The sequence below is a fragment of the Microbacterium sp. ISL-59 genome (genome assembly GCF_018613945.1).
Classification (GTDB): Bacteria; Actinomycetota; Actinomycetes; order Actinomycetales; family Microbacteriaceae; genus Microbacterium; species Microbacterium oxydans_B.
Genome location: NZ_JAGGPG010000001.1, coordinates 791,941 through 876,233, shown reverse-complemented (window position 1 = coordinate 876,233; position 84,293 = coordinate 791,941). Strand labels below are relative to the sequence as shown.

77 protein-coding genes and 1 tRNA gene (1 of these 78 running past the window's edge) are annotated in these 84,293 nt (G+C 69.6%); 47 read left to right on the top strand and 31 right to left on the bottom strand.

Features of this window, described 5'->3' with window-relative positions:
- Positions 1-138: 138 nt before the first annotated feature.
- From J7E45_RS04195 to J7E45_RS04185, 3 genes are read right to left on the bottom strand one after another with little or no spacing between them, the layout of a single operon-like run.
- The gene (locus J7E45_RS04195) at positions 139-540 is read right to left on the bottom strand and encodes a DUF202 domain-containing protein (RefSeq protein WP_308162054.1); all 402 of its coding nucleotides are present in this window, start codon (positions 538-540) and stop codon (positions 139-141) included.
- Positions 537-893: a YidH family protein gene (locus J7E45_RS04190; RefSeq protein WP_091034463.1), complete on the bottom strand. Its 357-nt coding sequence runs from the start codon at positions 891-893 to the stop codon at positions 537-539. The genes J7E45_RS04195 and J7E45_RS04190 overlap by 4 nt, the downstream gene beginning before the upstream one ends.
- Before the next feature lie 49 nt (positions 894-942).
- On the bottom strand, positions 943-1,593 hold the full coding sequence (locus tag J7E45_RS04185) for an HAD-IA family hydrolase (protein ID WP_215067228.1): 651 nt from the start codon (positions 1,591-1,593) through the stop codon (positions 943-945).
- 69 nt (positions 1,594-1,662) lie between these two features.
- Between J7E45_RS04185 and J7E45_RS04180 the strand changes: the two genes are divergently transcribed.
- Entirely contained in the window at positions 1,663-2,790 is a 1,128-nt protein-coding gene (locus tag J7E45_RS04180; RefSeq protein WP_215067226.1) for a DUF998 domain-containing protein, read from the top strand.
- 30 nt (positions 2,791-2,820) lie between these two features.
- On the opposite strand, the gene J7E45_RS04175 is transcribed toward J7E45_RS04180, so the two are convergent.
- Complete coding sequence (locus J7E45_RS04175) at positions 2,821-3,678, bottom strand: MurR/RpiR family transcriptional regulator (protein ID WP_215067224.1); 858 nt, start codon at positions 3,676-3,678, stop codon at positions 2,821-2,823.
- Between the two features lie 132 nt (positions 3,679-3,810).
- Between J7E45_RS04175 and J7E45_RS04170 the strand changes: the two genes are divergently transcribed.
- From J7E45_RS04170 to J7E45_RS04145, 6 genes are all read left to right on the top strand, one after another.
- Positions 3,811-4,707 carry an N-acetylglucosamine kinase gene (locus J7E45_RS04170; RefSeq protein ID WP_215067223.1) on the top strand — a complete coding sequence of 299 codons (897 nt, stop codon included), beginning with the start codon at positions 3,811-3,813 and terminating at the stop codon, positions 4,705-4,707.
- Positions 4,697-5,632, top strand: coding sequence for an N-acetylmuramic acid 6-phosphate etherase (gene murQ / locus J7E45_RS04165; protein WP_215067221.1), 936 nt, complete (start codon positions 4,697-4,699; stop codon positions 5,630-5,632). Before J7E45_RS04170 ends, murQ begins: the two co-directional genes overlap by 11 nt.
- Before the next feature lie 42 nt (positions 5,633-5,674).
- Positions 5,675-6,205 carry a hypothetical protein gene (locus tag J7E45_RS04160; RefSeq protein ID WP_215067219.1) on the top strand — a complete coding sequence of 177 codons (531 nt, stop codon included), beginning with the start codon at positions 5,675-5,677 and terminating at the stop codon, positions 6,203-6,205.
- Positions 6,206-6,249: 44 nt separating this feature from the next.
- Positions 6,250-6,915 (top strand): SDR family oxidoreductase, encoded by a 666-nt coding sequence (locus J7E45_RS04155; RefSeq protein WP_215067217.1) that lies wholly within the window; start codon positions 6,250-6,252, stop codon positions 6,913-6,915.
- A 150-nt stretch (positions 6,916-7,065) separates the two neighbouring features.
- A complete protein-coding gene (locus tag J7E45_RS04150) occupies positions 7,066-8,514 on the top strand; it encodes a glyceraldehyde-3-phosphate dehydrogenase (protein WP_215067215.1) in 1,449 nt (482 codons plus the stop codon).
- A 43-nt stretch (positions 8,515-8,557) separates the two neighbouring features.
- Positions 8,558-9,604, top strand: coding sequence for a winged helix DNA-binding domain-containing protein (locus tag J7E45_RS04145; protein WP_215067213.1), 1,047 nt, complete (start codon positions 8,558-8,560; stop codon positions 9,602-9,604).
- A 24-nt stretch (positions 9,605-9,628) separates the two neighbouring features.
- On the opposite strand, the gene hisC is transcribed toward J7E45_RS04145, so the two are convergent.
- Positions 9,629-10,738, bottom strand: coding sequence for a histidinol-phosphate transaminase (gene hisC, locus J7E45_RS04140; protein WP_215067211.1), 1,110 nt, complete (start codon positions 10,736-10,738; stop codon positions 9,629-9,631).
- Positions 10,739-10,886: 148 nt separating this feature from the next.
- Between hisC and J7E45_RS04135 the strand changes: the two genes are divergently transcribed.
- From J7E45_RS04135 to J7E45_RS04115, 5 genes are read left to right on the top strand one after another with little or no spacing between them, the layout of a single operon-like run.
- Positions 10,887-11,855, top strand: coding sequence for a PDR/VanB family oxidoreductase (locus tag J7E45_RS04135; RefSeq protein WP_244176007.1), 969 nt, complete (start codon positions 10,887-10,889; stop codon positions 11,853-11,855).
- A gap of 22 nt (positions 11,856-11,877) precedes the next feature.
- Positions 11,878-13,080, top strand: a complete 1,203-nt coding sequence (locus J7E45_RS04130; RefSeq protein WP_215067209.1) for an aromatic ring-hydroxylating dioxygenase subunit alpha — start codon at positions 11,878-11,880, stop codon at positions 13,078-13,080.
- 1 nt (position 13,081) lies between these two features.
- A complete protein-coding gene (locus tag J7E45_RS04125; RefSeq protein ID WP_215067207.1) occupies positions 13,082-13,618 on the top strand; it encodes a hypothetical protein in 537 nt (178 codons plus the stop codon).
- The gene (locus J7E45_RS04120; protein WP_215067204.1) at positions 13,615-14,796 is read left to right on the top strand and encodes an amidohydrolase; all 1,182 of its coding nucleotides are present in this window, start codon (positions 13,615-13,617) and stop codon (positions 14,794-14,796) included. Before J7E45_RS04125 ends, J7E45_RS04120 begins: the two co-directional genes overlap by 4 nt.
- Positions 14,793-15,974, top strand: coding sequence for a M20 family metallopeptidase (locus J7E45_RS04115; RefSeq protein WP_215067202.1), 1,182 nt, complete (start codon positions 14,793-14,795; stop codon positions 15,972-15,974). Before J7E45_RS04120 ends, J7E45_RS04115 begins: the two co-directional genes overlap by 4 nt.
- Positions 15,975-16,011: 37 nt before the next feature.
- Here the strand turns inward: J7E45_RS04115 and J7E45_RS18150 are convergent, their stop codons facing one another.
- Positions 16,012-16,740, bottom strand: a complete 729-nt coding sequence (locus J7E45_RS18150; protein WP_091034423.1) for a FadR/GntR family transcriptional regulator — start codon at positions 16,738-16,740, stop codon at positions 16,012-16,014.
- 159 nt (positions 16,741-16,899) lie between these two features.
- On the opposite strand from J7E45_RS18150, the gene J7E45_RS04105 reads away from it, so the two are divergent.
- The 7 genes from J7E45_RS04105 (at position 16,900) to J7E45_RS04075 (ending at position 26,619) form a co-directional block, all read left to right on the top strand.
- Positions 16,900-18,567 carry a thiamine pyrophosphate-dependent enzyme gene (locus J7E45_RS04105; protein ID WP_215067200.1) on the top strand — a complete coding sequence of 556 codons (1,668 nt, stop codon included), beginning with the start codon at positions 16,900-16,902 and terminating at the stop codon, positions 18,565-18,567.
- Position 18,568: 1 nt separating this feature from the next.
- Entirely contained in the window at positions 18,569-20,008 is a 1,440-nt protein-coding gene (locus J7E45_RS04100; protein WP_215067198.1) for an aldehyde dehydrogenase family protein, read from the top strand.
- Between the two features lie 102 nt (positions 20,009-20,110).
- A complete protein-coding gene (locus J7E45_RS04095) occupies positions 20,111-21,685 on the top strand; it encodes an ABC transporter substrate-binding protein (protein WP_215067196.1) in 1,575 nt (524 codons plus the stop codon).
- 4 nt (positions 21,686-21,689) lie between these two features.
- On the top strand, positions 21,690-22,712 hold the full coding sequence (locus tag J7E45_RS04090; RefSeq protein WP_091034413.1) for an ABC transporter permease: 1,023 nt from the start codon (positions 21,690-21,692) through the stop codon (positions 22,710-22,712).
- A complete protein-coding gene (locus tag J7E45_RS04085) occupies positions 22,709-24,634 on the top strand; it encodes a dipeptide/oligopeptide/nickel ABC transporter permease/ATP-binding protein (protein ID WP_215067194.1) in 1,926 nt (641 codons plus the stop codon). The genes J7E45_RS04090 and J7E45_RS04085 overlap by 4 nt, the downstream gene beginning before the upstream one ends.
- On the top strand, positions 24,631-25,434 hold the full coding sequence (locus J7E45_RS04080; RefSeq protein ID WP_197021063.1) for an ABC transporter ATP-binding protein: 804 nt from the start codon (positions 24,631-24,633) through the stop codon (positions 25,432-25,434). Before J7E45_RS04085 ends, J7E45_RS04080 begins: the two co-directional genes overlap by 4 nt.
- On the top strand, positions 25,435-26,619 hold the full coding sequence (locus tag J7E45_RS04075; protein WP_215067192.1) for a M20 family metallopeptidase: 1,185 nt from the start codon (positions 25,435-25,437) through the stop codon (positions 26,617-26,619).
- Between the two features lie 21 nt (positions 26,620-26,640).
- On the opposite strand, the gene J7E45_RS04070 is transcribed toward J7E45_RS04075, so the two are convergent.
- Genes J7E45_RS04070 through J7E45_RS04060 form a run of 3 tightly spaced genes read right to left on the bottom strand, consistent with a single transcriptional unit; the run spans position 26,641 to position 30,983 of the window.
- On the bottom strand, positions 26,641-28,032 hold the full coding sequence (locus tag J7E45_RS04070; RefSeq protein ID WP_215067190.1) for a hypothetical protein: 1,392 nt from the start codon (positions 28,030-28,032) through the stop codon (positions 26,641-26,643).
- A complete protein-coding gene (locus J7E45_RS04065) occupies positions 28,029-29,495 on the bottom strand; it encodes a S10 family peptidase (RefSeq protein WP_215067188.1) in 1,467 nt (488 codons plus the stop codon). Before J7E45_RS04065 ends, J7E45_RS04070 begins: the two co-directional genes overlap by 4 nt.
- A gap of 45 nt (positions 29,496-29,540) precedes the next feature.
- Positions 29,541-30,983 (bottom strand): XRE family transcriptional regulator, encoded by a 1,443-nt coding sequence (locus tag J7E45_RS04060; RefSeq protein WP_029263022.1) that lies wholly within the window; start codon positions 30,981-30,983, stop codon positions 29,541-29,543.
- A 112-nt stretch (positions 30,984-31,095) separates the two neighbouring features.
- Here J7E45_RS04060 and J7E45_RS04055 point away from each other — a divergent pair, with 112 nt between their 5' ends.
- Positions 31,096-32,958 (top strand): phosphoenolpyruvate carboxykinase (GTP), encoded by a 1,863-nt coding sequence (locus tag J7E45_RS04055; RefSeq protein ID WP_215067187.1) that lies wholly within the window; start codon positions 31,096-31,098, stop codon positions 32,956-32,958.
- Positions 32,959-33,086: 128 nt separating this feature from the next.
- On the opposite strand, the gene J7E45_RS04050 is transcribed toward J7E45_RS04055, so the two are convergent.
- Both J7E45_RS04050 and J7E45_RS04045 read right to left on the bottom strand, forming a co-directional pair.
- On the bottom strand, positions 33,087-34,973 hold the full coding sequence (locus J7E45_RS04050; protein WP_215067185.1) for an ABC transporter ATP-binding protein: 1,887 nt from the start codon (positions 34,971-34,973) through the stop codon (positions 33,087-33,089).
- Positions 34,974-35,070: 97 nt separating this feature from the next.
- Positions 35,071-35,277 (bottom strand): transcriptional regulator, encoded by a 207-nt coding sequence (locus J7E45_RS04045; protein WP_091034395.1) that lies wholly within the window; start codon positions 35,275-35,277, stop codon positions 35,071-35,073.
- A 127-nt stretch (positions 35,278-35,404) separates the two neighbouring features.
- On the opposite strand from J7E45_RS04045, the gene J7E45_RS04040 reads away from it, so the two are divergent.
- Positions 35,405-35,656, top strand: coding sequence for an antitoxin (locus J7E45_RS04040; protein ID WP_215067183.1), 252 nt, complete (start codon positions 35,405-35,407; stop codon positions 35,654-35,656).
- Positions 35,653-36,030: a type II toxin-antitoxin system VapC family toxin gene (locus J7E45_RS04035; protein WP_215067181.1), complete on the top strand. Its 378-nt coding sequence runs from the start codon at positions 35,653-35,655 to the stop codon at positions 36,028-36,030. Before J7E45_RS04040 ends, J7E45_RS04035 begins: the two co-directional genes overlap by 4 nt.
- Positions 36,031-36,085: 55 nt before the next feature.
- Here the strand turns inward: J7E45_RS04035 and J7E45_RS04030 are convergent, their stop codons facing one another.
- Entirely contained in the window at positions 36,086-37,546 is a 1,461-nt protein-coding gene (locus J7E45_RS04030) for an MFS transporter (protein ID WP_167633884.1), read from the bottom strand.
- Positions 37,547-37,691: 145 nt separating this feature from the next.
- Here J7E45_RS04030 and J7E45_RS04025 point away from each other — a divergent pair, with 145 nt between their 5' ends.
- Entirely contained in the window at positions 37,692-38,189 is a 498-nt protein-coding gene (locus J7E45_RS04025; RefSeq protein ID WP_215067179.1) for a metallophosphoesterase, read from the top strand.
- A gap of 39 nt (positions 38,190-38,228) precedes the next feature.
- On the opposite strand, the gene J7E45_RS04020 is transcribed toward J7E45_RS04025, so the two are convergent.
- The 4 genes from J7E45_RS04020 to J7E45_RS04005 form a co-directional block, all read right to left on the bottom strand.
- Positions 38,229-39,956: a beta-galactosidase gene (locus J7E45_RS04020; protein WP_215067177.1), complete on the bottom strand. Its 1,728-nt coding sequence runs from the start codon at positions 39,954-39,956 to the stop codon at positions 38,229-38,231.
- A gap of 65 nt (positions 39,957-40,021) precedes the next feature.
- Positions 40,022-41,377, bottom strand: a complete 1,356-nt coding sequence (locus J7E45_RS04015) for a sugar ABC transporter substrate-binding protein (protein ID WP_091034384.1) — start codon at positions 41,375-41,377, stop codon at positions 40,022-40,024.
- 65 nt (positions 41,378-41,442) lie between these two features.
- On the bottom strand, positions 41,443-42,333 hold the full coding sequence (locus J7E45_RS04010; protein ID WP_051662277.1) for a carbohydrate ABC transporter permease: 891 nt from the start codon (positions 42,331-42,333) through the stop codon (positions 41,443-41,445).
- Between the two features lies 1 nt (position 42,334).
- Complete coding sequence (locus J7E45_RS04005) at positions 42,335-43,252, bottom strand: carbohydrate ABC transporter permease (protein WP_167633886.1); 918 nt, start codon at positions 43,250-43,252, stop codon at positions 42,335-42,337.
- Positions 43,253-43,411: 159 nt separating this feature from the next.
- Between J7E45_RS04005 and J7E45_RS04000 the strand changes: the two genes are divergently transcribed.
- Positions 43,412-44,398, top strand: a complete 987-nt coding sequence (locus tag J7E45_RS04000; RefSeq protein ID WP_215067175.1) for a LacI family DNA-binding transcriptional regulator — start codon at positions 43,412-43,414, stop codon at positions 44,396-44,398.
- A 4-nt stretch (positions 44,399-44,402) separates the two neighbouring features.
- On the opposite strand, the gene J7E45_RS03995 is transcribed toward J7E45_RS04000, so the two are convergent.
- The 7 genes from J7E45_RS03995 to J7E45_RS03965 form a co-directional block, all read right to left on the bottom strand.
- Entirely contained in the window at positions 44,403-44,756 is a 354-nt protein-coding gene (locus J7E45_RS03995; RefSeq protein ID WP_029263008.1) for a hypothetical protein, read from the bottom strand.
- A 71-nt stretch (positions 44,757-44,827) separates the two neighbouring features.
- Entirely contained in the window at positions 44,828-45,301 is a 474-nt protein-coding gene (ribH, locus tag J7E45_RS03990) for a 6,7-dimethyl-8-ribityllumazine synthase (RefSeq protein ID WP_029263007.1), read from the bottom strand.
- Positions 45,298-46,566, bottom strand: a complete 1,269-nt coding sequence (gene ribA, locus J7E45_RS03985; protein WP_215067173.1) for a GTP cyclohydrolase II — start codon at positions 46,564-46,566, stop codon at positions 45,298-45,300. Before ribA ends, ribH begins: the two co-directional genes overlap by 4 nt.
- Positions 46,563-47,192, bottom strand: coding sequence for a riboflavin synthase (locus tag J7E45_RS03980; RefSeq protein WP_215067171.1), 630 nt, complete (start codon positions 47,190-47,192; stop codon positions 46,563-46,565). Before J7E45_RS03980 ends, ribA begins: the two co-directional genes overlap by 4 nt.
- Positions 47,192-48,241, bottom strand: a complete 1,050-nt coding sequence (gene ribD / locus J7E45_RS03975; protein ID WP_215067168.1) for a bifunctional diaminohydroxyphosphoribosylaminopyrimidine deaminase/5-amino-6-(5-phosphoribosylamino)uracil reductase RibD — start codon at positions 48,239-48,241, stop codon at positions 47,192-47,194. The genes J7E45_RS03980 and ribD overlap by 1 nt, the downstream gene beginning before the upstream one ends.
- A 285-nt stretch (positions 48,242-48,526) precedes the next feature.
- A complete protein-coding gene (locus J7E45_RS03970; protein WP_215067166.1) occupies positions 48,527-49,390 on the bottom strand; it encodes an Fpg/Nei family DNA glycosylase in 864 nt (287 codons plus the stop codon).
- 52 nt (positions 49,391-49,442) lie between these two features.
- Complete coding sequence (locus J7E45_RS03965; protein ID WP_215067164.1) at positions 49,443-50,006, bottom strand: GNAT family N-acetyltransferase; 564 nt, start codon at positions 50,004-50,006, stop codon at positions 49,443-49,445.
- Positions 50,007-50,085: 79 nt separating this feature from the next.
- Here J7E45_RS03965 and mfd point away from each other — a divergent pair, with 79 nt between their 5' ends.
- Both mfd and J7E45_RS03955 read left to right on the top strand, forming a co-directional pair.
- Entirely contained in the window at positions 50,086-53,673 is a 3,588-nt protein-coding gene (gene mfd, locus J7E45_RS03960) for a transcription-repair coupling factor (protein ID WP_215067162.1), read from the top strand.
- Between the two features lie 46 nt (positions 53,674-53,719).
- Positions 53,720-54,322 carry a gamma carbonic anhydrase family protein gene (locus tag J7E45_RS03955; RefSeq protein WP_215067160.1) on the top strand — a complete coding sequence of 201 codons (603 nt, stop codon included), beginning with the start codon at positions 53,720-53,722 and terminating at the stop codon, positions 54,320-54,322.
- Positions 54,323-54,383: 61 nt separating this feature from the next.
- Here J7E45_RS03955 and gdhA read toward each other — a convergent pair whose 3' ends face one another.
- Complete coding sequence (gdhA, locus tag J7E45_RS03950) at positions 54,384-55,754, bottom strand: NADP-specific glutamate dehydrogenase (protein WP_215067158.1); 1,371 nt, start codon at positions 55,752-55,754, stop codon at positions 54,384-54,386.
- A gap of 133 nt (positions 55,755-55,887) precedes the next feature.
- Complete coding sequence (locus J7E45_RS03945) at positions 55,888-58,578, bottom strand: phosphoenolpyruvate carboxylase (protein WP_215067156.1); 2,691 nt, start codon at positions 58,576-58,578, stop codon at positions 55,888-55,890.
- Between the two features lie 114 nt (positions 58,579-58,692).
- Between J7E45_RS03945 and nhaA the strand changes: the two genes are divergently transcribed.
- The 4 genes from nhaA to J7E45_RS03925 all read left to right on the top strand — a co-directional run bounded on the left by nhaA (position 58,693) and on the right by J7E45_RS03925 (position 62,757).
- The gene (nhaA, locus tag J7E45_RS03940) at positions 58,693-59,862 is read left to right on the top strand and encodes a Na+/H+ antiporter NhaA (protein ID WP_215067154.1); all 1,170 of its coding nucleotides are present in this window, start codon (positions 58,693-58,695) and stop codon (positions 59,860-59,862) included.
- 101 nt (positions 59,863-59,963) lie between these two features.
- Positions 59,964-60,569, top strand: coding sequence for a MazG family protein (locus J7E45_RS03935; RefSeq protein ID WP_251053468.1), 606 nt, complete (start codon positions 59,964-59,966; stop codon positions 60,567-60,569).
- Between the two features lie 64 nt (positions 60,570-60,633).
- Positions 60,634-61,884: a histidine--tRNA ligase gene (gene hisS / locus J7E45_RS03930; protein WP_215067333.1), complete on the top strand. Its 1,251-nt coding sequence runs from the start codon at positions 60,634-60,636 to the stop codon at positions 61,882-61,884.
- A 66-nt stretch (positions 61,885-61,950) separates the two neighbouring features.
- A complete protein-coding gene (locus J7E45_RS03925; RefSeq protein WP_308162053.1) occupies positions 61,951-62,757 on the top strand; it encodes an SGNH/GDSL hydrolase family protein in 807 nt (268 codons plus the stop codon).
- Here the strand turns inward: J7E45_RS03925 and J7E45_RS03920 are convergent.
- Positions 62,726-63,268: a VOC family protein gene (locus tag J7E45_RS03920; protein WP_215067150.1), complete on the bottom strand. Its 543-nt coding sequence runs from the start codon at positions 63,266-63,268 to the stop codon at positions 62,726-62,728. The genes J7E45_RS03925 and J7E45_RS03920 overlap by 32 nt on opposite strands.
- Before the next feature lie 87 nt (positions 63,269-63,355).
- Here J7E45_RS03920 and J7E45_RS03915 point away from each other — a divergent pair, with 87 nt between their 5' ends.
- A complete protein-coding gene (locus tag J7E45_RS03915) occupies positions 63,356-64,150 on the top strand; it encodes a helix-turn-helix domain-containing protein (RefSeq protein WP_215067147.1) in 795 nt (264 codons plus the stop codon).
- Between the two features lie 2 nt (positions 64,151-64,152).
- On the opposite strand, the gene J7E45_RS03910 is transcribed toward J7E45_RS03915, so the two are convergent.
- Both J7E45_RS03910 and J7E45_RS03905 read right to left on the bottom strand, forming a co-directional pair.
- On the bottom strand, positions 64,153-65,382 hold the full coding sequence (locus J7E45_RS03910) for an APC family permease (RefSeq protein WP_215067145.1): 1,230 nt from the start codon (positions 65,380-65,382) through the stop codon (positions 64,153-64,155).
- Between the two features lie 43 nt (positions 65,383-65,425).
- Positions 65,426-65,896, bottom strand: coding sequence for a DUF4442 domain-containing protein (locus J7E45_RS03905; RefSeq protein ID WP_215067142.1), 471 nt, complete (start codon positions 65,894-65,896; stop codon positions 65,426-65,428).
- Positions 65,897-65,998: 102 nt separating this feature from the next.
- Here J7E45_RS03905 and J7E45_RS03900 point away from each other — a divergent pair, with 102 nt between their 5' ends.
- The 11 genes from J7E45_RS03900 to J7E45_RS03850 all read left to right on the top strand — a co-directional run bounded on the left by J7E45_RS03900 (position 65,999) and on the right by J7E45_RS03850 (position 76,422).
- Entirely contained in the window at positions 65,999-66,349 is a 351-nt protein-coding gene (locus J7E45_RS03900; RefSeq protein ID WP_215067140.1) for a GntR family transcriptional regulator, read from the top strand.
- On the top strand, positions 66,346-67,389 hold the full coding sequence (locus tag J7E45_RS03895; protein WP_215067138.1) for a hypothetical protein: 1,044 nt from the start codon (positions 66,346-66,348) through the stop codon (positions 67,387-67,389). Before J7E45_RS03900 ends, J7E45_RS03895 begins: the two co-directional genes overlap by 4 nt.
- A gap of 5 nt (positions 67,390-67,394) precedes the next feature.
- Positions 67,395-68,345 carry a CPBP family intramembrane glutamic endopeptidase gene (locus J7E45_RS03890; protein WP_215067136.1) on the top strand — a complete coding sequence of 317 codons (951 nt, stop codon included), beginning with the start codon at positions 67,395-67,397 and terminating at the stop codon, positions 68,343-68,345.
- 31 nt (positions 68,346-68,376) lie between these two features.
- Positions 68,377-69,036 (top strand): class I SAM-dependent methyltransferase, encoded by a 660-nt coding sequence (locus J7E45_RS03885; RefSeq protein ID WP_215067134.1) that lies wholly within the window; start codon positions 68,377-68,379, stop codon positions 69,034-69,036.
- A gap of 118 nt (positions 69,037-69,154) precedes the next feature.
- Positions 69,155-70,435, top strand: coding sequence for a phosphopyruvate hydratase (eno, locus tag J7E45_RS03880; RefSeq protein ID WP_215067132.1), 1,281 nt, complete (start codon positions 69,155-69,157; stop codon positions 70,433-70,435).
- A 290-nt stretch (positions 70,436-70,725) separates the two neighbouring features.
- On the top strand, positions 70,726-71,100 hold the full coding sequence (locus J7E45_RS03875; RefSeq protein WP_167381616.1) for a septum formation initiator family protein: 375 nt from the start codon (positions 70,726-70,728) through the stop codon (positions 71,098-71,100).
- Positions 71,101-71,147: 47 nt separating this feature from the next.
- On the top strand, positions 71,148-71,690 hold the full coding sequence (locus J7E45_RS03870; protein WP_215067131.1) for a DUF501 domain-containing protein: 543 nt from the start codon (positions 71,148-71,150) through the stop codon (positions 71,688-71,690).
- Positions 71,687-72,994: a S8 family serine peptidase gene (locus tag J7E45_RS03865; RefSeq protein ID WP_167633913.1), complete on the top strand. Its 1,308-nt coding sequence runs from the start codon at positions 71,687-71,689 to the stop codon at positions 72,992-72,994. Before J7E45_RS03870 ends, J7E45_RS03865 begins: the two co-directional genes overlap by 4 nt.
- A gap of 25 nt (positions 72,995-73,019) precedes the next feature.
- Positions 73,020-74,537 carry an FAD-dependent oxidoreductase gene (locus tag J7E45_RS03860; protein WP_215067129.1) on the top strand — a complete coding sequence of 506 codons (1,518 nt, stop codon included), beginning with the start codon at positions 73,020-73,022 and terminating at the stop codon, positions 74,535-74,537.
- Between the two features lie 289 nt (positions 74,538-74,826).
- Entirely contained in the window at positions 74,827-75,750 is a 924-nt protein-coding gene (locus tag J7E45_RS03855; protein WP_091034296.1) for a hypothetical protein, read from the top strand.
- Positions 75,751-75,756: 6 nt separating this feature from the next.
- Positions 75,757-76,422 (top strand): DedA family protein, encoded by a 666-nt coding sequence (locus tag J7E45_RS03850; protein WP_091034294.1) that lies wholly within the window; start codon positions 75,757-75,759, stop codon positions 76,420-76,422.
- 9 nt (positions 76,423-76,431) lie between these two features.
- Here J7E45_RS03850 and J7E45_RS03845 read toward each other — a convergent pair.
- Positions 76,432-76,504, bottom strand: a tRNA-Leu gene (locus tag J7E45_RS03845).
- Between the two features lie 87 nt (positions 76,505-76,591).
- Between J7E45_RS03845 and J7E45_RS03840 the strand changes: the two genes are divergently transcribed.
- The 3 genes from J7E45_RS03840 (at position 76,592) to J7E45_RS03830 (ending at position 79,809) form a co-directional block, all read left to right on the top strand.
- Positions 76,592-77,839 carry an alanine racemase gene (locus tag J7E45_RS03840; protein WP_215067128.1) on the top strand — a complete coding sequence of 416 codons (1,248 nt, stop codon included), beginning with the start codon at positions 76,592-76,594 and terminating at the stop codon, positions 77,837-77,839.
- Positions 77,836-79,149 (top strand): D-arabinono-1,4-lactone oxidase, encoded by a 1,314-nt coding sequence (locus J7E45_RS03835; RefSeq protein WP_215067127.1) that lies wholly within the window; start codon positions 77,836-77,838, stop codon positions 79,147-79,149. Before J7E45_RS03840 ends, J7E45_RS03835 begins: the two co-directional genes overlap by 4 nt.
- Before the next feature lie 93 nt (positions 79,150-79,242).
- Complete coding sequence (locus J7E45_RS03830) at positions 79,243-79,809, top strand: LemA family protein (RefSeq protein ID WP_029262976.1); 567 nt, start codon at positions 79,243-79,245, stop codon at positions 79,807-79,809.
- 27 nt (positions 79,810-79,836) lie between these two features.
- On the opposite strand, the gene J7E45_RS03825 is transcribed toward J7E45_RS03830, so the two are convergent.
- Positions 79,837-80,757: a hypothetical protein gene (locus J7E45_RS03825; protein WP_215067126.1), complete on the bottom strand. Its 921-nt coding sequence runs from the start codon at positions 80,755-80,757 to the stop codon at positions 79,837-79,839.
- The gene (locus J7E45_RS03820; RefSeq protein WP_215067123.1) at positions 80,754-82,010 is read right to left on the bottom strand and encodes a winged helix-turn-helix domain-containing protein; all 1,257 of its coding nucleotides are present in this window, start codon (positions 82,008-82,010) and stop codon (positions 80,754-80,756) included. The genes J7E45_RS03825 and J7E45_RS03820 overlap by 4 nt, the downstream gene beginning before the upstream one ends.
- A gap of 88 nt (positions 82,011-82,098) precedes the next feature.
- Here J7E45_RS03820 and J7E45_RS03815 point away from each other — a divergent pair, with 88 nt between their 5' ends.
- Entirely contained in the window at positions 82,099-83,295 is a 1,197-nt protein-coding gene (locus J7E45_RS03815) for an AI-2E family transporter (protein WP_205828950.1), read from the top strand.
- Positions 83,292-84,293 carry the 5' portion of a threonine ammonia-lyase gene (gene ilvA, locus J7E45_RS03810; protein ID WP_215067121.1) on the top strand. 228 nt of this gene lie beyond the right edge of the window, so 1,002 of the gene's 1,230 nt are visible here — the first part of the coding sequence; the start codon lies at positions 83,292-83,294; its stop codon lies beyond the right edge, outside the window. The genes J7E45_RS03815 and ilvA overlap by 4 nt, the downstream gene beginning before the upstream one ends.

Here is an 84,293-nt window from a genome sequence, read left to right as displayed (position 1 = left end):
GACACCACGACCCGCGACACCCCGGACGACGACGCCGCGAACAACGACGCCACGAACAACGACGTCGCGACACGACACGCGTTCTGTTCCGCTGCGGGTGTGACACTCGGCTGCGAGTGGGATGAAGCGTCAGGCGACCTAGTGCGCGAGGAGTGACACCGCGACGATGGTGAGGGAGACGGCCCCGAAAGCGGTGGCGAGCATCGTCAACGCGAACAGCATCCCGCCCCCGGGCAGAGCAGCGGTCGATGGCTCCGCCGCATTCGAAGCGTGCAGCGTGGCCGTCGTCTGCAGCTGTCGGCGCCGGGCCGCCAGCCAGAACGCGCATGCAGCGCCGATGCCGACCACTCCCGGCGCGAGCCCCCATGCCGCGGCGTCGGACGGCAGCAGGAGGGGGAAGATCCGCAGGGAGACGACCGAGCCGATCGCGACGGCGAGCGCAGTTCGCCGCCACGCGAGTTCCGTGCGCTCCGGCTGCAGTCCCGGATCGAACGGACCCGAGACGAGTGACCCCGGGGGGATGCGCCCCTGACCGGTCACCGCCAGAGCACCCCGGCCAGCACCAGCAGGCCCACCACCGTCACGACGACCGCGAGCACGATCGCAGAGAAGGCTCCGGGCAGTGGGCGCGACTGGCGCAGAGCGCGCTCCGCACGCATCCACTCCCACCAGGCGAGGGGCGCGACCGCCGTGCCGGTGATCATCAGCAGCAGTGAGGCTGCGAGACGGAACCCGGCATGCAGATCGAGGCCCAGTACTTCGAGGGCGACGCCACCCGCGATCAGCGCGAGTCCCGTGCGGGTCCAGGCGAGGAATGTGCGCTCGTTCGCCAGGGAGAAACGCGGATCGGGTTCTTCTCCGATGCCGTACACCGAGGCGGGAAAACGTCGCATCGCCTCATCGTAGCGGCGGGGTGCGGCGATCGCGGGGGAGCGGCCTTCGTCAGGAGATCGTGATCTCGAACCCGGTCGCGGTGGGGGTCACGGCCACCTGCGAGAGATCCGCGACCAGGACGGTCAGGTTGTGTGCTGCCGCGTGCTTCCCGACACCGACGACCCGCATGCCGGCCGCGAGACCCGCTTGGATTCCTGCGCCGGAGTCCTCGAACACGACGCAGTCCGCGGGATCGATCCCCAGCAGACCCGCCGCGCGGACGAACCCCTCGGGATCGGGCTTGGAGGCGGACACGTCCTCGGCGGTCACGCTGTGCTCGGGGACGGTGAGCCCGGCGGCCTGCATCCGTGCGGTCATGAGAGCGACGTTGGCGGACGTGACGATCGCGTGCGGGAACGGCTGCAGCGCTTCGAGCAGCTCGCGTGCGCCCGGGATCTCGATCACCCCGTCGACATCACCCGCCTCCGTGGCGAGCATGATCTCGTTCTCGTGGAGGTTGATGGCATGGTCGCGCTCGGGCAGCATGATCGCCATGCTCTGGTGGCCCTGGCGGCCGTGCACGACGCGGAGCACCGTCTCGGGGTCGATGCCGTGCGGCTCGGCCCAGGCGAGCCAGAGCCGCTCCACGACAGCTGTCGAATCGACGAGGGTCCCGTCCATGTCGAGAAGGACGGCGCGGGCGGCGAGAGTCTGAGGCACCCCTCCAGGCTAGTGCGGGCCGGATCGGATGCCGCCGACTCCTATGATGTGCACCGGGAGGCACGGACGATGAATGCGCTCGCGAAGAGAGTCGTGCAGGTGCTGCGGCAGGTGCGGGGTCCGGAGACGGCGGATGCCGTGTTCGAGGCGACCGCGCTGATCGTCGGCGCCGGCTTCCTCGTGATCGGCTTCGTCGTCGCGCTCCCGGTGTTCTGGGGGCATGAGCTGGCGATCAGCGGCAGCGGTTCGATCGGTGTGTTCGCGGCGTTCGGCGGAGCGATCACTGCGGCCATCGCCTTCGCCCTCGGGCGCTTCGCGGTGCGGCCAGAACAGGTGGATCCGGGCGCCGTCCGCGACGGCTTCACCGTGCCGGGAGACCGATTGCGCTGGTACGACCTCGCCGCCATCGCGTTCGCGCACGCCGCGATCGCCTACCTGGGCTGGCTCGGCATCGCGGAGCTTCTCGAACGGAGCTTCACGGATGCGCCGGTGTTCGCCTTCCCCGGCGCGGTACTGGTGGCGGTCGCCTTCGCCCTGACCGGCTACGTCTGCTTTCTCAGCGCGGTGGCCCTCACGCCCATGGTCCTCTCGCTGGTGCTCGCCGTCTTCCTCGTCGTCGGCGCCTTCGCCAGCATGCTCGCCTCCAGCGATGTGCACTGGTGGCGCGACAACCTGTCGGCGCTGGGGATGAGCAGCAACAGCTCGTCCGTCGCCTTCAACGCGACCCTGATCATCGCCGGTGTCATGGTGACGACCATCGCCCGCTACGCGACGGCCGGACTCCCCGCCGACGATCCCGCCGACCGCCGCGGACGGTTCCTGGTGCGCGGCGGACTGATCCTCCTGGGGATCTTCCTCGCGTGCGTCGGGCTGTTCCCCGTCGACGAGTTCTTCCTCCTGCACAACACCGTCGCGACCGGCATGACCGTCGTGTTCGGTGTCGTCATGGTGGGACTGCCGTGGCTCCTGCCCAGCATTCCGAAGGTGTTCGTGGGCTTCGGCTGGGCGTTCGTGCTGGTGATCATCCTGCTCGCCGCGTTCTTCGCGGTCGGCTACTACAACCTCACGGCGGTCGAACTCATCGCCGCGGTGCTGATCTTCAGCTGGATCATCGTCTTCCTGCGCACGGCGGGCTCGATCGGAGCAGTGCCGCCCGCCCGCGCCGACGAGATCGGGGAGGCGCTCACCGCAGGCTGACAGGGTCTTCCCGTCGTCTGCGCTGCGTGATCAGTCGCGGAGCTCTTGCATCGCCTCGCGCGTGCGACGCAGAGCGTCCACGGTCTCGTTGAACCTCCGCTTGGCGACCCCGACGAACAGCCAATCCACGAGCGTGAGCTGTGCGATGCGACTGACCATCGCGCCCGCGCGGAACGACGACTCCCGCACCTCGGTGAACAGGGCGTGGTCGGCTGCCCGGGCGAGCGGCGAGTCCTTCGCCGAGGTCACCGCGATCGTCGCCGCTCCGTTCCGGCGCGCGGTCCCGAGGAAGCGCACCGTCTCGATCGTGGCGCCGGAGTGCGAGAACCCGATCGCAACCGTCGGTGCCGTCTGCAGCACGGTGGCGGCGACAGCCTCATGCGGGTCGGCGAGCACGTGGGCGTTGCGCCCGACGCGGAGGAGCTTGTGCGCGAGGTCCTCGGCGACGAACTGGCTGGCGCCGATTCCGTAGAGGAGGATGCGGTCGGCGCCGTCGATCGCGGTGATCGCGGCCTCGAGCACGTCGAAGTCGAGCCGGGCGACCGTCTCCTCGATCGCCAGTAGTTCGAGGGCCGCGAGCTTCGACACGGCCTCCTGCAGAGTGTCCGCATCGGAGATCTCCGACCCGAAGGCGCCCCGGGCGGAGAACTGCGCGGCCTCCTTGCCGAGCTCGGTCGCCAGAGCCATCCGCAGCGCGGCGTAGCCGCTGAAACCGATCGCCCGGCAGAAGCGCACCACGGATGCCACCGACGTCCGACACTCCTGGGCCAGCTCGTTGATCGTCATGTCGATCACGATCGACGGTTGCTCACGGATCGCCGCCGCGATGCGGGAGAGCGAAGGCGGCAACGTGGAAGCCGCGGCTTCGATGGTCGATTGGATGCTCACGCGGCCCTCCGGTCGTACGGGTTCCGGGATGTCCCGCGAACGCAGCAGCGGGATGGTAAATTCTTTCCGCTGATTCTACTTCGTATGTAGTCTCTTTCCATAGCTCTGCGACCGCGTCCGTGAGGAGAACCGATGCATGACCATCCGATCGCCTGCGTCGACCTCGGCAAATCCCGCTGCCGCATCACGATCAGCGGTGACGACGGGCGGAGGGAACGATCCGGCGTCGGAGCCCCCGGTCTCGCGGCGGCCGACGGCGTCAGCGCAGCGTTCGACGCGATCATCCCCCTGCTCGAGGGCGTCTCCGGTCTGGAACGGATCGGCGTCGGGGCTGCCGGGGCCTGGCTCGCGCCGGAAGCCGCCCGCGACCTGGCCGAACGACTCGCCGTCGCGACGGCTGCGCGCACCGTCGTGGCCTCCGATGTGGTCACCGCCCACGCGGGAGCGCTCGACGGCGGAACCGGCGTGCTCCTCATCGCGGGGACCGGCGCCGCCGCCCTCGGCATCGACGACGACGGCGCACGACTCGTCGACGGCTGGGGTCCCGAACTCGGCGACTTCGGCAGCGGCTCCTGGCTCGGACGCGAGGCGCTGCGCGCGGTGCTGCGTGCCGCTGACGGACTCGCTGCGCAGACCGGCCTCACCGACGCGATCGCGGGTCCGGTGGGCGCCGTGTCCGACATCCAGGAGTGGATCGCCCGGAGTGAGCCGTTGCCACGGCGCCTCGCGACGCTGGCGCCTCTCGTCCTCGACGCGGCGGAGGCCGGTGACGACGTCGCCCTCCAGATCGGGACGGAAGCCGTACACCTGCTCACCGCCACGGCTGTCGCCGCCTCCTCACTGGCAAGCGACGTCGCACTGCATGGCGGCCTCACCGGCCATGACTGGTTCCGCGTCTCCCTCACCTCCTCGCTGCACGCTGCCGGTCGCCGGGTGATCCCCGCGGTCGGCGATGCCCTCGACGGTGCGCTGCTGATCGCACGCCGCACCGACCTCCCTCACGAAAGGTTCGTCCACCGTGCCGAATGACGACTCGCGTCTCGCCTCCCTCCTCTCCGTGCTTGAAGGCCTCGGCACCGAGGCGTCCACGACCGAGCGCGGGGATCTCGACCTGTTGAGCACGGCCGAGCTCGTGCGTCGGATGAACGCCGAGGACCGTCGGGTCCCCGAGGCGGTCGCCGAACGGGCGGACGAGATCGCGACGGTCGTCGACGCGATCACGGAGCGGTTCCGGCGCGGCGGTCGGCTCATCTATATCGGGGCCGGCACGGCGGGACGCATCGGCGTGCTCGATGCCAGCGAATGCCCGCCCACGTTCGGCACGGATCCGTCGATGGTGGTCGGGCTGATCGCCGGCGGAGAGATCGCGATCCGCTCCGCCGTGGAGAACGCGGAGGACGACGCGGAGGCGGCGGGCGAGTCCCTCCGCGAACTCGGACTCTCCGCCGATGACACGGTGGTCGGTATCTCGGCCTCCGGACGCACGCCCTATGTCGTCGGCGGGCTGAACTACGCCCGCAGCGTCGGCGCGTTCACGGCGGCGATCGCCTCGAACGCGGACTCCGAGATCGGGGCCGCGGCCGAAGTCGCCATCGAGGTCGTGACCGGGCCGGAGTTCATCTCCGGGTCGACGCGACTCAAGGCCGGCACCGCGCAGAAGCTCGTCGTGAACATGCTCACGACCCTGTCGATGATCAAGCTCGGCAAGACCTACCGCGGGGTGATGGTGGACCTCCTCGCCACGAACGAGAAGCTCCACGCCCGTTCCGTCCGCACCGTGTCGCAGCTCGCGGACGTCGACATCGACGTCGCGGCCGCCGCGCTGCAGGGGGCTGACGGCTCGGTGAAGCGCGCGCTGCTGATGCTGGCGGTCGATGCCACTCCGCAAGACGCGGCGGCTGCGCTCGACGAGGCCGACGGGGTGCTCCGCGACGCGATCGCCGCTCTCGCCTGACTCGGAGGAGCCGTGCGGTCAACCGCTCAATAGGATGCGGGTGTGGATGATCTCGTGCCGGCGGCGCCCTGGCTGCTGACGGCGGCGGCGGTCATCGCGGCGGCGGCGTCCCTCGCTGCGGGACGAGCGGTTCCGTGGCAGGGTCGCCAGGTGGTCCTGGTGATGGCTGCGGCGATGCTGGTGACGGCGATCACGGACGGTGCGCCGACGGTGGGACTCGTGCTCGGGGCTGTGCTGCTGCTCTCGGCCATGCTCGGCACCGTGGGTGTCCGCGGCACGAGGGACGCTGCCGGGTGCTTCCGCCGAGCTCTCGTCGCGCTGCTCCTCGCCGTCTGCTCGTTCGAGAGCGTGGCGACGGGTACGGCGCCTGATCCGGGAGCGCACGGGGGACACGGCGGGCTCTCGGGGCTGATGGCGGTGCTCGTGGTCGCCGGGGTGATCGGCGTCGTGCTGTGGAACGTCATCGAATCCTGGATCGTCGAGCCCGTGCATCACGGTCGCGTCGCGCGGTTCGTGATGATCGAGTCGTGGGCGCTCGCGGCCGGTGCCGTCGTGATGTGCCTCGGCACATGAGCGTGCCCGCGGACCCGCGGGAGTCCGTCCGGTAGCGTGGCCGGATGCCCCTCGCCCTGATCACCGGCGCCGCCCGCGCGAACAGCATCGCCGCCGGCATCGTTCCGCGCCTGCGCGCGGCCGGCTGGACCGTCGTGACCAGCGACCTCCGCGACGCCGACCACCCCGCCGACCTGTCGACCCCGGATGGGCCCGAAGCTCTGGTCGCCGAGGTCGTGGCGGCGCACGGTCCGATCTCCGCGCTCATCCTCAGCCATGCGCACGACGTGCAATCCGGCATCCTCGACACCACGGCCGAGAGCTTCGACCTGCACGTCGCTGTGAACGCACGGGCGAGCCTGCTGCTGATCGCGGCATTCGCGCGGCAGGTCGGCGATGACGGGGGAGTGATCCTCGCCCTCACCAGCGACCACGTGACGGGAAATCTGCCGTACGGCGCTTCCAAGGGCGCTCTCGACCGGCTGGTCATCTCGGCAGCCCGCGAGCTGGGACCACGCGGGATCTCGGCGAACGTGCTGAACCCCGGGCCCATCGACACCGGCTGGATGGACGACGAGACGCGCACGGGACTGGCCGGGATGACGCCGCTCGGGCAGCTCGGGCAGCCCGCCGACGTGGCCGCGGTGGTGGAGTTCCTCGTGTCGGACGAGGGCCGCTGGATCTCCGGACAGTTGCTCAAGTCGGACGGGGCGTTCTCGGCGCAGTACTGACGAGGCGCGCTCTGACCGACTCCGGTCGATGCGCGCGCCGCCGATTCGGCTCGTCAACTCGCGGCTTGTACTCTGGTGGCATCCCCCGATCCACCCGGCACACTCGCGCGCCGGCGATCTCGGCGCGCGCTCACACATGCAAGGATGCAGATGAACGATTCCGCGGCACACCGCGACGACTGGGCTGAGAGCGAAGAGCTGGCGGAGCGGATGATCCCGCTCATCGGGGCTCTTCGACGCGAACACGATGTGGTCACCTCGCTGCACGGGCACCGACTGCTCGGACTCTCGGCGACGGGACTGGTCGAGGTGCACGAGCGCGTCGCCCAGCTCGGACACGAGCGGCTCCCGATCGAAGACACCCTCGCCGTACTGGAGGCGATCCACGCCCTCGCCCCCGGCGCCTCCTCCCTCGACGTCGCGCGCCTGGTCGCCGGGCACGCCGAGAGCGACCAGTCGCTGGAGAACTACCTCGCCGAGGAGCTCGCACCCGCCAGGGGAGCCGTCGCCGCCGAGCCCACCGACGTGGTGCTGTACGGCTTCGGACGCATCGGGCGCCTCCTCGCCCGCATCCTCATCGCCCACACCGGCGGCGGCAGCGGACTGCGGCTGCGCGCCATCGTCGTCCGCCGCGGTGCGGAGAACGACCTCGCGAAGCGCGCCTCGCTGCTGCTGCGTGATTCGGTGCACGGCCGCTTCGCCGGCTCTGTCACCGTCGACGAGGAGGCGGAGCAGATCATCGCGAACGGCACCCCCATCCAGGTGATCTACTCCGACGACCCGGCATCCATCGACTACACCGCCTACGGCATCCATGACGCGATCGTCGTCGACAACACCGGACGCTGGCGCGACGAGGAAGGCCTCTCGCAGCACCTGCGCTCGACGGGCGTCGCCCGCGTGCTGCTCACGGCGCCCGGCAAGAGCCCGCTCAAGAACATCGTGCACGGCATCAACGACGAGACGATCGCGGACTCCGACCGCATCCTCTCCGCGGCTTCCTGCACCACGAACGCCATCACACCCGTCCTGGCCGCGATCGACGAGGCGTACGGCGTGGTCAAGGGCCACGTCGAGACGGTGCACTCGTTCACGAACGACCAGAACCTGATCGACAACTTCCACAAGGGCGACCGCCGCGGCCGCTCTGCGGTGCTCAACATGGTCATCACCGAGACCGGAGCCGCGAAGGCCGTCGCCAAGGCGCTGCCGCAGCTGGAGGGCAAGCTCACCGGCAGCTCGATCCGCGTGCCCACGCCCGACGTGTCGCTCGCGGTGCTGCACCTCACCATCGAGCGCCCGGCCACCAAGGAGCAGGTCAACGACTACCTGCGCCGCGTCTCGCTGCACTCGAAGCTGCGCCAGCAGATCGACTACGTCGAGAGCCCCGACGTCGTCTCCACCGACTTCGTCGGCTCGCACCGCGCCGGCATCGTCGACGGTCTCGCCACGATCGCCGACGAGGACACCCTGATCCTCTACGTCTGGTACGACAACGAGTTCGGCTACTCGTGCCAGGTGATCCGCGTGCTCGAGGTCATGGCGGGCTCGCACCCGATCGTGCTGCCCGAGCGCCGCGAGGTGACGCTGCAGAGCTGAGGCTCCTCTGCGCCGCGTCGGTGGTGCCCGGCATGATGGGGGGATGAAGACCGCGACCCTGCTCGCCGAGCGCCTCCGATCGCACCGTCTGAGCGCGCCGACGCGCACGGTGGCGGATGCGGCGCATCACATGCTGGCGGTGCAGAGTCAGGACTTCACCGCGGGTCGCTGGGCCCTCGCCGCGCGCACCCGCGGGCCGGTGCGTCTGCGCGATGTCGACCGTGCCTTCGACCGCGGCGACCTCGTGCGGGCGTGGACCATGCGCGGCACGCTGCACACGGTGCCGGCGCGTGACCTGGGGTGGATGCTCGAGGTCACCGCCGCCCGACAGCGACAGCAGGCGGCCTCTCGACATCGCGACCTGGGCATCGACGACGACATGGTCGCGACGGCGGCGCGGGCGCTCACGCCGCAGCTGCGCGACGGCGGCCGCACGCGCGCCGAGGTGTTCGAGATCCTCGAGGGCGTCGGCATCGACCCCACGGGGCAGCGCGGCATCCATCTGCTCTTCACCCTCACGATCGACGGCCTCATCTGTCAGGGACCCGTCGTCGCGCGGACGGGCATCACCCGAGACCAGCGGTTCGTGCTGGTCGACGAGCATATCCGCGAGCACACGCGCCCGGCCGACCCGCTTGCCGAGCTGTTCGTGCGGTACATCGACGGACACGGACCGGCGGGCGTCGCCGACTTCGCGTGGTGGTCGGGACTCACGCTCGGGCAGTCACGCGAGGCGGTCGAGCGCGCAGCCGGACGGGTCGACGAGGTGGACGAAGGGCTGTTCGTGTCGCTTCAGCGTCCGCGGCGCGCGACGGGCGCGGCGACGGTCCACGCCCTCGGTGCCTTCGACGAGTACTACATCTCCTACGCCGACCGCGCGACCGTGTGCGCGCCCGAGCACCTCGCGATCGTCGGTCCGGGCAAGAACGGCATGGTGCGCGCAACGATCGTCGAACAGGGACGCGTCATCGGATGCTGGACGCACGCGAGCGCGACCCGCGACCTGCCGCCGGAGCTGTTCGTGGAGCCCGCCGAGCCGGCAGCCGTGGAGGCCGCGCTGGCGCGATTCGCCTTCTTCGCCGGCGACTGAGCGCGTCGCCGGCGAAGAAAGCGGTCACCGAGAGGCGAGCACGGCCTCCGCGGGGGCGGCGAGCGCGGCGATCTCGGGAGCCAGCGCGATGAGGCGCTCGTTGGCCTCGGGCTCGGCGACGGTCGCCCGGAGCCCCTCGCCCGGGAACGGTCGCACGAGCAGGCCGTGACGTTCCAACAGCTCGGCGGCAGCGGACGTGGCATCACCGAGGGGAAGCCAGACGAAATTGCCCTTACTCTCGGGCAGTGACAGGCCGGAGGCGGTGAAGGCGGCGACGACGCGCTCCCGCTCGACGACGAGTTCGGCGACCCTGGCCTCGAGCTCGTCCTCGGCGGCGAGGGAGGCGATCGCGGCGGTCTGCGCCAGGTCGGTCACGCCGAACGGGATCGCGACCTTGCGCAGCGCGATGCCGAGCTGCTCGGGGGTGATCGCGTAGCCGATGCGCATGCCGGCCAGGCCGTAGGCCTTCGAGAAGGTGTGCGCGACGGCGACGTTCGGGTAGCGGCGGAAGTACTCGATGCCGACGGGGGAGTCGTCGCGGTCGTTGAACTGCACGTACGCCTCGTCGATCACGACGACGATGTGCGACGGGACCTGGGCGAGGAACCGGTCGAGCTCGGCGTCGCCGATCGTGGTCCCGGTCGGGTTGTTGGGGTTGCACACCAGGATCAGGCGCGTGCGGTCGGTGATGGCCGCCCGCATCGCATCGAGGTCGTGCCGGTGGTCGTCCGTGAGGGGAACCATAACGGGCACGGCTCCGGCCGCGCGAGCGAGCATCGGATACGCCTCGAAGGACCGCCAGGCGAACAGGATCTCATCGCCCTCACCGGCCGTCGCGCGCATCAGCTGCGAGACGACCTCGACGGATCCGCTGCCGAGCACGACGTTCACCGGCTCGACGCCGAACCGCTCGCACAGCACCGCGGTGAGGGCGGTCGCCGCGGTCTCGGGGTAGCGGTTGATGTGCGCGAGCCGGTCGGCGATGGCCGCGGTCACCGACGGGAGCGGGGGATAGGGGTTCTCGTTCGACGACACCTTGAACACCGGTCCAGTGGTCTCCGCCTGCGGCGCGGCCTTCCCCGGGGTGTATCCGGGGATCGCGTTCAGGTCCTCCCGCAGTCTCAGCTCCGACATCCGTTCCGCCTCTCTCATCATCCGCTCGTGCGGCACCCGTCCGTCCGTTTGACAGTGCCGGGCATCATCCATACTATCGCAATTGAATATATCGAATGTGGTCAATTCGGTCGATGAAGGCCGGAACGACGGAAGGAGCGGAGCGACGGTGCCCCAGTCTGCGGTGGATTCCCCGGAAGCGTCCCTCGCCCTGCGCGTGCGGGCGATGCGGTGGGAGGCGCGGGACGTGCTGTCCCTCGAACTCGACGACCCGACGGGCGCGCCCCTGCCCGCGTGGGAGCCCGGCGCGCACATCGACCTCCGCTTCGCGAACGGAGTGGAGCGCCAGTATTCGCTGTGCTCCGCCCCCGACGATCGCACTGCCTGGCGCGTCGCGATCCTGGCCGAGAGCCCGAGTCGCGGCGGGTCCCGCTACGTGCACCAGAGTCTCCGGGTCGGCGAAATCGTGACCGTCTCGGCCCCGATCAACCACTTCGCGCTCGCCCCCGCATCGGAGTACGTGTTCGTCGCGGGCGGCATCGGCATCACGCCGATCCTGCCGATGCTGGCCGAGGCCGTCCGCCGAGGGATCCCGTGGCGCCTGGCGTACCTCGGCTCGACGGAGGAGCGGATGGCGTTCCTCCGCCACCCCCAGCTGGCCGGGGGCGAGACGCTCCTGGTCCGTGGCGACGCCGACGAGCGACTCGACCTCGCCGCCTGGATCGGCGTCCCCTCCGCCGGGACCGCCGTGTACGCGTGCGGCCCCGAACGCATGCTGGATGCCCTCGAAGCGCTCAGCCTCGACTGGCCGCACGGCGCCTTGCATCTCGAGCGCTTCCAGCCGAAGACGTTCGGCGAGTCGCAGGGTGCCGACACCTTCGAGGTCGTGGCGACCAGGTCCGACCTCGTCGTCACGGTCGACCGCGGCTGCAGCATCCTCGAGATGCTCGAGAATGCCGGGATCGGGGTGCCGAGTTCCTGTCTCGAGGGCGTCTGCGGCACCTGCGAGACGGCCGTGATCGACGGCGCCCCCGAGCACCGGGACTCGATCCTCACCCCCGACGAGCGCGAGAGCAACGAGACGATGATGATCTGCGTGTCCCGCTCTCTCGGCGAGCGTCTCGTCCTCGACATCTGACCCCCGCACGAACGGAGCGAACATGGACACCGGAACCGCATACGGCCTACGCCTCGGGCAGCCGCTCAACGAGCTCGCCCAGGTCGGCCCCGGCACCCCCTACGGCGAGGTGCTGCGCCGCTACTGGCACCCGGTCGCGAAGGTCGAGGATGCGACGACGCGCCCGATCTCGCTGCAGGTGCTGGGCGAGGAGCTCGTGCTCTTCCGCACCCGCAAGGGCAAGGCCGGCCTGCTGCACCCGCGCTGCATCCACCGCGGCGCCTCGTTGTTCTACGGCGGCGTCGAAGAGGAGGGCATCCGCTGCTGCTACCACGGGTGGGTGTTCGATACCGAGGGGCACTGCCTCGAGCAGCCGTGCGAGCCCGAACTGGGCCTCCACCGCGATCGTGTGCGCCAGCCCTGGTACCCGGTCGAGGAGCAGTACGGCCTGATCTGGGCGTACCTGGGCCCGCCCGAGAAGAAGCCCGTGCTTCCGCGCTACGACACCCTCGAGGAGCTGGCCGACGACGAGCAGCTGATCGTCAACGACCAGGGCGTGGGCGGCGGCGGACCCGCCCAGCTCGACTTCAACTGGCTGCAGCACTGGGAGAACGTGATGGACCCGTTCCACGTGCCGATCCTGCACGCGCGCTTCAGCGGCAACCAGTTCACGCCCGAGATGGCGCTCATCCCCGAGGTCAGCTACGAGTACACGCCGCTCGGCGTGCGCAGCATCCAGATGCGCGAGCTCGGCGACGGTCGTCAGCTGCGCCGCGTCACCGAGGTCATCTTCCCGAACCTGCGGGTCGTCGCCAGCCCGAAGCTCAGCTCGGGACAGACGAACATGATCGGCTGGGTCGTGCCGATGGACGACACGAACTTCCGCATCTTCACGGTGGCGCGCGACGCCGATCCCGACTTCCTCGCGAAGCTCCGCTCCACGCACGAGGGCAAGCCGTGGAAGGAGCTCACCGACCTCGAGCATCAGCGCCTCCCCGGTGACTACGAGGCGCAGAAGTCGCAGGGTGCCATCTCGCTGCACTCCGAGGATCACCTCACGACCACCGATCAGGGCATCGCGATGATCCGGCGGATGATGGCCAAGCAGCACCGCGCGGTCGCAGCCGGCGGCGACCCGGTGGGTGTGAGCTTCGACGAGTCGGAGCGGCTGGTGCGCATCGAGGGCGGCAACTACTTCGAGGGCGCCGCAGACGCGCCGCTGCTCGCCGACGCGGTGGACGACTGACATGGCGAAGTACACGGCGCGACCGCCGCGCGGAGACCGCCCGGTCCTCGTGCTGGGGATCAGCGACGTGTTCGTGATCGAGGGCGAGCCCTCGGTCCCGGTGAGCATGCACCACCTCTCCGCCTGGGGCCGGTGGGTTCGCGACGTCGCCATCCCGGATTCGGCGGCCCGGCGCCTGCACGAGCTGGCCGAGCACTTCGACATCGTCTGGGCATCCGAGTGGGGACACAACGCGCACACGGCGTTCCGCGGGCCGCTCGAGTTGCCGGAGGAGCCCTGGCCCTTCCTGCCCGTGCAGTTCGACAAGCTCGCGCACATCCGCCGCTATGCCGACGGTCTGCCGTGGGTCTGGGTCGACGATCCTCTGGTGGATCTCAGCGGGGAGCCGCCGGAGTGCGAGGACGGGATCGTCGTGCGGGTCGACCCCGCGGCGGGCATCCTCAGCCTCGACCTCGAGGATCTGCTGACACGGACGCGCGCGCTCGTCGAGCGGCGCGCGGGAGAGAACACGATGAACACCAGCGAGGAGCGACGATGAGCGCAGACGTCGCGATCATCGGCGGACGCGTGGTCACCGGCCTCGGTGAGGAGCTCGACGGCGGCACGGTGCTCGTGTCGGGCGGCCGCATCGAGGCGGTCGGTGTCGGGATCTCCGTGCCGGACGGTGCGCGGGTGATCGATGCCACGGGGTGCTGGGTCCTGCCCGGACTCATCGATCCGCACAGCCACATCGGCGTGCACGAGGAGGCGAACGGCCCCGCGGGCTTCGACGGCAGCGAGGTGTCGTCGCCCGTGACCGCCGGGGTGCGGGCGATCGATGCGATCAACATCGAGGACATGGCGTTCGCGGATGCGTTGGCGGGCGGCATCACGGCTGTGGTCGTGAAGCCGGGGTCGGGGAATCCGATCGGCGGGCAGAGTGTGGCGATCAAGACCGCCGGCGGACGCTCGGTCGACGAGCAGGTGATCCGTGCGGCGCTCGGCATGAAATCGGCGCTCGGCGAGAATCCGAAGCAGGCCTACGGGGAGCGCAAGCAGCTGCCGTCGACCCGCCTCGGCATCGCGCTCGTCATCCGGCAGGCGCTCCTGGATGCGCGCGACTACGCCGACCGACGCGATCGCGCCCGCGCCGAGGGTGCACCGTTCGCGGTCGACCTGGGAAAGCAGGCGCTCACCGAGGCCCTCGACGGCACGCTCTCCTGGGAGCAGCACGCGCATCGGCACGACGACATCGCGACGGCGCTGCGCATCGCCGAGGAGTTCGGGCTGCGCCTCGTGCTCAACCACGGAACCGAGGCCCACAAGCTCGCCGGCGTGCTCGCGGAGCGCGATGTGCCCGTCATCTTCGGCCCCATGCTGTCGAGCCGATCGAAGGTCGAGGTGCGCGAGGCCGACCCGGCGAACCTCGCGACCCTCGCCGCGGCGGGAGTGCGCGTCGCCCTGACCACCGATCACCCGGTGGTTCCCATCGGGCTCCTCGCTCTGCAGGCCGCCGTCGCCGTGCGCGCCGGCCTTCCCCGCGAGACCGCCATCGCTGCCATGACCTCGGCCGCGGCCGACATCGCCGGCATCGGCGACCGCGTCGGTGCGCTGGAGGTCGGCCGCGACGCGGATGTGGTTCTGTGGACCGGAGACCCGCTCGACGTCGCCTCGACCGTGCGGGAGGTGCTCATCGACGGACGGACCGTCTACACCGCGACGAAGGAGAACTCGTGACGCTGCGCGAGGATGCCGCCCGCCTGCTGCCCGAACTGGTGGATCTGCGACGCCGTCTGCACCGCATCCCCGAGGTCGGATTCGACCTGCCGCAGACGCAGGCCGTCGTGCTCGCGGAACTCGCCGACCTCGGCCTCGAGATCACGACCGGCAGTGACTTGGGCTCGGTCACCGCGGTGCTGCGCGGGGCGGAGGACGGCCCGTCGGTGCTGCTGCGTGGCGACATGGATGCGCTGGCGATCGTCGAGGAGACCGGGCTGGAGTACGCGTCCGTGAACGGCGCCATGCACGCGTGCGGTCATGACCTCCATGTGGCCGGACTCGTCGGCGCCGCCCGGCTGCTCGCGGCACGACGGGAGAGCATCGCGGGGTCCGTCGTCTTCATGTTCCAGCCGGGCGAGGAGGCCGGCGGAGGTGCGCCGCTGATGATCCGCGACGGCGTGCTCGACGCGGCCGGCGCGAGGGTCGAAGCGGCATACGGCATCCATGTCGGTCCGGGGGAGCGCGGCACGTTCCAACTCAAAACGGGCACGATCATGGCCGGTGCGAACGTGCTGAAGGTCACCGTGCACGGTCGGGGCGGCCACGGCTCCCGCCCGCATCAGGCGGTCGACCCGGTGCCCGCGATCGCCGAGATCGTGCTGGCGCTGCAGAGCTGGGTCACCCGGCGCGTCGACGTGTTCGACCCCGTGGTGCTCTCGGTGACGAAGCTGTTCGCGAGCGAGGTCGTGAACGTGATCCCCGAGCGGGCCGGGCTGGCCGCGACGCTGCGCACGTTGTCCGAGGCCTCGATCGCACAGGCCCAGGCGGAACTTCCGCCCCTCGTCGAACGCATCGCGGCCGCGCACGGGTGCGCGGCCGATGTCGAGGTGATCATCGGCTATCCGGTGACCGTCAACACGGCGCCCGAGACCGCGGCTGCCACGGCGCTGCTCCGGCAGGAGTTCGGCGACGATCGGGTCGAAGAGCTCGCCGTGCCCTGGATGGCCTCGGAGGACTTCTCGTTCGTGCTCCGCGAAGTGCCGGGGACCTTCCTGTTCCTGAGCGCGACGCCGCCGCACGTCGATCCGGACGACATCCCGATGAACCACTCGCCGCACGCGGTCTTCGACGATGCGGTGCTCGGCGATCAGGCCGCGGCGCTGGCCGCGCTCGCTCTCCGGCACGTGTCCCGCTAGGCGCGGGCGCGATCCGGTCGCGGTGCCGAGACCGCGGTCAGCGGCCGAGCGTACGGTGGTCCAGCACGGCCTTGCGCCCGGCCTCGACGTCGCTGCTGCGGATCGCCTCGATGAGCGCCTCGTGGATGTGCAGGCGCTCGTCCGTGTCCTGGCGGAATCCGGGGACGGCCAGTGCGTCCTCGTCCGCCGCGCCGGCGGTCTCGCCCTCGATGTAGTCGACGAGGTTCAGGTAGAACGTCCGCAGCACCGCGTTCGGCGAGATTTCGGCGATGCGGCGATGCAGCCGCCAGTTGCCGTGCAGCCCCTCGATCGGGTCGTGCCAGTGGTCGGCGAGGTCGGACATGACCGCGTCGAGGTCGGCGATGTCCGCATCGGTGCGGTTCAGGACGGCATCGTGCATGACCGCCTCGTCGAGGGCGTCGAGCACCTTGATCACATCGTTGACCGGAGCGCCGGTCTGGCGCAGGCGGAGCACGCTGTGGGCGAGTCGGATGAGCGGCGACTGGTCGGCGACGAAGATGCCGCCGCCCGGGCCCGGGCGCAGGTCGACGGAGCCGCGGGCGCGCAGCACGCGCAGTGCTTCGCCGAGTGTGGCCGGCGCGACGCCGAACTGCTCGCACAGGTCCTGGCGCGTGCCGATGCGGTGGCCGGGGGTGAGGCCCTCGGACTTGATCATCGCTTCGACCTCGGTCACGACGCGGTCGGCGACGGACTGTGCGGGCGCGACACGCTGGAAGGTGCGCGCGTCATCCTGGGTGCTGGCCACGGGAGTCCTTCGGTCGGGGCAGTGTTCTGCAGCGGATCTCTCACATCCTAGAGACGCCTCGCCGCCGGGGAGCGGCGGCTCAGGGCGATTCTCCTATTTGCAGTAATTGAATGTATCTAATACAGTCAATCACGCAATGCTGCTCACGAGAGGAAACAGATGACCGACCACACCGGTGGCGATCTGCTCGCAGACTCCCTCATCAACCAGGGAGTCTCACGGATCTTCGGTATTCCGGGCGTTCAGCTCGATGCCGCCGCAGACGCCCTCCATGCCCGCGCCGACCAGGTCGACTTCATCTGCGCGCGCAACGAGCAGGCGACGACCTACATGGCCGACGGGTATGCGCGCAGCACCGGAGACGTCGGTGTCGCCATGGTCGTTCCCGGCCCGGGAGTGCTCAACGCCCTCTCCGGTGTGGCGACGGGCTACTCCGCGAACTCGCCGATGCTGCTCATCGCCGGACAGATCGATTCGAAGGCCATCGGCCGCGGACTCGGCGCCCTGCATGAGATCCCCGACCAGACGGGCATCCTCGAACGGCTCACCAAGTGGACCGGCATCGCCCGCTCCGCCGACGAGATCCCCGGACTCGTGCGCGAGGCCTTCGTGCAGCTGCGCAGCGGCCGCCCGCGTCCCGTCGCGATCGAGGTGCCGCCGGACGTGCTCGCCGCCACCTCGCGCATGGCGGCGGCCGAGATGGTCGCCGCCGCCCCGCTCGTTCCCGACGAGCAGCAGATCCGCGACGCGGCGGCCCGGCTCCTCGCGGCCCGGCGCCCGATGATCGTCGTCGGCGGTGGAGTGCTCGCCTCGAACGCGTCCGTCGCTCTGCAGGCGCTCGCCGAGGCGCTGGAGATTCCCGTGCTGATGACCGAGAACGGCCGGGGAGCGCTCGACGCCCGGCACCGCCTCGCGTTCGACTCGCTCGCGCTCCGCGCCTTCCGTGAGGACGCCGATCTCGTACTGGCGGTCGGAACCCGCTTCGTCTCCACCTTCGGAACCCAGGTCGACACCCATGGCGCCCCGGTGATCCTCGTGAACGCGGAAGAGGCGGACCTCGGCGGCCCGCGCGCCGCCGTGCAGACCTTCCACGCCGACGCCCGGCTGGCGCTCGCCGCGCTCGCCGCCGAGGTGGGGTCCCCGCCGCGGGATTCTCGCGAGAGCGAGTTCGTCCGCGTCCGCTCCTGGCTCGCCGAGCAGTTCGACGACATCGCCCCGCAGCGCGAGTACCTCGCGGCGATCCGCGGCGCGCTGCCCGAGGATGGTGTCTTCGTGAGCGAGTTCACCCAGGTCGGCTACGCGGCCAGTGCCTGCTACCCCGCCTACCAACCGCGCACCTACATCGGCCCCGGTTACCAGGGCACGCTGGGCTACGGCTTCGCGACGGCGCTCGGTGTGAAGGCTGCGGATCCGACCCGCTCGGTGGTCTCGGTCAACGGCGACGGCGGATTCTCCTGGACGCTGCAGGAGCTGTCGACGGCGAAGCGCTACGGCCTCGGGCTGGTGACGATCGTCTTCCACGACGGCTTCTACGGCAACGTGCGCCGCATCCAGAAGAACCGCTACGGCGCGCGCTACTTCGCCAGCGACCTGACGAACCCGGACTACGGCAAGCTCGCCGACGCCTACGGCATCCGCTCCGCGCGGGCGTACACGCCGCAGGAACTGGCGGGTGTGCTCGCCGATGCGGTCCCCGCGAACGAGCCGATCCTCATCGACGTGCCGGTGGGGGAGTTCCCCTCGCCGTGGCACCTCATCCATGAGGGCGTCCCGCGTCCCGTTCCGCTCGCGCCCGACGCGCACCTCGTGCAGCGGGCAGGGGTCTGACATGACCATCGGGCACGACATCGCAGGCATCAGGGAAGATGTCGATGGCCTCAGGGCGATCGATATCGTCAGCCCGGCCGACGGCACCGTCATCGGCGCCGTCGTCGCAGGCGGCCCCGCGGACGTCGATCGCGCGGTGGCTGCGGCCGCGGACGCGTTCGGCAGCTGGTCCACGACGCCGATGGCGCAGCGGATCGCTTACGTAGAGGCGCTCGCCGAGGGGTTGGCGCGCCACCGTGAGCTTCTCGCCGCGACCCTCAGCGCCGAGATGGGCTCGCCGATCGCGTTCGCGCGTTCCGCTCAGGTCGGGGTAGCGATCGCCGACCTGAACATGCTCGCCGATGCCGCCCGCGCGCACGTCGAGCGGGAGGCGGTCTCGAACTCCCTCGTCGTCTCGGAGCCGGTCGGCGTCGTCGCCGCGATCACCCCGTGGAACTTCCCGCTGCACCAGATCGTGCTCAAGGTCGGCGCGGCCCTTCTCGCGGGCTGCACGGTGGTGCTCAAGCCCAGCGAGGTCGCCCCTCTCAATGCCGCGATCATCGGGGACATCCTCCGCGAGATCGGATTGCCGGCCGGTGTCGTGAACATCGTGCACGGCGACGGTGCAGGAGTCGGCTCGCCCCTCGTCGCCCACCCGGGCGTCGACATGGTCACCTTCACCGGCTCACGCCAGGTGGGGGAGCAGGTGGCTCGCGCCGCGGCGGCGACCATCAAGAAGGTCGCCCTCGAGCTGGGCGGCAAGTCCGCCGCGATCGTGCTCGACGACGCACCGCTCGAGGAGTCGGTGCGCGGAGTGCTCGCCTCGTGCTTCGCGAACGCCGGCCAGACCTGCGCCGCGCAGACCCGCGTCCTGGTGCCGGAGAGCATGCGTGACGCCTGGCAGAATGCCGCGCTCGAGGTCGCCGCGGGCTGGGCCCCCGGTGATCCGCGCGAGGAGGGGACGGCGACCGGACCCCTGGCCTCCGCGCTGCAGCGCGATCGCGTCCGGGCGCACATCGCCACGGCGATCGACGAGGGTGCGCAGGTGCTGACCGGCGGTCTCGATATCGTCGAACCGACGGCAGGCGGCGCCTACGTGCAGCCCACGATCTTCACCGATGTGACGCCGGACATGCGGATCTTCCACGAGGAGGTCTTCGGTCCGGTGCTCACGATCACCCCCTACGGCACGGTCGATGAGGCTGTCGACCTGGCCAACGACAGCGTCTACGGACTGTCGGGCGGCGTGTGGTCGAGCGACCCTCGACGCGCCCTCGACATCGCTCTGCGCATGCGCACCGGGACCGTCGGCATCAACGGCGCAGGCCTCGATGTCGGTGCACCCTTCGGCGGATACAAGCAGTCGGGCGTCGGCCGGGAGTGCGGTGTCCACGGGTTCGAGGAGTTCCTCGAGCTCAAGTCGGTGATGGGCGCCGCTGCCCTCATCGACGATCGCTCGTGAAGTTACATACCCGAAACACCGGCGACACGAGCCAATAAAGAGTAATTCATAACATTCAATTGGGTTGACCCGCACCGTGCGGAACCCGTGAGAGAGGACACCATGAGACGCAGCATTGTCGCCGCGGCCGCCGTCGGCGTGACGGCCCTCGCCCTGTCCGGCTGCGCCGGTACGGCGGAGCCCGGGGGAGGAGAGGCACAGACGATCAAGATCGCCGTGCAGTCGGATCCCGGAACGCTCAACCCGATCACGAATGCGACGAACGCGAGTGAGTCCGTATCCACGTTCGGGTACGAGTCGCTGCTCTTCTACCCGACCGGGGAGGAGCCCCGAGGGCTGCTCGCGGATTCGTGGGAGTCGACCACGACCGGCGTGGAGTTCACACTCAAGGACGGCATCCTCTGCGCCGACGGTACGCCGTTGACCGCGACCGATGTCAAGTCCACATTCGAGTACGCCGCGGCCGACGAGACGGGCTCGCCCTACAAGGGCGTGTACTTCCCGGCCGAGGGCCTCACGATCGAGGCGGACGACGATGCCCGCACGGTCACCTTCACCAGCGCGAACGCCCAGAGCTTCCTCGCCGAGACGATCGGCGCCCTGCCGATCGTGTGCGCGTCCGGTCTCGCCGACCCGGCCGTTCTCGACACCGAGTTCCACGGCACCGGCGCCTACGCGTTGAAGGCGTCCTCCCCGGGGCAGTCGTACACGTTCACGCTGCGTGACGACTACACCTGGGGTCCCGACGACACGACCAGCGAGACAGCAGGGCTGCCCGGCACGGTGGAGATCTCGATCATCGAGAGCGACTCGACCGCCGCCAACATGCTCCAGACCGGCGAGGCCAACGTCGCCGAGGTCGGCGGCAGCGAGCGCGACCGGCTCGACAAGACCGAGTTCGCGAAAGAACTCGAGGTGCCGCTGCGCCCGGGGCTGATCTTCTTCAACCAGGCGGAGGGCCGGGTCGGCCACGATCTCGCCGTCCGTGAAGCTCTCGCCCAGGCTGTGGATCGCGAAGCCGTCGGACCTGTCGCCTCCGCGGGTCGCGGCGAGCAGATCACGACACTCGTGTCCGAATTCGGCGCCGCGTGCACCGCCATGGACAGCTCCGGCGCCATCCCCGACTACGACGTGGATGCTGCTGCCGCCGCACTCGACGCCGCGGGCTGGGTCGAGGGTGCCGACGGCATCCGCGTGAAGGACGGCAAGCCGCTGTCCATCCTGATGCTCTACCCGGCATCCGAGAGCCAGGGCGTCACCGCCGCGATCGAACTGCTGCAGACCGAGTTCAAGAAGATCGGTGTGGATGCTGTGCCCACCCCGTCCGCGTCCTACACCGACGTGATCTTCTCCGGCGGCGACTGGGACATCGTGTGGGCCCCGATCTTCACGAGCCTCCCGAGCGACTGGGCCGGCATCCTGGGCGGCGAGTTCCCGCCCAACGGCGGCAACTGGACCTACAACAGCAACCAGGAGTACTTCGACCTGGTGGGCGAGGCGCAGGCGCTGGCCGGAGCCGACTCGTGTGACGCCTGGCAGGCTGCGCAGGACTCCCTGTTCCGCAACCTCGAGGTGCTGCCCGTCTACTCGTCGACGTCGACTTTCTACGGTGTCGGTGTGGAGTTCGGCATGTCGAAGAGCATCCTCGCTCCGACCACGATCCGCGTGACAGAGTGACAGGATGACGTCGCAGATCGTGACGCGGCCGAAGACCGTCGTGGTGGCCACCCCTCGGGGTGGTCGCCACGGCGGCGGCCGCTGGATCCCCTTCCTCCTCCGGCGCATCGGCCGGATGCTCATCGCGATGTTCGTGATCGTGACGGCGGCATTCGTCGTCCTCCGCGCCGCCGGGGGAGACCCGGTCCGTGCGGCTCTCGGACCGACCGCACCGGCATCTGTGGTGGCGGAGCGCCGGGCGCAGCTCGGGCTCGATGATCCGCTCATCGTGCAGTTCTGGAACTATCTGACGGGCATCGTGTTCCGCGGTGATCTCGGCGTCTCCCTGATCACCGGACGATCGGTGAACGAGCTGGTGGAATACCGGCTCCCCGCCACCGTGCAGCTCGCCGGCATCGCGTTCATCGTGATCCTGCTCATCGCGATCCCCCTGGGACTCGCCATCGCGATCCTCACCGCCGGCAACCGCCGTCGTCCCGTCGAGGTCGCCTTCACCTCGGTGACGGGCTTCTTCGCCGCCGTGCCGGAGTACCTGATCGGTGTCGCGCTGCTGACGCTGTTCGCCATCACGATCCCGCTCCTCCCGGTCGCCGGCATCAGCGGGCCGCAGTCGTACATCCTCCCCGTCCTCGCGCTCGCACTCGGCGCCTCGGCGTCGCTGTCGCGCATCGCCCGTGTCGAGGCGCTCAACGTGCTCAGCGACGACTACATCCGCACCGCGCGCTCCAAGCGGCTCCCGGCCGCGATGGTGTACTTCCGGCACGCCCTGCCGAACATGCTCACCGCCACCCTGACCCTCGGCGGCGCCCTGCTCGCGACGATGATCGCCGGCAGCGTCCTGGTCGAGCGGGTCTTCAACTGGCCGGGCATGGGCAGTGCCTTCGTGCAGGCGATCATCACCAAGGACTACGGCATCGTGCAGGGGCTCGCGATCGTCTACGCGGCGATCATCCTCGTCGTGAACCTGCTGGTGGATGTGGTGCTCGCCATCCTCGACCGTCGTACGACCATTCTGGAGACCGCATGACCTCCTCGCACCGGCGGCGCTCCTGGCTGCTGCAGTCACCGATGGCGCTGATCTCGCTGACCTTCATCGCGATCTTCGCCCTCCTCGCCGTGTTCGCCCCGATGATGTGGGGTACGCAGGCCGAGACCCCGTCGCCCGCTGACCTCCTCCAGCCGCCGAGTGCCGAGCACCCTCTCGGCACCGACGCACTCGGGCGGGACCTGCTGCTGCGCACGCTCGTGGCCACGCGGCTGTCGCTCGTGATGGCGCTGACCGCGACCGCGATCGGCGCGGTGGCCGGGCTGATCCTCGGCGCGCTGCCGGTCGTCGCCGGTCCGCGCGTGCAGCGCCTGTTCGGCTCGGTCATCAACACCTGGCTCGCCTTCCCGGTGCTGCTGGTCGCGATGCTCACCGTGATCCTGCTCGGCACCGGCTCCACGACGGCCGTGATCGCGCTCGCGCTGACCATGACCCCCTCGTTCGCCCGCCTTGCGCAGACGCTCTCCTCGCGCGTCGGCGGTTCCGAGTACTTGGCCGCCGCCCGCCTGCTCGGGGTGTCGAAGACGCGTCAGTTCACCCGTTACATCCTCCCCAACATCGCCGAGCCGGTGATCGTCAACGTCACGATCTCGATCGGCGGCGGACTCCTCGCCCTGTCCAGCCTCAGCTTCCTCGGCGTCGGCGTGCAGCCGCCCGAGTACGACTGGGGCCGCCTGCTCAGCGAGGGCTTCGAACAGGTCTACAGCCAGCCGTCCGCGATCGTCGGCCCCGGCGTGATGGTCGTGCTCGCCGGCATCATGTTCGGCATGTTCGGCGAGGCCCTGGCCTCGCACATGCGCGGCCGTGGGCGCACCCGTACGCTCAGCGCCCGCGAGCTCGGCGACCCTGCCCGCGTCGCCTCGACCGAAGCGGTCGACGAGCGGGCGGACGATGTCGAACCGCTGCTCGACGTCGTCGGCCTCAGCGTCTCGTTCCCCGGCGAGCACGGCTGGGTACGCCCCGTGCAGGACGTCTCGTTCCGCATCGCCCCCGGCGAGATCGTCGGCGTGGTCGGCGAGTCCGGCAGCGGCAAGAGCGTCACGATGATGGCGATCGCGCAGCTGGCTCCGGCCGGCGCCGCCGTCAGCGCGCAGCGCCTCACCTTCGCGGGCGAGGAGCTGTCCGGGCTGTCGAGCGAGCGCGCGGCGAAGAAGCTCGGCACGAGGGTCGGTGTCGTGTTCCAGGACTCGCTCACCGCGCTGAACCCGGCACTCCGCGTGGGTACGCAGCTCGCCGAGGTGCCGCGCGTGCACCAGAAGGCGACGCGGCGGGAAGCGGATGCCGCGGCCGTCGACGCACTGGCGGCCGTGTCGATCACCGATCCGGCGCGTCGGGCCAAGCAGTTCCCGCACGAGTTCTCCGGTGGCATGCGGCAGCGTGCGCTCATCGCGATGTCGCAGATCGGGAAGCCGCGGCTGATCATCGCCGACGAGCCCACCACGGCGCTCGACGTCACGGTGCAGCAGCGGGTGCTCGCCCTGCTCCGCCGCGAGTGCGAGGAGACCGGGGCGGCGGCGATCGTCGTCTCGCACGACATCGCGGTGCTGGCCGAGCTCTGCCAGCGCATCCTGGTCATGTACGGCGGCCGCATCGTCGAAGACGTCAACGTCCGCCACCTCGCGGAACCCGAACGGCTGGCGCATCCGTACACCCGCGCGCTGGCGGAGTCGCTGCCGGATCTCGACACCGACCGCACAGCACCACTCGCGACGATCCCCGGCGAGCCGCCGGACCTCGCACAGCCGGTGGTCGGCTGCGCGTTCGCGCCGCGCTGCGCGTTCGCCACCGAGCTCTGCCGCACCGAGACCCCTCAGCTCGTCGCCCACGGCTCCGGCCGCGTGGCGTGCTGGCACCCGCAGGACGTCGGTGTGCACGAAGACGAATTCGCGAAGGCGGGTGCATGATGGCCGATCTCGTCATCGAGAACCTCGTGGTCACATTCGGTCGCGGCCCCCATGCCGTGAATGCGGTCGACGACGTGTCGCTCACGGTGCCGCACGGCACGACGGTGGGGCTGGTGGGCGAATCCGGATCGGGCAAGTCCACGGTCGCACGCACGGTCGCGGGGCTTCAGAAGCCGACGTCGGGGCGGATCCTGCTCGACGGCAAGGACCTCGCGGTCGGACGCCGTGATCGCAGGGCCCACGCCCGAGACGTGCAGATGATCTTCCAGGACCCGTACTCGTCGCTGAACCCGCGCATGTCGGTGGGCGAGACCCTGGACGAGGCGCTGGCCACCCACGGCTCCGGCAACGCCAAGGCTCGTGCGGCCGGCGTCAAGGAGCTGCTCGAACTCGTGCGGCTGAAGCCCGGTGTGTCGGAGTTGCATCCGTCGAGCCTGTCCGGCGGCATGCGGCAGCGCGTCGCGATCGCCCGCTGCCTCGCCGTGAAGCCGCGCCTGATCATCGCGGACGAGATCACGTCCGCTCTCGATGCCTCGGTGCAGGGAGCGGTGCTCAACCTGATGCGCGACCTGCAGCGCGAGCTGGAGCTCTCGGTGCTGTTCATCACTCACAACCTCGCCGCGGTGCGCTACATCGCCGACACCACGGCCGTGATGCGCAGCGGCGAGATCGTCGAGCACGGCGATGCCGACGCGATCGTCACGAACCCGCAGCATCCCTACACACAGGCGCTCGTGGCGGCCATCCCGCGCATCCAGAACGCCGGCACCGACAGCCTCCTCCACTCGATCGGATCCTGAATGACCCTGCTCGACGACGCTCAGGTCCTGCTGCCCGAGCTCGTGGCCCTGCGCCGCGCCATCCACGCCCACCCCGAGCTGGGTCTCGAGCTGCCGCGCACGCAGCGGCGGGTGCTCGACGCGCTGGAGCCCCTCGGACTCGAGGTGGTCCTCGGCGAGGGCCTGAGCTCGATCGCCGCGGTCGTGCGCGGCGCGCATCCCGGACCGACCGTGCTGCTGCGTGCTGACATGGATGCGCTTCCCCTCGTCGAGGACACCGGGCTCGACTACGCGGCATCCGGGGAGCGGATGCACGCCTGCGGGCACGACCTGCACGTCGCCGGTCTCGTCGGAGCCGCCCACCTGCTGGCGGGGCGCCGAGACGAGCTCCACGGCGACGTCCTGCTGATGTTCCAGCCGGGCGAGGAGCTCGGCGACGGCGCGAAGCGGATGCTGGCCGAGGGGCTCCTCGAGACCACGGACTCCCGGCCGGTCGCCGCCTTCGGCATCCATGTCGTGCCCGGCGAGTACGGCGTGTTCTCGACCCGTCCCGGCGCGCTCATGGCCGGCGCGATCGAGGTCGAGATCACCGTCACGGGAGCCGGGGGCCACGCCTCGGCGCCGCATCTGACCCGCGATCCCGTGCCCGTCGCCGCCGAACTCGTCGCCGCGCTGCAGACCTTCGTCACCCGCCGTTTCGACGTCTTCGATCCGGTCGTCCTCAGCGTCACACAGCTGCATGCCGGGGGACCGGCCCGGAACATCATCTCCGACACCGCCACGCTCGTCGCCTCGGTGCGGGTGCTGTCGCACGAGTCGAGTGCGCGCGTGCAGGCGGAGCTCCCCGCACTCGTCCGCGAGATCGCGGCCGCCCATGACTGCACAGCCCAGGTCGATGTGAGCGTGCTGTGCGCGCCCACCGTGAACGATGCCCGCGCGGTGGAGCGGGTGCGAGCCACGCTGCAGGGCCTGTTCGGCGACGAGCGCGTGTGGGAGACCGCGCACCCCGTGATGGGATCGGAGGACTTCTCCTTCGTGCTCGAACAGGTGCCGGGGGCGTTCCTGTTCCTGCGGGCGACGCCGGCGGAGGTCGACCTCGAGACGGCGTCTCCGAACCACTCTCCGACGGTCGTGTTCGACGATGCGGTCCTCGCCGATCAGGCCGCGGCGCTCGCGGCGTTCGCGCTGGAGAGGCTCACCGCCTGATCCGCAGCCTCGTCGGGCTCCTCAGCGGGTGAGGAAGGCGCGGAGGTCGGCGTTCAGGCGCACCGCGACCTCGGGGTCGCTGTACATCATGTGGCCGGCGCGGTACCAGTGCGTCTCGGTGCGCTCGCGCGGCAACCCCCACTGCCGCAGCAGGTGGTCGGCCGCGCCGACGGTCGTCAGCGAGTCGTACACGCCGGTGCCGATGAACAGTCGTCCGCGCGGAGTCTGCCTCATCCAGCGTGACAACCGTGCCGGGTACGGGTACGTGCGGAACGGGGAGGGTCGTCCGTAGGCGACGAACTCCGCACCGCCCTGCTCGTCCCACTCCCAGTCGCGGCCCGCGTCCGGGTCGACCACGCGATACGGCTGCGTGGGGGCGGTGCCGAAGACGTGTCGCAGCAACTGCTGCAGCCCCGCCACGTACCGCGGGGAGAGCGCCACATCGGAGGCGTCGTACTCGAGCTCACCGGAGCGGCGGTCGGCCGCCGGTGCGGAGTACCGGCTGTCGGTCACCCCGAGCACGCGTCCGGGGAGCAGACGCGAGCGGAAGTCCTGCTTGCTGACCCAGAGCCGATCGTCGGCGAGCTCGCCCGCGGGGAGCCCGATCATCCGCGAGAGGCGCTCCGAGACGGCGGCGCGCTCGTCGACCGGCAGTTGGTCGCCCTGCAGCATCGCGAGGGCGAGGTCGCCGCGAGCGAAGTCCAATGCCGCGGTGATCGCATCCTCGACCGTCTCGTGTTCGCGGGAGCCGACGCCGTGATGCCAGGCCGTCGCCGCCTTGAACGGCAGGTTCGCGAGCGCTCCGACCACGTTGCCCGGACGATCCAGCGTCTCCTGGATGTTGACGGCCTGCCCCAGCAGCACGATGCCGTCCAGCGGCGCGGTGTCCATGCTGTGCGATGAGGTCGCGAGGAATGCCGCACGCAGGGTGCCGTAGCTCTCTCCGAGGAAGAACTTCCGGGAGTTCCAGCGACCGTGCCGGTCGACCCAGTCCGAGATGGCGGCGGCGATGGCGTCGGCGTCTCCCTCCACGGAACGGAAGTCCGACGCATCGGCATCGTCAGCGAAGGCGCCGAATCCGGTGCCGGGTGTGTCGAGGAACACCAGGTCGGCGACGTCGAGGATCGTCGACGGGCTCTCCTCCACGCCGTAGGGAGGGTGCCCGGCGTCGGCGAGGTCGACGGGGACGTGGGCGCGCATCGGCCCGATCCCGCTCAGGTGCAGATAGAGCGTCGAAACTCCCGGACCGCCGTTGGTCAGGAACAGCACCGGGCGATCCGTGCCGTCGACGATGTAGCTGAACGCCGAGATCGTCCCTTGCGACGAGCCGTCCGAACGCCGCAGCGGGAGCTCTTCAAAGCGGGCGGTGTAGGCCAGGTCGCCGATCCGGCCCGCGGCCTCGAGCCCGATCATCCGTGCGTCGTGGCGTCGCGATAGAAGTCGTCGAGATCGCTCTTCATGCGCTCCACCGCCCGTTCGTCCACGAAGGTCATGTGACCCGACTCGTAGAACGTGAACCGGATGTTCTCGCGCAGGCTCGGCGCCAGGTACAGGTGCGCCACGTCGACCTCGGGTCCGAAGAACGGAGTGGCCAGGTCGTAGTACCCGCCCATCACGAACACCTTCAGGTTCGGGTTGCGGCGCACGGCGGCCGACAGGTCGATGGAGACGTCGGGCACCAGCTGCGGGGCATCCACGCCCGGTGCCTTGTGCGTCCAATCCCATGCGCGGGAGATGGGCATGTTGTGCAGGTGGCGGTAATGCAGCTCGCTGGTGAAGCCGATGTCGTCCACGAGGTGGGCGCGGTACGTCGAGAGGTGTGCGCTGTTGACCCCGGCGGTGGCGGCGTCGTCGGTGGCCGGGTCGTGCGAGCCGTTGCCGACGACGTACTGGTGCTCGGCGGTGAAGCGGGTGTCGAAGCGGCCGATCACGCGCCCTTCGTCGGCGAGCAGGGCGTAGCGGTACTGCTCCATCCCGATGCGGAAGTGGTGCTTCTTCAGATAGTCGGCGTCGAGCCCGACGAGAGCGCTCATGCGTTCGGCGACGGCATCCTCGAGATCGGCGGGCAGCAGATCGCCGCGCAGCAGCGCTTCGGCGAACGGACCCTGGGCGAACTCGCGTGCCTCGACGAGGAGCGGCTCGAGCGCGGTGTGCGCGGTGCGGGCTTTGCCGTGGTACCAGGCGGTCGCCGCGTACGAGGGGAGCAGATTGATGTACTCGCGGGGTCCGCCGAGGTTGCTCTCGCCCCAGTTGAGCACGGTCGACAGGAGCACGACGCCGTTGAAGTCGAGGCCCTGGTTCTGCAGCCGGTGCACGAGCGACGCGGCGCGTGTGGTGCCGTACGACTCGCCGAACAGGAAGCGCGGCGCGTTCCAGTTGTTCGTGATCGTGAGCCAGCGCGTGATCGCCTTCGCGAACGCGGCCACGTCCTGGTCGACGCCCCACAGCTCGGCCGGTGTCGCATCACCGAGGAGACGCGAGTATCCGGTGCCGGGCGCGTCGATGAACACGAGGTCGGAGGCGGTGAGCAGCGTGTGCGGGTTGTCGCCGCTCGCGTAGGGGGCGGGCGGCGTCGCGAGGGGCGTCTTCGTGGGCGTGCGCTTCGGTCCGAAGCCGCCGATGTTGAGCCAGAGGCTCGCCGAACCGGGGCCGCCGTTGAACAGGAACGTCACGGGGCGCACCGGGGCGCCCTCCTCGCGGTCGGCGATGTACGAGGTGTAGAACACGCTCGCGAGCGGGCGGTGCTCGTCGTCGCGGACGATCACGGTGCCCGCTCCGGCGCTGTAGTCGAGCGAGCGGCCGCCCGCGGTGATGCGGTGGCGGCGTGAGGTGAAGGTCTCCGTGTCAGGTGCGTCTGCGGGGGTCGGCTCGGTCACAGGTCTCCCTCGGGAAAATGAATGAGTGAATTGAATATATCTTAATCATTCACTCGCGTGACGACCGAGGAAGTTGTAGACCTCGTTGTCATCCACGCCGGGGAACGCGCCGCGGGGGAGAGGGGAGAACATGTGCGTGTGCACGCGCGCGCTCGGCCAGGCCCTGCCGTTCCAGCGCTCGGTGAGCTCGGCCGAGGGTCGGCGGCAGCAGGATTCGTCGGGGCAGGTCGACACGGCGCGGTCGCTGGTCTCGCGTCCGCGCCACCACCGCGCGTCGTCGAACGGCACCCCGACCGTGATGGAGAACTCTCCATCGGTCGATGCCCCGGTCTGCGTCGAGCACCAGAACGTTCCCGACGGTGTGTCGGTGTACTGGTGGTGCTCCGTGGTGCGGTTCTGCTGAGTGAACGCGGCGCGCGCCTGGAACTTGCGGCACACCCGCTGTCCCTCCACCGCGCCGGTCACGTCCATGGGCAGCGGCAGGTCGTCGTTCTCGTAGACGCGGGTGATCGCGCCCGTGGCATCCACGCGGAGGAAGTGCAGCGACATCCCGAGGTGCTGGGTGAGCAGGTTCGTCATACGCATGCCTGCGCCCTCGTGCGTCACGCCGAACGCGTCGCGGAAGTCTTCGACCGCGAGGTTGCGATCCTTCTTGGCCTGCTGCAGGAAAGCGACGGCGGCCGTCTCCGGCATCAGGCAGCACGCGGCGAAGTAGTTGATCTCCAGCCGCTGCTGCAGGAAGTCGGCGTAGTCGGTCGGAGGCGTGTGCCCCAGGTAGCGGTGCGCCATGGCCTGCAGGGCCATCGAGCGCAGACCGTGACCGCCGGGGATCGACGCCGGCGGCAGGTAGATCCGCCCGTTCTCGAGGTCGGTGACCGATCGCGTGGAATGTGGCAGGTCGTTGACGTAGATCAGCTCGAAGCCCAGCTTCTCGGCCATGATGCTCACCGTGCGGTGGGTGAGAGCGCCCTGCACGTGCCCCGCGGCCTTCAGATGCTTCTCGGCGAGCTTCTCGATCTCGGGGAGGTAGTTGTTCTGCGCGCGCATGCGCAGCCGCATCTCGGTGTTCGCACGCCGTGCCTCCTCCGGGGTGGCGATGGCTTCGCGCTCGCGGCGCTGCAGTTCGCGGTGCAGTCCGAGCACCGACTCGATCGTCTCATCGCTCATGCCCTTGGTCACGCGCACGGGCGCGACGCCGAGCTGCCGGAAGACGGGGCTCTCCTGGGCGCGTTCGAGTTCGATCTCGAGGGCGGCGCGACGGTTCGGCGGCTCGCCCGAGATGAGGTCGGTCACCTCGGTGCTCGTGGCGTGCGCGATCGCCTGCAGCAGCGACAGCTTGGGTTCGCGCTTGCCGTTCTCGATCAGGCTCAGCTGCGACCCGGCGACGCCGACGAGCGCGCCGAGCTCGTCGAGCGTGAATCCTTTCTCCAGCCTGTGGTGACGGATGCGATGACCGAGAGTCGTGAGGTGGATGCCGGAGGACGCCATTCCTTGAGTGTAGCGAAAGAATCGCCGTTCTTATCGCTCGATTCGTCCGAAAGTCCGGTCGGAACCGGAAGAAGATAGGTGCAACGCCCCACAGTTCAAAGGAGCACACGTCATGGCCTTCGCCGAAGTCTTCACCCCCCGCACGTCTCCCGTCGCACCGACGCGTACGTTCGGCGCGGCTCCGACGTATGACACCCCCGCCATGGCCGAGCTGGCCGCGTGGGTCGAGGAGATCCGTGCTCTCACCCAGCCCGACTCCGTGCACTGGGTCGACGGCTCGCGCGCCGAGAACGACTGGCTGCTGCACGGGCTCGTCGACGAGGGCAAGCTCATCAAGCTCAACCCCGAGTGGCGTCCCGGCTCCTACCTCGCCCGTTCGCACCCCAGCGACGTCGCCCGCACCGAGGGGCGCACGTTCATCGCCTCCGAGCGCGAAGAGGATGCCGGCCCCACGAACAACTGGGCGGACCCCGCCGAGATGCACACCAAGATGGACGAGATCTTCGAGGGCTCGATGCGCGGCCGCACGATGTACGTCGTGCCGTTCTCGATGGGACGCGTCGGCGGCCCGCTCTCGCACATCGGCGTGCAGATCACCGACAGCGCCTACGCGGTCGCGTCGATCGGCATCATGACCCGCGTCGGCGATGCCGTCACGCGTCAGATCGCCGAGGGAGCGCCGTGGGTCAAGACCGTGCACACGGTCGGAGCACCGCTCGCCCCGGGTGAGCACGACGTCGAGTGGCCCTGCAACGACGACAAGTACATCGTGCACTTCCCCGAGTCGCTCGAGGTCTACTCGTACGGTTCGGGCTACGGCGGCAACGCGATCCTCGCCAAGAAGTGCTTCGCGCTGCGTATCGCCTCGGTGATCGCCCGCGACGAGGGCTGGCTCGCCGAGCACATGCTGCTGATCCGCGTGATCGACCCGCAGGGCAAGGCGTACCACGTCGCGGCCGCTTTCCCCTCGGCGTGCGGCAAGACGAACCTCGCCATGCTCCGCCCCACGATCCCGGGGTGGGAGGTCGAGACCCTCGGCGACGACATCGCCTGGATCCGTCCGGGCGAAGACGGTCACCTGTGGGCGATCAACCCCGAGGCCGGCTTCTTCGGCGTCGCGCCGGGCACCGGCGAGTCGACCAACGTCACGGCGGTCGAGACGCTGTGGGGCAACACGATCTTCACCAACGTCGCGCTCCGTCCCGACGGCGACGTGTGGTGGGAGGGCCTGACCGACGAGGCGCCCGCGAACCTGATCGACTGGGAGGGCAACGAGTGGACGCCCGAGTCCGGTCGACCGGCGGCGCACCCCAACTCCCGCTTCACGGTGTCGGCGGCGCAGTGCCCGCAGATCTCCGACGACTGGGAAGAGGCCGTGCCGCTCGACGTCATCCTCTTCGGCGGACGCCGCGCCAGCAACGTCCCGCTCGTGGTCGAGGCCACCGACTGGACGCACGGTGTCTTCCTCGGCTCGAACATCTCGTCGGAGCGCACGGCTGCGGCCGAGGGCACGGTCGGGGAGCTGCGCCGCGACCCGTTCGCGATGCTGCCCTTCTGCGGATACAACATGGCCGACTACTTCGGCCACTGGCTGAAGGTCGGTCGTGGTCTGCGCTTCGACCGCGCACCGCGCATCTTCCAGGTGAACTGGTTCCGTCGCGGTGACGACGGCCGGTTCCTGTGGCCCGGCTTCGGAGACAACTCCCGTGTCGTCGACTGGATCATCCGCCGCATCGCGGGCGACGTGCCCGCGGTCGACAGCCCCATCGGACGCCTGCCGCGTGTGGAAGACCTCAACCTCGACGGGCTCGACATCCCCGCCGCCGACCTCGACGAGCTGTTCGCCGTCGACGCCGCGGCGTGGCAGACCGAGGCTGACCTGACCGAGGAGTTCTACGACACCTTCGGCGACAAGGTTCCGGCGGCGCTGCGCGCCGAGCTGGCGTCGCTGCGCTACCGCCTCGCCAAGGCCTAGCCCCCAGACCGGTGCCGGTTCGGGGGAGCCGGCACCCTCACACCCGCGAAGGCGGGACATCAGAGACGAACCCATGGCTGAGTGGTCTCCGACGTCCCGCCTTCGTGTTGTCCGGGAACGGACGTGAATCAGGTGAGCAGTTGGTGCCGGGCGAGGTCGCGGTACAGCGGCGTCGTCTCGACGAGCTCCTCGTGCGTGCCCTGGCCGACCACGACGCCGTCCTGCAGCACCACGATCAGATCGCTGTCGACCACGGTCGACAGGCGGTGCGCGATCACGATGAGCGTGCGGTCGGTCGACACCGCGTCGATCGCTTCGCGCATCCGCTGCTCGTTCACGCCGTCGAGTGATGACGTCGACTCGTCGAGCAGGAGGATCGGGGCGTCCGTGAGCAGGGCGCGGGCGATCGCGAGGCGCTGACGCTCGCCGCCGGACAGCATCACGCCGTCTTCGCCGACGGGGGCCTCGATGCCCAGCGGGTTGCGCTCGAGCACGTCGCCGAGGTTCACGGCGCGCAGCACGCGTTCGCAGTCGGCATCGGTCGCATCGGGCGAGGCGAGACGCAGGTTCTCGGCAAGCGTGCCGGCGAGGGTCGGTGCATCCTGCTCGACGTAGCCGAAGTTGGCGCGCAGGTCGTCGCGCGGGTAGGTGCGCGCGTCGTGGCCGTGTAGGCGGATGGACCCGCCGGTCGGGTCATAGAACCGCTCGATCAACGACAGGATCGTGCTCTTGCCCGCACCGCTGGGGCCGACGAGGGCGACCCTGGCGCCGTGAGGCACGGCGAACGACACTCCGCGGAGCACTTCGTGGTCCTGCGCGGCCGGTGCCGCATCTTCGACCGATTCCAGATGCGCATCCGCGAGGAGGGTCCGCGCTGCCTTCGCCGCGGCCTGACGCGCTGCCACCACGTTCGCGGGGTAGTGGAAGCGCACATCGCGGAACTCGATGGCCGGTGCGCCGGGGGCTGCGTCCTCGTGGGGGAGGGCGGCGGCGATGGCTTCGTCGTCCTGTGCCTCCGTCGGCAGGTCGAGCACCTCTTGGATGCGACCGAGTGCGCCGAGTGCCTGGTTCACCGAAGTGATCGCGCCGAAGGTCGTGGCGAGCGGCATCACCAGGAGGAACAGGAACATGATGAACGAGATCAGCGACGCGATGGTGATCGCGCCGGCGGCCACCCGGAACCCGCCGACGCCGAGGACCACCAGCAGCGACAACTGCAGCGCGATGCCGGAGACGGGCACGACCATCGACGAGATCTTGGCGATGCGCACACCGATGCCGTACGCGTCGGTGGCGAGCTCCGACACCGCGGCCGTCTCGCGCTCGGTGGCGCCCGAGGCGCGGATGGTGCGGATCGAGCCGACCGCACGCTCCACGCCGGAGGCGAGCTCGCCGACCTTCTCCTGCTGGGCGGTCGAGGCAGTGCGGATGCGGCCGCTGAGCAGCACGACGACCGTGACGGAGATGCCGATCACGACGACGATGAGCAGCAGCAGGATCGGGTCGATCACGAGCATCGCGATCAGCGCGCCGAGGAACAGCACGGCGCTGCCGACGGCATCCGCGAGGCCCTGCGTGAGCACGGCGTAGAGGAGGGTCGTGTCGGTGCCGACGCGTGAGACGAGGTCCCCGGTACGGCGGGCATCGAACTCCGAGGTCGGCAGGTGCAGGATGCGGGCGATCAGCTTGCGGCGGCTCGAGTGCACGACCGCGGTGCCGGTGCGCTGGAGCAGGTAGTGCTGGAAGCCGGAGATGACGGACGACACGATCACGAAGCCGACCAGCAGCCAGACGAGGATCCCGATGCCGGTGTCGGACTGCACCGCCTCGATGACCTGGCCGACGAGCAGAGGCTGCACGAGAGACGTGGCGGCGCCGACGACGCTGAGCACGGCGACCACGATCAGGGTGCGCTTGTGTTCGAAGAGGAAGGGGAGGAGCTGGCGGAAGGTGGCGCGCGGGCCTTCGGGCTGTGCGCCACGTCCGCGGCGGCGTGCTGTCGCCGAACCGGACATGCGGGACCTCGATCTGGAGATGGTACTTCGACCGTACTTCGTTCGCGGTCGAATCCTATGGGCGGGCTGTATGGGTGGGCGTCGTCGGGGTCGAGCGTCAGGAGCGACCGAACCGCCGGTGCGCGGCTTGCTTGCTCACTCCCAGCGCGCTCGCGATCGCCTGCCACGAGTATCCGAGGTTGCGGGCGCGGCGCACATTCGCCTCTTCGGCGCGAGCGATCTCCTTGCGTGTCTCGGCGAGCCTGTGCAGTGCGGCCAGGGGCTCGCTGCCGTCGTCCTGTGCGATCGCGGTCGGCTTTGTCATGATGGACCTCCTGCGTCAATACTTGTTGACTTCGTCACGGAAGTCAATTTCTGTTGACGCTGTGAGTTATCCACAGTTCGCTCTTTCGCGCATGTGGAACACATGCGATCCTGGAGAAGTGGGTCGGATGCTGCAGGTACGAAATCTCCCGGACGATGTTCATGCACGCCTCAAGGAACGCGCCGCCGCGGAGCGCATGTCGCTGTCCGACTACGTGGCCCGCGAACTCGCGGGCCTCGTGCAGTACCGCACGAACGCGGAGATCATCGCCGCAGCCCGCGCGAGGTCGGTGGGTGACGGAGCCTCGCTCACGCGCAGTCAGATCCTCGCGGCGCGTGACGCGGCTCGTGCCGACAGGGACGACGAGCTCGCCCCGTGAGCACCGCGGTCGTGCTCGATGCCTCCGCGGCGATCGATGCCCTGTTGGGCACAAGCGACTGGGTGAACGGCGACGACTTTCACGCACACGCCGGGCTCGACATCGAGGTGCTGTCGGTGTTGCGGCGTCAGACGCTCCACGACGGCTTGACCGCTCACCGCGCGCGGGAGGCGCTCGACCTCTTCGGCGAGCTCCAGATCACGCGGCACCCGCTGCGTCGACTGATACCGCGCATCTGGATGCTGCGGGACGATGTCAGCGCCTATGACGCCGGCTATGTCGCACTTGCCGAGGCCCTCGGCATCCCGCTTCTGACGCTCGACCGCAAGCTCGCGAAAACGGCGGCGCGCTACTGCGAGGTCATCGTCCTCTGACGGACGTCCCGATGCAGAGAAGCGGCCTCCTGGTGGGGAGGCCGCCTCTCAGCGATCAGAGCTCGACGGCGGCGGCGACCCCGAGGTCGTCGTCGTAGTCGTGGTCCTTGGTCTCGGGCGTGAAGATCAGCGCGACGAAGGTCAGCACTCCCATCGCCGACAGGTACAGGCCGACCAGCCACGGGGCACCGCCCGCTGCCTCCCACAGCTTCAGGGCGATCAGTGGTGCCACGGCGGCGCCGAGGATCGACGACACGTTGTAGGCGATCGCCGACCCCGTGTACCGCACGTTCGTCGGGAACAGTTCGGGCAGCAGCGCACCCATCGGGCCGAACGTCGCCCCCATCAACATGAAGCCGAAGACGAGGAACGCCTGCGTGAGGGCACCCGTGAACTTCGGGTCGACGGCGGGCAGCAGGAACGTGTTGAACGTGAAGCCGAACACGATGATCGCGCCCGTGACCCAGAGCAGCAGCTTGCGTCGACCGATCGCGTCGGCGATCGGCCCGGACAGCAGCGTGAAGATGCCGAAGAACACCACGCCGATGATCTGCATCAGCACGAAGTCGGTGTAGCCGAAGCCGAGGCCGGGGTAGAACTGCGCCGCGAACTTGGTCGGGTCGAAGGGGGCGCCCGTCGCCTCTGCGGCAGCCTTCGCGGCGGCCGAAGCGGTCTCCAGCGACGCCGGCTTGGTGCCGTAGGCGAGGGTGAAGTTCGTCATCAGGTAGAACAGCACGTACGTCGCCAGCATGATGAACGTGCCGAGGATCAGCTGCTTCCAGTGGTGGCGGAAGACGGTCGCCAGCGGGAGCTTGCGGATGGCGCCCTTGGTCTCGGCCTTCTTGAAGGTGTCGGACTCGACGAGCTTCAGTCGCACCCACAGGCCGATGATCACCATGACGGCGGAGAACAGGAACGGGATGCGCCAGCCCCAGGAGAGGAACGCCTCGGACTTGAGGACCGGGTTCTCGGCGTGCGGCAGCAGCCAGTTGATCGCGAGGAAGAGGAAGTTGGCGATGATGAAGCCGAGCGGTGCGCCCAGCTGCGGGAAGGTGCCGTACCAGGCGCGCTTGCCCTTCGGGGCGTTCTCGGTGGCGACCAGAGCCGCGCCCGACCACTCGCCACCGAGCGCGAAGCCCTGAGCGAGGCGCAGGATCAGCAACAGGAGCGCCGCCCACCAGCCGATGTCCTGGTACGTGGGGAGCAGGCCGATCACGAAGGTCGCGATGCCCATCGTCAGCAGCGATGCGACGAGGGTGGCCTTGCGGCCGAACTTGTCGCCGAAGTGGCCGAAGACCACGGCGCCGATGGGGCGCGCGACCATCGCTGCACCGAAGACGGCGAACGACGACAGGAGCGAGGTGGTGTCGTCTCCGGTCGGGAAGAACAGCACGGGGAACACGAGAACGGCCGCCGTCGCATACGCGTAGAAGTCGTAGAACTCGATGGTCGTGCCGACCAGACTCGCGGTGATGACGCGCGAGCGCGGGTTCGCGGGCGCAGTGGCAGTACTCATGAGGCTCCTCCGTTCAGCCCCTTGGTATACCGGGGACTCGGCGAGTTTACGCCTTCCTGAGTGTTGGCTGTGTACGCGTTTCGCGTGTCATCCGGTGCGCGACCCGGATGCGTAGAGTCGAGGGCGGCGAAAGGCGGGAGGAACGATGACCACGAGGATGCTGCTCCTGGCCGACACCCATGTGCCGAAGCGGGCGAGAAGGCTGCCGGATGCGGTGCTGCAGGCGGTGGACGATGCCGAGATCGTGGTGCACGCGGGCGACTGGGTCGACGAAGCCACACTCGATCTGCTCGAGTCGCGGTCTCGGGTGCTGCACGGCGTGTACGGCAACAACGACGGGCCCGAGCTGCGCTCACGCCTTCCGGAGGTCGCCCGGTTCACGGTCGAGGGCGTCGATGTCGCCGTCGTGCACGAGACGGGGGAGTCCCGCAAGCGTGAGGAGCGGATGGACGAGGCGTACCCGGGCATCGATCTCCTCGTATTCGGGCACTCGCACATTCCCTGGGACACCGTGTCGCCCGCGGGCCTCCGGCTGCTCAACCCCGGATCGCCCACGGATCGGCGTCGGCAGCCGGTGTGCACGATGATGTGGGTCGAGCTGGACGGGCGCCGGATGGACGCGACGCTGGTGCCGCTGTCGTGATTCATCCGCCCGTCTCCCGCGCTCCCCTGCGCTCCGGCGTCACTCCTCCGTGACGCCGAGTGCCGGTGCCTCGACGAAGCGGGCGATGGGCGCCAGAATCTGCTCGAGTTCGAGAACGACGAGCCGGTTGCGGCCCTCGCGCGTTGCCGGGGCCGGCACATAGAGCGTGCGCTGCGGTCCGTTGCGCCAGTAGCGGCCGAGGAAGAAGCCGTTGACGAACGCGTATCCCTTGCTCCATGGTGCGGTGTCGAGGAACAAGTCGGCAGGGGCATCCAAGGTGAAATCGGTCGTCCACGCGTGCGGGCCGTCTCCCGCAGCATCCGTCGGCTGACCCGCATCGATCTCCGCGGCGACGTCGAGGGGTGTCGAGCGCCACCCGGTTATGGGCGTGCCATCGAGCGTGACCGCGCCGATCAGGCCCTTCTCCTCCCCGAGTCGGTGGTCGTAGTTCACGCGACCCTGGTCCTCGACCAGGATGCTGAGGGTACGGCCCTTCGGAATGCGGATCGCACGGTCGTGTCTCGTGCGGGAGAGGGTGCCGACGGCGACCCCGTCGACGCTGACCCAGGCGAGGTCGCGCACCTCGTCGGTGACGAGGAGACCGCCGTTCCCGTCCGGGAGGTCGACGTCGTAGCGCACCAGCGCGCTCAGGTGGCCGAGAGCGTCGAAGCTCTGCGGCTGCGCGGTGACCGCGCCGGCCCCGTCGCCGTCCGTCCAGGTTCCGACGGGGGAGAGGGAGACGTCGAACGCGGGGGCAGCGATCGTGACTGCCGGCATCTCTTCCGGCACCGGAGCGTACTTCGCGATCACCTCTCGGAAGGCGAAGAACTTCTCCGTGGGGTTGCCGGCCTCGTCGAGTGGCGCGTCGTAGTCGTAGGAGGTCACGAGCGGCAGGTAGCGGCCCTTGTCGTTCGCGCCGTTGGTGAGCCCGAAGTTCGTGCCGCCGTGGAACATGTAGATGTTGACCGACGCTCCGGCGGCGAGAAGGGCATCGAGATCGGCTGCGGCAGCGGCGACATCCGTCGTGTGATGCACTCCGCCCCACCAGTCGAACCAGCCGTCCCAGAACTCCGAGCACATCAGGGGTCCCGTCGGCTGGTGTCGGCGCAGAGTCGCGAGGCGTTCTGCGCTGCGGGATCCGAAGGAGCCGGTCTTGTGTAGGCCGGGAAGGCTGCCGTCGCTCAGCATCTGATCCACGGGTTGATCCACGGTCGTCAGCGGCACCGTGATTCCGGCATCGCGCGTGACGGCGACCAGTGCCTCGAGGTAGGCCTTGTCCGCGCCGTAAGCGCCGTACTCGTTCTCGATCTGCACGAGCACGACGGGCCCGCCCCGGTCGATCTGGCGCGGCGCGACGATGTCGTACACGCGTCGCAGGTAGGCACTCACCTCGACGAGGAAGTCGGGAGCCGACGATCGCAGGTTCTCCATGCTCCCGGTCAGCCACACCGGCAGACCGCCGTTGTGCCACTCGGCGCAGATGTAGGGGCCCGGGCGCACGATCGCATCCAGACCCTCGGCATGAACGAGGTCGAGGAAGCGTCCGAGATCGTTCCACCCGGTCGTGTCCCACTCGCCGCGCCGCGGTGCGTGCGCGTTCCAGGCGACATACGTCTCGATCGTGTTCAGGCCCATCAGCCGTGCCTTGCGGATGCGGTCCTGCCACAGGTCCGGGTGCACGCGGAAGTAGTGGATGGCGCCGGAGATCACCTGATGCGGCTGACCGTCGCGGAGGAAGTCGGTGTCGCCGAGAGAGAACGTGGTCACGTGTCGGAGTGCTTTCGATCGAGGAGCTGAGCCGGCCCCGCACGGGGCCGGCTCAGCCGCGGGCGTTACTTGTTGACGGTGAAGCCCTGGGCGTTGCCGTACTCGACCAGCGCGTCCTGCCAGGCCGTCAGGCCCTCGTTCAGGTCGGTGCCGTTCTGGTACGACTGGCCCACGGTGTCGCCGAAGATGCTGTTCGCGTACACCTGGTAGGGCAGGTAGCTCCAGTCCTCGACCACGTCGTCGGCTGCGGCCGCGAGGACCTCGTTGATCTTCTGGCCGCCGAAGTACTCCGGAGCATCGGCGAGGAATTCCTCGCTGGAGAGCTCGGCGGTCGTCGACGGGAAGCCGCCTGACTCGAGGAAGATCGAGATGCTCTCCTCCGAGTTGTTCAGCCACCACAGGAAGCCGGCCGCCAACTCCGGGTTCTTGCTCTGCGTCGTGACGGCCTGGCCGCCACCGCCGTTCTCGGCGCTCGCCGGGGTGCCGTCGTAGGTCGGCATCGGGGCGACGCGCCAGTCACCGGCGCCGTCGGGCGCGCCGGTGATGAGGTTGCCGGGCATCCAGGCGCCGATCACGAGGGTGGCGAGGCTGCCGTCACCGAGGCCGCGGAACCACTCGTCGCTCCAGCTGCCGTAGGGTGCGACCAGGTCTTCCTCGACGAGGCGGTTCCAGTTCTCGGTCCACTTCTTCGACCCCTCGTCCTGCAGGTCGATCGTGACATCGGTGCCCGAGGTCTCGAATGGCTTGCCGCCGGCCTGCCAGATCATGGACGTCGCGAAGCCGGCGTCGCCGGTGTCGTTGGTGATGTAGGCGTCGGGGTTCGCGGCGTGGATCTTCTTCGCCGCCTCGTAGTACTCGTCCCAGGTGGTCGGCACTTCGACGCCCGCGGCGTCGAACACGGTCTTGTTGTAGAACAGCGCCATGGGGCCGGAGTCCTGCGGCAGGCCGTAGATGGCGTCGCCGCTGGTGACCGAGTTCCAGGTGGATGCGGTGTAGTCGTCCTCGAAATCGGCGAACCCGTACTTCGACAGGTCGGCGAAAGCGTCGGTCAGGGCGAACTGCGGCAAGGCGTAGTACTCGACCTGCACGACGTCGGGGGCGCCTGAGCCCGCCTTGATCGCGTTCTGCAGCTTCGTGTACTCCTCGTTGTTGGTGCCGGCGTTGACGAGGTTGACCTTGACGTTCGGGTATTCCTTCTGGAACGCCTCGACCTGGGCCTCGGCAGACGGCGTCCACGACCAGTACGTGATCTCGCCGCCCTTCTCGAGTGCAGCCTCGACGGAGTCGAACGAGCCGGAGCCGGAACCGGATCCGCTGCCCGCGTCGCCGCCGGTGCTGCAGCCGGCCAGCGCCAGTGCTGCCACGGTTCCTGCGGCGAGCACCGCGAGGGTGCGCCGTGTCGGTGAGGGAAGGTGCTTCATTGCTGTGTCCTTTCGGGGGTGCGGTCCAGCATCGGATCGCGAGGGGGTGAGGAAGGAGTGCGGGGCTACTGCTTGACGCTGCCCGCGGTGAGACCTGACTGCCAGAAGCGCTGCAGCAGCAGGAAGGCGATGACGATCGGGATGATCGTGAGCAGCGAGCCCATGATCACGAGGTTGTAGATCGGCTGGGAGCCGGCGCCGATGGCCTGGGCGCTCCACTGGTTCAGACCGACCGTGAGCGGATACCAGGCGGGATCCGACAGCATGATCAGCGGCAGGAAGTAGTTGTTCCAGGTCGCCACGACCGTGAACAGCGCGACCGTCACGATGCCGGGCGCGAGCAGGCGCATCGAGATCGTGAAGAAGGTCCGGAACTCTCCGGCGCCGTCGATGCGCGCGGCCTCCAGCAGCTCGGTCGGCACGGACTCGGAGGCGAACACCCAGATCAGATACAGCCCGAAGGGGCTGATGAGAGACGGGATGATCACGGCCCAGGGGGTGTTGGTCAGGCCCAGCTCGCTGAACAGCAGGAATGTCGGGACGGCGAGCGCCGTGCCGGGAACGGCGACCGCTCCGAGGACGACGGCGAAGACCGCGCGCCGGCCGGGGAAACGGAACTTCGCGAGGCCGTAGCCGGCCAGCGTGGCGAGCAGTGTCGCCCCGCCCGCGCCGACGACGACGTACAGCAGCGTGTTGCCGAGCCAGCGCAGGAAGATGCCGTCGCGGTACGAGAACGTGGCGACGAGGTTGTCGAAGAACGCGAAGTCATCGGAGAACCAGAGGCCGAACGAGCTGAAGAGTCCCGCCTGCGTCTTGGTGGAGCTGAACAGCAGCCAGACCAGGGGCACGAGCGTGTACAGCGCGTAGACGATCATGACGATCAGCAGCGTGTTGGACTTGCGCGGGTTCAGCGGATCGTGGCGACGGCGAGAGGGGCGGGCGAGGGGGAGTGCCATGTCAGCGCACCTCCGACTTCGAGCCGCGCAACTGCACGACGTAGGCGATGACCGCGGTGATGATGCCCATGATGATGGCGATCGTGGCGGCGTAGTTGAACTGCTGTCCGGCGAACGACAGGTTGTAGGCGTACATGTTCGGCGTGAAGAACGTGGTGATCACGTTCGGAGCCAGGGGCCGCAGGATGTTCGGCTCGTTGAAGAGCTGGAAGCTGCCGATGATCGAGAAGATCGTCGCGATCACGAGCGCGCCGCGCACGGAGGGGATCTTGATCGAGAAGATCGTGCGCCATGCCCCCGCGCCGTCGAGAGAGGCGGCCTCGTACATGTCGGTCGGGATGCTCTTGAGCGATGAGTAGAAGATCAGCATGTTGTAGCCGACGAACTCCCACGTGACGATGTTGCCGATCGAGACCAGCATCCATTCCTTGGCGAACGGCGTGATGGCGTCGACTCCGAGGAAGTCGTTGATGTTGCTCGTGAGCCCGAACTGGTCGCCGTAGATGTAGCCCCACATCAGCACCGCCACGACGGCGGGTACCGCGTAGGGCAGGAAGATGAGGATGCGGAAGAACGATGCTCCGCGCAGGCGTGCGCTGTCGATGGCGAGGGCGGCGCCGAGGGCGAGGACCAGCATGATCGGCACCTGCACGACGAGGAAGATCAGCACGCGGCCGAACGCCTCCCAGAACTGCGGGTCGGTGAGCGCGCGGACGTAGTTGTCCAGCCCGACGAATGCGGTGCCGCCGATGAGCTTCTCCTGGAAGAAGCTCAGGTACAGCGCGTAGGCGAGCGGTGTCAGGAACACCAGGGCGAACACGACCATGAACGGACCGACGAAGGTCCAGCCCTTCCAGTCGCGCTTGTCGCGGCGCCGGATGCCGGGGGCACCCAGGGCGACGGGGGTTTCAGTCGTCATCGACGATTCCTTCTTACGTTCCGGGCGCACCGTGCGCCGTGTGTCAACGTCAACATATGCGATGCGCTGCTAGTGTGTCAACGTCAACATATGAGGGGATGGGTGATCGTGACCCCAGAGCAACCGACAGAGACGTCGGCACGTCGTCGTGAGCCTTCGATGGAAGACGTCGCCCGTGAGGCGGGCGTCTCCGGACAGACGGTCTCTCGCGTCGTGAACGCCAGGGGATACGTCGGCGCCGCCACCCGCGAGCGCGTCGAGGCCGCGATGCAGAGCCTCGGCTACCGACCCAACAGTGCCGCCCGCGCGCTGCGGTCAGGGCGATTCCGCACCATCGGCGTCGTGATGTTCTCGTTCAGCTCGTACGGCAACCAGCGCACGCTCGACGCGATCGCGGTGCGCGCCGCCCAGCTCGGCTACGCGCTCACCCTCATCCCCGTGGAGTCGAGTGCCGGCGAGACCGTGGCCGGTGCGTTCCGGCGCCTGGAGGAGCACGCGGTCGACGGCATCATCATCGTGATCGAGGCACACCAGCTCGACGAGGCCGACATCGAGATCCCCGATGCCCTGCCCGTGGTGTTCGTCGACTCCAATCGCGGCGAGACGCTTCCGTTCGTCGACACCGACCAGGCGCAGGGTGCGCGGCTGGCGACCGAGCATCTGCTCGAACTCGGACACGACACGGTGTGGCACGTCACCGGTCCCGCGCGCTCGTACTCCGCGGAACGGCGTCGCGATGCCTGGCGGGAGACGCTCGAGAAGCACCGACGCCCGGTGCCGGAACCGTTGCAGGGCGACTGGTCGGCCGCCTCGGGGTACGCGGCGGGTCTCCGGCTCCGTGAGATCGACGGCGTCACCGCGGTGTTCGCGGCGAACGACCAGATGGCGATCGGCGTGCTCCGCGCGTTTCGCGAGGCCGGACGCGAGGTGCCGGGAGATGTGAGCCTCGTCGGATTCGACGGATTGCCGGATGCCGCGCAGCTGTGGCCGCCGCTGACGACCGTGCAGCAGTATCCGGAGCGGGTCGGGGCCCTCGCGGTGGACGCACTGCTCGCCGAGCTCGACGGCACCGAACGTCAGCAGACGCCGCTCGTGAGCACCGAGCTGATCGTGCGCGAGAGCACGGCGGCGCCGCGGAGGCGCTGAGCGCTCAGCGCCAGATCGCGGCGATGGCGGCGTTGGCGGCGGTGAGGATGCCGACGAGCCAGAACACCGCCGGCGGGATGGCTGCTCCGCGGCGCTGACGGCCCAGGCCGATTCCGAGCAGCGCACCGATGACGAGCAGGATCACGAGCTTGACGCCGATCTTGACGTAGTTGAGCTCGTACGAGATTCCCCAGGGGGCGGCGAGAGCGAGGCCGGCGACCGCGGCGATCGCCATGCCGATGTTCATCAGACGAGTGAACTCGCGCTTGCCGCCGAACGCCTGGACCGCCCACGCCCCGAAGAGCACGGCGAAGCCGATGAGGTGGACGAACAGCACGATGTGGCGCAGAGTCTCCATGCCCTCACCGTAGGAGGTGCGGGTCGGTCCGCGCTAGCAAGGTCAGGCTGACCTGCGCAGTCGGGCCCGGCTCAGCCGCGCAGCTCCCGGACGACGAGCGCGGTGCGCAGTGCGGCATCCGCCGCCTCGGCCCCCTTGTCCTCCTTGGAGCCTTCGAGGCCCGCGCGGTCGAGACCCTGCTGCTCGTCATCGAGGGTCAGCACGCCGAACCCGACCGGCTTGCCGGCGTCGAGCGCGACGCGGGTGAGGCCGTCGGTGGTCGCCGCCGACACGTACTCGAAGTGCGGGGTGCCGCCGCGGATGATGACGCCGAGTGCGACGACCGCGTCGGCGCCGCCGGCGAAGGCGGCCTGCGCGGCGAGAGCGAGCTCGAACGAGCCGGGCACCCGCACGAGGCGGTGCGAGGCCTGCGCCTCATTCAGCACGCGCTCCGCGCCGGCGATCAGGCCGTTCGAGATCGTCTCGTGCCAGGTGCCGGCGACGATCACGACGTTCAGACCGCGTCCATCGATGTCGCCGGTCTCGGGTGCTCCTGCGCCGCTCATTTCTCGTCCTTCCCGTGGGCGAGCGCCTCTGCGAGTTCCGCTTCGCCGATGATGTGACCCATCCGGTCACGCTTGGTCTCCAGGTACTGATGGTTGTTCGGTCCGACGCCCACGATCAGGGGGACCTGCTCGATGACGTCGAGTCCCAGCTCGCGCAGCTGCTCCACCTTGTCGGTGTTGTTCGTCAGCAGCCGCACCTTCGACACGCCCAGATCGGCGAGGATGCCCGCTGCCGCGGCGTAGTCGCGTGCGTCAGCCGGCAGCCCGAGGGCGAGGTTCGCGTCGACCGTGTCGAGGCCCTCCTCCTGCAGGCTGTATGCCCGCAGCTTGTTGATGAGCCCGATGCCGCGTCCCTCGTGCCCGCGCATGTAGATGACGACGCCGCCCTGCTTCTCGATCGCGTCGAGCGCCGAATCCAGTTGCGGTCCGCACTCGCACTTCAGCGAGCCGAACGCCTCGCCGGTCAGGCACTCCGAGTGCACGCGCACGAGGGCCGTCTCGCCGAGCTCGCCCGAGACGACGGCGATGTGGTCGGTCCCCGTCACCCGGTCCTTGTAGGCGAGGAACCGGAAGACCCCGTGGGTCGTCGGCACCGTGGCGTCAGCGCGCAGGCTCACGCGGCGCCCGCGATGCGCCGAGGGAGTGGCGCCTTCGGGATCGATCTCGTTGAGGTGCGCGATGAGCTGCTCGATCGTGATGACCGGCACGCCGTCGCGCGCTCCGAGGTCGATCAGGCCGGGGAGACGCATCATGCTGCCGTCTTCGGCGACCACCTCGGCGATCGCACCGACCGGCCGCAGGCCCGCGAGCTTCATCAGCTCGACGGCGGCCTCGGTGTGACCGCTGCGCTCGCGCACGCCTCCGTCGACGGCGCGCAGCGGCAGGACGTGGCCCGGACGGATGATGCTGGTCGCCGTCGATCCCGGGTTCGCCAGCACGTTCAGCGTGTGCGCGCGGTCGTGGGCGCTGATGCCGGTGGTGACGCCTTCGGCCGCGTCCACACTCACGGTGTACGCGGTGGAGCGGGCGTCTTCGCTGGCGGCCACCATCGGCGGCAGGTTCAGGTGGTCGGCGAGGTCGGTCGGCATCGGCGCGCAGATGAAGCCGGACGACCAGCGCACCGTCCAGGCCACCCACTCGGGCGTGGCGAGCTCGGCCGACAGGATCACGTCGCCTTCGTTCTCGCGGTTCTCGTCGTCAGCGACGAGCACGGGGCGCCCGACGCGCAGCGCCTCCAGGGCCTCGGCGATGGTGGAAAGGCTCATCGCGAGCCTCCTTCCGGTGCGGCGCGGAACGCGAGCAGGCGCTCGACGTGACGGGCGAGGATGTCGGTCTCGAGGTTCACACGGTCGCCGACCGCTCGGCTGCCGAGGGTGGTCGCGGCGAGGGTCTCCGGGATCAGCGAGACCTCGAACCACGGGGAGGGGTCGGCGGGCACGCTGACCGCACTCACGGTCAGTGACGTTCCGTCGACGGAGATCGAGCCCTTGTCGACCACGAGCGGGGCGAGGTCAGTCGGCAGGCTGATGCGCAGCACGCTCCACTGGGCACCGGGTCGCACCTCGAGCACGTCGCCGACTCCGTCGACATGACCCTGCACGATGTGTCCGCCCAGTCGTGCACCGACAGGCATGGCCTTCTCGATGTTGACGCGGGTGCCGACCGTCGCCGATCCGATCGCGGCGACGTCGAGCGTCTGCTTCATCACGTCGGTGTCGAAGGTGTCGGCAGTAGAGCCGACGACCGTGAGGCACACGCCCGAGACGGCGATGGACTCGCCGTGCACGGCATCCGCTGCCGCGCGGGGGGCGCGCACGGTCAGGCGCCAGCCGTCGCCCGCGGGCGCGATCGCGGTGATCTCGCCCATCTCCTCGATGATTCCGGTGAACATCAGGCGGCTCCTTCGTTCTGGTTCTGAGGGTCTGTCGGTGCTGCGGGGCGTGCGACGGCGAGCAGATCGGGTCCGAGGGGGACCCATTCGTCGATCGTGAGGCGGCGCGCATGGTCGATCGATGCGACGCCGATGTCGCCGAGGGCGAGCTTGTCGCCGCCGAGCAGCACCGGCGCGATGTAGGCGAGCACCCGGTCGGCCAGGCCCGCCTGGATGAAGGCGCTGGCCAGGGTCGGCCCACCCTCGACGAAGACGCGCTGGATGCCGCGCGCGTGCAGATCGGCGGTCACCGCGTGCAGATCGTGGGTGTCGAAGAAGAGCGGGGAGTGCGGATGCCGGTGCACGGCGGCGTCCGTCGGCGTCGGGCGCGAACCGATGACGACCGGGACGGGCTGGTGCGGCAGCAGAGCGTCGCCGTCGCGGGCGGTGAGAGCCGGGTCGTCGGCGAGCACGGTGCCGGTGCCGACGACGATCGCGTCGGCCTCCGCACGGCGGTGGTGCACGTCGGCTCGAGCGGCCGGTCCCGTGATCCATTGGCTCGAGCCGTCGGTGGCAGCGGCGCGACCGTCGAGGCTCTGCGCCCACTTGACCGTGATGTGCGGGCGTCCCAGGCGCTGGGCCGTCAGCCAGCCGTCGATCAGGGCATGCGCGGCATCCGCCTGCTCACCCGAGTCGACGTCGACGCCGGCGGCGCGCAGGCGCTCCGCTCCGCCTCCTGATTCGGCGCCGGGATCGTCGAGGGCGTACACGACTCTGGCGACCCCTGCCTCGATCAGCGCGACGGCGCAGGGCCCGGTGCGTCCGGTGTGATTGCAGGGCTCGAGCGTCACGACGGCAGTGGCGCCGCGGGCGTCGCCGGGTGCGAGCTTCGAGAGCGCGTCGACCTCGGCGTGCGGTGTCCCGGCTCCCTGATGCCAGCCCTCGGCGAGGACCGTGCCATCGGGGGAGAGGATGACCGCGCCGACCTGCGGGTTCGCCCCGCGCGGTCCGCGCGTGGCGAGCTGGAGCGCGCGATCCATCGCGCTGCGCTCTGCCGCGTTCACTGCCATCCGTCGTCCTCCTCTGAGGCTCCGGGGTCAGACAGGGATGGCGGAACGGACGCACGGATGCGTCTCGTGCTGCCTCCCTTCCGGACTAGCGAGGTCTCCCTCGCATCACCGTCGGTCCCGGAATTCCACCGGATCGGCATCCCGATCTCTCGAGACGCTCGCGGACTGTCACCGCCGGTTCGGATTCCCACCGACCCCGGAGCACGTTGTTGTTCTGAGTGTACTCAACGCATCTGCGCGCATTTCATTCCGAGACATGGACCGGGAGGGCCCGGAAGGGCGAGGTCACTTCAACAGTCGAGAGAGACGACGGTCGGCGAGCACCTTGCCGCCGGTCTGGCACGTGGGGCAGTACTCGAGGGAGCGGTCGGCGAAGAACACGCTGCGGACGGTGTCACCGCAGACGGGGCATGCCTCGCCGCGACGCGCATGCACCTGCATCCCCCGTCGCTTGGCGTCTTTGAGGTCGGCGGGCGGTTTGCCCGATGCCTCGGCGACCGCCTCTGTGAGCGTCTCGCGCATCGCTTCGTACAGGCGGTCGATCTCGGCATCGTCGAGCTTTCCCGCGATCGCGTACGGCGACATCCGGGCGGCGTGCAGGATCTCGTCGGAGTACGCGTTGCCGATCCCCGCGATCACCGCCTGGTCGCGCAGCAGTCCCTTGATCTGCATCCGCCGGTCTTCCAGCAGTGCAACGAACGTGCCGCGGTCGAAGGCGGGGTCGAGCGGGTCGGGGCCGAGCCGCGCGATGCCCGGCACCTCCTGCGGATCACGGACCACGTACACCGCGAGCGACTTCTTCGTTCCGGCCTCGGTCAGGTCGAAACCGCTGTCGTCATCGAGCGCGACGCGCAGAGCGATCGGCGACTTGCCGGGTTTGATGAGCGTCGTCGGCAGCGTCTCATACCAGCGCAGCCACCCGGCCTTCGCGAGGTGGAACACGAGATGCAGCTCGTCGCCGCACGACAGCACCACGAACTTTCCGAGCCGGGCGGCGGCCGTGATCGTCGCGCCCTGCAACGCGGTGATGGGCGGATCGTAGGTCTTCAGCGCGGCGATCGCCGCGACGCTGGCGCGCGTGATCGTGCGCCCCACGGCGCGGTCGGCGAGGAACGTGGTCAGGCCTTGGACTTCCGGCATCTCCGGCATGCGCTCATCCTGTCATCGGCCGCCGACACTGTCACCCCGATGGTCTCGCTCATCAGAGGATCGGCCAGTCCACCGGCGTGCGGTCGTCATCAGGCAGCAGGCCGGCGATCCACCCGTCGTTACGACCGCGCGGACTCGTGAGCGCCTGCCGCTGCAGACCCTCGTAGCGGAAGCCGAGCGCGCGGGCGGCGCGGGCGGAAGGGACGTTCCCGGCCACGGCCTGCCAGCGGAGGCGGACGAGCCCGAGCTCGTCGAAACCCCAATCGATCACGGCGCGGGCAGCTTCCGCGAGATGGCCCTTGCCCCGGGCGGCCGGGGTCACCCAGTACCCGAGTTCGGCGCTCCCGCCCGTGAAGTGGGCGGCGATACCGTGCAGACCGATCATGCCCACGAGCTCGTCGTCGGCGTACATACCCCAGACCGCCTCCGAGCCGTCGGCCCACGACCCCGCGACGAGACGCACGAAGTGCTCCGCATCCTCGCGGTTGTAGGGGCTCGGAACCGTCGTCCAGCGTGCGATCTCCGGATCCTGGCACGCCTCTGTGATCGCATCGATGTCCGCCTCCGTCGGTGCATGCAGGACGAGACGTTCGGTGGTCAGGGCGACGGATTCCATCCCGACAGCCTATTGAAGTCGGCGCCCTCTGAACGAGCGGGCGGGCCGGAGTGTCCGTGGGCGCGACTAGTCTTATCCGGTGACTGTTCCGGGGATTCTGCGCGCCTTGGAAGAGGCGTCTCTGTACCGTGACGCCCTGCAGTGGGCGCACACCGATGCCGACCTCGGCCTGGTCGACGGGCTCGATGCGCCGGCGCTCGCCGGCCTGCTGGAGAAGCGCGCTGCGGCGGGGCACCCCCCTGCGCTCCTCGCCGTCGTCCCCACCGGGCGGCGTGCCGAGAGCCTGGCGCTGGCGATGCACGCCTACCTGCCCACAGCCGACATCCTGACGTTCCCGGCCTGGGAGACGCTGCCGCACGAGCGCCTGAGTCCCAGCGTCGACACGGTCGGCCAGCGCCTGCAGACGCTGCGCCGCATCGCCGAGTGGACCGGTGATCATCCGCTCGTGGTCGTCGCGTCCGTGCGGGCTGCGCTGCAGCCGATCGCGGGCAACCTCGGGGAGATCGCGCCGCTCGAGCTCGCCGTCGGCAGCCGGGGCAACGATCTCGACCGCGTCGTCGAGCAGCTCGTGGAGCGGGCATACTCCCGCGTCGACATGGTGTCGCGTCGCGGCGAGTTCGCCGTGCGCGGGGGCATCCTCGACGTCTTCCCTCCTGTCTCGGAGCACCCGTTCCGCGTCGAGTTCTTCGGCGACGAGATCGACCAGATCCGCGCCTTCTCCGTCGCCGATCAGCGCTCGCTCCCGGGTGACGTTCCCGGTGTCGACCTTCCGCCCAGCCGCGAGCTGCTGCTGACCGCCGATGTCCGCGATCGCGCGCGCGCCCTGATCGAGGGCTTCCCGGCGATCCGGGGGATGCTCGAGAAGATGGCCGAGGGTATCCCGGTCGAGGGCATGGAATCGCTCCTGCCCGCGGTCGCGGGGCCGCTGAAGTCCCTGGCCGAGTATCTGCCGGCGGGGGCGGCGACGGCCGTCGTCGATCCCGACCGCTCCACCGCGCGCGCGATCACTCTGGGTGACACGAACCGCGAGTTCCTCGATGCCGCCTGGAGCGCGGCCACGTCCGGTGCGTCGGCGCCCATCGATCTCGGTGCCGGCGACTTCCTCACGATCGCCGAACTGCGCGAGGGCGTGCGCGACCGGGGTGGCGTCTGGTGGCAGCTGAGCCCCTTCGGCATCAGCGTCGGCGACGGCGATGCGGCCTCCGATGCGGATGCCGCCACCCTCGGCGCCGCCATCATCCCCTCGTTCCACGGCAACGTCGACGGGGCCATCTCGTTCGTCGAGGCCAAGGTCACCGACGGCTGGCGCGTGGTGGTGATCGCTGCCGGCAGTGGTCTGGTCGATCGTGCACGTGATGTGCTGTCCGACCGCGGCCTCGCGGCTCGCGTCGTCGAGACTCTCACGGATGCGCCGGAGGCCGGTGTCGCGACGCTGGTCACGGGGTCGGTCGAAGCCGGATTCCAGGTGCCGGAGGCGAAGCTCGCCGTCCTCACCGACAACGAGTTCTACGGACGCACGATCGGTGGCGACCAGCGGGTCGTCAAGAAGCTCGCCTCCCGTCGCAAGAACGTCGTCGACCCGCTGCAGCTGAAGCAGGGCGACTTCGTGGTGCACGCCACCCACGGCATCGGGCGGTTCGTCGAGATGACGCAGCGCGAGGTGTCCACCGGTGGTCGCAACGCGACCAAGTCCGTGCGCGACTATCTCATCCTCGAGTACGCCCCCTCCAAGCGCGGCTACCCCGGCGACAAGCTGTATGTGCCGACGGATCAGCTCGACTCCCTCTCGAAGTACGTCGGCGGTGAGGCCCCGACCCTCTCGAAGATGGGCGGCAGCGACTGGTCGCAGGCCAAGGGCAAGGCTCGCAAGGCCGTGCGCGACATCGCGGTCGAGCTCGTGAAGCTGTACTCCGCACGCATGAGCGCCAAGGGCCACGCCTTCGGCCCGGACACGCCCTGGCAGCGCGAACTCGAAGAGGCCTTCCCCTTCGCCGAGACGCTGGACCAGCTGCAGACGATCGACGAGATCAAAGCCGACATGGAGCGGCCGATCCCGATGGACCGGCTGCTCTCGGGCGACGTCGGCTTCGGCAAGACCGAGGTCGCCGTGCGCGCGGCGTTCAAGGCGATCCAAGACGGCAAGCAGGTCGCGATGCTCGTGCCGACGACGCTCCTGGTCAAGCAGCACATGGAGACGTTCACCGAGCGCTTCGCCGGTTTCCCGGTGAAGGTGCGCGCGCTGTCGCGCTTCCAGACCGACAAGGAGGTCCGGCTCACTCTCCAGGGGCTGCTGGAGGGCTCCGTCGACATGATCATCGGCACCCACCGCATCCTGACGGAGGGGGTCATCTTCAAGGACCTCGGTCTGATGATCATTGACGAGGAGCAGCGGTTCGGCGTCGAGCACAAAGACGCGCTGAAGAAGCTGAAGACCAACGTCGACATCCTCGCCATGAGCGCCACCCCGATCCCGCGCACGCTGGAGATGGCGGTCACGGGCATCCGGGAGATGTCCACGCTCGCGACACCTCCGGAGGACCGGCATCCGATCCTCTCGTTCGTCGGACCCCGCAGCGACAAGCAGATCGCCGCGGCCATCCGGCGCGAGATCCTGCGCGAGGGCCAGATCTTCTTCGTGCACAACCGCGTGCAGTCCATCCAGCGCGTCGCGGCGCAGCTGGCGGAACTCGTTCCCGAGGCGCGCATCGCCGTCGCCCACGGGCAGCTGGGCGAACACCAGCTCGAACAGGTCGTCGACGACTTCTGGGAGCGCAAGTTCGACGTGCTCGTCTCGACCACCATCATCGAGACCGGCCTCGACATCTCGAACGCGAACACGATCATCATCGACCGCGCCGACAAATACGGCCTCAGCCAGCTGCACCAGCTCCGCGGTCGCGTCGGGCGAGGGCGGGAGCGGGCGTACGCGTACTTCCTCTACGACGAGATGAAGCCGCTCTCCGAGACCGCCGCCGACCGCCTGCAGACCATCGCGGTCAACAACGAACTCGGCTCGGGCATGCAGGTCGCGCTGAAGGACCTCGAGCTTCGCGGCGCGGGCAACATGCTCGGCGCCGAGCAGGCCGGACACATCGCCGGCGTCGGCTTCGACCTGTACCTGCGCATGATCGGCGAGGCGGTGGCGACGTTCCGCGGCGACGAGGTCGAGACGGGGCAGGAGCTGCGGCTCGAACTGCCGCTCGATGCCCGGATCCCCGAGTACTACATCGACAGCGAGCGACTGCGCCTCGAGGCGTATCAGAAGCTGTCGGCGGCCTCGGCGGCCACGGCGAAGGACGGCGCCATCGACCTCGTGATCGAAGAACTCGTCGACCGCTACGGCACGCCGCCGGAAGAGGTCGAGGGACTGCTGGCGATCTCGCGGCTGCGTCGTCGGGCTGCGCGCGCAGGATTGACGGATGTGGTCGTGATGGGGTCGAACCTGCGCATCGCGCCGGCGCGGCTCGAGGACTCGATCAAGGTGCGGCTGCAGCGGCTGTACCCGAAGGCGAAGCTCGTGGCCGGGGGAGAGGCGCTGGTCGTGCCGATGCCCACGGTTCCCGCCGCTGTAGGTGTCGGACTCGAGCCGCTGCCCGACACGCAGCTCCTCGAATGGGTCGAGCAGCTGTTCACCGCCATCTTCCCGGAGCCCGCCAAAGTCGAGTAACGTGCGGCGGCTGCTTTCGCGGCTGCGGCGGGACTAGTCTGGCCGCATGTTGTACGAGCACCTCGGGGCTCGCCCCCGCATCCATGACACCGCCGTCATCGCCCCCACCGCCGTCGTCTCCGGCGACGTGGAGGTGGGGCCGGGCTGCCAGGTGCTGCATGGCGCCGTCATCACGGCCGAGGGCGGGCCGATCACCCTCGGCGAGAACGTGATCGTGATGGAGAACGCGCTGATCCGCGCCACCGCGGCCAATGCGGTCCACATCGGTGCGCACACACTGATCGGGACGCTGGCGAGCATCGCCGGCGCGACGGTGGGCGAGGAGGTCTTCTTCGCGTCCGGCGCCCGCGTCTTCAACGGCGCACTCGTGGGGGCGCGCTGCGAGGTGCGGGTCAACGCGATCGTGCACCGCCGCGCCGTCCTGCCCGAGGGCACGGTGGTCCCGATCGGGTGGGTGGCCGTCGGTGATCCGGTGCAGCTGCTCTCGCCGGACCGGGATCAGGAGATCGCCGCGGCGCAGCCGGAGCTCGACTTCCCCGGTCATGTGTTCGGTGTCGACCGAGACACCCCCGACCTGATGGTGCAGCTCACCGAGCGCTACGGCAGTTCGCTGGCCCGCCACGCCCACGACCGCGAGATCACGGACTGAGACGCCCGGGAGACGACGAGGCCGGGCACCCCTGCGGATGCCCGGCCTCATGTCGTTCGGATCAGATGACGCCCTGGGCGAGCATCGCGGCGGCGACCCGCTCGAAGCCCGCGATGTTGGCGCCGGCCACGTAGTCGCCGGCGACGTCGTGACGCTCTGCCGCGTCAAAAGCGGCGTCGTGGATGTCGGCCATGATCTCGCGCAGCTTGTTCTCGCTGTCGGCGAAGGTCCAGCGCTGACGCGAGGCGTTCTGGCTCATCTCGAGGGCCGAGGTCGCGACACCGCCGGCGTTCGCAGCCTTGCCGGGAGCGAACAGCACGCCTGCCTTCTGGAAGGCCTCGACGGCGTCGGGCACGCACGGCATGTTCGCGCCCTCGGAGACGGCGCGCACGCCGTTGGCGATCAGTGCCTCGGCATCGGCGAGGCTGACCTCGTTCTGCGTGGCGGAGGGGACGGCGATGTCGACCGGGACCTCCCAGACGCTGCCGCCCTCGACGAAGCGGGCGCTGGGCCGACGGTTGGCATACTCGACGATCCGGGCGCGCTCGACCTCTTTCAGCTGACGGAGCAGGTCGACGTCGATACCGGCGTCGTCGACGACGTAGCCGGAGGAGTCGGATGCCGTGACGGCGGTCGCGCCGAGCTGGGTGGCCTTCTGGATCGCGTAGATGGCGACGTTGCCCGAGCCCGAGATGCCGACGCGCTTGCCGGTGAGGGAGTCGTTGTGCACGGCGAGCATCTCCTGCGCGAAGAACACCGCGCCGTAGCCGGTCGCCTCGGTGCGCACCTCGGCACCGCCCCAGCCCGTGCCCTTGCCGGTGAACATGCCGGACTCGTGACGGTTGGTGACCTTGCGGTACTGGCCGAAGAGGTAGCCGATCTCGCGGCCGCCGACGCCGATGTCGCCCGCGGGGACGTCGGTGTGCTCGCCGAGGTGGCGGTACAGCTCGTTCATGAACGACTGGCAGAAGCGCATGACCTCGGCGTCGGACTTGCCGTGCGGGTCGAAGTCGGACCCGCCCTTGCCGCCGCCGATGCCCTGACCGGTGAGCGCGTTCTTGAAGATCTGCTCGAAGCCGAGGAACTTGATGATCGAGAGGTTCACCGAGGGGTGGAAGCGCAGTCCGCCCTTGTACGGGCCGAGCACCGACGAGAACTGGATGCGGTAGCCGCGGTTGACCTGCAGCTTGCCGGCGCCGTCGATCCACGGCACGCGGAAGAGGATCTGCCGCTCGGGTTCGACGAGCCGCTCGAGGATGCCGCCGTCGACGTACTCCGGGCGTCGTTCCAGGACGGGGGCGATCGAGTGCAGCACCTCGTGGACGGCCTGGTGGAACTCCGGCTCGTACGGGCTGCGGGACAGCACCGTGTCGAACACGGGCTGCACGGAGGCGGCGAGCGGATGGAAGTCGGCGGGAGTCGTTGCGGTCACGCGGAAGAGGCTTTCTGATGGGGGATTGTGGTGCAGGCGATCGTGTCGCGTGAGGCATCGCCGGTGTCGGCGGAGGTTTCACTCTAGCGGCCGGCCGAATGCGGATCGCGCACCCGGCCAGACGGTATATCGGTCACCCGGTGTTCTGAAGGCCGGCGGCGACGCCGCTGACCGAGAGCAGAAGCAGGCGCTGCTGTTCGGCATCGGCGCCGGACCCGGTGGGCCCCTCGGCCGAGCGCAGCGCGCGCAGGGCACGCAGCTGCAGCAGCGAGAGAGCGTCGACGTAGGGGCTGCGCAGCTGCACGGCGCGCTGGAGAACAGGCTTGTTCTCGAGCAGGCGCTCGCCGCCGGTGAGGCGGATGACCCAGCGCCGCGTGACCGCGAGTTCGTCGAGCACGAGCTGTGCCAGGTCATCGCGGTCGCCCAGGGCGAGGTACTGCCGGGCGATGCGCTCGTCGGTCTTGGCGAGGCTCATCGCGACGTTGTCGATCATGGTGCGAAGCAGCGGCCACTCGCGGTACGCCTCGATGAGCAGCTGCTCATCGCCGACAGCGTCCAGGGCGGTGCCGAGACCGAACCAGCCGGCGAGGTTGATGCGCGCCTGCGTCCACGCGAACACCCACGGGATGGCCCGCAGATCCTCGAGGGACTCGACGGACAGTCCGCGACGCGCGGGCCGCGAGCCGAGCGCGAGCAGACCGATCTCCTCCATCGGGGTGACCGTGGCGAACCAGGGCGCGAACCCCTCGGCCTTCACGAGCGAGAAGAAGCGTTCGCGGGAGGCGGCATCCATCACCGAGGCGACCTCGGCGTAGCGCTCGGCCGCGCGGCTGGTGCGCTCCTCCTCGGTGGGAGAAGACGCGAGCAGTGTGGCGGCGGCGACCTGGTCGATGTGCCGCATCGCGATGGCCGGCTCGCCGTAGCGCGCGAAGATGACCTCGCCCTGCTCGGTGAGCTTGAAGCGGCCGTCGACCGAGTGCGGCGGCTGCGCGAGGATCGCGGAGTTGGCGGGGCCGCCACCACGCCCGAGGGCGCCACCGCGACCGTGGAAGAGCGTCAGCTCGATCTCGGACTCCTGCGCCCAGCGCGCGATCTTCTCCTGCGCCTCGTACAGGGCGAGGTTCGCGGCGACGGGGCCGACATCCTTCGACGAGTCCGAGTATCCGAGCATGACCTCGAGGCGGTTGCCGGTGGCGGCCATGCGCTCGCGGAACTCCGGGAAGGTCACGGCCTCGGCCAGGATTCCGGGCGCTGCTTGAAGGTCGGCGAACGTCTCGAACAGCGGCACCACGTCGAGCACCGGTGCGTCGTCGCCGAGCGCGTATCGGGCGAGACGGTGCACGTTGGCGAGGTCGGAGGCGGCCTGGGTGAATGAGACGACGTAGCGTCCGGCAGCCCGCAGGCCGCGGTCGCGCTGGATGTCCGCGATCGCGCGGAACACCTCCAGCACCTCCTCGGTCTGGGCGCTGATGGCCTCGCCCGCGTCGAGCTCCGCCAGGGCCTTCGCGTGCACCTGCGAGTGCTGACGCACCTCGAGCTCGGTCAGGTGGAAGCCGTACGTCTCGACCTGCCAGATCAGATGCTGCACGCCGCCGAACGCATGACGCTTCGCGCCGGCAGCCGCGAGCGAGGACTGCACGGCCCGCAGATCCGCGAGTAGCTCCTCGGGACGCGAGTAGCCCTGGGCCGAGTCACCGTGGCGGGTCGCGGCGACTCGTCGGGACAGGACGAGCAGCACGCGGCGGTGGGGCTCATCGGGGGAGCGGGCCGCGAGTTCGGCGGCGAGCTCCGGCTCTGCCGCGGCGAATCGCTCCCACAGGGCGACGACCTCGGCGTTCGGCGGGGTGTCGTCCGCCGACAGCGTGAGGGTCCGGCCGATGCGGTCGAGCGCGCGCTCCAGTCCGCGAAGGACGTGGTCGGCCGCGATCTGCGAGGCCTCGCGGGTGACGGATGCCGTGACGAACGGGTTGCCGTCGCGGTCGCCACCGACCCAGGAGCCGATGCGGACGAACGCGGGCACCACAGGAGCACTGGAGCCGGATTCCTCGCCACGGAGAGCGTCGTCGATGCGGCGGTACACGTGGGGCACGGTCGTGAACAGCGTCTCGTCGAACACGCCCATCACGGTGCGGACCTCGTCGGTCGGGGAGGGCTTCTGCGACCGCAGCGGCGCGGTGCGCCAGAGGGTGTCGATCTCCTCCAGCATCCGGCGGCGGGCACGGTGCTCCTCGGATCCGCCGGCGCTCGCCGCATCGTGCTGGGTCAGCAGTTCGGACAGGCGACGGATGCTCGAGGAGACGGCACGGCGGCGGGCCTCGGTCGGGTGGGCGGTGAAGACCGGGTGGAAGCGGAGGCCGTCCAGGCGGCGGCGGGCTTCCTCGTCGCCGACCTCGCTGCGCAGTCGTGCGTAGGCGGTCGCGACGGTGTCGGCGGCATCCTCGCGTCCCGGCTGTCCGGCGCGCTCGCGCAGCACGCGCACGCGCTGGTGCTCCTCGGCCAGGTTCACGAGGTGGAAGTAGCAGGTGAAGGCCCGGGCGACCTCGTCGGCCCTGGCGATGGTGAACGACTCGGCGATCGCCGCGGCACGCTCGAACGCATCGGGCGTCTCCTGGTCATACGCCTGGATCGTGGCGAGCCGCAGACGCTCGACGTCTTCGAAGAGATCGTCGCCGCCGGCTTCGCGCAGCACCTGCCCGAGCAGCTGCCCGAGCATCCTGACATCGGTGCGCATCGCATCCGGCGTGCCGCTACTGGCTTCGAATCGGCCGATCACGCGGATCGCCTCGGTGTTCGTGGGCTCGGAGAAAGAGTGTGCGGGGGTCACCCTTCGAGAGTATCCCGGGCGGTGGGGGTGTCCTGCACGCATGACGCCGCACCCGCGCCGACCCGGAACGACACGGCATGCACGGCGATATCGCCGCAACCTACGATGGAGGGGATGCGCATCTCAGCGAACCCCCTCCGCGGTCAGCAGTTCCCCGCAGTCCTTCTTCTCATCGCCGCCGGTCTCGGCCTGCTGCTCGCGAACCTGCCCACGCACGACGCGCTGGCGGCGTTCCTCGACTTCCACATCGCGGTGCCGGGCACGGATCTCGATCTGTCGATCTCGCACTGGGTGTCCGACGGCCTCCTCGCGATCTTCTTCCTCGTCGTGGCCATCGAGCTGCGTCACGAACTCACGCACGGCGAGCTCGATTCGCCGCGCAAGGCTCTGCAGCCCGCGATCGCCGCGGCCGGCGGAGTGCTCGTCCCGATCGCCGTGTATCTGCTGATCGCGGGTGGTGACAGCTCCACCGCGTCGGGCTGGCCGATCCCGACGGCCACGGACATCGCGTTCGCGCTCGGTGTGCTGGCGATGTTCGGCAAGGGCCTGCCGTCGCGGGTGCGCGTGTTCCTCCTCGCCCTGGCGATCCTCGACGACATCATCGGCATCATCTTCATCGCGGTGCTCTTCGCCGACGACGTGCAGTGGCTGCAACTCGTGCTCGCGATCGTCGGTGTCGCCGTGTTCTGGGCGCTCAGCCGTCTGCTGCACGCGAAGGGGCACCCGCTCATCGCGGTCGCCATGGTCGTGGTCGGCGTCGTCACCTGGGGCCTCGTCGCCTCGTCCGGCGTCCATGCGACGATCGCCGGAGTGCTGCTCGGGCTCGTCATGTCGCCGGTCCCCGCGGCCCGTACCCGGCACGCGCTGGAGCCGACCGTGAACGGTCTGATCCTCCCGGTGTTCGCGTTCGTCGCGGCGTTCGTCGTGATCCCCGCCCTCTCGCTCACGCAGCTGTCGCCGGCATTCTGGGCGATCGTCGTCGCGCTGCCGGTCGGAAAGATCATCGGCATCTCGCTGTTCGGGTGGATCGCGATGCGCATCCGCCCGAAGGGTGCGGAGCCCGCGCTGCCGTTCGCCGACATCCTCGCGGCCGGTGCGCTCGGCGGCATCGGCTTCACGGTCTCGCTGCTCCTGGCCAACCTCGCCTTCGCGAGCGACGGCGGTATCCGCGACCAGGCCATCCTCGGTGTGCTCGTCGGCTCGCTGATCGCCCTGGTGCTCTCCGCATTCATCGTGTCGCTGCGTGCGCGCTGGTACCGTCGGGTCGCATCCGCCTCCTCGTGAGCGCGGAGCCGGATCCGCACCGAGCAGAAGGAGCACGCGTGAGCGCACGACCCGAGCCTCAGGCAGACGGCGCCGACCCGCTCCGCACCGCCGCCGACACCATGCACGCGGTCCGCGACCGCTGCGTGTGGTCGCAGCAGATCACGCACCGAGACCTCGTGCCGTACCTGATCGAGGAGTCGCACGAGGTGATCGACGCGGTCGAGTCCGGCACGCGCGACGACCTGCGCGAAGAGCTCGGAGACCTGCTCTGGCAGGTGCTGTTCCACGCGGCGATCGCGGCGCAGGATCCGGAGGACCCGTTCGACATCGACGACGTGGCACGCACCCTGACCGAGAAGATGGTGCGGCGGCATCCGCACGTCTTCGCCGGAGAGGTCGCCGAGACGCCCGAGCAGGTCCTGGTGCACTGGAACGCGGCCAAGGCTGCCGAGAAGCGCACCCGCAGCAGCGTGCTCGACGGAGTGCCACGGGGGATGCCGGCACTCGCGCTCGCGCAGAAGCTCGTCGGTCGCGCGGCCGGTGTCGGTGTGACGGTCGCGTCGGTTTCGACGGCAGAGCCCCCGGCATCCGAAGCCGAGCTCGGCGATGCGCTGCTCGCGCTCGTGGCGACGGCCCGCGCCGAGGGGTGGGACGCGGAACGCGCACTGCGCGAGCGGCTCCGCGCGCTCGAAGACGACGTCCGGGCGGCCGAGGCCGGCTCCTGACGCACGGTCGGGGTGCCCGACCTGGGAAGATGGACCCGTGGCTACTGTGAACCCGCCGCGCGGCATGCGCGACATCCTCCCCGCCGACAAGGCCCGCCGTGAGCGCGTGCTCTCCGTCATCCGCGAGCGCTACCTCGCGCACGGATTCGACGAGATCGAGACGCCCGTGGTCGAGGACTACGACCGTCTGCATGCCGGGATCGGCGGCGACAACGAGAAGCTCTCGTACAACATCCTGCGGCGCGGCCTCGACGCCGACGCGATCCGCGCGGCCGCCGAAGACCCTGCTGCCCTCTCGGACCTCGGCCTCCGTTACGACCTCACCGTCCCGCTCGCACGTTTCTACGCGAGCAACCGCGGCCAGCTCCCCACCGTCTTCCGCTCGATCCAGATCGGCCCGGTCTGGCGTGCGGAGCGCCCTCAGAAGGGCCGCTACCGGCAGTTCGTGCAGTGCGACATCGACATCATGGGAGACGACTCGTCTCGTGCCGAGGCCGAGTTGATGGTCGCCTCGCTCGACGCGGTCGACGCCCTGGGCCTCGAGGGTGCGACGGTGCGGATCAACGACCGCCGGGTCCTGGACTGGATGCTGGACAGCTTCGGTTTCACCGCCGAGGAGCGTCCCGGCGTGCTCATCACGATCGACAAGCTCGACAAGATCGGTCCGGAGGGGGTCGCCGCCGAGCTGCACGAGCGCAGCGCCTCGACGGCCGCCGCCGACGCCTTCGATGCCTTCCTGCGGCGCCCGCAGACGATGGAGTACCACCCGTTCGGCGAGCGTCAGATCCGCAAGGCCCTGCCCGACGGCGCCCCGGCCGAGCTGATCGAGCACCTGGTCGGCATCGGCGAGGCGGTGGCTGCGGGGCGTGGTCAGTCCGACATCCCGCTCGTCTTCGACCCGTTCCTCGTGCGCGGCATGGGGTACTACACCGGAACGATCTTCGAGCTCGCGCACCCGTCCGTCGGGTACTCACTGGGCGGCGGCGGGCGCTACGACGGCATGATCGGTCGCTTCCTCGGACAGCAGGTCCCCGCGGTCGGGTTCTCGTTGGGCTTCGAGCGGCTCGTCGATCTGATCGCCGATGAGGCCGATGCCGCCGCGCAGGCGGTCGTGCTGATCCACGATGCCGACGTGCCGGTGCACGAGCTCGTCCGCCACAAAGCCACGCTCATCGCGGGCGGGGCCCGGGTTCGGCTCGAGCGACGCACGAAGAACGTCAAGGCGCTGCTCGAGCGCTCGGCGGCCGACGGCTACACGGCCTTCGCGACCGTGTCCGCGGGCGCCGGCGACCTCGAGGTCAAGCCGCTCTCCTGACGCGAGGTTCGGACGCTCTCGCGTCGCGTTCACGCCGCGTTCACGCCGGCGGGGTGGAATCGGGGCGTGAGCCGCATCCGCACCGTCGCCGTCGTGTCTCTCGCCCTCGCGGCGGTGCTGACCGCGATCCGTTTCGCCCTCGCGCAGCAGGCTGCCATCGCGCGGAAGCGGATCGGGAAGCCGCTGGGGGAGGAGTCCGTCGATGCCGACCGCGTCTGGCGTCGCGCGCTCGACGGCGAGCCGCTCGACTTGCTGGTGCTCGGCGACTCGATCGCCGCGGGCCTCGGCGTCGAGCATCGCAAGGAGACACTCGGAGGGCGGCTCGCGAAGGGCGTCGGTCAGCGGATGCACCGGCCGGTGCGGCTGCGCACCGCCGCGGAGGTGGGGTCGGAGTCGCCCGACCTCCCGGCGCAGCTCGACACGCTCCCCGCCGACTACCGTCCGCACGTGGCGGTGATCGTCGTGGGCGGCAATGACGTGACGCACCGGCTTCCGGTGGCGCTCTCCGCACAGCATCTGCACGAGACGATCAGGCGGCTGCGGGAGACCGATACCGAGGTCGTCGTCGGCACCTGCCCCGATCTCGGGGCGTTGCGTGCGGTTCCGCAGCCGCTCCGTCGCATCGCGTCGAGCCTGTCGCGCCGTCTTGCCGAGATCCAAGACGAGACGGCGCGACGGGCGGGAGCCGAGCCGGTCGATCTGCGCCGTGCGGTGGGGCCCATGTTCTTCGACGAGCCGGAGGCGATGTTCAGTCTCGACCACTTCCACCCGAGCGCTCTGGGCTACCGGCGCACCGCTGAGGCGCTGCTGCCTGCGGTGTGCCGTGCCGCGGAGGTGGCCCTCAGCTCGCGCCGTCGCTCGGGGCCGCGCTGAAGGACGCGGCCCACTCGGCCACCCGGCGGCTGCTCTCCTCGTCGGAGATGTCCTCGACACGGGTCATCACCGACCAGCGCACGCCGAACGGGTCGCGGATGCTCGCGAACCGGTCGCCCGAGACGAACGGCGCCGGTGCTTCGCGCACCGTAGCTCCGGCCTCGACGGCTTTCGCCACGATTGAATCGACGTCTGAGACGTAGAGGCCCATCGAGTAGCAGTCGTCGTCGCCCTCGGGCGAGCGGACGAGGTGATACTCCGGGTTCGGCTCGCCGAGCTGCAGGATGCCGAGCCCGAAGTCGAGGTCGGCATGGGCGACCACGCCGCCGAACTCCGTCACGTCGATGACTCTGGCGCCGAAGACGTCGCGGTAGAACTCGATCGCTTTCTTCGCGTCGGGGATCGCCAGGAACGGCGTGAGCGAGGTCGCGCTGTTCGGGCGCCCGTCGGTCGTGTACGTCCCGGTGGCACCGGTCGTGGGGGTGTCTGTCGTGGGGATGTCGTTGCTCATGCCGCCACGTTAGGCCGGGGGCACGGCCCGCAACTTGAACATCCGCGACAACCTCCCGATGTCGGGGCGGGAGCCTACGCTGGGCGCATGGTGAACCCGACCCGTGGCGTGCTGTACCCCGCTCGCTTGCCCGAGTTCCACCGCCTTCCCGCGCCGGCCGCGGTGACAGAGCTGGTCGCGTGGTTCTGGATTCCGGAGTGGGACATCGAGCCCGGCCGTTCTTCGCGCCAGGAGATCGTCGCCTATCCGGCGCTCAACCTCGTCGTCGATGCGGATGCCGTGATGCTGTCGGGCGCCACGACGCGGGTGTCCCACCGTGATCTCCGGGGGAGAGGCTGGGCGGTGGGCGCCCTGCTGCGCCCTGCCGCTGTCGCCGCCCTGGTCGATGACCCCACCGCACTGGTCGACGGCGAGCGAGTCCTGGGTGGGCCGACGACGGATGTCGCGGAGCTGCACAGTGCCGTGGTGGCGGCGATGGGTTCCGGAGACGGGCACCGCGAGCAGGCGGTCGCGATCTTCGCCCGGTGGCTCGGGGAACGCGTCGGCCCGGTGGGCGATCCCGCGCGTCAGGCCAACGCGCTCATGGACGTGCTGATGGGCGACGATGCCGCGCTCACTCCCGAAGAGGCGGCCACGCGCCTCGCGGTGTCGGTGCGAACCCTGCAGCGGATGACCCATCGCCACGTCGGGCTCTCGCCCGCCGCGATGATCCGGCGACGGCGACTGCAGGAGGCAGCCGTGTGCGTGCGGGAGCAGCCGGACACCGATCTCGCGTCGATCGCCGCCGATCTCGGGTACGCGGATCACGCCCATCTCACCCGCGACTTCCAGGCGGTCCTCGGCCTCGCCCCGCGCGCGTACCGTTCCGAGTCGAGCCGCTGACCTCAGGCGCGCGCGAGTCGCAGCCGCAGCATCCGATATCCCACGCCGATCAGGAGGATGGCGGCGCCGATGGCGGAGCCCAGCACGGGGAGGGTCGCCACCAGCACGAGGCAGCCCAGCGCGCCGACGACCTGCAGTGCGCGGGGATATCGGCGTGCCGACCCCGTCTGCCGAAACGCCGCCGCGTTGGCGATGAAGTAGTACAGCAGCACGCTGAACGAAGAGAAGCCGATCGCGCCGCGAAGGTCGGCGAGGAGCACGATGGTGATCACGATGATGGCGATCGCGATCTCCGCGCGCTGCGGAACATGATGGCGCTGATCGATCTTCGCGAGGAAGCTCGGGACGTCGCTCTCTCTCGCCATGGCCAGCGTCGTGCGCCCGATGCCGGTCAGCAGCGCCAGCAGCGCGCCGAGCGAAGCGGCGGCGGCGGCCACACGGATGACCGGTGCCCACGCCGAGGCACCCGCCGCGCCGAGCAGGTCGACCAGGGGCGCCCTCGATCCGATCGCGTCGGCGCCGAGGACCAGGATGACCGCGACGCAGACGAGGGTGTAGACGACGATCGCTCCGCCGAGTGCGAGGACGATCGCGCGCGGGATCGTCTTCGCCGGGTCGACGACCTCCTCGCCCATCGTCGCGATGCGCGCGTAGCCGGCGAACGCGAAGAACAGCAGCCCGGCACCCTGCAGCACGCCGTATGCCGTGGCGTCGGGCAGTGGGCTCGGTGCGGCTGACGGCGCCGCGCCGAGCCCGAAGCCGACCGCGACCGCGAGACCGAGCAGCGAGCACACGACGAGGATGCGCGTGAGCAGCGCGGTGCGTGTTACGCCGAAGCAGTTCACGACCGCGAGCGCGGCGACGGCGATCACAGCGACGGGCACTTGCCACCCCTCGGGCGCGGCGTAAGCGGCGAAGGTCATCGCCATGGCGGCGCAACTCGCGATCTTGCCGATCACGAAGCTCCAGCCGGCGACGAATCCCCACCATTGTCCGATCTCGGCGCGGGCATACGCATACGTGCCGCCCGCGACGGGATGCGCGGCCGCGAGCTGCGCCGATGCGGTCGCGTTGCCGTACGCGACGACGGCGGCGATCGCGAGCGCGATCAGGATGCCGCTGCCGGCAGCCCCGATCGCCGGAGCCCATACGGCGAACACACCGGCGCCGATCATCGAGCCGAGGCCGATGGCGACGGCGTCTCCGAGCGTCAGCCGGCGAGCGAGGGGCATCCCGTCATCGTGGCACGCGGGAGTGAACAGCGGATGACGCGGCTCAGACCCGGGACGCCGTGACCCGCTTCTTCTCGCGGATGTACACCTCGCGGCGGACCCTCGCGACGACGTCGCCCTCACGGTCGGTGATGACCGTCTCGAACCACTCGAGCACCTTCGCCCCGCCTCGGGCGCGCTCGCGGATCTCCTCGGCTTTCTCCTTCGACACCTCGAACTCGGCCGTCAGCACGCCGCGGCCGGGCTTCAGGAACTCGATCTCGCCACGGGTGTCCCACACCACGTGGTCGCGCCCGAGCTGATGCATCACGAGCATGAAGAAGTACGGGTCGGTCATGGCCGACATCGATCCGCCGAAAGCGGTCTTGACGTAGTTGCGGGTGAAGACGTTCACGTGCAACTCGACCGTGGCGTGGGTCCAGTCCTCGCTGAAGCGGCGGATGCGGATGCCGCTGAAGAGGTTCGGGATCCACAGGCTCATGCCGAGGGCGAGGCGGCGGGGAGTGATGCGCATCCCGCCAGTGTGGGGGACGCGGGAGCGGGCGACGAAGACGTCTGGAGGGTAGCTACAGTTGTTCTAGTTTGAGTAGAATAAGGCCAACAAGGCGGAGGTCGGATGCTGATCAGGGTCGACATGGCGAGCGGGGTGCCGCTCTACGAGCAGGTCGCGGCGTCTGTGCGTGCCGACATCATCGCCGGCAGGCTGTCGCCGGGAGACCGTCTTCCTTCGGCGCGCGAAGTCGCCGAGACCCTCGAGATCAACCTGCACACCGTCTTGCACGCGTACCAGCAGCTGCGCACGGACGGGCTGATCGACCTGCGACGCGGCCGCGGTGCCGTGGTCTCGGCCTCCGTCGGTCCGCTCGTCGACCTGACGAAGGATCTGCAGGATCTGGTGTCGCGCGCCGCCGCACTCGGCGTCGCCCCGGCCACACTCGCCGCTCTCGTGAAGGAGATCACCGTATGACCGCCGACGTCCGCCGTGCCCGCACTGCATTCCTCTGGGTGGGGGTGATCATTCCGCTCACGATCCTGGCGGTGTCGGCGGTCATCGTCGCGTTCTGGCTTCCCGAGATACCGGAGCCCGCGGCGATCCACTGGTCGGACGACGGCGTGAACGGCTTCGGGCCCGGCTGGACCTACCTCGCCATCCTCGGCGGCATCGCGGTGATGGTCATCGCGTTCGCGCTCCTCGCGTGGTTCGCGCACCGACTCCCGCAGAACGGGCAGCCGGTTCCCGCCGCCGACGCCGAGCGCCCGCAGTGGTCGATCACGGCGAGGTTCCTCGGTGCGATGAACCTCGGCACGGTCGCCCTCATCTCACTCATCACGCTGGTTGGCGTCGACGCGCAACGTGGTCTCGCCGATGCCGCAGACACCCCCGACATCGGCTTCGAGGTGCTGATCGGGTTCGTGCTCATGGCCGGCGGTGTGGCGCTCGGATGGTTCCTGCAGCCGGCGACGCCCCTGCCGGACACGAGCCGGTCCGAGAGCCCGGCGGATCCCCTCCCGACCTCCGCCACGGAACGCCTCGTCTGGATCGGCACCGCGACGATCGCCCGCAGCGGCCTGGCGGTGCTCGGTGGCGCGGTGCTGCTCGCCTGCGCGCTCGCCACCATCATGATCGCGACGGGCGCGGGCGGAGTGCTGACCGCGGTCATCATGCTGGTCACGTGCGCGATCCTGATCGCCGCGCTCGTCACCACCTTCGCGTTCCGCGTGCGCATCGGGCCCGCCGGACTGCTCGTGCGGTCGCTGGCGGGCTGGCCGAAGATCGAGATCCCCACGGTCGATGTCGCGTCGGTGCGCGCGATCGACGTCGATCCCTTCGCCGAGTTCGGTGGATGGGGGCTGCGCTACGGCCTCGACGGACGATACGGCGTGGTGCTGCGCCGGGGTGAAGCGCTCGAAGTGACGCGCGTCGGTGGACGGCGGTTCGTCGTCACGGTCGACGACGCGCAGACAGCGGCGGCGGCCTTCGCCGCCGTCACACGGAAGGAAGGGTGAACCGCATGAACTCCACGATCCCCACGTCTCGAAGGGTCCAGTGGCCCGCCGTCATCGTCTTCGTGGCCGTCGCCTGCGCGCTGGCCTGGCTGGTGGCGCTGCCACTGTGGCTCGGAGACGGACTCGCGGAGCCGATGTCCGTGTTCCTCCTCCCGGTCATGATGTTCACGCCCGCCGTCGCGGTGCTGGTCGTGACCTTCGCGATGCGCGTGCCTGCGCGGGGAGAGCGTGCGCGCTTCCTGGGCCTCTGGCCGCTGCGGCCCGCCAAACGCGTGGTCTGGCTCATGGTCGCCGCCTGGCTCGTGCCGCCGGTGCTGGTCGGGCTCACGGTCGTCGTGTCCGCAGCACTCGGGTTCGTGCAGCTCGATCTGACCTTCGCCGGCTTCGCAGCCGAGCTCGCGAAGGCGCTGCCCGACGGTGTACCGGTACCGCCGGTCGAGATCGTGGTGTTCGCGCAGATCGCGATGGTCCCGCTCGGAGCGCTCTTCAACAGCATCTTCGCCTTCGGGGAGGAGCTCGGATGGCGGGGTTGGCTGGTGCCGGCGCTGCGACCGCTCGGTACCTGGCCGGCCCTGATCCTCAGCGGCGCGATCTGGGGCCTGTGGCACAGCCCGATCATCCTGCTCGGCTACAACTTCGGGCGCACCGACATCACGGGCGTCCTGTTCATGGTCGGCGGCTGCGTCGCCTGGGGCGTCCTGCTCGGCTGGCTGCGACTGCGGTCGGCATCCGTCTGGCCGGCCGTGATCGCGCACGGATCACTGAACGCCGCCGCCGGGCTCATCGTCCTGTTCGCGGCCACGCAGCCCGACATGGCCCTCGCCGGACCGCTCGGCGTGGCGGCATGGATCGTCATCGCGGTGGTCATCCTGGTGCTCGTGCTGACCGGCCAGTTCCGGAAGCAGCCGGAGCTCGCCGACGCTCCTGGTCGTCTGCTCTCGCCGCCGCGGGGTTGACGGGGGCCGGGGCCGGCGGTTGGCTGAGGTCATGGACTCCACCCCCGCCGCCTGGTCGCAGGCCGACTCGTATCTCGCCGACACGCTCGTCGGGCCCGACGCCGAACTGGAATCGGCTCTCGTCGCTCAGCGTGAGGCAGGGCTGCCCGAGATCGAGGTCGCGCCCGTCGCGGGCAAGTTGCTGAACCTGCTCGTCCGCATCAGCGGCGCGCGGCGGGTGCTCGAGATCGGCACCCTCGGCGGCTATTCGACGATCTGGCTCGCCCGGGCCGTCGGTTCCGAAGGCCGCGTCGTGACGATCGAGGCGGAGGCCGAGAACGCCGCCGTCGCACGGGCCAGCATCGACGCCGCAGGCGTCGGCGACCGGGTCGACATCCGCATCGGCCGGGGCGCCGAGGTGCTGCCGACTCTGGTCGGCGGGTTCGATCTGGTGTTCATCGACGCCGACAAGGAGTCCAACACCGTCTACCTCGACTGGGCCGCGCGACTCGGTCACGCGGGCACGGTCGTGGTGCTGGACAACATCGGGCGCGAGGGTGAGATCGTCCGCGACGACAGCAGCGACTCGAAGGTGATCGGCACCCGTGACGCGCTGCGGATGCTGGGGGAGGACCCGCGCTTCGATGCCACGGCGCTGCAGACGGTCGGGGCCAAGGGCTGGGACGGCTTCGCGATCGCCGTCGTGGTCTGAACCCGCTCCGCGCGCGGCGGCCGGATGAGTCCCTGGTCCGGTCGCACGGCCGGGCTAGACTGGGCGCGGATCGACGACGCTCCACACCACGTTTTCCCCCTGAACAAGGAGCACATCAGTGGCACTGATCGAGGCTGTAGGCGCACGCGAGATTCTCGACTCGCGCGGAAACCCGACCGTCGAGGTGGAGGTCCTCCTCGACGACGGCATCGTGCAGCGGGCGGCCGTCCCGTCCGGTGCCTCCACCGGCGCGTTCGAGGCGTACGAGCTCCGCGACGGCGACAAGAGCCGTTACGGGGGCAAGGGCGTCCTCAAGGCCGTCGGCGCCATCATCGACGAGCTCGGCCCGGCCATCGAGGGTGTCGAGGCGAGCGAGCAGCGCATCGTCGACGAGATCCTTATCGATGTCGACGGCACCGAGAACAAGAAGCGCGTCGGCGCCAACGCCATCCTCGGTGTGAGCCTCGCCGTCGCCAAGGCGGCTGCAGACTCGGCCGACCTCCCGCTGTTCCGCTACCTGGGTGGCCCGAACGCGCACGTGCTGCCCGTTCCGCTCTTCAACGTCATCAACGGCGGCGAGCACGCCGACAACGGCATCGACATGCAGGAGTTCTTCCTCGCCCCGGTCGGCGCGGAGACCTACTCCGAGGCACTCCGCTGGGGTGTCGAGACCTATCACGTGCTGCGCGCAGAGCTGAAGGCCGCCGGCTACGCGACCGGCCTCGGCGACGAGGGCGGCTTCGCCCCCGACCTGCCCAGCAACCGCGAGGGCCTGGACTTCCTGGTGAAGGCGATCGAGAAGGCCGGCTTCACCCCCGGCACCGACATCGCCCTCGGCCTCGACGTCGCGGCGACCGAGTTCTTCAAGGACGGCGTCTACCGCCTCGACAACAAGGACTGGGACGCGGCCGCGCTCACCGAGTACTACGTGGGCCTGGTCAACGACTTCCCGATCGTCACGATCGAGGATGCTCTCGCCGAGGACGACTGGGACAACTGGAAGCACCTCACCGATGCTCTGGGCTCCAAGGTCCAGCTGGTCGGCGACGACCTGTTCGTCACCAACCCGCAGCGCCTCGCCGACGGCATCAAGCGCGGCGTCGCCAACTCGCTGCTGGTCAAGGTCAACCAGATCGGCACGCTCACCGAGACGTTCGACGCGGTCAGCCTGGCGCAGCGCTCCGGCTACACGGCGATGCTGTCGCACCGCTCGGGTGAGACCGAGGACACGACCATCGCCGACCTCGTCGTCGCGACGAACTCCGGTCAGATCAAGGCAGGTGCGCCCGCTCGCAGCGAGCGCGTCGCGAAGTACAACCAGCTGCTGCGCATCGAGGAGGAGCTCGGCGACGCCGCGGTCTTCGCCGGTCGCTCCGCGTTCCCGCGTTCGCAGGCCTGAGCGCAGCTGACACACGAAGAAGCGGCGGAAGCGGCGGCTGAGACGGCCGTCGTCCGCGGCGCACGAAGCCGCTGAAGCGGTACGACGAAGGAGGGGCCGTGGCACGACGACCGGCTCCTCCTTCGTCATCTCCGGCCCCGAAGGCGACCGGAAAGGGCGCTGCCCGACCGAAGGCGTCCTCTGCCGCCGCCCCCGCGCCCAGGACCTCAGGGAGGAACCGCGGCGACGCGCCACGTGTCGACGTTCGCGAATGGGCCTCCGGCATCCGCCTCTCGGCGTTCTCGGTCATCATGCTCTCGCTGGTGGTACTGGGAGCCTGGGTCCTCGTGCCCACGCTCGGGACGTTCATCGACCAGCGTCAGAAGATCGCGGCGCTCGAGGCATCGGTGCAGGTCAGCGAAGACGAGATCACCGCCCTGATCGCCGAGCGCGAACGATGGAACGACCCCGCCTACATCACCACTCAGGCGCGCGAGCGCCTGTACTACGTCAAGCCGGGCGAGGTCGTCTACCTGATCGACAACGACCTCGATCCGTCCGCGCTCCCGCGTGAGCAGGCGCCCGTGAGCGACACGCTCGAGGAGAAGCCGTCGGACTGGATGCCGCAGCTGCTGCGTACCCTGGTCGCGACGGGACTCAGCGGCACGGCGACGACCGCTCCCTGAGCGTTCGCTCCGAGCATCCTCTCGGCCGGCTCCCCTACGCTGGAGGGGTGACCACGCCGCCGTTCCCCGCCCCCACGCCCGCCGAGCTCGCCGTCGTCTCGGCCCAGCTCGGTCGTTCTGCCCGGGGTGTGGTCGGCATCGCAGCTCGCTGCGCATGCGGCAACCCCACGGTGGTCGCGACGACGCCGCGCCTTCCGGACGGCACGCCGTTCCCCACGTTCTACTACCTCACGCACCCGGCTGCCACGGCCGCGATGTCGACCCTCGAGGCCAACCAGGTGATGCCGGAGCTCGCGGCGCTCCTGGCCGACGATGAAGACGTCGCGGCCGCCTACCTCGCCGCGCACGAGGCCTATCTCGCCGATCGGACGCAGTTCGGGGAGGTGCCCGAGATCGACGGCATCTCCGCCGGAGGGATGCCGACGCGTGTGAAGTGCCTGCACGCACTGGCGGGGCATGCTCTCGCCGCTGGTCCCGGCGTGAACCCCATCGGCGATGCCGCGCTGTCGCGGTCATCCTGGTCGCCCGACGTGTGCCGGTGCGAAGACCCCGGCGCCGCGCAGCGCGAAGCGGCGGCGTCACCGGCATGACAGCCCGACGGACGCTGCGCAGCGCCGCCGCCATGATGGTGGTCGCGGCGTCTGTGCTGCTCCTCGGCGCCACCGCGACGCCGCCCCCGATCCCGGACGATCCGTCCGATCCGACCCGTGCGTCGGAGTACTGGCTCGACGGGGCGCGGATCCGCGAGGCATGGCAGACGACCCGCGGCAAGGGCGTGACGATCGCCGTGATCGACACCGGCATCGGCAAGGTGCCCGAGGTGTTCGGCGACGCCGTGGTCGGCGGCACGGATGTCTCGGGTGCCGGCACGCCGGACGGACGGACGCCGCTGGGCGCGATCGACGGAAACCATGGCTCCTGGGTGGCCTCGCTCGCCGCCGGACGCGGCGCGGCCGATGGGACCGGCATGATCGGCGTCGCGCCGGAGGCCAATCTCCTCTCGATCTCGGTCGGCTTCGGCGCGGCGGCCGCCGTGCCGTTCACGGAGCAGGTCGCGAAGGGCATGCGCTGGGCGGTCGACCACGGCGCCGACATCATCAACCTCTCGTTCACGACGAACACGCTCGACTGGGACGAGAGCTGGGACGACGCGTTCCTCTACGCGTTCGAGCACGACGTGGTGGTCGTCGTCGCCGCGGGTAACCGGGGGAGCGGCACGAACATCATCGGTGCTCCTGCGACGATCCCCGGCGTGCTCACGGTGGGCGGCGTGGACCAGACGGGAACCGCGAGCGTCGAGGCTTCCACCCAGGGCATCACGATCGGGATCTCGGCACCCAGCGAGGGGCTGATCGGTGTCTCCGCCGACGGCAAGGTCGAGCGCTGGCGTGGGACGAGCGGCGCGGCACCCATCGTCGCGGGGGTCGCCGCACTGATCCGTTCCGCACACCCCGACATCAAGGCCATCGACGTCATCAACCGCATCATCAAGACCGCGATACCGGTGCCGGACGCCGTCAAGCCGCAGGATCCGCTATACGGCTACGGGCTGGTGGACGCGGCCGCAGCGATCTCCGCGAACATCGCCCCGGTGAGTGCGAACCCCATGGGCGACCTCGCGGAATGGATCCGCTACTTCCGTCGCGCGGAATCCGAGCCGCAGCCCGTGCCTTCGATGACTCCGGTGGCCGTGCCCCCTCTGCCCGCGGCCGATGCGCCGACCGACGTCGCTTCACCGTTGCTTCCCAGCGCCGATTCCCTGCGCTACGGTACCCTGCCGCTCATCGCGCTCACGGTGCCTGGTATCCTGATAGCGCTTGGCGTCACCGCAGCTGCCCGGCGCATCCGATCGGCGCGCGTTTCCGTACGCCAAATCCCCGACTCCGAGGAGTAGTTCTTCTGTGCCTCAGAACAGCACTGTGCCCAAGATTCTGATCGTCGGCGGAGGGTACGCAGGCTTCTATTCCGCGTGGAAGCTCGAGAAGCACCTCCGCAAGGGTGAGGCCGACGTGACCATGGTCGACCCGCTGCCGTACATGACGTACCAGCCGTTCCTGCCCGAGGTGGCCGCCGGCTCGATCGAGGCACGTCACTCGGTCGTCGCCCACCGCCGTCACCTCAAGCGCACCCACGTCCTCACCGCCAAGGTGACGAACATCAACCACGCGCAGAAGGTCGCCACGATCACGCCGCCCGTCGGCGAGCCGTACGAGTTCGCCTACGACCAGATCGTGGTCACCGCGGGAGCCGTCTCCCGCACTTTCCCGATCCCGGGCATCGCCGACAACGCCATCGGGCTGAAGACCATCGAGGAAGCCGTCGCGATCCGCGACAAGGTCATGTCGAACTTCGACAAGGCCGCCGCGCTCCCCGCCGGACCCGAGCGCGACCGTCTGCTGACCGTCGTCGTCGTCGGCGGCGGGTTCGCCGGTATCGAGGTCTTCGCCGAGCTGCGTTCGCTGGCCTCCGCGCTGGTGGGCAAGTACCCGCAGATCAGCTTCGAAGACACCCACTTCCACCTCATCGAGGCGATGGGCCGCATCATGCCCGAGGTCTCGCTGCAGACCAGCGAGTGGGTGCTCAAGGACCTCGCCAAGCGTGGTGCCAACGTGCACCTCGACACGCAGCTGACGAGCGCGGTCGACGGCAACGTCGAGCTCTCCACGGGCGAGGTCATCCCGACCGACGTCATCGTGTGGACCGCCGGTGTCATGGCGAACCCGACCGTCGTTCGCGGCGGCGACCTCCCGGTCGAAGAGCGCGGTCGCATCCAGACCCGTGCCGACCTGCGCGTCGGCACGCCCGAGGCCTTCGTCGAGGGCGCCTGGGCTGCGGGCGACGTGTCGGCCGTCCCCGACCTCTCGGGTGGCGGCGTCGGCGGCTTCTGCGTGCCGAACGCTCAGCATGCCGTCCGTCAGGCGAAGCTCCTCGCGAAGAACCTCGTGGCCGTCCTCCGGGGCGAGAACCCCAAGGAGTACTTCCACAAGAACATGGGCGCTGTGGCGGGTCTCGGCCTGTACAACGGTGTCTTCCAGTCCGGCAAGATCGCCCTCAAGGGCTTCGTGGCCTGGGTCGCGCACCGCGGCTACCACGGTCTCGCGATGCCGACGTGGGAGCGCAAGTTCCGCGTGATCTGGGGCTGGTGGAACAACCTGTGGCTGGGTCGCGACCTGGTGAACCTCGAGACGGTGCAGAACCCGCGCTACGTGTTCGAGGAGTTCGCCGCGCGTCCGCGGCCGGTAGCTCCCGCGGCGCCCGTTGCAGACGCTGCTCCGGCTGCGAAGGCGGAGCCGGCCGTCAAGAAGACGACGGCGAAGGCAGCATCGGGAGATGCTGCGGCCGAGCCGGCAGCCAAGAAGCCGGTGGCCAAGAAGCCCGCGGCGAAGAAGGCTCCCGCGAAGACCGCCGCCGAGCCCGCTGAGGCGACCGCGAAGTAGTCGCACTTCTGTCAGACGATCGGCCCCGCGCGCTCTGCGCCGGGGCCGATCGTCTTTTCGTCGGTGCGGCTTCGGGGCGATGCACAGGTACAGCCATTACCTTGGGAGCAGCAAGGGGAGTACTCCCGTCTGCAGCGTCGTCGTCATTACGAGCACGAGATCGTGCTCCGGCCCGCTGGCCCGTGAGGGTGGAGGAGACCTTGGCACCCGCATCGCGGGGTGCCGAGTAACCCCTGCCGTCGCTTCGACGTGGGAATCCCCGGTGGCCCGCACCACGAAAGGGACACCCATGGGAAAGCTCTCCCGACTGATCGGAATGGCATCCGACGCGCTCGAGAAGAATGCCGGGTCCGGACGCAGCGACCACTCGGCGGGCGGTCCCCGCTCGCAGGACGGTTCCCGGTCGACGGACTGGGGAGGGATGCTCCGTGGTGCCGTGGACGCGGTCCGCGGTCCGGCGGAGGGAACCCCTCGCGCAGACCAGAGCGCACGGACCGCGGGGGCGGATCCCTACGCGCCGCCGGCACCCGGTGCTCCGAGCGTCAGGGCCGGTTCGACTCCTCCGCGGGATCGTTACGCGCCACCGGTAGCCGGATCCTCGCGCACAGCCCCTGCGGCATCCGACGCCGATCGAGCGGCCATCGCGCGCTACGACTACCTGCTGCAGACAGCCGACCCGCAGCGCGTCGAGCAGATTCACCGTGAGGCATTCGCCCGCCTGACGCCCGTGCAGCGCACACTCGTCGAGGCGCGGATGCGGCAGGAGCTCGAGCCGGGGGAGCGTCCGAGGTCTTCGTCGCCGGACGATCTCGCGCGCGCGGCCGGGCGGGCCGAGGCCATGAAGCCGGGGCGGATGCGCGGACTCCTGTCGCGCGTGCGCGGCGCGGGTGCCGGTGGTGCTGCGGTTGCCGCAGGCGGTGCGGCGGTGGGACTCCTCGGTGCGGTTGCCGGTGGTGCGGTGCTCAGCACGGTGGCCGGTCCGCTTCTGGAGCAGGCCGCGGACATCGGCGTCGACTTCGGCGCGCTGGCCGAGGGCATCGATGTCGAGTCGCTCGCCGCCGGAATCGATGTCGAGTCGCTCGCCGGCGGGGCAGGCGACCTGATGGGCTCCGCGGGGGAGGCAGCCTCCGGCCTCGGCGAGGCGGCCACCGGATGGGGCGAGCGACTCGGGGACCTCGGCATCCCGGGCATCGGCGATCTGTTCGGACGCTGAGCTCGGATGTTCTTCGCAACCGACGCCGAACACGGCTTCACCGGTCTGACCGGATTCGCGGCCGACGTGCTCACCTCCCTCGGCGACGTCGGGGTCGGCGTGCTCGTCTTCCTCGAGGTGCTGATCCCGCCGATCCCGAGCGAGGTGATCCTGCCCTTCGCCGGATACCTCAGCCAGAGTGGAGAGCTGAACCTGGGATGGCTCATCTTCTGGAGCACGCTGGCCTCCTGGCTGGGAGCCCTGCTGCTGTACGGGCTCGGCGCGGCGATCGGCATGCAGCGGGCGGTGCGGCTGCTGGCAGCGACCCGGCTGGTGAGCCGCTCGGACCTGGAGCGGGGCGCCGACTGGTTCACGCGCAGCGGGGGCTGGACGGTGCTGGTGGGGCGGATGGTCCCGGGTGTGCGCAGTCTCATCTCCATCCCCGCCGGGGCATCGCGAATGAATCTCGTCACCTTCAGCATCTACACGATCGTCGGCAGCGGCGCCTGGAACGCTCTGCTCCTCGGTGTCGGTGCGGCCCTCGGCACGCAGCACGAGCAGCTGGAGCAGTACCTGGGATACCTCGACTACGCCGTCTACACGGCCATCGTGATCGCCCTCGTCGTCCTGGTGGCCCGGCGAGTGCGCGAGGCCGCGGGAGAGCGGAGGGCGGTTGCCGACGGCGAGAAGTGAGAAGCGGAGTGCCCCCGCTGGGACTCGAACCCAGACTGAAGCGATTTTAAGTCGCCTGCCTCTGCCATTGGGCTACGGGGGCCGCGTCGCCAGCCTATCGCCGAGCGGTGGCTGCGACCCGGTGCCGCAGGGGATGATCCGGAGTACGAGAAAGCCTTAGGGTGGGGGAGTGCTCGACCTCATCGACGAACTGAGCCCCGTCCAGGGTGCGCCCGCGATCGCCCCGGAGTGGGAAGATCCGGCGCGGTACTGGCCACGCCTCTCCGCCGCGACCGGACACCTGCCGGCGCCGGTCGGGGTGATCGATCGCGAGGCGCTCCGCTACAACGCGATGGACCTGTTAGTGCGCGCGGGCGGACTCCCCATCCGAGTCGCCTCGAAGTCGGTGCGCGTGCGCGCCGTGCTCGATGCGGTGCTGAAGCTGCCCGGATTCCGCGGCATCCTCGCGTTCACGCTCGAGGAGGCGCTGTGGCTCGCCGAGACGCATGACGACATCATGCTCGGCTACCCGACGGTGGATCGTGCGGGCCTGGAACGGCTCTTCGCCGATGAACGTGCGGCGCAGCGCATCACGTTGATGGTCGACGATCTCGTCCACCTCGACCTGATCGACAGCGTCGCAGGTCCCGCCTCGCGCCCCGAGATCCGCGTCGCGATCGATGTCGACGCCTCCTGGCGATCGTCGCTCCTCGGCCACATCGGCGTGCGCCGCTCGGCGCTCTTCACTGCCGGTGAGGTCGCCGGCTTCGCCCGCAAGGTGGTCGCGCGTCCCGGCTTCCGCCTCGTCGGACTGCAGATGTACGACGCGCAGATCGCCGGACAGGGCGATGATGCCGGGGCCGACGCGCCGCTGATCCGCGTGGTGCAGGCGAGGTCGAGGAACGAGCTGCGCGAGCGACGGGCGGCCATCGTCGCCGCCGTCGGTGCGATCGCCCCGCTGGAGATCCTCAACGGTGGGGGCACGGGCTCGCTCGAGTTCACCGGCAGCGACGAGTCGCTCACCGAGGCGAGTGCCGGGAGCGGGCTGCTCGGCGGCCATCTGTTCGACGGCTACCGCTCGTTCCGTCCCGCCCCGGCCTCAGCCTTCGCTTTCGATGTGGTGCGCCGTCCGGCCGCCGATATCGCCACCGTGCTCGGAGGAGGCTGGATCGCCTCCGGCCCTGCGCTCGCCTCCCGTCAGCCCCGTCCGGTGTGGCCCGAAGGGCTCCGCACACTCGGGCGCGAGGCCGCCGGTGAGGTGCAGACGCCGCTGCAGGGCCCCGCCGCCACGTCGTTGGGCGTGGGAGACCGGGTCTGGTTCCGGCATGCGAAGAGCGGTGAGCCCGCGGAGCGCATCGAGCGCTACCACCTGGTTTCGGGGGAGCAGGTCATCGATGAGCTCCCCACCTACCGCGGCGAGGGAAAGGCGTTCCTGTGACGAGAATCGGCGGCTCCTGGCAGAACTGGGGCCGGTCGGCCTCGGTGCGCCCCGTGCGCGTGGAGCGTCCGCGCAGCCCCGAAGGCGTGCAGCGCGCGGTGATCGCGGCGGTGAAGCACGGTCTCAGCGTGAAGGCTGTGGGAGCGGGGCACAGCTTCACCGGCATCGCCGTCGCACCCGGTGTCCTGCTGGAGCTCGACGACCTGCAGGGACTCGTCTCGGCGGATGCGGCCACCGGCCGCGTCACCCTCCTCGCGGGCACCCGGCTGCACCGCGTCCCCGGATTGCTCGCGCCCTATGGGCTCGCCATGGAGAACCTGGGCGACATCGATCGCCAGTCCATCGCGGGAGCGATCTCGACCGGAACCCACGGCACCGGCGCTCGGTTCGGCGGCCTGGCGACTCAGGTCGTCGGCATCACCATGGTCACCGCCGCCGGAGAGTTCCTCCGCATCGACGACGAGCACGAGAGCGAGCTGCTGCCTGCCGTCGCGCTCGGGCTCGGCGCGCTCGGCATCATCGTCGAGGTGACGCTGCAGTGCACACCGGCGTTCGTCATGCACGCCATCGACGAGCCGGCCCCGCTCGACGACGTGCTCGCCACGCTCGATGAACGTGTGGCTTCGTCGGACCACTTCGAGTTCTACTGGTTCCCGCATACCGAGGTGGCGCTGACGAAGCGTCAGACGCGACTGCCCGAGTCGACGGTACGCAAGCCGCTCCCCGTCGTGGGCAGGTGGATCGATGAGACGCTTCTCTCCAACGCGGTCTACCGCGTCGTGTGCGCCGCGGGGCAGGTGGTTCCGGCGATGACGCCGCCGTTCAGCAGATTGGCGGTCAAGCTCACCGGAGACCGCGAGTTCACCGAGCAGTCGCATCGGGTGCTCATCCAGAGCCGCACCGTGCGGTTCCGGGAGATGGAGTACGCGCTCCCGGCCGAGAACGTCGTGCCGGCGTTCCAGGCGGTCCGCGCCCTCATCGCTCAGCGCGGGTGGCGGATCGAGTTCCCGATCGAGGTGCGTTTCGCGGCGGAAGACGACCTGTGGCTGTCGACGGCGCACGGGCGGCCGAGCGCTTACATCGCCGTGCACCGGTATTGGCGCGCCGACCCCACGGAGTACTTCAACGCGGTGGAGGAGATCATGCTCGAGTTCGGCGGACGGCCGCACTGGGGCAAGCTGCACACGTTGACGGACGAGACGCTGCGCGAGCGCTATCCGCGATTCGACGACTTCGTCGCGCTCCGCGACCGTCTCGATCCGGAGCGGCGTTTCACGAATCGCTATCTCGAACGGGTACTCGGAGCCTGACACGGTTCGGGACCGCAACCCGGGCCGCGCGCCCAGTCCACGTGCAGGGTGCGCGTCTAGGATGAGAGAAACACGAGGAAGGGTGGGCCTCTGATGGAATGGCTCGTGCCGGTACTGATCGTTGTCGGAGTGATCCTGCTCGCCGGCATCTATCTGTGGGCCACGTACAACTCGCTGGTGCAGCTGAAGGTGCGCGTCGACGAGGCGTGGAGCGGCATCACGGTGCAGTTGAAGCGACGAGCCGACCTCATCCCCAACCTCATCGAGACGGTCAAGGGATACGCCTCCCACGAGAAGGCGGTCTTCGAGAACGTGACTCGTGCACGCGCCGAGACGCTGTCCGCCGGCGGTCCCGGTGAGGCAGGCATCGCCGAGGGACACCTCCAGCAGGCGCTGCGCAGTCTCTTCGCGGTCGCCGAGGCGTACCCGCAGCTGCAGGCGAGCACGAACTTCCTCCAGGTGCAGCAGGCGCTGGTCGACACCGAAGACAAGATCCAGGCTGCGCGCCGGTTCTACAACGGTGGCGTGCGCGAGCTCAACACCAAGATCAAGGTCTTCCCGAACAACCTGTTCGCCAAGGGCCTCGGCTTCACCGAGCGGGAGTTCTTCGAGGTCGCCGACAGCAGTGCGATCTCCGAGCCGCCTCGCGTGCAGTTCTGATTCGAATCGCATTCACCAGGGGCCCGCTCACCAGGCGCTGAGCACCACGCCGTCTGCGGTGAACGACACGTCGCCGCGCACGGTCCACGTCTCGGTCCGATAAGTGGCCTCGCGCTTCGCGCCGTCCTGCCCTGTTCCGGTGACCGTGGTGAACAGGACGCCGCCCTCCGCCGAGAACTCCGTGCCGGTCAGGGCCAGCGTCGGTAGCTTCTCGATGCGGTATCGGTACTCCGACACCGCGCGGAACTCGGTGCCCCAGGGGACACGGATTCCGCAGCCCTCGGGCGCGGCGGTGCCGGGCTTCGCGCACGTCTCGAGGTGCTCGTCGAGCTGCTTCTGCGCGGCGGCTGTCGCCTCGGGGCGTACCGACACATCGATGTCGACGGCCGTCTCGTCGCCGGGGAGCACGGTCACCGATGTCTCTCCGCTGAGAAGCGACACCGGTGCGGCGGCGGCGGTGTAGGTCGCCGGCAACAGCGCCGTCGCCTCGTCGGCGGGTAGGAGCTGCTCCCCGAAGGCGATGAATGAGCCGACCGAGGGGCGGGCGGTCACGGTACCCCGCCCGGACTCATCCACGACCCACCGTCCGTCGATGGGGGAGAGCGTGAGCTCTGCGGAGTGTTTCTCGTCAGCCAGGCGAAAGGAGATCTCGGCCGTCGCCGTCACACCACCGACCGGCGCGCTGTCGTCTCCGCTGACGGAGATCACCTCCGCATCGTGGACGAGTGCGGTCGCGTCGGAGAACGCGTCGAGCGTCTCCTGCTGCATCACGGCACCAGTGGCCTCCACCGCTGCGGGGTCACCGGATTCGAGCGCGCGCAGGTACTCCGCCGCCGCCTCCTCCGCCGTGGCGGGGCGGCCGGTCGCCTGCCAGATCCACACGCCTCCGGCGACGAGCACGACGACGCCGACCGCACCGGCGATCAGCCACCAGCGCCGCCGGCTCACGGGGCACTCTCTCTGGCGTGCACGTGTCTGTGCAGCTGCGCGCCCGTGCCGCTCAGCGCCTCATGAAGCGCTGCCGTGGCATCGCCCCAACCAGAGACCGACACGCGCTCCAGACCCTGCCAGGCGGCGGCGAGGGCCAGTTCCGCGGCGACGGGCTCGGCATCGCCCGGCAGGGCCTGCGGCTCCCACCACGCGGACTGCACCTGCAGCGTTGAGGTGGCGCGGTCGGCCTTCAGGTCGACCCTCGCCACGATGCGGTCGCCGACGAGCACGGGCAGCGAGTAGTAGCCGAACCGGCGCTTCTCAGCCGGGACGTAGATCTCGATGCGGTAGTCGAGGTCGAAGATGCGCAGCGCCCGGTCGCGGAACCACACCACCGGATCGAAGGGCGTCAGAACGGCTGCGGCTCCGACCTTGCGCGGCAGAACGGCGTCGCGATGCCGCCAGGCGGGCAAAGGACGGCCTCCGCGTTCCCACCCGCGCACCTGAACCGGCTGCAGTTCCCCGGCATCGACGAGCTCGGTGACCGATCGGGCGACCGCGGCACGGTCACGGATCCGGTAGTAGTCGGCGAGGTCGGATTGCGTCGCGACACCGCTCGAGCGAGCCGCACGACGCGTCAGCTCGAGGATCGCCTCGGCGCGGGAGATCTCCCGCGACCGGATACCGTCTGGAATCACCTGCTCGGCCAGGGCGTACGTGCGCTCGAAGCCCCGGCGGCCGCTGACGGCGACATCACCCGTGCGCCAGAGGTGTTCGAGCGCGAGCTTGGCCTCGTCCCAGTCCCACCATGTTCCGCGTTCCCGCGGCGCGTCGTCACGCAGGTCGGCGGGACGCAGCGGACCCCGCGCACGCAGTTCGTCTTGCACCCACTGCACCGTGCGCGCGTTGTTGCTCATCCACGAGTCTTCATCCGCCCACTTCCGCCGGAAGTCGTCCATGCGGAATCGCCACAGCGGCCAGTCCGCCACCGGGATGAACGTCGCCTCGTGGGCGAGGTACTCGACGTAGTGGGTGGTGCGGGAGAGGAAGACCCTGTCGAGGAGCGCCGGGTCGTAGGAGCCGAGACGGGAGAACAGGGGGAGGTAGTGCGAGCGTGCGAACACGTTCACCGAATCGATCTGGAGCACCCCCAGGCGGTCCATCACCCGGTGCACGTGGCGGGCGGTGACCGCCTCGGGTCTGGCGCGGGTGAACCCCTGAGCGGCGAGGGCGATTCGCCGGGCCTGGGTGGAGCTGAGGGTCTCGGTCACGCCGTCAGCGTATCGCCGGGCGCCGACATCGCCCGTTCTCAGCGAAGGATGCGTCGAACGGCATACGGCTTGACCGTAGACTTGGGCGATGAGCGAGGACCAGCGCCCCCGGCTGCGAGATTTCTTCCGTCCGCGCCCGGTGTCCACAGACCGCACCGTGACGACCGACGCCGATGAGGCGGTGCCCTTGTCGCTGCGGATCACAGCGAGCTACTCCTGGCGGCTGTTGATCATCGCCGCAGCGATCGGCGTCTTCATCTGGCTGGTGATGCTGCTGAAGCTCCTGGTCATCCCGCTGATGGTCGGCATCCTCATCACGGCGCTCCTGTGGCCGGCGTTCTCGTGGATGCTGCGTCGCGGACTCCCTCGCTGGCTGGCGATCGCCATCTCGCTCATCGGGACAGCGGCCATCGTGACCGGCCTGCTCTGGCTCGTCGTCTGGCAGGTGCGTGCCCAGCTGCCCGACGTGCAGGCGCGCTCGACCGAGGCGTTCGACCAGTTCCAGGTCTGGCTGCACGAGGGTCCCCTGAACCTCTCCGACACCCAGATCGCCGACTATCTGCAGCAGGGCCTCGACTTCCTCGACGAGCAGACGCAGGCGCTGTGGACGGGTGCCCTGGCCATCGGCACCACCGTGGGTCACGTCGCCACCGGTGCGCTGCTGTCGTTGTTCATCCTCATCTGCCTGCTCGCCGACGGCGCCGGCATCTGGCGGTGGACCGTGAAGATCTTCCCGCGCAAGGCCCGCCCGGCGGTCGACGGGGCTGCGCGAAACGGCTGGGCGACGATCGTGAACTACGCCCGCACTCAGTTGTTCGTGGCCACCATCGACGCGATCGGCATCGGCCTCGGGGCCTTCCTGCTGCAGGTGCCGCTCGCGCTTCCGGTCGCCGTGCTGGTGTTCCTCGGCTCCTTCATCCCGATCGTGGGTGCGGTCGCGACCGGCGCTGTCGCCGTGTTCCTCGCACTCGTCTACAACGGGCCGTGGATCGCACTGTGGATGCTCGTGGTCGTGCTGGCTGTCCAGCAGATCGAGGGCCACATCCTGCAGCCGATCATGATGGGCTCTGCGGTGAAGGTGCACCCGCTCGCGGTCGTGCTCGTCGTGGCGGGTGGCGCGATGATCGCCGGCATCCCCGGAGCGCTCTTCGCCGTTCCACTGGCGGCCTTCGTCAACGTCGCGGCCGTGACCATCAGCTCGGGTTCCTGGCGCACCGGCGTCGGTCCGAGCGGAGACCTTATCTGGAGCACAGTACCGCGCGAGCGGAGACGGAGGAATCGATGAGTGCAGTCCCCAGCCTGACCGAGTTCGAACAAGCAGCTCAGAGTCTGGCTGAGGTGATCTCGCACACGCCGACGCTGCCGTCGCGAGCCCTCTCCGACATTCACGGAGGCCCCGTCCTGCTGAAGATGGAGAATCTTCAGCGCACGGGCTCGTTCAAGATCCGCGGTGCCGCGTACCGCCTGTCACGCCTGAGCGCTGAAGAGCGCTCGCGCGGCGTCGTCGCGGCATCCGCGGGCAACCACGCTCAGGGCGTCGCGCTCGCGGCGCAGGCGCTCGGCATTCCCGCGACCATCTTCATGCCGCTGGGCGTTCCGGTTCCCAAGCTTCTCGCCACGCGCGGGTACGGTGCAGAGGTCGTGCTGGAGGGCGAGACCGTGGCGACCTCGCTGCGTCTGGCGGCGGAGTTCTCCGAGCGCACCGGTGCCGTGCTGATCCATCCGTTCGACCACCGCGACATCGTGATCGGGCAGGGGACGCTCGGACTCGAACTGCTCGAGGACGCCCCCGACGTCGACACCGTGGTGCTCGGCATCGGCGGTGGTGGCCTGATCGCCGGTGTCGCTGCGGCCGTGAAGGCGCGCGCCGCGGAGCTGGGGCGCACCGTTCGCATCATCGGCGTGCAGGCCGAGAACGCCGCCGCCGTGCCCCCGTCTCTCGCTGCGGGGGAGCCCGTCGACATCGTCACTCGACCGACCATCGCCGATGGAATCCTGGTCGCACGCCCCGGCGCCATTCCGTTCGACATCATCAAGGACCTCGTCGACGAGGTCGTCACCGTCTCCGACGACGACCTCGCTCGGGCGATCCTGATCCTGCTGGAGCAGGCGAAGGTCGTGGTCGAGCCGGCCGGTGCGGCCGGTGTCGCGGCGATCATGGCCGGCAAGGTCTCGGGTACCGGCACGACCATGGCTGTGCTCTCGGGCGGCAACATCGATCCGCTCCTCCTGCAGCGGGTCGTGTCCCACGGGCTCGCCGCATCGGGCCGGTACCTCACGATC

Coding starts and splice junctions, on each gene's coding strand:
- J7E45_RS03980 (WP_215067171.1), bottom strand. CDS start 47,192: ATGTTCACCGGAATCATCGAGGAGATGGGCGAGATCACCGCGATCGCG.
- J7E45_RS04075 (WP_215067192.1), top strand. CDS start 25,435: ATGACCCTGCTCGACGACGCTCAGGTCCTGCTGCCCGAGCTCGTGGCC.
- J7E45_RS03900 (WP_215067140.1), top strand. CDS start 65,999: ATGCTGATCAGGGTCGACATGGCGAGCGGGGTGCCGCTCTACGAGCAG.
- J7E45_RS04120 (WP_215067204.1), top strand. CDS start 13,615: ATGAGCGCAGACGTCGCGATCATCGGCGGACGCGTGGTCACCGGCCTC.
- J7E45_RS04080 (WP_197021063.1), top strand. CDS start 24,631: ATGATGGCCGATCTCGTCATCGAGAACCTCGTGGTCACATTCGGTCGC.
- J7E45_RS03865 (WP_167633913.1), top strand. CDS start 71,687: ATGACAGCCCGACGGACGCTGCGCAGCGCCGCCGCCATGATGGTGGTC.
- J7E45_RS04045 (WP_091034395.1), bottom strand. CDS start 35,277: ATGACAAAGCCGACCGCGATCGCACAGGACGACGGCAGCGAGCCCCTG.
- J7E45_RS03855 (WP_091034296.1), top strand. CDS start 74,827: ATGGGAAAGCTCTCCCGACTGATCGGAATGGCATCCGACGCGCTCGAG.
- J7E45_RS03815 (WP_205828950.1), top strand. CDS start 82,099: ATGAGCGAGGACCAGCGCCCCCGGCTGCGAGATTTCTTCCGTCCGCGC.
- J7E45_RS04100 (WP_215067198.1), top strand. CDS start 18,569: ATGACCATCGGGCACGACATCGCAGGCATCAGGGAAGATGTCGATGGC.
- ribD (WP_215067168.1), bottom strand. CDS start 48,241: ATGGCAGTGAACGCGGCAGAGCGCAGCGCGATGGATCGCGCGCTCCAG.
- J7E45_RS03885 (WP_215067134.1), top strand. CDS start 68,377: ATGGACTCCACCCCCGCCGCCTGGTCGCAGGCCGACTCGTATCTCGCC.
- J7E45_RS04130 (WP_215067209.1), top strand. CDS start 11,878: ATGGACACCGGAACCGCATACGGCCTACGCCTCGGGCAGCCGCTCAAC.
- ribA (WP_215067173.1), bottom strand. CDS start 46,566: ATGAGCCTTTCCACCATCGCCGAGGCCCTGGAGGCGCTGCGCGTCGGG.
- J7E45_RS03895 (WP_215067138.1), top strand. CDS start 66,346: ATGACCGCCGACGTCCGCCGTGCCCGCACTGCATTCCTCTGGGTGGGG.
- J7E45_RS04050 (WP_215067185.1), bottom strand. CDS start 34,973: ATGTCCGGTTCGGCGACAGCACGCCGCCGCGGACGTGGCGCACAGCCC.
- J7E45_RS04040 (WP_215067183.1), top strand. CDS start 35,405: ATGCTGCAGGTACGAAATCTCCCGGACGATGTTCATGCACGCCTCAAG.
- J7E45_RS04180 (WP_215067226.1), top strand. CDS start 1,663: ATGAATGCGCTCGCGAAGAGAGTCGTGCAGGTGCTGCGGCAGGTGCGG.
- J7E45_RS04150 (WP_215067215.1), top strand. CDS start 7,066: ATGAACGATTCCGCGGCACACCGCGACGACTGGGCTGAGAGCGAAGAG.
- J7E45_RS04085 (WP_215067194.1), top strand. CDS start 22,709: ATGACCTCCTCGCACCGGCGGCGCTCCTGGCTGCTGCAGTCACCGATG.
- J7E45_RS04005 (WP_167633886.1), bottom strand. CDS start 43,252: ATGACGACTGAAACCCCCGTCGCCCTGGGTGCCCCCGGCATCCGGCGC.
- J7E45_RS04025 (WP_215067179.1), top strand. CDS start 37,692: ATGACCACGAGGATGCTGCTCCTGGCCGACACCCATGTGCCGAAGCGG.
- J7E45_RS04070 (WP_215067190.1), bottom strand. CDS start 28,032: ATGATCGGGCTCGAGGCCGCGGGCCGGATCGGCGACCTGGCCTACACC.
- J7E45_RS04155 (WP_215067217.1), top strand. CDS start 6,250: ATGCCCCTCGCCCTGATCACCGGCGCCGCCCGCGCGAACAGCATCGCC.
- hisS (WP_215067333.1), top strand. CDS start 60,634: ATGCGCGACATCCTCCCCGCCGACAAGGCCCGCCGTGAGCGCGTGCTC.
- ribH (WP_029263007.1), bottom strand. CDS start 45,301: ATGAGCGGCGCAGGAGCACCCGAGACCGGCGACATCGATGGACGCGGT.
- J7E45_RS03910 (WP_215067145.1), bottom strand. CDS start 65,382: ATGCCCCTCGCTCGCCGGCTGACGCTCGGAGACGCCGTCGCCATCGGC.
- J7E45_RS03905 (WP_215067142.1), bottom strand. CDS start 65,896: ATGCGCATCACTCCCCGCCGCCTCGCCCTCGGCATGAGCCTGTGGATC.
- J7E45_RS03915 (WP_215067147.1), top strand. CDS start 63,356: ATGGTGAACCCGACCCGTGGCGTGCTGTACCCCGCTCGCTTGCCCGAG.
- J7E45_RS03955 (WP_215067160.1), top strand. CDS start 53,720: ATGTTGTACGAGCACCTCGGGGCTCGCCCCCGCATCCATGACACCGCC.
- J7E45_RS04105 (WP_215067200.1), top strand. CDS start 16,900: ATGACCGACCACACCGGTGGCGATCTGCTCGCAGACTCCCTCATCAAC.
- J7E45_RS04190 (WP_091034463.1), bottom strand. CDS start 893: ATGCGACGTTTTCCCGCCTCGGTGTACGGCATCGGAGAAGAACCCGAT.
- J7E45_RS04170 (WP_215067223.1), top strand. CDS start 3,811: ATGCATGACCATCCGATCGCCTGCGTCGACCTCGGCAAATCCCGCTGC.
- J7E45_RS03935 (WP_251053468.1), top strand. CDS start 59,964: ATGCACGCGGTCCGCGACCGCTGCGTGTGGTCGCAGCAGATCACGCAC.
- J7E45_RS03830 (WP_029262976.1), top strand. CDS start 79,243: ATGGAATGGCTCGTGCCGGTACTGATCGTTGTCGGAGTGATCCTGCTC.
- hisC (WP_215067211.1), bottom strand. CDS start 10,738: ATGTCGGAGCTGAGACTGCGGGAGGACCTGAACGCGATCCCCGGATAC.
- J7E45_RS04060 (WP_029263022.1), bottom strand. CDS start 30,983: ATGGCGTCCTCCGGCATCCACCTCACGACTCTCGGTCATCGCATCCGT.
- J7E45_RS03875 (WP_167381616.1), top strand. CDS start 70,726: ATGCTCTCGCTGGTGGTACTGGGAGCCTGGGTCCTCGTGCCCACGCTC.
- J7E45_RS03850 (WP_091034294.1), top strand. CDS start 75,757: ATGTTCTTCGCAACCGACGCCGAACACGGCTTCACCGGTCTGACCGGA.
- J7E45_RS04010 (WP_051662277.1), bottom strand. CDS start 42,333: ATGGCACTCCCCCTCGCCCGCCCCTCTCGCCGTCGCCACGATCCGCTG.
- J7E45_RS03995 (WP_029263008.1), bottom strand. CDS start 44,756: ATGGAGACTCTGCGCCACATCGTGCTGTTCGTCCACCTCATCGGCTTC.
- J7E45_RS03920 (WP_215067150.1), bottom strand. CDS start 63,268: ATGAGCAACGACATCCCCACGACAGACACCCCCACGACCGGTGCCACC.
- J7E45_RS04055 (WP_215067187.1), top strand. CDS start 31,096: ATGGCCTTCGCCGAAGTCTTCACCCCCCGCACGTCTCCCGTCGCACCG.
- J7E45_RS04015 (WP_091034384.1), bottom strand. CDS start 41,377: ATGAAGCACCTTCCCTCACCGACACGGCGCACCCTCGCGGTGCTCGCC.
- J7E45_RS04095 (WP_215067196.1), top strand. CDS start 20,111: ATGAGACGCAGCATTGTCGCCGCGGCCGCCGTCGGCGTGACGGCCCTC.
- J7E45_RS03965 (WP_215067164.1), bottom strand. CDS start 50,006: ATGGAATCCGTCGCCCTGACCACCGAACGTCTCGTCCTGCATGCACCG.
- J7E45_RS04000 (WP_215067175.1), top strand. CDS start 43,412: ATGGAAGACGTCGCCCGTGAGGCGGGCGTCTCCGGACAGACGGTCTCT.
- J7E45_RS04030 (WP_167633884.1), bottom strand. CDS start 37,546: ATGAGTACTGCCACTGCGCCCGCGAACCCGCGCTCGCGCGTCATCACC.
- J7E45_RS04145 (WP_215067213.1), top strand. CDS start 8,558: ATGAAGACCGCGACCCTGCTCGCCGAGCGCCTCCGATCGCACCGTCTG.
- J7E45_RS03890 (WP_215067136.1), top strand. CDS start 67,395: ATGAACTCCACGATCCCCACGTCTCGAAGGGTCCAGTGGCCCGCCGTC.
- J7E45_RS03970 (WP_215067166.1), bottom strand. CDS start 49,390: ATGCCGGAGATGCCGGAAGTCCAAGGCCTGACCACGTTCCTCGCCGAC.
- J7E45_RS04125 (WP_215067207.1), top strand. CDS start 13,082: ATGGCGAAGTACACGGCGCGACCGCCGCGCGGAGACCGCCCGGTCCTC.
- nhaA (WP_215067154.1), top strand. CDS start 58,693: ATGCGCATCTCAGCGAACCCCCTCCGCGGTCAGCAGTTCCCCGCAGTC.
- J7E45_RS04090 (WP_091034413.1), top strand. CDS start 21,690: ATGACGTCGCAGATCGTGACGCGGCCGAAGACCGTCGTGGTGGCCACC.